The 115343-nt window shown below is 49.8% G+C and carries 111 protein-coding genes and 5 tRNA genes (2 of these 116 running past the window's edge); 55 read left to right on the forward strand and 61 right to left on the reverse strand.

The window, feature by feature from the left end:
* From NEV57_RS01030 to NEV57_RS01040, 3 genes are all read right to left on the reverse strand, one after another.
* Positions 1 to 14: the start of a pyridoxal phosphate-dependent aminotransferase gene (locus tag NEV57_RS01030; protein WP_257656427.1), read on the reverse strand. The gene continues 1183 nt to the left of window position 1, outside the view; only the first 14 of its 1197 coding nucleotides appear in the window; its start codon is at positions 12 to 14; the stop codon falls past the left edge of the window.
* Positions 15 to 126: 112 nt separating this feature from the next.
* Positions 127 to 507 carry a DUF1573 domain-containing protein gene (locus NEV57_RS01035; RefSeq protein WP_257656428.1) on the reverse strand — a complete coding sequence of 127 codons (381 nt, stop codon included), beginning with the start codon at positions 505 to 507 and terminating at the stop codon, positions 127 to 129.
* A gap of 128 nt (positions 508 to 635) precedes the next feature.
* Positions 636 to 1259: a 7-carboxy-7-deazaguanine synthase QueE gene (locus tag NEV57_RS01040; RefSeq protein WP_257656429.1), complete on the reverse strand. Its 624-nt coding sequence runs from the start codon at positions 1257 to 1259 to the stop codon at positions 636 to 638.
* Positions 1260 to 1459: 200 nt separating this feature from the next.
* Between NEV57_RS01040 and thrS the strand changes: the two genes are divergently transcribed.
* The 4 genes from thrS (at position 1460) to rplT (ending at position 4639) form a co-directional block, all read left to right on the forward strand.
* On the forward strand, positions 1460 to 3385 hold the full coding sequence (gene thrS / locus NEV57_RS01045; protein ID WP_257656430.1) for a threonine--tRNA ligase: 1926 nt from the start codon (positions 1460 to 1462) through the stop codon (positions 3383 to 3385).
* Positions 3386 to 3396: 11 nt separating this feature from the next.
* Positions 3397 to 3969, forward strand: a complete 573-nt coding sequence (infC, locus tag NEV57_RS01050; RefSeq protein ID WP_257656431.1) for a translation initiation factor IF-3 — start codon at positions 3397 to 3399, stop codon at positions 3967 to 3969.
* A 36-nt stretch (positions 3970 to 4005) separates the two neighbouring features.
* A complete protein-coding gene (gene rpmI / locus NEV57_RS01055) occupies positions 4006 to 4206 on the forward strand; it encodes a 50S ribosomal protein L35 (protein ID WP_257656432.1) in 201 nt (66 codons plus the stop codon).
* Between the two features lie 88 nt (positions 4207 to 4294).
* Positions 4295 to 4639: a 50S ribosomal protein L20 gene (rplT, locus tag NEV57_RS01060; RefSeq protein ID WP_257656433.1), complete on the forward strand. Its 345-nt coding sequence runs from the start codon at positions 4295 to 4297 to the stop codon at positions 4637 to 4639.
* Between the two features lie 80 nt (positions 4640 to 4719).
* On the opposite strand, the gene NEV57_RS01065 is transcribed toward rplT, so the two are convergent.
* The 7 genes from NEV57_RS01065 to NEV57_RS01095 form a co-directional block, all read right to left on the reverse strand.
* Positions 4720 to 5157 carry a GNAT family N-acetyltransferase gene (locus NEV57_RS01065; RefSeq protein WP_257656434.1) on the reverse strand — a complete coding sequence of 146 codons (438 nt, stop codon included), beginning with the start codon at positions 5155 to 5157 and terminating at the stop codon, positions 4720 to 4722.
* Entirely contained in the window at positions 5154 to 6155 is a 1002-nt protein-coding gene (gene gap, locus NEV57_RS01070; protein WP_257656435.1) for a type I glyceraldehyde-3-phosphate dehydrogenase, read from the reverse strand. The genes NEV57_RS01065 and gap overlap by 4 nt, the downstream gene beginning before the upstream one ends.
* Before the next feature lie 27 nt (positions 6156 to 6182).
* Entirely contained in the window at positions 6183 to 6785 is a 603-nt protein-coding gene (locus tag NEV57_RS01075) for a peroxiredoxin family protein (RefSeq protein ID WP_257656436.1), read from the reverse strand.
* An 85-nt stretch (positions 6786 to 6870) separates the two neighbouring features.
* On the reverse strand, positions 6871 to 8142 hold the full coding sequence (locus tag NEV57_RS01080) for an aspartate kinase (protein WP_257656437.1): 1272 nt from the start codon (positions 8140 to 8142) through the stop codon (positions 6871 to 6873).
* Positions 8143 to 8149: 7 nt separating this feature from the next.
* Positions 8150 to 8974, reverse strand: coding sequence for a DUF3298 and DUF4163 domain-containing protein (locus tag NEV57_RS01085; protein WP_257656438.1), 825 nt, complete (start codon positions 8972 to 8974; stop codon positions 8150 to 8152).
* 13 nt (positions 8975 to 8987) lie between these two features.
* Positions 8988 to 9437, reverse strand: a complete 450-nt coding sequence (locus NEV57_RS01090; RefSeq protein ID WP_257656439.1) for a GNAT family N-acetyltransferase — start codon at positions 9435 to 9437, stop codon at positions 8988 to 8990.
* 94 nt (positions 9438 to 9531) lie between these two features.
* The gene (locus tag NEV57_RS01095; RefSeq protein ID WP_257656440.1) at positions 9532 to 10197 is read right to left on the reverse strand and encodes a YggS family pyridoxal phosphate-dependent enzyme; all 666 of its coding nucleotides are present in this window, start codon (positions 10195 to 10197) and stop codon (positions 9532 to 9534) included.
* Between the two features lie 205 nt (positions 10198 to 10402).
* Between NEV57_RS01095 and NEV57_RS01100 the strand changes: the two genes are divergently transcribed.
* The 3 genes from NEV57_RS01100 to NEV57_RS01110 all read left to right on the forward strand — a co-directional run bounded on the left by NEV57_RS01100 (position 10403) and on the right by NEV57_RS01110 (position 14160).
* Complete coding sequence (locus NEV57_RS01100) at positions 10403 to 11059, forward strand: DUF4296 domain-containing protein (protein ID WP_257656441.1); 657 nt, start codon at positions 10403 to 10405, stop codon at positions 11057 to 11059.
* Positions 11060 to 11069: 10 nt separating this feature from the next.
* Positions 11070 to 13445 carry an endonuclease MutS2 gene (locus NEV57_RS01105; protein ID WP_257656442.1) on the forward strand — a complete coding sequence of 792 codons (2376 nt, stop codon included), beginning with the start codon at positions 11070 to 11072 and terminating at the stop codon, positions 13443 to 13445.
* Between the two features lie 70 nt (positions 13446 to 13515).
* Complete coding sequence (locus tag NEV57_RS01110; protein ID WP_257656443.1) at positions 13516 to 14160, forward strand: MgtC/SapB family protein; 645 nt, start codon at positions 13516 to 13518, stop codon at positions 14158 to 14160.
* A gap of 61 nt (positions 14161 to 14221) precedes the next feature.
* On the opposite strand, the gene NEV57_RS01115 is transcribed toward NEV57_RS01110, so the two are convergent.
* The 3 genes from NEV57_RS01115 to NEV57_RS01125 all read right to left on the reverse strand — a co-directional run bounded on the left by NEV57_RS01115 (position 14222) and on the right by NEV57_RS01125 (position 21050).
* Complete coding sequence (locus NEV57_RS01115) at positions 14222 to 16888, reverse strand: TonB-dependent receptor (RefSeq protein ID WP_257656444.1); 2667 nt, start codon at positions 16886 to 16888, stop codon at positions 14222 to 14224.
* Positions 16889 to 17128: 240 nt separating this feature from the next.
* Positions 17129 to 18622: an amino acid permease gene (locus tag NEV57_RS01120; protein WP_257656445.1), complete on the reverse strand. Its 1494-nt coding sequence runs from the start codon at positions 18620 to 18622 to the stop codon at positions 17129 to 17131.
* 172 nt (positions 18623 to 18794) lie between these two features.
* Positions 18795 to 21050, reverse strand: coding sequence for a sodium-translocating pyrophosphatase (locus NEV57_RS01125; protein ID WP_257656446.1), 2256 nt, complete (start codon positions 21048 to 21050; stop codon positions 18795 to 18797).
* Positions 21051 to 21316: 266 nt separating this feature from the next.
* Between NEV57_RS01125 and NEV57_RS01130 the strand changes: the two genes are divergently transcribed.
* Positions 21317 to 22750: an APC family permease gene (locus tag NEV57_RS01130; protein ID WP_257656447.1), complete on the forward strand. Its 1434-nt coding sequence runs from the start codon at positions 21317 to 21319 to the stop codon at positions 22748 to 22750.
* Positions 22751 to 22818: 68 nt separating this feature from the next.
* Here NEV57_RS01130 and NEV57_RS01135 read toward each other — a convergent pair whose 3' ends face one another.
* The 3 genes from NEV57_RS01135 to NEV57_RS01145 form a co-directional block, all read right to left on the reverse strand.
* A complete protein-coding gene (locus NEV57_RS01135; protein WP_257656448.1) occupies positions 22819 to 23349 on the reverse strand; it encodes an SAM-dependent methyltransferase in 531 nt (176 codons plus the stop codon).
* Positions 23350 to 23461: 112 nt separating this feature from the next.
* On the reverse strand, positions 23462 to 24865 hold the full coding sequence (locus NEV57_RS01140) for an APC family permease (RefSeq protein WP_257656449.1): 1404 nt from the start codon (positions 24863 to 24865) through the stop codon (positions 23462 to 23464).
* 283 nt (positions 24866 to 25148) lie between these two features.
* The gene (locus tag NEV57_RS01145; protein WP_257657020.1) at positions 25149 to 26591 is read right to left on the reverse strand and encodes an ATP-dependent DNA helicase; all 1443 of its coding nucleotides are present in this window, start codon (positions 26589 to 26591) and stop codon (positions 25149 to 25151) included.
* A gap of 88 nt (positions 26592 to 26679) precedes the next feature.
* Here NEV57_RS01145 and NEV57_RS01150 point away from each other — a divergent pair, with 88 nt between their 5' ends.
* The 6 genes from NEV57_RS01150 (at position 26680) to NEV57_RS01175 (ending at position 31144) form a co-directional block, all read left to right on the forward strand.
* Positions 26680 to 27480, forward strand: a complete 801-nt coding sequence (locus tag NEV57_RS01150) for a DUF3822 family protein (protein WP_257656450.1) — start codon at positions 26680 to 26682, stop codon at positions 27478 to 27480.
* Positions 27471 to 28004, forward strand: coding sequence for a 16S rRNA (guanine(966)-N(2))-methyltransferase RsmD (rsmD, locus tag NEV57_RS01155; protein WP_257656451.1), 534 nt, complete (start codon positions 27471 to 27473; stop codon positions 28002 to 28004). Before NEV57_RS01150 ends, rsmD begins: the two co-directional genes overlap by 10 nt.
* Positions 28005 to 28076: 72 nt before the next feature.
* Entirely contained in the window at positions 28077 to 29201 is a 1125-nt protein-coding gene (locus tag NEV57_RS01160) for an FAD-dependent monooxygenase (RefSeq protein ID WP_257656452.1), read from the forward strand.
* 73 nt (positions 29202 to 29274) lie between these two features.
* Positions 29275 to 29874 (forward strand): Crp/Fnr family transcriptional regulator, encoded by a 600-nt coding sequence (locus NEV57_RS01165; RefSeq protein WP_257656453.1) that lies wholly within the window; start codon positions 29275 to 29277, stop codon positions 29872 to 29874.
* Positions 29875 to 29928: 54 nt separating this feature from the next.
* A complete protein-coding gene (locus NEV57_RS01170; protein ID WP_257656454.1) occupies positions 29929 to 30381 on the forward strand; it encodes a DMT family transporter in 453 nt (150 codons plus the stop codon).
* A 175-nt stretch (positions 30382 to 30556) separates the two neighbouring features.
* A complete protein-coding gene (locus NEV57_RS01175) occupies positions 30557 to 31144 on the forward strand; it encodes a GNAT family N-acetyltransferase (protein WP_257656455.1) in 588 nt (195 codons plus the stop codon).
* 102 nt (positions 31145 to 31246) lie between these two features.
* Here NEV57_RS01175 and NEV57_RS01180 read toward each other — a convergent pair whose 3' ends face one another.
* A complete protein-coding gene (locus NEV57_RS01180) occupies positions 31247 to 31684 on the reverse strand; it encodes a carboxymuconolactone decarboxylase family protein (protein ID WP_257656456.1) in 438 nt (145 codons plus the stop codon).
* A gap of 197 nt (positions 31685 to 31881) precedes the next feature.
* Between NEV57_RS01180 and NEV57_RS01185 the strand changes: the two genes are divergently transcribed.
* Complete coding sequence (locus NEV57_RS01185; protein WP_257656457.1) at positions 31882 to 32508, forward strand: alpha/beta fold hydrolase; 627 nt, start codon at positions 31882 to 31884, stop codon at positions 32506 to 32508.
* 288 nt (positions 32509 to 32796) lie between these two features.
* On the forward strand, positions 32797 to 33267 hold the full coding sequence (gene coaD, locus NEV57_RS01190) for a pantetheine-phosphate adenylyltransferase (protein WP_257656458.1): 471 nt from the start codon (positions 32797 to 32799) through the stop codon (positions 33265 to 33267).
* Between the two features lie 47 nt (positions 33268 to 33314).
* Here coaD and NEV57_RS01195 read toward each other — a convergent pair whose 3' ends face one another.
* The gene (locus NEV57_RS01195; protein ID WP_257656459.1) at positions 33315 to 33863 is read right to left on the reverse strand and encodes an NUDIX hydrolase; all 549 of its coding nucleotides are present in this window, start codon (positions 33861 to 33863) and stop codon (positions 33315 to 33317) included.
* 55 nt (positions 33864 to 33918) lie between these two features.
* Here NEV57_RS01195 and pyrE point away from each other — a divergent pair, with 55 nt between their 5' ends.
* Complete coding sequence (gene pyrE, locus NEV57_RS01200; protein ID WP_257656460.1) at positions 33919 to 34572, forward strand: orotate phosphoribosyltransferase; 654 nt, start codon at positions 33919 to 33921, stop codon at positions 34570 to 34572.
* A gap of 81 nt (positions 34573 to 34653) precedes the next feature.
* Here the strand turns inward: pyrE and NEV57_RS01205 are convergent, their stop codons facing one another.
* The 6 genes from NEV57_RS01205 to NEV57_RS01230 all read right to left on the reverse strand — a co-directional run bounded on the left by NEV57_RS01205 (position 34654) and on the right by NEV57_RS01230 (position 40133).
* A complete protein-coding gene (locus tag NEV57_RS01205; RefSeq protein WP_307876370.1) occupies positions 34654 to 35403 on the reverse strand; it encodes a superoxide dismutase in 750 nt (249 codons plus the stop codon).
* Positions 35404 to 35512: 109 nt separating this feature from the next.
* On the reverse strand, positions 35513 to 36223 hold the full coding sequence (locus tag NEV57_RS01210) for a DsbA family oxidoreductase (protein ID WP_257656461.1): 711 nt from the start codon (positions 36221 to 36223) through the stop codon (positions 35513 to 35515).
* A gap of 30 nt (positions 36224 to 36253) precedes the next feature.
* Positions 36254 to 37222, reverse strand: a complete 969-nt coding sequence (locus NEV57_RS01215) for an aldo/keto reductase (protein ID WP_257656462.1) — start codon at positions 37220 to 37222, stop codon at positions 36254 to 36256.
* A 114-nt stretch (positions 37223 to 37336) separates the two neighbouring features.
* Positions 37337 to 37969 (reverse strand): NAD(P)H-dependent oxidoreductase, encoded by a 633-nt coding sequence (locus NEV57_RS01220; protein WP_257656463.1) that lies wholly within the window; start codon positions 37967 to 37969, stop codon positions 37337 to 37339.
* Between the two features lie 46 nt (positions 37970 to 38015).
* Positions 38016 to 38615: a TetR/AcrR family transcriptional regulator gene (locus NEV57_RS01225; RefSeq protein ID WP_257656464.1), complete on the reverse strand. Its 600-nt coding sequence runs from the start codon at positions 38613 to 38615 to the stop codon at positions 38016 to 38018.
* Positions 38616 to 38735: 120 nt separating this feature from the next.
* The gene (locus NEV57_RS01230) at positions 38736 to 40133 is read right to left on the reverse strand and encodes an MFS transporter (protein ID WP_257656465.1); all 1398 of its coding nucleotides are present in this window, start codon (positions 40131 to 40133) and stop codon (positions 38736 to 38738) included.
* Between the two features lie 43 nt (positions 40134 to 40176).
* Between NEV57_RS01230 and NEV57_RS01235 the strand changes: the two genes are divergently transcribed.
* The 4 genes from NEV57_RS01235 (at position 40177) to rlmB (ending at position 43964) form a co-directional block, all read left to right on the forward strand.
* The gene (locus NEV57_RS01235) at positions 40177 to 40674 is read left to right on the forward strand and encodes a DinB family protein (protein WP_257656466.1); all 498 of its coding nucleotides are present in this window, start codon (positions 40177 to 40179) and stop codon (positions 40672 to 40674) included.
* A 68-nt stretch (positions 40675 to 40742) separates the two neighbouring features.
* Positions 40743 to 41978, forward strand: a complete 1236-nt coding sequence (rocD, locus tag NEV57_RS01240; RefSeq protein WP_257656467.1) for an ornithine--oxo-acid transaminase — start codon at positions 40743 to 40745, stop codon at positions 41976 to 41978.
* A gap of 440 nt (positions 41979 to 42418) precedes the next feature.
* On the forward strand, positions 42419 to 43156 hold the full coding sequence (locus NEV57_RS01245; protein ID WP_257656468.1) for a hypothetical protein: 738 nt from the start codon (positions 42419 to 42421) through the stop codon (positions 43154 to 43156).
* A 31-nt stretch (positions 43157 to 43187) separates the two neighbouring features.
* A complete protein-coding gene (rlmB, locus tag NEV57_RS01250; RefSeq protein WP_257656469.1) occupies positions 43188 to 43964 on the forward strand; it encodes a 23S rRNA (guanosine(2251)-2'-O)-methyltransferase RlmB in 777 nt (258 codons plus the stop codon).
* 4 nt (positions 43965 to 43968) lie between these two features.
* Here the strand turns inward: rlmB and NEV57_RS01255 are convergent, their stop codons facing one another.
* The 5 genes from NEV57_RS01255 to NEV57_RS01275 form a co-directional block, all read right to left on the reverse strand.
* Positions 43969 to 44094, reverse strand: a complete 126-nt coding sequence (locus NEV57_RS01255) for a 30S ribosomal protein THX (protein ID WP_257656470.1) — start codon at positions 44092 to 44094, stop codon at positions 43969 to 43971.
* Between the two features lie 194 nt (positions 44095 to 44288).
* The gene (locus NEV57_RS01260) at positions 44289 to 44885 is read right to left on the reverse strand and encodes a YceI family protein (RefSeq protein WP_257656471.1); all 597 of its coding nucleotides are present in this window, start codon (positions 44883 to 44885) and stop codon (positions 44289 to 44291) included.
* A 166-nt stretch (positions 44886 to 45051) separates the two neighbouring features.
* Complete coding sequence (gene smc / locus NEV57_RS01265; protein ID WP_257656472.1) at positions 45052 to 48597, reverse strand: chromosome segregation protein SMC; 3546 nt, start codon at positions 48595 to 48597, stop codon at positions 45052 to 45054.
* A gap of 72 nt (positions 48598 to 48669) precedes the next feature.
* The gene (locus NEV57_RS01270) at positions 48670 to 49263 is read right to left on the reverse strand and encodes a DUF4202 domain-containing protein (protein ID WP_257656473.1); all 594 of its coding nucleotides are present in this window, start codon (positions 49261 to 49263) and stop codon (positions 48670 to 48672) included.
* A 101-nt stretch (positions 49264 to 49364) separates the two neighbouring features.
* Positions 49365 to 50258 (reverse strand): pirin family protein, encoded by an 894-nt coding sequence (locus tag NEV57_RS01275; RefSeq protein ID WP_257657022.1) that lies wholly within the window; start codon positions 50256 to 50258, stop codon positions 49365 to 49367.
* A gap of 301 nt (positions 50259 to 50559) precedes the next feature.
* On the opposite strand from NEV57_RS01275, the gene NEV57_RS01280 reads away from it, so the two are divergent.
* On the forward strand, positions 50560 to 51273 hold the full coding sequence (locus tag NEV57_RS01280; protein WP_257656474.1) for a 2OG-Fe(II) oxygenase: 714 nt from the start codon (positions 50560 to 50562) through the stop codon (positions 51271 to 51273).
* 17 nt (positions 51274 to 51290) lie between these two features.
* On the opposite strand, the gene NEV57_RS01285 is transcribed toward NEV57_RS01280, so the two are convergent.
* The 8 genes from NEV57_RS01285 to NEV57_RS01320 form a co-directional block, all read right to left on the reverse strand.
* Positions 51291 to 52145 carry a PIG-L deacetylase family protein gene (locus NEV57_RS01285; RefSeq protein ID WP_257656475.1) on the reverse strand — a complete coding sequence of 285 codons (855 nt, stop codon included), beginning with the start codon at positions 52143 to 52145 and terminating at the stop codon, positions 51291 to 51293.
* 102 nt (positions 52146 to 52247) lie between these two features.
* Positions 52248 to 52688: a DUF1801 domain-containing protein gene (locus NEV57_RS01290; RefSeq protein ID WP_257656476.1), complete on the reverse strand. Its 441-nt coding sequence runs from the start codon at positions 52686 to 52688 to the stop codon at positions 52248 to 52250.
* A gap of 31 nt (positions 52689 to 52719) precedes the next feature.
* Positions 52720 to 53223: an SRPBCC family protein gene (locus NEV57_RS01295; RefSeq protein ID WP_257656477.1), complete on the reverse strand. Its 504-nt coding sequence runs from the start codon at positions 53221 to 53223 to the stop codon at positions 52720 to 52722.
* A 1-nt stretch (position 53224) separates the two neighbouring features.
* On the reverse strand, positions 53225 to 53731 hold the full coding sequence (locus tag NEV57_RS01300) for an SRPBCC family protein (RefSeq protein ID WP_257656478.1): 507 nt from the start codon (positions 53729 to 53731) through the stop codon (positions 53225 to 53227).
* 57 nt (positions 53732 to 53788) lie between these two features.
* Entirely contained in the window at positions 53789 to 54265 is a 477-nt protein-coding gene (locus NEV57_RS01305; RefSeq protein ID WP_257656479.1) for an SRPBCC family protein, read from the reverse strand.
* 86 nt (positions 54266 to 54351) lie between these two features.
* Positions 54352 to 54729 (reverse strand): nuclear transport factor 2 family protein, encoded by a 378-nt coding sequence (locus NEV57_RS01310; RefSeq protein WP_257656480.1) that lies wholly within the window; start codon positions 54727 to 54729, stop codon positions 54352 to 54354.
* A gap of 142 nt (positions 54730 to 54871) precedes the next feature.
* Entirely contained in the window at positions 54872 to 55447 is a 576-nt protein-coding gene (locus NEV57_RS01315; protein WP_257656481.1) for a dihydrofolate reductase family protein, read from the reverse strand.
* A 209-nt stretch (positions 55448 to 55656) separates the two neighbouring features.
* Positions 55657 to 56001 carry a winged helix-turn-helix transcriptional regulator gene (locus tag NEV57_RS01320; protein WP_257656482.1) on the reverse strand — a complete coding sequence of 115 codons (345 nt, stop codon included), beginning with the start codon at positions 55999 to 56001 and terminating at the stop codon, positions 55657 to 55659.
* 94 nt (positions 56002 to 56095) lie between these two features.
* Here NEV57_RS01320 and NEV57_RS01325 point away from each other — a divergent pair, with 94 nt between their 5' ends.
* The 5 genes from NEV57_RS01325 (at position 56096) to NEV57_RS01345 (ending at position 58782) form a co-directional block, all read left to right on the forward strand.
* Positions 56096 to 56485: a DoxX family protein gene (locus NEV57_RS01325; RefSeq protein WP_257656483.1), complete on the forward strand. Its 390-nt coding sequence runs from the start codon at positions 56096 to 56098 to the stop codon at positions 56483 to 56485.
* Positions 56482 to 57366 carry a pirin family protein gene (locus NEV57_RS01330; protein ID WP_257656484.1) on the forward strand — a complete coding sequence of 295 codons (885 nt, stop codon included), beginning with the start codon at positions 56482 to 56484 and terminating at the stop codon, positions 57364 to 57366. Before NEV57_RS01325 ends, NEV57_RS01330 begins: the two co-directional genes overlap by 4 nt.
* A gap of 97 nt (positions 57367 to 57463) precedes the next feature.
* Positions 57464 to 57982, forward strand: a complete 519-nt coding sequence (locus tag NEV57_RS01335) for a hypothetical protein (RefSeq protein ID WP_257656485.1) — start codon at positions 57464 to 57466, stop codon at positions 57980 to 57982.
* Positions 57983 to 58082: 100 nt separating this feature from the next.
* The gene (locus NEV57_RS01340; protein ID WP_257657023.1) at positions 58083 to 58565 is read left to right on the forward strand and encodes a DUF488 domain-containing protein; all 483 of its coding nucleotides are present in this window, start codon (positions 58083 to 58085) and stop codon (positions 58563 to 58565) included.
* A gap of 4 nt (positions 58566 to 58569) precedes the next feature.
* Positions 58570 to 58782 carry a hypervirulence associated TUDOR domain-containing protein gene (locus tag NEV57_RS01345; protein WP_257656486.1) on the forward strand — a complete coding sequence of 71 codons (213 nt, stop codon included), beginning with the start codon at positions 58570 to 58572 and terminating at the stop codon, positions 58780 to 58782.
* Positions 58783 to 58955: 173 nt separating this feature from the next.
* On the opposite strand, the gene NEV57_RS01350 is transcribed toward NEV57_RS01345, so the two are convergent.
* Positions 58956 to 59046: transfer RNA gene (locus NEV57_RS01350), tRNA-Ser, on the reverse strand.
* A gap of 136 nt (positions 59047 to 59182) precedes the next feature.
* Here NEV57_RS01350 and ispE point away from each other — a divergent pair.
* The gene (gene ispE, locus NEV57_RS01355) at positions 59183 to 59986 is read left to right on the forward strand and encodes a 4-(cytidine 5'-diphospho)-2-C-methyl-D-erythritol kinase (RefSeq protein WP_257656487.1); all 804 of its coding nucleotides are present in this window, start codon (positions 59183 to 59185) and stop codon (positions 59984 to 59986) included.
* Positions 59987 to 60002: 16 nt separating this feature from the next.
* Entirely contained in the window at positions 60003 to 60524 is a 522-nt protein-coding gene (locus NEV57_RS01360; RefSeq protein ID WP_257656488.1) for a YdeI/OmpD-associated family protein, read from the forward strand.
* Between the two features lie 104 nt (positions 60525 to 60628).
* Here NEV57_RS01360 and NEV57_RS01365 read toward each other — a convergent pair whose 3' ends face one another.
* The 6 genes from NEV57_RS01365 to pdxR form a co-directional block, all read right to left on the reverse strand.
* On the reverse strand, positions 60629 to 61237 hold the full coding sequence (locus tag NEV57_RS01365; RefSeq protein ID WP_257656489.1) for a hypothetical protein: 609 nt from the start codon (positions 61235 to 61237) through the stop codon (positions 60629 to 60631).
* 40 nt (positions 61238 to 61277) lie between these two features.
* Positions 61278 to 63605, reverse strand: a complete 2328-nt coding sequence (locus tag NEV57_RS01370; protein ID WP_257656490.1) for a TonB-dependent receptor — start codon at positions 63603 to 63605, stop codon at positions 61278 to 61280.
* Positions 63606 to 63709: 104 nt separating this feature from the next.
* Positions 63710 to 64603, reverse strand: a complete 894-nt coding sequence (gene xerD / locus NEV57_RS01375) for a site-specific tyrosine recombinase XerD (protein ID WP_257656491.1) — start codon at positions 64601 to 64603, stop codon at positions 63710 to 63712.
* A 44-nt stretch (positions 64604 to 64647) separates the two neighbouring features.
* Positions 64648 to 65238, reverse strand: a complete 591-nt coding sequence (locus NEV57_RS01380) for a riboflavin synthase (protein WP_257656492.1) — start codon at positions 65236 to 65238, stop codon at positions 64648 to 64650.
* Between the two features lie 108 nt (positions 65239 to 65346).
* The gene (locus NEV57_RS01385) at positions 65347 to 67215 is read right to left on the reverse strand and encodes a PQQ-dependent sugar dehydrogenase (RefSeq protein ID WP_257656493.1); all 1869 of its coding nucleotides are present in this window, start codon (positions 67213 to 67215) and stop codon (positions 65347 to 65349) included.
* Positions 67216 to 67352: 137 nt separating this feature from the next.
* Positions 67353 to 68819, reverse strand: a complete 1467-nt coding sequence (pdxR, locus tag NEV57_RS01390) for a MocR-like pyridoxine biosynthesis transcription factor PdxR (protein WP_257656494.1) — start codon at positions 68817 to 68819, stop codon at positions 67353 to 67355.
* Between the two features lie 89 nt (positions 68820 to 68908).
* Between pdxR and NEV57_RS01395 the strand changes: the two genes are divergently transcribed.
* Positions 68909 to 69355, forward strand: a complete 447-nt coding sequence (locus NEV57_RS01395) for a GNAT family N-acetyltransferase (protein WP_257656495.1) — start codon at positions 68909 to 68911, stop codon at positions 69353 to 69355.
* Between the two features lie 44 nt (positions 69356 to 69399).
* Here the strand turns inward: NEV57_RS01395 and NEV57_RS01400 are convergent.
* Positions 69400 to 69486: transfer RNA gene (locus NEV57_RS01400), tRNA-Ser, on the reverse strand.
* 120 nt (positions 69487 to 69606) lie between these two features.
* Entirely contained in the window at positions 69607 to 71736 is a 2130-nt protein-coding gene (locus NEV57_RS01405) for an HD family phosphohydrolase (RefSeq protein ID WP_257656496.1), read from the reverse strand.
* 197 nt (positions 71737 to 71933) lie between these two features.
* Between NEV57_RS01405 and NEV57_RS01410 the strand changes: the two genes are divergently transcribed.
* The 3 genes from NEV57_RS01410 to NEV57_RS01420 all read left to right on the forward strand — a co-directional run bounded on the left by NEV57_RS01410 (position 71934) and on the right by NEV57_RS01420 (position 75456).
* The gene (locus NEV57_RS01410) at positions 71934 to 72140 is read left to right on the forward strand and encodes a hypothetical protein (RefSeq protein WP_257656497.1); all 207 of its coding nucleotides are present in this window, start codon (positions 71934 to 71936) and stop codon (positions 72138 to 72140) included.
* 129 nt (positions 72141 to 72269) lie between these two features.
* The gene (gene rpe / locus NEV57_RS01415; protein WP_257656498.1) at positions 72270 to 72950 is read left to right on the forward strand and encodes a ribulose-phosphate 3-epimerase; all 681 of its coding nucleotides are present in this window, start codon (positions 72270 to 72272) and stop codon (positions 72948 to 72950) included.
* 235 nt (positions 72951 to 73185) lie between these two features.
* A complete protein-coding gene (locus NEV57_RS01420; RefSeq protein WP_257656499.1) occupies positions 73186 to 75456 on the forward strand; it encodes an aconitate hydratase in 2271 nt (756 codons plus the stop codon).
* Between the two features lie 65 nt (positions 75457 to 75521).
* Here NEV57_RS01420 and NEV57_RS01425 read toward each other — a convergent pair whose 3' ends face one another.
* The gene (locus NEV57_RS01425) at positions 75522 to 76370 is read right to left on the reverse strand and encodes an MBL fold metallo-hydrolase (RefSeq protein WP_257656500.1); all 849 of its coding nucleotides are present in this window, start codon (positions 76368 to 76370) and stop codon (positions 75522 to 75524) included.
* 233 nt (positions 76371 to 76603) lie between these two features.
* Here NEV57_RS01425 and pckA point away from each other — a divergent pair, with 233 nt between their 5' ends.
* From pckA to NEV57_RS01465, 8 genes are all read left to right on the forward strand, one after another.
* Positions 76604 to 78202: a phosphoenolpyruvate carboxykinase (ATP) gene (gene pckA / locus NEV57_RS01430; protein WP_257656501.1), complete on the forward strand. Its 1599-nt coding sequence runs from the start codon at positions 76604 to 76606 to the stop codon at positions 78200 to 78202.
* 135 nt (positions 78203 to 78337) lie between these two features.
* Positions 78338 to 79456: a phosphotransferase enzyme family protein gene (locus NEV57_RS01435; RefSeq protein WP_257656502.1), complete on the forward strand. Its 1119-nt coding sequence runs from the start codon at positions 78338 to 78340 to the stop codon at positions 79454 to 79456.
* 14 nt (positions 79457 to 79470) lie between these two features.
* Complete coding sequence (locus tag NEV57_RS01440; RefSeq protein ID WP_257656503.1) at positions 79471 to 80115, forward strand: carbohydrate-binding family 9-like protein; 645 nt, start codon at positions 79471 to 79473, stop codon at positions 80113 to 80115.
* A gap of 161 nt (positions 80116 to 80276) precedes the next feature.
* Positions 80277 to 80522 carry a type B 50S ribosomal protein L31 gene (locus tag NEV57_RS01445; protein WP_257656504.1) on the forward strand — a complete coding sequence of 82 codons (246 nt, stop codon included), beginning with the start codon at positions 80277 to 80279 and terminating at the stop codon, positions 80520 to 80522.
* 74 nt (positions 80523 to 80596) lie between these two features.
* Positions 80597 to 81778 carry a putative sugar nucleotidyl transferase gene (locus tag NEV57_RS01450; RefSeq protein WP_257656505.1) on the forward strand — a complete coding sequence of 394 codons (1182 nt, stop codon included), beginning with the start codon at positions 80597 to 80599 and terminating at the stop codon, positions 81776 to 81778.
* A 36-nt stretch (positions 81779 to 81814) separates the two neighbouring features.
* Complete coding sequence (tpiA, locus tag NEV57_RS01455) at positions 81815 to 82582, forward strand: triose-phosphate isomerase (protein ID WP_257656506.1); 768 nt, start codon at positions 81815 to 81817, stop codon at positions 82580 to 82582.
* A 22-nt stretch (positions 82583 to 82604) separates the two neighbouring features.
* Complete coding sequence (gene prmA / locus NEV57_RS01460; protein WP_257656507.1) at positions 82605 to 83447, forward strand: 50S ribosomal protein L11 methyltransferase; 843 nt, start codon at positions 82605 to 82607, stop codon at positions 83445 to 83447.
* Between the two features lie 2 nt (positions 83448 to 83449).
* Positions 83450 to 84826, forward strand: coding sequence for a UDP-N-acetylmuramate--L-alanine ligase (locus NEV57_RS01465; RefSeq protein WP_257656508.1), 1377 nt, complete (start codon positions 83450 to 83452; stop codon positions 84824 to 84826).
* A gap of 161 nt (positions 84827 to 84987) precedes the next feature.
* On the opposite strand, the gene NEV57_RS01470 is transcribed toward NEV57_RS01465, so the two are convergent.
* From NEV57_RS01470 to NEV57_RS01485, 4 genes are all read right to left on the reverse strand, one after another.
* Positions 84988 to 85179: a hypothetical protein gene (locus NEV57_RS01470; protein WP_257656509.1), complete on the reverse strand. Its 192-nt coding sequence runs from the start codon at positions 85177 to 85179 to the stop codon at positions 84988 to 84990.
* A 109-nt stretch (positions 85180 to 85288) separates the two neighbouring features.
* A complete protein-coding gene (scpB, locus tag NEV57_RS01475) occupies positions 85289 to 85849 on the reverse strand; it encodes an SMC-Scp complex subunit ScpB (RefSeq protein WP_257656510.1) in 561 nt (186 codons plus the stop codon).
* A gap of 17 nt (positions 85850 to 85866) precedes the next feature.
* Positions 85867 to 86991, reverse strand: a complete 1125-nt coding sequence (gene mqnC / locus NEV57_RS01480; RefSeq protein ID WP_257656511.1) for a cyclic dehypoxanthinyl futalosine synthase — start codon at positions 86989 to 86991, stop codon at positions 85867 to 85869.
* A 65-nt stretch (positions 86992 to 87056) separates the two neighbouring features.
* A complete protein-coding gene (locus NEV57_RS01485; protein ID WP_257656512.1) occupies positions 87057 to 88220 on the reverse strand; it encodes a PQQ-dependent sugar dehydrogenase in 1164 nt (387 codons plus the stop codon).
* A 410-nt stretch (positions 88221 to 88630) separates the two neighbouring features.
* Here NEV57_RS01485 and NEV57_RS01490 point away from each other — a divergent pair, with 410 nt between their 5' ends.
* The 3 genes from NEV57_RS01490 to NEV57_RS01500 all read left to right on the forward strand — a co-directional run bounded on the left by NEV57_RS01490 (position 88631) and on the right by NEV57_RS01500 (position 91974).
* The gene (locus NEV57_RS01490) at positions 88631 to 89944 is read left to right on the forward strand and encodes an MFS transporter (RefSeq protein ID WP_257656513.1); all 1314 of its coding nucleotides are present in this window, start codon (positions 88631 to 88633) and stop codon (positions 89942 to 89944) included.
* Positions 89945 to 90090: 146 nt separating this feature from the next.
* Entirely contained in the window at positions 90091 to 91134 is a 1044-nt protein-coding gene (locus tag NEV57_RS01495) for an N-acetylmuramoyl-L-alanine amidase family protein (protein ID WP_257656514.1), read from the forward strand.
* Between the two features lie 111 nt (positions 91135 to 91245).
* Positions 91246 to 91974, forward strand: a complete 729-nt coding sequence (locus NEV57_RS01500; protein ID WP_257656515.1) for a (Fe-S)-binding protein — start codon at positions 91246 to 91248, stop codon at positions 91972 to 91974.
* A gap of 8 nt (positions 91975 to 91982) precedes the next feature.
* On the opposite strand, the gene NEV57_RS01505 is transcribed toward NEV57_RS01500, so the two are convergent.
* Positions 91983 to 93032, reverse strand: a complete 1050-nt coding sequence (locus NEV57_RS01505) for a DUF4434 domain-containing protein (protein ID WP_257656516.1) — start codon at positions 93030 to 93032, stop codon at positions 91983 to 91985.
* Between the two features lie 144 nt (positions 93033 to 93176).
* Between NEV57_RS01505 and NEV57_RS01510 the strand changes: the two genes are divergently transcribed.
* From NEV57_RS01510 to NEV57_RS01520, 3 genes are read left to right on the forward strand one after another with little or no spacing between them, the layout of a single operon-like run.
* Positions 93177 to 95171, forward strand: coding sequence for an alpha/beta hydrolase family protein (locus tag NEV57_RS01510; RefSeq protein ID WP_257656517.1), 1995 nt, complete (start codon positions 93177 to 93179; stop codon positions 95169 to 95171).
* 30 nt (positions 95172 to 95201) lie between these two features.
* A complete protein-coding gene (locus NEV57_RS01515; protein ID WP_257656518.1) occupies positions 95202 to 96644 on the forward strand; it encodes a Gfo/Idh/MocA family protein in 1443 nt (480 codons plus the stop codon).
* Between the two features lie 27 nt (positions 96645 to 96671).
* Positions 96672 to 97433, forward strand: a complete 762-nt coding sequence (locus tag NEV57_RS01520) for a glucosamine-6-phosphate deaminase (RefSeq protein ID WP_257656519.1) — start codon at positions 96672 to 96674, stop codon at positions 97431 to 97433.
* Here the strand turns inward: NEV57_RS01520 and NEV57_RS01525 are convergent.
* On the reverse strand, positions 97398 to 98411 hold the full coding sequence (locus tag NEV57_RS01525) for a LacI family DNA-binding transcriptional regulator (RefSeq protein ID WP_257656520.1): 1014 nt from the start codon (positions 98409 to 98411) through the stop codon (positions 97398 to 97400). The two genes, NEV57_RS01520 and NEV57_RS01525, sit on opposite strands and share 36 nt — an antisense overlap.
* 164 nt (positions 98412 to 98575) lie before the next feature.
* Here NEV57_RS01525 and NEV57_RS01530 point away from each other — a divergent pair, with 164 nt between their 5' ends.
* Complete coding sequence (locus NEV57_RS01530) at positions 98576 to 99862, forward strand: amidohydrolase family protein (RefSeq protein ID WP_257656521.1); 1287 nt, start codon at positions 98576 to 98578, stop codon at positions 99860 to 99862.
* An 87-nt stretch (positions 99863 to 99949) separates the two neighbouring features.
* Here the strand turns inward: NEV57_RS01530 and NEV57_RS01535 are convergent.
* The 3 genes from NEV57_RS01535 to NEV57_RS01545 form a co-directional block, all read right to left on the reverse strand.
* Positions 99950 to 100034 (reverse strand) — tRNA-Leu (locus NEV57_RS01535).
* 58 nt (positions 100035 to 100092) lie between these two features.
* Positions 100093 to 100168, reverse strand: a tRNA-Gly gene (locus tag NEV57_RS01540).
* Between the two features lie 93 nt (positions 100169 to 100261).
* On the reverse strand, positions 100262 to 100750 hold the full coding sequence (locus tag NEV57_RS01545; RefSeq protein WP_257656522.1) for a regulatory protein RecX: 489 nt from the start codon (positions 100748 to 100750) through the stop codon (positions 100262 to 100264).
* A 60-nt stretch (positions 100751 to 100810) separates the two neighbouring features.
* Between NEV57_RS01545 and NEV57_RS01550 the strand changes: the two genes are divergently transcribed.
* Together NEV57_RS01550 and NEV57_RS01555 are read left to right on the forward strand one after the other, a co-directional pair.
* Complete coding sequence (locus NEV57_RS01550; protein WP_257656523.1) at positions 100811 to 103264, forward strand: bifunctional UDP-N-acetylmuramoyl-tripeptide:D-alanyl-D-alanine ligase/alanine racemase; 2454 nt, start codon at positions 100811 to 100813, stop codon at positions 103262 to 103264.
* A gap of 12 nt (positions 103265 to 103276) precedes the next feature.
* Positions 103277 to 103918 (forward strand): DUF502 domain-containing protein, encoded by a 642-nt coding sequence (locus NEV57_RS01555; RefSeq protein WP_257656524.1) that lies wholly within the window; start codon positions 103277 to 103279, stop codon positions 103916 to 103918.
* Here the strand turns inward: NEV57_RS01555 and NEV57_RS01560 are convergent.
* Genes NEV57_RS01560 through NEV57_RS01575 form a run of 4 tightly spaced genes read right to left on the reverse strand, consistent with a single transcriptional unit; the run spans position 103881 to position 108522 of the window.
* Positions 103881 to 104873 carry an LLM class flavin-dependent oxidoreductase gene (locus tag NEV57_RS01560; protein ID WP_257656525.1) on the reverse strand — a complete coding sequence of 331 codons (993 nt, stop codon included), beginning with the start codon at positions 104871 to 104873 and terminating at the stop codon, positions 103881 to 103883. The two genes, NEV57_RS01555 and NEV57_RS01560, sit on opposite strands and share 38 nt — an antisense overlap.
* 42 nt (positions 104874 to 104915) lie before the next feature.
* Positions 104916 to 106097 (reverse strand): class I SAM-dependent methyltransferase, encoded by a 1182-nt coding sequence (locus NEV57_RS01565; protein WP_257656526.1) that lies wholly within the window; start codon positions 106095 to 106097, stop codon positions 104916 to 104918.
* A 7-nt stretch (positions 106098 to 106104) separates the two neighbouring features.
* Positions 106105 to 107304, reverse strand: coding sequence for a polysaccharide pyruvyl transferase family protein (locus tag NEV57_RS01570; protein ID WP_257656527.1), 1200 nt, complete (start codon positions 107302 to 107304; stop codon positions 106105 to 106107).
* 30 nt (positions 107305 to 107334) lie between these two features.
* Positions 107335 to 108522 carry a cysteine desulfurase family protein gene (locus NEV57_RS01575; RefSeq protein WP_257656528.1) on the reverse strand — a complete coding sequence of 396 codons (1188 nt, stop codon included), beginning with the start codon at positions 108520 to 108522 and terminating at the stop codon, positions 107335 to 107337.
* 131 nt (positions 108523 to 108653) lie between these two features.
* Here NEV57_RS01575 and NEV57_RS01580 point away from each other — a divergent pair, with 131 nt between their 5' ends.
* From NEV57_RS01580 to NEV57_RS01595, 4 genes are all read left to right on the forward strand, one after another.
* On the forward strand, positions 108654 to 109073 hold the full coding sequence (locus NEV57_RS01580; RefSeq protein ID WP_257656529.1) for an OsmC family protein: 420 nt from the start codon (positions 108654 to 108656) through the stop codon (positions 109071 to 109073).
* 53 nt (positions 109074 to 109126) lie between these two features.
* Positions 109127 to 109199 (forward strand) — tRNA-Thr (locus tag NEV57_RS01585).
* A gap of 132 nt (positions 109200 to 109331) precedes the next feature.
* Positions 109332 to 110270 (forward strand): hydrogen peroxide-inducible genes activator, encoded by a 939-nt coding sequence (locus NEV57_RS01590; RefSeq protein ID WP_257656530.1) that lies wholly within the window; start codon positions 109332 to 109334, stop codon positions 110268 to 110270.
* Positions 110271 to 110329: 59 nt separating this feature from the next.
* Entirely contained in the window at positions 110330 to 112123 is a 1794-nt protein-coding gene (locus NEV57_RS01595) for a chloride channel protein (RefSeq protein ID WP_257656531.1), read from the forward strand.
* Between the two features lie 52 nt (positions 112124 to 112175).
* Here NEV57_RS01595 and NEV57_RS01600 read toward each other — a convergent pair whose 3' ends face one another.
* A complete protein-coding gene (locus NEV57_RS01600) occupies positions 112176 to 112913 on the reverse strand; it encodes a 3-keto-disaccharide hydrolase (protein WP_257656532.1) in 738 nt (245 codons plus the stop codon).
* A gap of 181 nt (positions 112914 to 113094) precedes the next feature.
* Here NEV57_RS01600 and NEV57_RS01605 point away from each other — a divergent pair, with 181 nt between their 5' ends.
* On the forward strand, positions 113095 to 115343 hold the 5' portion of the coding sequence (locus NEV57_RS01605; protein WP_257656533.1) for a TonB-dependent receptor. It continues 43 nt past the right edge of the window; the window shows 2249 of its 2292 coding nt (coding positions 1-2249); the start codon lies at positions 113095 to 113097; its stop codon lies beyond the right edge, outside the window.

The following is a 115343-nucleotide window of genomic DNA, read 5'->3' on the forward strand; positions in this document are numbered from 1 at the left end:
GATATTACAGGCATAATGTTTTATTAATGAAGTCACCCTTCATGGTGCAATATTACACATTTTAAGATATAAAAAAAGCCGCTTTTTTTAGAAGCGGCTCTGGTTTGTTATGCTTTTTTAAGACAACTATCCGGTCACTTCTCCTTTGATGTAAAGGGTCTTTACGGGGGTCTTGGTGTTGGAACGGACCGTAAAGTTCTTGGTAAAAGGCGCTTTTGCCGCCGCATTATAAGTTACCGAAATCGTTCCTTTTTCACCCGGCTTTACCGGTGTCTTTGTAAATTCCGCAACAGAGCATCCGCACGACGGTTTTACCTCACTGATAATAATAGGTTCGGTACCCACATTGGTAAAGGTAAATTCATAAGTAACCGGTTTGCCCTGTGGTATTTTCCCGAAATCATGTGTCTCTGTTTCGAATTTGAACTCGGCCTTGCTGTTTTGCTGTGCCATGGCAACGCCTATAAAGGCAATCAGCATAGTACATATGGTAACAATTTTTTTCATGATGTCTTTTTTATTTGGTATTTCACGATTGATGTTAGACAAATTTATACGTTTCAGGTAAGAAACACAAAAAAAGTTCCAAAAACAACAGATTCCAACAAATGTATTATAAAAATAGATGGGCCAACTCAGGGAATGTTCAGGTACTTGTGGGTCTGGAGTGAAATTTCCCACTGAGGGTGCTGCATAACGTAATCGACAATAAGGGGTGTCATCTCCGCTGCTTTCGACCATTCCGGCTGTAGGTACAGGCGGCAGGCGGGAGGGACGAGCGCGGCATGTTGTTCGGCCCAGGCAAAATCACTTTTATTAAAAATAATGACTTTAAGTTCACCGGCGGCGGCAATGACATCCGGGAGTGGGGCTTTAAATTTTTTTGGCGAAAGGCAGACCCAATCCCAGCTGCCGCTCAGCGGATAGGCTCCTGATGTTTCAATAAATGTTTTGATGCCGGCAGCCTGCAAGCCCCACGTGAGGTAATCAAGGTTGTATAACAATGGCTCACCACCGGTAACTACTACGGCTTTCGAAGGGTGTCGCTCTGCGTGTTCAATAATGGTGTCGGCAGCAGTAAGCGGATGCAGCTCGGCATCCCAGCTTTCTTTTACGTCGCACCAATGGCAACCCACATCGCAACCGCCCAAGCGGATGAAATAAGCCGCTTTGCCGGTATGGTAGCCTTCACCCTGTATCGTGTAGAATTCCTCCATCAGCGGAAGTAATGAGCCGTCTTCGGGGACCTGATGCGCCATGTTTCTTTTTTAGGGTGCAAAGATACGGAAAATATTGCGGTAAGCGTCCGTTGACCTTTGCAGAGTAACCTGACGATCTACTGGCAAAGACTGGTTTTGTTTTCAGCTTCCCTTTCTTTACCTTTGTGCCCGAAAAATAATCACACCTTGTATTGTGGTTTATGTCATTCGTTTTATTAACATTAAAATCATAGTTGTACATGATTAACATTACCTTACCCGACGGTTCCGTGCGTCAGTATGCGCAGGGGACGAATGCGATGGAGATCGCACAATCCATTTCCGAAGGCTTGGCCCGTAACGTGTTAGCCGCTGTTGTTAATGGCGAAGTATGGGATGCTTCCCGGCCCATTGAACAGGATGCCGACGTCCGGCTGCTGACCTGGAACGACCGCGAAGGAAAATCCACATTCTGGCATTCCTCAGCCCACTTAATGGCGGAAGCGCTGGAAGCGCTGTACCCCGGTATAAAATTTGGTATCGGTCCGGCAATTGAGACCGGATTCTACTATGATGTCGATTTTGGCGACCGCGAGTTCTCTTCGGATGATTTCAAAAAAATTGAGGATAAGATTATCGAACTTGCCCGTACGAAGTCAGCATATACCCGTACACCGGTGAGTAAAGCGGATGCGGAAGCCTACTTTACGGAAAAAGGCGATGAATATAAGCTTGACTTGATTAAAGACCTGCCCGACGGTAGCATTACGTTCTATACGCAGGGTAACTTTACGGACCTCTGCCGCGGTCCCCATATTCCGAACACTGGTTTTATCAAGGCTGTAAAACTGACTAACGTGGCAGGGGCGTACTGGCGCGGAGACGAAAGCCGTAAGCAGCTTACCCGTATATACGGCGTAACGTTTCCCAAAGCAGGCGAGCTGGCCGATTACCTGCACATGATTGAGGAAGCCAAGAAGCGCGACCACCGCAAGCTGGGCCGCGAGCTTGAACTGTTTACCTTTTCTGAGAAAGTGGGCATGGGATTGCCACTGTGGCTCCCCAAGGGAGCCCGTCTGCGCCAAAAGCTGATTGATTTTCTGCAGCGGGCACAGATCAAGGCGGGCTACGAACCTGTGGTAACACCCCATATCGGCCATAAAAATCTTTACGTCACTTCGGGGCATTACGACAAATACGGAGCAGACTCATTTCAGCCGATCCATACACCGCAGGAAGGCGAGGAGTTTTTCCTGAAACCGATGAATTGCCCCCATCACTGCGAAATCTACAAGACAAAACCCCGCTCATATAAAGATCTTCCGATCCGGTTTGCTGAATTCGGTACGGTCTACCGGTATGAACAAAGCGGTGAATTACATGGTCTTACACGGGTACGCGGGTTTACGCAGGACGACGCACACCTGTTCTGCCGTCCGGATCAGGTAAAGGACGAGTTTAAAAAAGTGATCGATCTGGTACTCTATGTATTTGGTGCGTTAGGTTTCGAGGACTATACCGCACAGGTTTCATTACGTGATCCGGATAACCGGGGTAAATATATCGGATCAGATGAAAACTGGGACCTGGCGGAACGCGCAATTATTGAGGCCACTGCGGAAAAAGGACTGAAAACCATCGTGGAACTGGGGGAGGCGGCATTCTATGGGCCGAAACTGGACTTTATGGTGAAAGATGCATTGGGTCGCAAGTGGCAGCTGGGTACGATTCAGGTAGATTATAACCTGCCCGAACGTTTTGAATTGGAGTACACAGGAAGTGACAACACCAAGCACCGTCCCGTAATGATCCATCGGGCACCCTTTGGGTCGCTGGAGCGGTTTGTGGCGGTACTGATTGAGCATTGTGCAGGGGAATTTCCACTGTGGCTCGCACCCGAACAATTTATCGTGTTGCCCATCTCTGAAAAATATGAAGAATATGCGAAAAAACTTTTAGAATCGCTTAATAATTCCGATATTCGCGGCTTGGTTGACCTACGTGACGAGAAAATCGGACGTAAGATCCGGGACGCGGAAATAAAGAAGATTCCGTATATGCTGATCATCGGTGAAAAAGAAGTGGAGAATGGCACAGTTTCTGTGCGGAAACACGGCTCCGGTGATTTGGGTGTGATGACGGCAGATGCGTTTGCTGAACATTTAACAAAAGAGATAACCGTTTAATTTTTTAACATTTGGCGTTAAATAAACCAGGATTTAAAGGCCGCGGACGGCCCCCATTTAAGAAAAAAGAGCCGGATCACCGGATAAATGAATATATTAGGGTACCAGAGGTGCGTCTGGTCGGAGATAATGTGGAGCAAGGGGTTTATCCTACACGCAAAGCATTGGAACTGGCTGATGAATTGGAATTGGACCTGGTGGAAATTTCCCCCAATGCCCATCCCCCGGTGTGTAAAATCATCGATTATAGCAAATTCATCTACGAGCAGAAGAAGAAGCAGAAGGAAATCAAAGCCAACGCCAAGCAAACGGTTATTAAGGAAATCCGCTTCGGTCCCAATACCAACGACCACGACTTTGAGTTCAAGCTGAAACACGCTGTCAAGTTCCTGGAAGCTGGCGAGAAGGTACGTGCCTATGTTCACTTCAAAGGGCGGGCAATTGTATATAAGGAACAGGGTGAAATTCTACTGCTCCGCTTTGCACAGGCGCTTGAAGACTACGGAAAGGTGGAACTACTTCCCAAACTGGAAGGCAAGCGAATGTTCCTCACGGTTGCACCGAAAACACCCGGAAAGAAATAATAGAAACTGACAGATCGATATAAAAATTAAGTAATCATGCCAAAAGTGAGAACCAATTCCAGTGCCAAAAAGCGTTTTAAGCTTACTGGAACAGGTAAGATTGCACGTAAACATGCATTCAAAAGTCACATCCTGACCAAGAAAAGCACCAAACGTAAACGCAATCTAACGCAGACCGGTTTAGTGTCTGAAGCAGATACAGGCAACGTAAAACGTATGCTTGCTATCGGTAAATAGTAGTTGTAATTAACAAAAATCATTAACCGGGTACCGGGTTGTAAGACCGTTGTAAGACACGGCACCTGTTACCAAAAAATTAGAAATTATGCCACGTTCGGTTAACGCAGTAGCGTCTCGCAGAAGGCGCAAAAAAATCCTCAAATTAGCGAAAGGCTATTATGGGGCACGTAGCAAGGTTTATACCGTTGCTAAAAATACCGTAGAAAAAGGATTGCTGTACGCTTATCGCGACCGCAAAACCAAAAAGAGGGAATTCAGGGCTTTATGGATACAGCGTATCAATGCCGGTGCCCGTGAGCATGGGATATCGTACTCCCAGCTGATTGGTAAGCTGAATGCCAAAAACATCGGATTAAACCGCAAGGTACTGGCTGATTTGGCCATGAATAATCCGGAGGCATTCAAAGCCGTGATTGATGCAGTGAAATAAGTTTTGAAAACCCATATCGACTTGTCAGCAAAAAAGGAAGCCAATGGCTTCCTTTTTTATTTATGAACCATGATAATAAGCTAACTGAGCTGGAGGTACATGACACTATGTGGTCCAATGCCGTGAATCTCAAACTCCGCGGAGAGGAATTGGAACCCGGCATGCTGATAAAATCCGTAGGCGATTTTACGTGCGTTGCACCAAAGGTAATCAGCCGCTAAGTCGTTGGTTAGGTATGTAATGGTTTGCTGAAGCAGTTGCCTGCCGAAACCCTTACCCTGCCATAACGGATCCGTTGCCATACCCCGTAACCGGTAGCCAATGCCAGCATAATCTTCCAGGTTTTCCAGCTGGCAGGAGAGGACAGCCGCAATGACACCGTCAGTCGGAAAGTATCCCATGTGAAATGTCGTGGGTAAATTGTCCGTTTCAAAAAAACAAGCTTCGGGTGCCAGTCCATTCCGGAGTACCTTGCTGCGCAAGGCCAGCGTATCTTCAGGTTTGATCAATTCGATCATCGCGAGGCGATATTCGTCAATAGGTCGACCAGCCGGTTGGAATAACCGTATTCATTGTCGTACCAACCCACTACCTTTACCAGGGTGCCGACAATCGACGTTAATTGGGCATCGAATACACAGGAATAAGGATTATTGAGGATATCTACGGAAACGATAGGATCTTCAGTGTATTGTAATACATTTTTCAGTGTTCCATTTGCCGCCTGGTGAAATGCTGCATTGATTTCGTTAACTGTCGGTAGGCGTTCCAGCGTACAGGTAAAATCAGTCAGCGAGCCATTCAATACGGGTACCCGGATCCCCGCACCGCCAAGTCGGCCTTCAAGATGCGGAAACACGTTGGTAATGGCCTTGGCCGCTCCCGTCGTCGTGGGAATGATTGAAGCCGACGCTGCCCTGGCCCGTCGGAGATCACGGTGCGGCGCATCGTGGAGATTCTGGTCACCGGTCATGCTATGTACGGTGGTAATATAGCCGTTGACAATGCCCCAGTTTTCATCCAGTACCTTAACCAATGGCGCTACGTTATTAGTGGTGCATGAGGCATTTGAAAGGATGGGAGTGTGCATATCAATGGTATATTCATTGACACCCAGCACCACAGTCGGAATCCCTTTGTCAGGCGAAGGCGCGGAAAGGAGTACCTGCTTGGCCCCTGCAGCCAAATGCTGCATGGCCAGTTCCTGCTTAAGAAACTTACCGGTCGATTCGACTACCACATCAACCCCAAGAGCGTTCCAGGGTAAATTTTCCGGCAGCCGCTCCGTATAGGTTGAAATCGGATGCCCGTCGATAATCAGCTTACCGTCCCTGGCCAGTACCGTTCCGGGATAAGGACCATGTACCGAATCATATTTGAAAAGATGGGCAATGGTAGCGGTATCTGCGAGGTCGTTAATGGCCACGACCTGCACACCAGGGATATTCCGAAGCAGCAAGCTACGTAGCGTATGGCGGCCAATGCGTCCGAAACCGTTTATTGCAACGTGTAGCATCTGATATGTTGACTGGGGTGGATTCGACTATTGGGTGATGGCCGTAATGATTTCATCAATCGCCCGGTCGCCACTCCAATGCTCTTTTAGTTGCCCATCTGCTCCGTAAACGTAAGTTGCCGGATACTGTGAAGGAATATGGAATTTATTGATGAAATCGGCATCACGGTCATACAATACTGTAATATTTGTTTTGTCTACCAGTGGTTTGGCGAACGTCTCCAGGAAGCTATTCATTAGCGCAGGATCATTCATGGATACAAAGTAGAGGTTGCTGTTTTTCAGCTTGTCGTAATGCTGACCGAGATCCCTTGCTTCATGCTGGCAATGGCTGCAGCTGGGATCAAACAGGATAAACGTGATGTTGCCATTTTTAGCCAGGTCCTCTTTATTGAAGCGAATGCCATTTTTGAGAATGTAAAAGGTGAAATCGGGAATTGCTTTTGCCGGTTCGGCTGATACCGGTGCTGAGGGAGCGGCCTGTTGTGTTTCCTGTGGAGCCGCTGTTTCTGTTGCCGTAGTTTCAGCTGTATTATTGGCTTGTTGTTCCGTGCCGCTATTGCAGGATAAAGTGAAACAAAGTGCTAATAATCCCAATGTACCGGTCGTGTATTTATGTCCAATGCTCATGTTTGAAGAATAAAGAATTTTTATGCCAAAGCTATATAAAAAACGCCATATTAAGAACGTGTAATGAGGATATGACAGAAGATCGTTATCCCATTCCCTGTTTTTTTACCAGCAGCTGGCAGGTGTAGCTATCTTTGAGCTCCATAATGATCTCCTTTTCCACCAATACCCGTGCGATGGTCTGGTTATTATAATGGCGTATGGTAATCAACTCCAGCCCGCGCTGCTCCTGTACTGCGTAACGTTCCTGCAGATCACGGAGCAGCTCATTGATATTATCGCCGGTATCGTCCACACTGACTGAAAAGCTGACTGCACTGTTGTGCATCATATTCACCTTGATCCGGTAACGGTGAAAGCGGTTGAAAATATCACTGAGGTTATCTTCAACGATAAAGGAAAAATCCTTCGGAAGAATAGAAATCAATACCTGATTTATCTTGAAGATAAAGGAGGGGATAGGCAGGGCTTCTTTGGTGGTACGGATTTGTGTTCCACCATTTTCAGTGTCGATAAAAGATTTGACATATAGCGCGATGTCTTTGTTCTGAAGTGGTTTGATGGTCTTCGGATGAATGATATTCGCACCATAATAAGCCAGTTCAATTGCGTCCAGGTATGATAACTCAGGTATCAGCTGGGTTTCATCAAACCATTTTGGGTCAGCATTGAGGACACCGGGTACGTCTTTCCAGATGGTAATATCGTCAGCAGGCAAACAGGCAGCGAAAATTGCTGCTGAATAATCGGATCCGTCGCGACCGAGTGTGGTGGTGAAATTCTCAGACGTAGAGCCGATAAAGCCCTGGGTGACGACCATTTCCTTTGCCAATATGGCCGGAATATCCTGCTGCACGCGGCACTCGGTAATTTCCCAGTTTACCCGCGCTTCACGGTGAGTATTGTCGGTAATAATATAGCTCCTTGCATCAAGCCATTGATTTTTTAGTCCACGTGCGTTTAAATGGTGGCTCACAATTGTTGAAGAAAGTAATTCTCCGACGGCTACGATCTGGTCATATAAATAATCGTAATCATCCATTGGCGGCTCTTCCAGAACCCATTCGATTTCCACAATTAAATTAGCGACCTGGTTATACACCGGATGGTTTTCATCGGGAAACAGCGCCCTTAAGACGTCACTGTGATAAGTTTTCAATTGTTGCAGCAACGCCGCACTGTTTTCTTTTTGCTGAAAATAGGATTGTGTCAATTCTTCCAGCAGATCGGTGGTTTTGCCCATTGCTGATACTACAATCAGCAGGTTTTTATCAGCATATTTGGTTAGGATGTTGCCCAGATTAATGACACCGTTGGCGTCTTTTACAGATGCGCCACCGAATTTAAATACATGCATAGGGTAATTAGGGGGTTTTTACTGTTGCAATTTCATTGACGATCCGTCTGGCACGGTCGGTCAAAAGCCGGTCAATATCAGTATAAGGAACGCGTAATTCCGTTTGCCCGTCTACATAAGGCTTAATTTCATAGATGTTGTACAGAAACAGCAGACTATCCTGTTCCAGTGCAAAATTCGCGGGGATGCTGAACCGGCCACCGTCAAAAAAATAACGGTCTTCCAGCGATTGGTCTACCGCGAGGCCTTCCCGTTGGCGGAAATAACGCTCGGCAACAGCCGTCAACTCATTCTGGTAAGCGGTATCTACGACATCACTAAGTGTAAACGGCTGTCCATCAGTGAGGTCATAATGCTCGAACACCGTAGCGTAGTTGCCATGGGCACCACCCGTATAGGAATACGCATCGATTGTAAGTCCCAGATAGGAGGGGGTGATACAATATACTTTCGCATGCGATTCAGATACCCAGACCCGGGGAAATGGGTCGGTTTCCATAAAGCGGTCAAAATCGGAAATGAACTGGCCGGCTGCTTTTTCCACGGAAGCAGTGTCACTGCCCAACAGCGCTTCCCGTACAAACAAATTGACGGTCGAATCGGGGAAAACCGGATAAGAAACCGAAAAAAATGTAGTATCTGTTGTTTCGCTGGTCTTTACCGGGTGATCGCTATAGCGGGTATAATCGGTATACTGGTAGGTAAGGGTATCTGTGGCCGCCTGTTTGTCGTTCGATGCCCGGCCGTTGCCGCTGTCTGGCTGACAACCGGAGAGTACTGCGAAAGAAAATAAAAGAAACCAGGTTCCGGTATTGTTTATGTTGTTTTTCATGACTACCTGTTGTTTATGCATTTATTGATGCATTTAACCATTCTGAATCAAAAGCTGCACCATATTTTTGGTAGAATTTAATAGCGGGCTCATTCCATTCGAGCACCTGCCAAACCATTCCTGTATATTGACGTTCCTTGCATAGTTCCCGGGTGCGTTCAAAAAGCTGCCTGCCAATGCCACTTCCGCGCCTATTTTCGGTGACAATGATATCTTCGAGATACAGCCGCCGGCCCTTCCAGGTCGAATAACGGATATAAAAGAGCGACATGCCTACTAAGCGGTTATCTTCTTCCGCTACAAAAGCCTCCCAAACTGGCTGATCGCCAAACCCGGCATCCACAAATTCGGTCATGTTTACCGTTACTTCGCCCGGCGCCTTTTCATAAACGGCCAGCTCCCGGATCAGATCCAGCATCTGCGGACAATCGTTAGCCGTTGCTTTGCGGATAATTGTTTTCATTTTATTCATGTTCCGTGGCTGGGGTTCCATAACCTGCGCTGTAGTCGGCATGTAGCGCCCGGGGTCCAATGGCTTCCGGGCACGAATTGCTGTTTCAACGCCCGCCAAATAGCGTACTTCCAAGCCGTACCATGGTGCTGCCCTGCTCGATGGCTATTTTATAATCGGCGGACATGCCCATGGATAGGGTGTCAAAATAGGATGCATTCCTGAAAAAACTCTGCTTGATGCCGTCAAATAATGTCTTCAATTCATAAAATTCCGCTTTGACCACCTTTTCATTTGGTGTGTTCGTTGCTATTCCCATTAAGCCGGTAATGCGAATGTTTTTTAATCCGGCCAATTCATCTGAACGCAGCAGTTCAATCAATTCGGCATGGTCGAGTCCAAATTTGGTGTCTTCTTCCGCAATATACACCTGCAACAGGCAATCAATGACACGCTTGTGCTTCCCGGCTTGCTTGTCTATTTCCTTCAAGAGCTTGAGGCTATCCACCGCATGGATAAGGGAAACAAAAGAAGCGATGTATTTGACCTTATTGCTTTGTAGGTGACCAATCAGATGCCACTCAATGTCTTTGGGTAAGGCCTCCTGTTTTTGGACTAATTCCTGAACGATATTTTCGCCGAAAGCGCGTTGGCCCGCTCCGTACGCTTCCAGAATAGCGTCCTGTGGTTTAGTTTTAGAAACAGCAATTAATTTAACACCCAGGTGACTGAGCTCTTCCTGTGCGACTTGGATATTTTTTGCAATGTTCATTTCGATAATGCGATACAAAAGTAGTGCTTTGGGCCGCTAAATCCGGCCTCATTTTTGTGTTTTTTGTCCTGTTAAACTTGATCTGCTAAATACAGAAGAGCTATTGATAAATTGTGTAAGAACGGCAATTTATCTAATTTTGCACAAAACTACAAAACCTGTCTTGATCTATCAACAGATAAGCGGCAGGTCAAAATTGAATAGCATGCGATTTCCTCTGGTTGGACTGATGTTTATTTTGCTGATCTCATGCGGCGAGAAAATCCCTGCGGGCATTATCTCCAAAAAGCAGATGCCAGATGTATTGTTTGATGTACACCTGGCCGATGGACAGCTGGCTGCGATACCAATTGATTCCGCACGGCTATACTTGGATAGTTATTATGCAGCTATTTTTGACCGATATGGAATTGACTCCGCTATGTTTGCAAACAGCATTGCTTACTATTCCCGCAGGCCCCGGGTCATGAATGAATTTTATACCGTGATAGAGAAACGGCTTGACGCCCTGAATGCGGCGGCACAACAGGTCCAGGATGCATCGTACCAATCGCGTCGTATGGCTGATTCTGTTCAGCGCGTACAGCAACTGAATCATCAAAACCGTGCCGTTCGGGACTCATTGGATTATATGCGAAAAAAAGACCTGCTTTTCCTCCAGGGAACAGACACCGCTTATAACCAGCCGGTACCGGTGACGTACGACAGATTAAAAGACAGGCTGTGGGAACAGCTGGGCCTTCATCATATAACAGCAACAAAAGAAGCTGATGACGCTACAGCCGTTACCGGCCGGCAGCCGGACCCTGCCATAACACCCGATACGTTACGGACCATTCGTCCGCTCTCCATAACGAAATAAGGCAACAAGCATGATTTATCCCGATAACGCTGCAGAAAAACTTGGTTTTACCGCCATTAAATCGCTGATTAAAGCGAAATGCCTAAGCGAAGCAGGCGGTGCATTGGTAGAGCGGATACAGCCGCAGACGCGGTTTGATCAAATCAACAGATTTTTAAGGCAGGCACATGAATTCAAAGAGCTGCTGACGAATGATACGCCATTACCAGTAGACCACCTGTATCCCATCCGGCCACTGGCGGAAAAGGCCAGGGTGGTGGGAACCTTTCTCCTGGAAACAGAATTTGCAAACCTGTTGCTTTCGCTTAAAACGGTATTTGCAGTCATCCGGTATTTTAACGAACGTGGTGGGCAATACCCCACCCTGGAGGCTCTTTTTCAACACCTGCCCGTGGAAGGGACCCTCGTTACTACGATTGAACGTGTAATTGATCCGAAAGGAAAGATCAAGGACAACGCATCACCGCTTTTGGCGGAAATTGTAGTCAGTATTGCCAAAGCAGAACAGGAAGCACGAAAGCGCCTGGACCAGGTTTTTAAGTCGGCGCAGCAGCAGGGGTGGACTGCGGACGGAAATCTCACCGTGCGCGACGGTCGATTGTGTATCCCGGTGCTTGCGGAAAATAAACGCAGGATCAAGGGGTGGGTACACGATGAGTCGGCCACCGGGCAGACCGCCTATATCGAACCGGAAGAGGTATTCCACCTGAATAACCGAGTCCGCGACCTGGAATTTGACCGTCGGCGTGAGATCACGCGCATACTTATTGCACTGACCGATGAAATACGTCCCCATATTCCGCTATTATTTGATTATCACGACCTGCTGAGCAAGGTTGATTTCGTGCGCGCCAAGGCATTGTTCGCTATTGATATTGGAGGACAGCTGCCCCAGCTGGTAAATGAAGCGCGGCTTTCCCTGATTAATGCCCGTCATCCCTTGCTGTTACTGAATTTCAAGCACACCGGACAGCAAGTCGTACCGCTGAATGTCCATATGGACGATGAACAGCGGATTATTGTGGTATCCGGACCCAATGCAGGCGGAAAGTCGGTATGCATGAAGACGATTGGCCTGCTGCAGCTGATGACACAGGCCGGATTGCTGATCCCTGCCGACCCCGATTCAAAAATGGGTGTCTTCCGTCAGGTATTTGCCGATATTGGCGACGATCAGTCGATTGAAAGTGATCTGAGTACCTATAGCGCACACCTGTCGAAAATGAAATATTTTTCCGAGCATGCCGATTCAAAAACATTGATATTGATTGATGAATTCGGGACGGGTACCGACCCGCTGTTTGGCGGGCCGATTGCTGAAGCCGTATTGGAGGTACTGAACCGGAAACAGGCACGTGGAATCATTACCACCCACTATTCGAACCTTAAAGTGTATGCAAGTAACACAGCCGGCCTGGAGAATGCATCTATGCTGTTTGACAACACGGCCATGCAGCCACTTTACATCCTGCAAACCGGAAAACCGGGCAGCTCTTATGCATTTGAGATTGCACAGAAAATCGGGTTAAGTAAAGAAATTCTACATGCGGCCAAGCAGCGGATCGGTGCGCACCAAAAAAGGGTGGACTCGCTGCTGGTGGATCTCGAACGCGATAAGAAGGAAGTGCAGGAGGTGAAAATTTCACTCGCGGAAAAGCAACGGCAGCTGACCCGGATGCAGGAAGAAAACGAACAATTGCAGGCCTATTTGGAGGAAAATAAAAAGTCGATTCTCAGGCAGGCACGGGAAGAGGCCGGAAATATACTGAAGGATGCCAACAAGCTGGTTGAAAATACCATTGCAGAAATCAAGAAAAATCAGGCGGACAAAACAGCGACCAGCGCGCTGCGCAAGCAGCTTGATGCCACACGGGAGGCACATGCGGCGGCAACGGTAAAGCCGGCCGCTGCTGCGCCGCAGTCTGCTGCGGATGCCGAGGTCCGCGTTGGCGACTGGGTAAAAATACTGGACACCGGCAGTGAGGCACAGGTAATCAGTGTGGCGAAAAACAACCTGGTGCTGGCTATGGGCGAATTGCGGACTGTACAAAAACGTAATAAAGTAGTGCCTATTCCCCAAAAAGCAAAATCAACCACTTCGCGTTCATCGCACTATGCTGCGATGACGGATGATGTAGCTGATTTTCTCCACGAGGTGGATGTGCGGGGCATGCGTACGGAATCTGCACTGTATGAGATTGAAAAACAGCTGGATCGGGCAGTGATGATGGGTTTTCCCACCCTCAAAATCATCCATGGAAAAGGCAACGGTATATTGCGTAAATTTATCCGTGATTACCTTCATAAATACGGTGAAGTCAAGCGACTGGAAGACGAACACCCGGATCGGGGCGGCACCGGAATCACATATGCTTATCTTGATTAGCGATCCGTGACGGTGGATGGGTATACCATCACCTATCATACACTACGAACCACCATCCAATACAAACAAAATGGAATTTTTCCCAGAAGACAACGACCTGATATCCATAGGTATATCCATATTGTCAGGAAGCCTTGTAGGCATTGAACGCGAATACAGGAATAAATCCGCTGGTTTCCGTACCATTGTTCTTATTTGCCTGGGGGCTACCGTGTTTACCATCGTGTCGCGCTTCGGGGTAGGCAGCGATGACCGGATTGCTGCCAATATCATCACCGGTATCGGCTTCATCGGTGCCGGTGTAATCTTTAAGGATAAATTTTCGGTGATGGGGCTCACGACCGCCGCAGTTATCTGGATTGTTGCCGGAATTGGGATGGCTGCGGGAACCGGATACTATGGCCTGTCCCTGGCAATTGCGGTTATTACGGTGATTGTTTTGTCGGTACTTAACAAAGTAGAGAGTGCCATGGAAAGGCTGTTCCTTACACGTACTATATTTGTGGTTTTTCAAAGCACCGACATCGGCCACCTGGAAGAATTGAAACAGGTAATGGATAACCACGGTATTAATTATACCCGAAAGACCGTAAGCAAGCGTTCCCGGAAACTGTCGGTTGTCTTTGAGTTATCGGCCGACCGCAAGAGTCTGCAGCAATTTAACAATGAAATGATGACATTGACCTATATCGATGAATTTTATTATAATGCATAAAAGGGAAGGCTGTCCGAAATGGGCAGCCTCCCCGGTATAATAAATAATCGTCCCCTGTCAATTAAAAGCTGTAGGTCAATCCCGCATTCCAGGTAGTACCAAGTCCGTAGTAATAACCAAATCCGTCTTTCCTGCCAAAATATGTTGTATTAAACAGATTCAATACATTGCCCCGGAATTTCAGCTGCTGGCTACCCACACGGAATAAGTAAGTTAAACCGGCATCAAAGGTGCCGAATGCATCCAGCTTTTCCGGCGCATATACTTCGCCCTCCAATGCCGCACCTACTACATCTGCCGCTTCCACCTGTGCATACAGGTTGTCGTAAAAGTTATAATTGGCATCGATGGACAGGTTTTCCAAAATATCGTATTCCGTACCAAAACCGAAGGAAGTCTGCGCGGCGTTACCCACCTTTACGCCGGATAAACCCAGATTACCGCTTTCAATGATCTGCGAGTCATCGTTGTTTCGCAGCCGGTAAGGTGAATCACCATCGTATTGCCAGTCGCCGAGAGACCCATATCCGCGGAACATCCACTGTGGGGTAATCTGAGCCTGGAAATCCAGCTCCAGCCCTTTATGCAATTGCGTAACCCCTGTGAGCAAATAAGTAACGTCCGGGTATACAACATCATTCACTTCCCGATTATCCGCATCATAGCCCAGGAACCGGTTGCGCCACGCCGTATAGTAGCCATTCAGGTTGACCGTAAAATTAGCGGCGGCAAACCGGTATCCCGCTTCCAGACCAAAAATCTCCTCATTGTCTACCCCCGGGTCTGTAAAATCGATGGTGCCCTGCTGGAAAACGTTATCCAGGAAAGGCTGTCGTGAGTATTGGCCGATGTTGGCAAATAGCGTATGCTGGTCATTGATGTTATATGAAGCCCCTCCCTTGATGTTGTATCCGATTTTACTTTCGGTATCGGACTTGGCTTCGCGTTCGTCGTAATTCCAGCGATTGTACTTGATATACGACTGATTGGACACGGAACCCTGAACGAATACCGAAAAATCATCGTTGCTGTATTCCACCTGCCCAAAAGCACCTTGGTAGTTAATGTCTTCGGAGTCATCGTAGCCAACCCGTTGGTCTACCGGAGCATAATTAAACAGGGAAGCCCAGGGATCCGCTTTGTATGTTTTCGTAATCTCGAAATCGCCACCGTGTGCCGCACTGTTCTCAATCCGGCTATTCAACCCAAGCTTGTTAATGAGTTGCCGGAAATGGTCCCCATGATAGAAGCGCAGGTCGGCGCCCACATTAAACGTCAGTCCGTAATCCGTTTCATGACTGAAATTGGATACTAAACCGTACCAGAAATGATTGTTCATCGATGCGCGTAACATGGTGCCGTTAAAGCCGGAACTCACGCCGTTGGGGATATCTGCATTATACTTGGCAATGTTATCCCATAACAGCTGACCTTGTGGTCCGTAAGCGGGCCCATATTGACTGTTCAGCCGGTTCTGGCCATTACCCAGCGATCCGGTACTGCCACCGCGGCCCATTGATGCATAAAGCACAGTCGAAAGGGAAGATTTATCAGTAATGTCAAAATCCCAGTTGAGGTTAGCTACCGGCTTGTGGTAGAAATTGGTAACGAGCGAAAGCCCCTCGCCGTTATAATGCCCATAGTTGTGGTTGCCACGGATACCGGTCATGTCGTATCCCGGTTGATTCACCGTACCGGCAATACCACCGCTGGCATTATCGGGCCAATAGGTCGTTGTCAGTCCCTTGGAATAATTCTGGCCATGTTTCTGGGGCGCCCCGAAAATCATGAAGTTGAAGTTGTGGCGTTCATTCGGCTTATAACCGACGGAGAAGAAGTAGCTTTGTCCTTCACCCTGTGTTCCCACGGCGTATTTTCTGTCCGCCCTCCAATAGTCCAACAGCATGGAAAATCCCCATTTGCGCCGGAGTCCGGTATTGTAACTGATGGTCCCTTTCAGGAAACCGTCGTTACCGGTCATCAGTCGTACGGATCCGCTCCGGGTTAAATCGGTAGCCTTAGTGATGATATTCACGGTGCCGCCTACCGACGAGATAGCCAGCTTGGATGAGCCTAAACCGCGTTGTACCTGAATGGCGTTTGCCACATCGGCGATGGAACTCCAGTTTGACCAATACATATTTCCGTCTTCCATGCCATTGATCGGCTGTCCATTCAGGAGGTAAGCCGTGTTGGATTGGTCAAATCCGCGTAGGAAATTCTGTCCATCTCCAAATCCGCTGGCTTGGTTGGCGACAAACACAGACGGTGTATTTTTCATGATTTCGGGAAACTCGACATTTCCGACTCCCTTGTTTTGTATCTCGGCACGTGATACAGTTGATACAGCAATGGGCGTTTTCCGGTCCTCGGCAATGTCAATGATTCCACGCCCAACGACAACCACCTCATCCAATGTTTCTGAGCCGGAGGGTATCAGCACAATGGTTCCCAGGTCGGAAGACGCCGAAAATGACAGGGTTTGTGTCGTGAAACCGAGGACACGGATCGTCAGTACGCCGGTTTCGCTGTCGGTGGATAAACTAAAGTTGCCATTGGCATCCGTGGAAGTCGCACCGGAAGTGCCCCGGACGGATATCGTGGCGCCGGCCACAGGTTCTGTTCCATCGGTTACTTTTCCCGTAAGCACCCGCTGTGCCCAGGAATAGTTGCTCAGTAACATTAAAAAAGCAACTAAAATCGAAAATTTAGTAGTCTTTCGTTTCATAGTGATAAGTTGAGTGAATTTCTGTATGGAAAAGAAGCAATTCCCTCTGGAGGGAAGATGTGCTGTCGTTTAATCGTTTTGAGAAACAATCCATTCATGGCATGAATGATGAACAGGACAAAGGTAACGCATTTTGGATTAACGGAATGTTAATTGATTATTATATAACATATTACGGCAAAAAGAAAGCGCCCCGTTGATGTCGGGGCGCTTCCAGTTATCTTATTTTCAGAACCGGGTTTACGGTTCCATCCGGTTTTCATGATGTGATTTTACGTCGATACGTATTTTACTGTGCCGTTTTCCATATAAAAAGTAGATGACCATGCCGATGACCATCCATATGGCCAGCCGTTCCCAGCTTTCGATGGGCAGTGACGCCATTAATGCAATACAGACGATTACACCGAGTATCGGTACAACCGGCACCAACGGTGTCCGGAACGGACGGACGGCGAGCGGATTGGTCTTACGTAATACAATAACGCCAATACATACCAGACAGAAAGCGAATAGCGTTCCGATACTTACCATGTGGCCCAGATCTGCCACCGGTACCAGTCCGGCAAACAGACTCACAAATACCATGAAAATCAGGTTGGTCTTCCAGGGGGTTTGCCGTTTGGAAAGATCGGAGAAAAATTTGGGCAGCAGCCCGTCTTTACTCATCGTATAGAAGACGCGGCTTTGCCCCAGCAGCATGACCAGCATCACGGAAGTATAACCGGTGAGAATGGCAACAATCAGTGCCGTATTCAGAAAGGTGTATCCGGTTTGGGAAAATGCCGTGGCAACAGGTTTTGCATCGCCGGCGAATGTTGTATAGTTGGCCAGCCCGGTAAGTACAAACGAGAAGAGCATATACAATATGGTACAGACGACCAGTGATCCGATAATGCCGATTGGCATTCCCTTTTGCGGGTTTTTAGCTTCCTGTGCGGCGGTACTCACGGCATCAAAACCGATGAAGGCGAAAAAGACCACGCCTGCCCCGCGCATAATACCACTGATGCCGTATGCACCAAAATAGTCGCTGGTAAAGAAGTCAAAAAAGCCCAGTTTGCCGGCTTTGACCAATTCTTCCCCTTCATTGGTAGGAATAAAGGGTTCATGGTTAGCCGGGTTGATAAAACTCCATCCCAGTGCAACAAATATCAGTACCACCGCCACTTTGACCACTACGAGGATGTTATTGACCAATGACGACTCCTGCGTGCCGCGGATAAGCAGCAGCGATAACAGGCATACAATGAAAATTGCCGGTAAGTTAACGATGCCTCCTTCCCACGGGCCATGCAGGAATTCCGGGGGGATGTTTATGTTAAATTCCTGTAGAAATTCGTTAAAATACTGCGACCAGCTGGAAGCCACGGTAGCGGCGCCCAGCGCGTATTCCAGCACAAGGTCCCATCCGATAATCCAGGCAACGGCTTCACCCATGGTTGCGTATGAATAAGTATACGCACTTCCGGCCACCGGAATCATGGCTGCAAATTCGGCGTAGCACAACCCGGCGAGTGCACATCCGATGGCTGCGATGACAAAAGAAAGCGTTACCGCGGGACCGGCATTTTCCGCCGCGGCTATTCCGGTCAGGGAAAAAAGACCGGCGCCCACAATCGCGCCTACACCCAATGCCACCAACCCACCGCTTGACAATGTCCGTTTAAGGGTTCCTTCACCGCTCTCTTGCGCCTCGTTCACCAATGTGGCAATCGATTTTTTAAATAACATGTTGATTTTCTTTAATGATAATTTAGGATTATCTGCATTAGTTACGTTTCAAACCTACAAATATTTATTTTATTAGTGCAGAAAAAAAATGACATTATTCGCTGTTAAACCATAAAAACAAAGGAGGCAAGTTGTGCTTACCTCCTTTGTTTTTATGGTTTTATGGAAAGGGTCAGAACCGGGTTGCCGGCAGTACCACGGTATTGTCGGTGGTCGCTTTTTCTGTTTCCACGTGCGAAATAACCTTTTCGGACGACGTGTTTACACGAACATCCGCCGAGTGCCCGCCGTTGACGCTGATATGCGGCGCAATGATGAGCGATACGATGGACATCAATTTAATCAGGATATTCATGGAAGGGCCGGAAGTATCCTTAAACGGGTCACCTACAGTGTCACCGGTCACTGATGCTTTATGCGCATCGGAACCTTTGAATTCCATCGTGCCATTGATTTCAACGCCGGCTTCAAAAGATTTCTTGGCATTGTCCCAGGCACCTCCGGCATTATTCTGGAACATGCCGAGCAATACGCCCGATACCGTGACGCCGGCCAGCAGCCCCCCTAAAATTTCAGGAGAAGAGGTGTCTTCAAATACGTTCTGGAAACCAAACCCTACAAGGATTGGCACAACCAGGGCGATTGCACCCGGTAAGATCATTTCACGGATTGACGCCTTGGTGGAAATGGCAACACACTTGTCATACTCCGGCTTTGCTTTGTATTCCATAATACCCGGGATTTCACGGAATTGCCTACGCACCTCCTCAACCATGGCCATCGCTGCGCGGCCCACGGCAGCAATCGCCAGAGACGAAAAGATGAACGGGATCATGGCACCAACGAATAGCGCACCTAATACCGGTGCCTTATAGATGTTAATTGCGTCAATACCGGATATACCTACAAATGCGGCAAAAAGTGCCAGTGCTGTCAATGCGGCTGAAGCAATGGCGAACCCTTTTCCGGTAGCCGCTGTGGTGTTACCTACTGCATCCAATTTATCGGTGCGCTCACGTACTTCCTTCGGCAGGCCGCTCATCTCCGCAATACCGCCGGCGTTATCGGCGATCGGGCCAAAGGCATCGATCGCGAGCTGCATCGCTGTGGTGGCCATCATGCCCGCTGCGGCAATCGCCACACCGTACAATCCCGCAAAAGCGTAAGAAGAAATGATGCCTGCGGCCAGGATGATGGTTGGTATCATGGTCGATTCCATGCCGATGGATAAGCCGCCGATAATATTCGTGGCATGCCCGGTTGAGGACTGCCTGACAATCGAACTTACCGGCCGTTTTCCCATTGCTGTATAATGTTCTGTAACGATACTCATCAATGCGCCGACCACCAGGCCAACGATGATTGCAAAAAACACATCCAACGAGGTGAAAGAAACGCCCCGCAATTCAAGTTGGTCGGGCAGCAGCCAGCCTACAACGAAATAGGATGCAATTGCCGTAAAAATAATGGACGACCAGTTGCCCAGGTTCAATGCCTGCTGCACATCGCCCTGATCATTGTTCACCCGTACCAGGGCGGCACCCAGGATAGAGAAAATAAGTCCCAGTCCAGCAATTAAAATGGGCAGTAGGATAGGGGCAATACCCCCAAACTGATCGGCTGAGATGATTTCACGCCCCAATACCATTGTTGCCAATATTGTGGCCACATATGAACCAAATAAGTCCGCACCCATGCCTGCAACGTCTCCCACATTATCTCCCACGTTGTCTGCAATCGTGGCGGGGTTGCGCACGTCGTCTTCCGGAATCCCGGCTTCGACCTTGCCAACCAAATCCGCACCCACGTCTGCAGCTTTCGTATAAATACCACCACCTACACGGGCAAAAAGCGCAATGGATTCCGCACCAAGGGAGAAACCGGCCAGTACTTCCAGGGCTTTCTCCATTTCCAGTCCATTTACATTGCCCCCGGTGCTAACTACAAAAGCCTGGTAAAATATGATGAATAGCGTACCCATACCCAATACGGCAAGCCCTGCTACACCAAGCCCCATCACCGTACCGCCGGTAAAGGACACCTTAAGTGCTTTGGTCAGGCTGGTGCGGGCGGCCTGTGTGGTCCGTACATTAGCCTTCGTGGCGATATTCATGCCGATGTATCCGGCAAACGCTGAGGTAACGGCTCCAATTACAAAGGAGACCGCAATAACCCAACTGGATGTTTCTACCAGCGTGCCCGACCAGGCCAGTAAAAGGGCGGCAATAATGACAAAGTAGGAAAGTACTTTCCATTCGGCCCTCAGGAACGCCATCGCCCCTTCGGCAATGTGCCCCGCCAATGAACGCATATTCTCGTCACCGGCGTCCTGCCTGGTTACCCATGCCGACTTGACAATCATAACTACGATGCCCACTACGCCGAGTGCGGGAATTAAATAAATAAGATTTTGCTGTAGAAATTCCATTATATTTGATCCAATTAACTAATAAAATTTAAGATAGGCCTAAAATCATGCGATGCCAAAAATAAGATGCTTATTGAAATAAACAAATTTATTTGCGCTTTTTTTGCAAGGTATGGCAGGTTCCCCCGACAGGCTGTACATCAATTGTTATCATCCGGATTTGCAGCCATTTCTGTAAGGAGAGCCGAGGTGCCGATCGTTGTCAGAATTACCAAAAGGGACAGCGAGACCAAGGGTGATCACCTAATTATAAATAAACCTAAAATATGATAAACACAACCATTAATGAAGAGGCGCAGGACATGAAGCGCGAACTTAAATTACTTGATGCTACCATGCTGGTGGCCGGTTCCATGATCGGCTCAGGTATTTTTATTGTCAGTTCGGATATTGCCCGTCATGTAGGCAGCGCGGGTTGGCTAATCGCGGTGTGGCTACTTGCGGGTATCATTACCGTCATCGCTGCCCTGAGCTACGGCGAGCTCTCCAGCATGTTCCCCAAAGCTGGGGGACAATACGTGTACCTGCGGGAAGCCTATAATAAACTAGTTGCTTTTCTATACGGCTGGTCGCTGTTTATGGTGATCCAGGCGGGTACCATTGCCGCTGTGGGTGTGGCATTTGCCAAGTTCGCCGCTTACCTCTATGAGCCGCTTGGCGACGGGAATATCTTATGGGATTTCGGAATATTTCAGCTGAATGCTGCCCAGCTGGTAGCAATCGGAACCATCATTTTCCTCACCTGGCTGAATACCCGCGGAGTAAAAAACGGTAAGATCATCCAGACGGTGTTCACGCTGGTTAAAATCCTGTCACTGGGTGGCCTGATTGTGGCAGGGCTCTTCGGTGCGTTCAATACAGACATATGGAATGCCAATTGGGCCGCGCCCTGGGAGACCATTCGCTGGGATGCAGTTGGCGGGCACGCGGTTTCGGTAAGCGGTACGGCAGTTTTTGCCGGCATCGTATCGGCCATGGTGGGTTCGTTATTCGCAAGTGATGCCTGGAATAACGTTACATTCATTGCCGGAGAGATACGCAATCCCAAGCGGAATATAGGCCTTAGCCTGTTTTTAGGTACGCTTATCGTGACGGTCATCTACGTGTTGACCAATCTCATGTACCTGGCGACATTACATATGCCTGAAATTGCATTCGCGCCGGCCGACCGTGTTGCGGTGGCGTCTGCACAGGCGATCTTCGGGTCCGTGGGTACCATGGTCATTGCCGTCATGATTATGGTGGCTACTTTCGGTTGCAATAACGGGTTGATCCTGGCAGGTGCCCGGGTATATTATACCATGGCCCAGGACGGACTTTTTTTCAAAAAGGCGGGGGTCTTAAACCGGTTTGAAGTGCCGGGCTGGGGGCTTTGGGCGCAATGCGTCTGGACATCGGTACTGTGTCTGACAGGCCGGTACGGCGACCTGCTGAACTATGTTATCTTCGTGGTGCTGATTTTTTATTCACTGACCATTATCGGTGTATTCATATTACGGCGCAAATACCCCGATATGCCCCGGCCTTACCGGGCTTTTGGATACCCGGTATTACCTGCTTTTTATGTGGTAGCCGCGCTGACGATCTGTATCGGACTCCTGATCTATCAGCCAACGTTTACGTGGCCTGGACTGATTATCGTGCTTTTGGGTATTCCTGTGTATTACCTTTGGAATAAGAAAACGCCAGCGGCACAATAAATAATAAGGGGGGCGTTTCGTGCCCCCCTAAGTTTTTGCCGGCCTGTTAGCGTCGCCGGCACCGGATATTATTTTGCGGGTACCGTCCACAGATAAACGGTGTCATTTCCCACTTCAACGGTCTTTTCCGCTTCCCAGTCGCCCATATCAAAATCATGCGAAACAATGCGGCTGCCCGGTTTCAGCTCGCTGAGCAGCTTGGGCCGTAACTTCAGGTTCACGGAAGGAAGCAGGTACATGGTCACGACATCCGCCTCGCTGAAATCGAACTCAAACAGATCACCTTCCACGAATTTAACCTTGTCGGTCACGCCTGCGGCTGCTGCGTTGGCGTTGGCCTCCTTAATGCGCTGCGGGTTTAAGTCGACACCAACACCCGTAGCGCCGAATTTCTGGGCGGCAGTAATCACGATCCGCCCGTCTCCGCATCCAAGGTCATAGACTACGTCGCCCGGTTTTACATTTGCCTGTTTCAGCATCTCTTCGACAACTTCCTGCTTCGTGGGGACATACGGAACGTCCAGATTCGGTTGCTGCGCGTACGCACCGGCGCACGCCGTGAGGAAGAAAACAACCAACCAGTTTTTCAATGTGCTCATTGTGTTCATTTTTAAGGTTATCTATTTAGTGAATATCCAAATTAGTTAATTGGTAAACACGGCTTGCAGTCCGATTGTTTGGGATACTGCTCCGCAGTATGCAGACCGTGAATCAACGTATTGCAAAGAAAAACAGCATGCCCAAAAGCAGGATCGCTACCCCTGCCATTGCGCCGAGTCCGGTATATGCCAGGCTGGAATAAAGGAGATAGGCGCATGACCCGCAGAAGATAAGGGGGGTAACCGGATATAGCGGAACCTTGAATGGCCGTGCTGCCCCGGGTTCCCTGGCCCGGAGCACAAACAACGCGACGCCGATGGCAAGGAAAAAAAACCAGAATACAGGTGCAGTGAAGTCGACCATCGACTGGAAGCCGTCGCGTGTGAAAGCCCCAAGGCCAATCAACGCCAGTGCAACGATACCCTGAACCATCAGGGCATTGACCGGAGCGGAAGTCCGGGCATTCCATTTACCCAGTGGAGCGAACAGTTTGAAATCACGCCCCAGGGCATAATTGGTCCGGGCACCTGTAAAAATGGTGGCATTGATCGAGGTCAGCGTAGCCATGATCACGATAATGCCGATTAAGAAAACCCCGGGCTCCCCAAGGGTTACCCGCATTAAATCAATTCCCACGGCAGCCGATGCCGCCATGCGTTCGACGCCAAGCGCCCGGAGAAATGCCCAGTTAACCAATAGGTAAAGCACGGTGATCATCACGATGCTGATCACCAGTACAGGCACCATTTTGCGGCTTCCGGCACGTAATTCAGCGGATATATAACCGGCCTCGTTCCATCCACCAAAGGTGAGCAGCACGAAGACCATGGCAAGCCCCATAGCTGTTGTCATCCCAGAAGCGGGGGCAGCCGGCAATGCGGCCAGCGCTCCGGCAGCGGGCTGGATAAACAAGCCGACGATGATGACGCACAGGGTACCGCCGAATTCCAGTATAAACAGTAGTTTTTGCGTACCCGTGCCGAAACGGACACCAATCATGTTAATAGCCGTAAGGGTCACCACAACCAGTGCGGCAAAGATGGCCGAGGAATAGGGACCCACGGAGTATAACTGGGAAAGGTAATCTCCAATAATGTAAGCCAGCAGAGCAATGGAACCTGTTTGTATGATGCTGATCCGGGCCCAGGCAAAAAGAAATGAAAACCGCTTCCCGAACGCACGCCTTAGAAAATGGTAGTCGCCCCCGGTATTGGGAAACGCGGTGCTCAATTCCGCATAACATAAGGCACCGATTAATGAAACGATCCCCCCGAGCAGCCAGGCCAACAGGAACAGCTCCGTGCTTCCGGTATTGGCTGCAACCAGCGACGGTGTTCGGAAAATGCCGGCACCCACCACAATGCCCACAATGATGGCGATGGCATCGACCATCCGTAACGTAGGCGTGGGATCGGATTTGCCCGGAGTGGGAATTGAGCGAAGGGGGGAAGGAGGGCTAACGTCGTTTCCGTACCCGGTTAACGGGGAATGGATAGACTTGTTGTCTTGTTTCATAATTTAAGGCAATCAATGCATGTATAAAAGGCAATGATGGAGAAACAACTATGCAGGTACTTTGTTTACAGTATGTTAGCTTTTGTTCTGTAATAATTTTGTGGCGTTGGCCAGCAACTGTCAGGCCCGGTGGCTCATTTTCGTCCGGGTTTCGGAAGCCACACCTGCCAAGGGCGACTTTCACACAGGCTGTATTTTCTTCTTTCGAAAATCATCCAAGTAACGCGTAAATCAGAAGGGGAGGAGATGGAAGCCGGTTTAGTGTCAACCCTTACCGGTACGTTTATGGCTGGCGGCCGGTGGTTTCATTCAGAAAGAATTGATCGCTGAAATTGACCAGGAAGAGTTCATGGGTTGCCCGTGTGCACGCGGTATATAACCATCGCAGAAATTCCGTATCCAGCATTTCGTCGGTTAAATATCCCTGATCCACAAACACGCACGGCCATTGACCACCCTGGGCTTTATGGCAGGTAACAGCCATCGCAAATTTTAACTGCAACGCGTTGTAGTAGGGGTCTGAACGCAGTGCCTCCAGTCGGGCTTTCTTGTCGCCTATGTCGCTGTAGTCGGCCATAATGGCATCATATAGGCGTTGCTGATCTGCCTGTGTAAGGTTTGGAGTATCCATATGCAGGGTGTTAAGCAGTACCCGGCAGTCGAAGGGCCCTTCGGTGTCGGTGTCGATCAACTCCAGGCTGACATCCGCAAACCGGAACCCGTGCTGCTCGTGCACGTTGCGCACCCGACGGACGTGCGCCATATCGCCGTTGGCAATAAAGCCGGAGCCTTCGTTCGCGTCGGCGAGCCAATGGTAGTTGTTCCGGACAACCATGATGTAATCGCCACCGGTGAGTTCCTCCTCGCGAAACAGAATGCGGTTTCGGATATGCTGGTTGTACAGGTTTGCATTTTTATTGGAGCGGCAGATCACCATGGTGTTCTCCATACCGTATTTACCATAAGCATAATGCAGCCCCTCCAATAGCCGTTCGCCTGTCATCCGAAAAATATCAGGAAAACCCCTGACCCGGAACTGCGGGAAAGCCGGTACTGCCATATCCGTTTCCACCTGCACCTGCTCACGGATCCGGGTGGCGTTATAAAGAATGCCTGAATCCTGCTGCTGCCGTACTACCTCGGTAAGTTCGTATGTGAAAACACGGAAACCAAAGGCGCTTTCCAGCGACTGGATGTCCAGGGCAGGACTTTTTAACATGCCCACCGGGGGGAGCTGCGCCCGGTCGCCCACGAGCATCAGTCGGCAGTTCCTGCCTTTGCGGATATAGGCGATGAGGTCTTCCAGCAGGCTTTTTTGATGGAATGTAACCCGTTCATTGGAAATCATGGACGCCTCATCCACGATGAACAGCGTGTCTGTATGCGGATTTTCGGCCAGCTGAAAAGCAAGGTCGGGCGATAGCGCCGTTTTTTTCCGGTATATTTTTTTATGTATGGTGAAGGCTTTCCGATGTGCGTACAGGCTCATCACCTTCGCTGCCCGTCCGGTGGGAGCAAGCAATACGGAACGCATGGACAACGCGGGGAGCGTTTTTACCAAGGTACTGATGAGGGTAGTCTTTCCCGTTCCGGCATATCCTTTCAATACAAAACAGCCATCCGGCCCGCTGTAGCTTAAAAAATCAGCCAGCACCCGGAAGGTATCGCGTTGCTGGTCGGTTGGCGGCAGCGGAAAACGATTGGATAGCAATTGGGCGATATGCACGTCCAAAGGTATTTAAAAGTTGTCCAATTCAGCGGTCGCCGCAAAAATTGTTTTTCAGGATTTATCTAAGTATGTTTGTCGATAATACATGAATCATATTTATACTTCAACGGATTTCGACAGCCGTCGGGCAGCAGATTATACGTTACTGGTGCGGGTGGGACAGTCGGCGGATACGCTGGCGGTTGTTGACAGTCAGTCGCAGCTCAAATTCTTTGCGGTTGCTGGCCCGCAGCAACAGATAGAAGCGCTGGAGGGACTTTCATTCGGACAGGTAAGGATTGCAGCTACAGACCATAGCTATTCATTTGTTCCGGAGGCGGTGTACGACGACGCGTTACTGCCCGTATACGGGCGGTTCCTGGCAAATGACGGATTGACTGTCCCGGAAGTATCCCCTGTTGCGCCTTACGATATCAGGCTTATTTATCAGCTGAACAGGCTCGGACTGGAGCGGTATACCGCGGAATTCCAGGAAGTTACCGTTTATTCAAAAACACACGCTTACCTGTGCAGTATCAGCGGCCGCACCCAGGGAGAAGAACGGTTGCTTACCGTAGACATGACCGGCGATGCCAATGCGTGCATCGGCTTCTTTGCAGATGGAAAACTTCGTTATTGCAATGACTTTGAAATCCATGAGCCTGCCGACCTGCATTATTACATGCTTGCCGTGCTGGAGCATCTGGAATTATCGGACGGGAAACTGCCGATGCTGCTGTCGGGTGATATCGTGGCCGGCGATCCTTATTATTCGTGCCTCGCCACCTATAGCGAAAGCATTATGTGGGCTGATCTGGAGGAACTGACCGGTATCGCAGTGTTACCGGATCTGCAGCAGGACCAACACCGGTTTCTTTCGCTTTTTGGATTGCTGCGATGCGTATAATCGGCGGTACCCATGGCGGACTCCGGCTGCATCCACCCACCAGCCTGCCTGTGCGGCCAACAACGGACCTGGCCAAGGAGGCGCTATTTAATATCTTACAGCATCAATTGGATTTTACGGACCTGCATGCATTGGATTTATTTGCCGGCACAGGTAACATTACTTTTGAGCTAGCCTCCCGCGGTGCCATGGATGTGACGGCTGTGGATATTCATTTCAAATGTGTCCAGTACATTGCCGCAACGGCAAAGAAGATTCAACTTCCGGGAATAAGGGCAATAAAGGCCGATGTGTTGCGGTTTCTTGTAAAATGCGAAGATACGTTCGACTTTATTTTTATTGACCCGCCCTATGACCTGCCACAGCTTCCGCAGCTTCCGCAGCTCGTCCTTGAACGGAACCTCTTGCGTGAACAAGGACTTTTAATATTGGAACATCCTTCCACCCGCCAGATTCCGGCGCATCCGGCATTATCCGATACCCGTAAATACGGCTATTCATCGTTTTCGTTCTATAAAAAGTAAGGACAACGCTTACCCTTATTTTCTTTTTTTGGGAAGCACTCCTTTATCAGCGAAATAAACAAAATCAAGATAATGGAAATTGCAATTATAGGGGGAGGAATCGGTGGGTTGACAACAGCTTTGGGATTAAAACAATGCGGAAAAGCGGTGACAGTTTATGAGGGTGCCCCCGAAATTAAACCTGTTGGTGCAGGCATTATCATGGCAAATAATGCGATGCAAGTATTTGAAAAGCTTGGTATTCGTAATAGGGTTGAAAATGCCGGATGTAAGATTTCCCGCATTAAAATCACCGACGTCCGGCTCAATACACTTTCCGAAACAGAACTTACCCCGTTTGAAAACAAATACGGTGTTTACAATGTTGCCATTCACCGCGCGGATCTGCAAAAAATATTGGCAAGCGAAATCGGTTTTGAGCATATAAAACTATCAAAAAGACTGGTCAGGATTGAGCAGGAAAATGATTTCAAACTAATTTTTGAGGATGGAACAAGCGCAAATACTGACGTTATCATAGGTGCTGATGGCATAAAATCAGTGGTAAGAAATGAATTGTTTAAAACAGGGAAAATAAGGGATACCAAACAAAGATGCTGGCGTGGAGTAAGCGAATTAGACCCCACTTCAAGATTCGACCACGAAGCTTTCGAATCCTGGGGCAAAGGCAAGCGTTTTGGGTTTACAAAGATTGCTGAAAATAGCATCTATTGGTATGCTGTGATTAACGAATCCCTAATGAATGAGCACGCAGACATCATCGGACTGTTCAGTGAATTTCATCCCGAAATAATCAACATGATTGCGGGAACACCTAAAAACAACGTGATATTCAGCGACATCATTGACTTAGCACCCATCCATCAATGGCAGCATGGAAAAGTTTGCTTAGTGGGCGATGCTGCGCATGCCACAACACCCAATATGGGACAGGGTGCCTGTCAGGCCATAGAGGATGCGTATATCATTGGGAAACTATTTGGACAGGAAAAATCCCCTCAGGAAGTATTTACGCAATATGAAGCATTAAGAAAGAAAAAAGCACACTTTATCGTAAACACAAGTTGGAGGCTTGGAAAAGTCGCACATTACCAAAATAGCGTTGCTGTTTGGTTTAGAAATACATTGATGAGAGCCATTCCGCAATCAGTTAGCAAAAAACAGCTGAATAAAGTTTTTGATATTGATTACACATAGACTAAGCGCTCGCAAGCACCGGCAATAAATAGCGTTCCTATTTTATGAAATTTGAAAATATACTTCAATATAAGTGGAAGAAAGCAAAAAATATTTAGCCGAGTTTAAGGAAACGGTGATGAAATATTATCCCCTAAGCGAAGCGGCATTTTCGATGTTTACGCATATCGTCCAGTTTAAAACATTAAAAAAAGATGAGATACTGCTTCAGATTGGGGAAGTGTCCAGGCGCCTGTACTTTGTTAGCAAAGGTGCAATAATAGCCTTTTACGTAGATGATGAAGGGAATACATACAATAAAAATATCTTCTTGGAACGGCAGTTCGCCGGCTCAACTGTTTCCGCACTTTTAAATATACCCTCCGAGTTCACACTGCAGGCAATCGAAGAAACTGTGCTCATCAGTATTGATTATCGCCTTTACAGGGAACTTATTGATAGCAATAATGAGTTTAAGCATTTTTACATCGCCTATCTTGAAAAGAATTGGATAATAGATAAAGAACAACGGGAAATATCGCTGGTCATGGAAAATGCAACGACAAGATACCTAAAACTTTTATCTGCCTATCCTCATATTGACAAAAGAATCCCACTCCAGCATATAGCGTCTCATTTAGGTATTTCTCCTACGCAGCTGAGCAGAATCCGAAAAGAGTTAAAGGAAAAATAACGGCACTCAACATATGTAAAGTGGGTAACCAATTCCTTAAAATAACTTTGCCTTATGAAACTACAAATATTACAGGCAATCGCATTTTTAGGAGGGGTTTGCTTAGCAATACAGGCTGGCTTCAATGCCCAATTAGGTACTATTCTTAAAAAATCAATCCTTGCTTCCATTTCAACAGCTATTGCAAGTGCACTTTTCGGCCTACTGTTTTTATTGTTGTTTTTTGCAAAGGATATACCCGGTAGTCAGGTAATCAGGCAGGTGCCTTGGTACTTGTGGCTTGTCGGCGGATTGTTTAGCGTGGTTGGGATTACGGCTTATTATTTTACGATCCCCAGACTGGGAATTGCTAAAATGATTTCATTGGGATTATGCGGACAGCTTATATTCTCCATGATAGCGGGGCATTTTGGCTGGTTAAACTTACCAGCTAATCCAATAACACTAAAAAAAATCATTGGTGTGGTAACGATGGCTGCTGGAATAATCCTCATTAACTCAAAATAGAAAAGCAATGGAAGATACGCAACAGAAAAATATCGACAACTTAGTTTCAATCTGGCAACTTGTTGCTGAAAGTTTCAACCAGTCAAGCCACACTGACAACGCCGTTAATCATTGTGAAATCAAATCATCTGACTGGCCAAATCGCATCTGGTTCTCGACACGTATAACAGGTAAAATGGTCAAAGCAGCCGCTGAAATCGTTCAACATGCTTCCATTCCCCTTACCGTGAGCCATTGGAGTCCATTTGAAGACAGCGCAAAGCCGCTGTTTGAACAAGCTGGTTTCACGGAAAAATCCAGCCAGATTGGAATGTTCCTTACGAATCCACAAAAGGTAAACCACTCCAATCGCATAACATTGGAGAAAATAACAACCGAAGCACAGGCAAACCGTTGGGAAGAAGTATATCCCGCTGGTTTCGGATATAAAATAGCTGCCGAGATCCTGAATAGAACCAACCGGCTGATCTCCTATTATTTAGTTTACCATAATGAAAACGTCATTGGTACGGTTTTCACCCATCGGACCGGAAATACACTCGGAATACACGGATTAGGTATCTCGCCGGCGTATAGAAACCAGGGTTTTGCTGAGGAAGTGATGGCCAGGCTCATCAACCGCGCAGTTGACGAAGGGATCGATTTAATAGTGCTGCAATCATCCGCTATGGGCCGAAACATTTACCTGAAAATGGGCTTTTCGGAAGATTTCCTAATGACAAATTACCGTTTAGTAAAACGCGGAAAGGCACTGGACGCTTAAAAATGCCAAATGGAGTCACCTTGCTATTTCACCATTGATAGCAGACGCTCCATGTTTCGGCCATTTTAGTTTTCGTGTAGGGGGTGGAAAGTTTGAAATTACTTAATCCAATGGGGTTCTACTGGTTATTGTAATCCTGTTCCAGCCGTTAATCGCTACGATAGCCATCATGACGGAAGCAATTTCTTTCGATGTGAAATGTGCACTGGCAGCGTCGTACACTTCATCCGAAACCGGACCGTTCGCAATCAGGGTCATGGCTTCTGTCAGCGCCAGCACTGCTTTCTCTTTTTCGGTAAACAGGTCTGTTTCCCGCCAGGCATTCAACAGAAAAATGCGTTGTGCTGTTTCTCCAGCCTTTATCGCGTCCCGAGCATGCATATTGATACAGTAAGCACATCCATTAATCTGGGAAGCCCGGATTTTAATGAGTTCAAACAGTTTTTTATCCAGCCCGCTTTCGGCAAGGTATTTTTCAATGCCCAGCATTGCCTGGAATGCTGCTGGATCTATTTCTGGTAAATTTAGACGTTGGGCCATTATTTTAATTGATTTTATTGATGAAATTTAATGGTATCTAGTCTGGCAAAAGTACAGAATAAACTGATTTCGGGAAAGCAAAGCGTTCAGGCCAAGATCACCAAAATTTACAAGCAGCTCCGAAAAGATGCCATCCAAAATGAGTTCAGAGGCTGCCACTTTCATAACTTAATGTCCAAAGTCTCCAGTCCGTAGTGATGGAAAAGTTTGTTGATGCATTAGGTATTAAAAAAGCAAGCTTCCTGATGCACGACTATGGCGGTCCCGTTGGCTTTAGAATGATTAGCAGACGACCGGAGTTACTGGATGCCATGATGATAATGAATGCCAATGCGTATCAGGAAGGACTCACTGCAAGCTCGCAGCCACTTTTTGATTATTGGAAAAATCCCTCCGGGCAGAATGAAGCGATTTTAGCCCAGCTATTAACGGTTGAAGGCACCAAGTTTCAGTATTACGATGGCGTGTCGGATCAAGCAGTTATTAATCCTGCTGCCGTTTATACTGACCAGTTTTTTTTGGACAGGAAAGGCAATAAGGAAATCCAGTTAACGCTTTTATACGATTACCAGAATAATGTATCGTTATATCCGGAGTGGCAGGAATTATTCAGCAAATTGCAACCTGCTACGCTGGTTGTTTGGGGAGAAAACGATAAATTCTTTTCTAAAGCGGGTGCCCTGAAATATGGTGTGGACTTAACTCATATTGAATACGCTTTTTACCCGACCGGACATTTCCCGTTAGCGGAATTTCATCAGCAGATTGCAGAAAAGGTTGATGTGTTTTTGCGCCATAATCTGCGCTGGTACAACGGGCAGTAGATTTAAATTCAGGCGCAGCATCGTAACGGATATAGGCGGAATGGCCAATTCCCAATGTGGCCATTTTCTTTCCGGGATTTTTTACGGAGGGCGGATAAAAAAGGGAAGTACAGTTGTGCTTTATCCTTATTTTCTATATTTGCATGAATGAGTTACAAGGTAACCAAATGAAAGCGAGTGCAGTTGGCGCCATTAATAAATCGTTGTCGATAACGTGCTAAACGCCTGTAAGCTGCCTTGTATAAACAATTTTTGGCCGTTGATCTTTTTATACAAAAAAGGGGTGTTATGAAAATCGCAGTATTCCCCGGATCGTTTGATCCGATTACCAATGCACACGTGGATATTGTCGAACGGGGCCAGCGACTCTTCGATAAAATATATGTGGCGGTCGGTGTCAACCAGACAAAAAAAGGACACTTTTCGACTGCGGAACGGCTGGCGATCATTGAAGAAGTGTTTCACGGCAACAACCGGGTGGAGACCATGCAGTTCAATGGACTCACCGTTGATTTATGCCGCCAGGTAAATGCCGGATACATCCTGCGCGGCATGCGGAATACACTTGACTTTGAATATGAGCAGGCCATTGCCGGTAATAATGGCATGCTGGCACCTGATATCGAAACGGTATTTCTGATCAGCCGCAGCGGATTGTCCCATATCTCGTCGACCATTATCCGTGAAATCATGGCCAACAACGGGGATATCAGCCAGCTGGTTCCGCTGGCCGTGCAGCAGGCCTATCAGCGCCGGTAACCCGCTGCTGTGTCGTTTGTACGGCTACTGAACTTAACGTACGATACTTATAGCCTGTCCAGTATATCCGCAATCAGCGGATATGTGTTTTTCCGTATTTTGTTGAATTTATCCTTGGCAAGCCAGATGGCTTCGGTAATGTCTTCTTCAAGCTGCGGTTTTAGCCTGGGCACTTTGTTGACGCCCATTTCATACCAGTTTGTCTTCTTGAGTACCGGTACTCCTTTTATCGGATATACGTGATATGTGGTGGTAACTTTCGGACCCAGGTAATCCACTTTGATGCCGCATTCTTCCTGTACCTCCCGGATAGCGGCTTCCTTCATCTGTTCGCCTTCATCCACCTTGCCCTTCGGCAGGTCCCACTTTCCCAGACGATGGATAAAGAGATAGTCGCCGTCGCCATTTTTTACTACGCCACCGGCAGCCCTGATTTCCTTTATTTTTTTTAACATACTGCTGAAAATGGCCTTTGGATCGTTTACCGGCACGAAATATGTTATTGGTAGGGCAGCGTCCTTAGATTGCCTGACGAGTTTTTTCAGATCAATATCTTGATGGTCAATTGATTGAATATCGGGTAGATTTTCAGGCATAAAATCTGCAATAATAAGAGCAGATTGGTTCATATAAATTTTATAGATTTGCGCCATGAATAACATGAATGAGGTTGAACAAAAAGTTGCTGAATCATTATTGCAAATAAAAGCAATTAAATTACAACCTAAAAGCCCTTTTACCTGGGCTTCGGGTTGGAAGTCGCCTATTTACTGTGACAACCGGGTGGCGCTGTCCCATCCCCCCATCCGTACGTACATCCGTCAGAAGCTGTCTGAGCTTATCCAGGAGGAGTTTGGTTCTGTGGACATGGTTTCCGGCGTAGCCACTGCCGGTATCCCGCAGGGAGTGCTGGTAGCCCAGGATCTGGGACTGCCGTTTACGTACGTGCGAAGCAGTGCAAAAGATCATGGCCGCGAAAACCTCATTGAGGGCGAAGTAATTGAAGGCCAGCGGGTCGTGGTTATTGAAGACCTGGTTTCTACCGGTAAGAGCAGCCTGAAGGCCGTACAGGCGCTGCGCGATGCCGGTTGCAACGTGGTGGGTCTGGTATCGATATTTACGTATGGTTTCCCCGAGGCCGAAGCCAACTTTACGGCTGCCAAGTGCCGGAACATCAGCCTATGCAACTACAATGCCCTGATTGATGTCGCCGCGGAACGCAACTACATTCTTTCAGAAGATATTGAGGTGCTGAAACGGTGGCGGGAGAATCCTTCGAATTGGTCGCCCGACCAATCAGCATAAACAAAAAGCCGCAACTGTATAAAGCTGCGGCTTTTTTTATGAAGTTGATAGCGCCATGTCTTAAGTTATGCCTGCTGCAGGTTACACCTGCTGCGCGACAAAATCCCAGTTAACCACATTCCACCAGTTGCTGATGTAGTCGGGCCGTCTGTTCTGGTAATGCAGGTAATATGCATGTTCCCAGACGTCAAGACCCAGTAACGGTTTACCGGATAATTCCACATCATCCATCAGCGGATTGTCCTGATTGGGTGTAGATCCTATTTTAAGTGTACCGTTATCACTCACCAGCCAGGCCCAGCCCGATCCGAACTGTCCCGCTCCGGCGGCGGCAAACTGCTGCTTAAATTCATCTAATGATCCAAAAGTGCCGTTAATGGCGTCGAGTAATGCGCCGGTCGGTGCGTTACCTTCTACAGGTGCGCGCAGCGACTTCCAGAAAAAAGAATGGTTCCAGGCACCACCGCCATTATTGCGCACGGTATCCGATAGTTTCGATATGCTGGCAAATAATTCCTCTGGCGTAGCATAAGTCAGTCCTTCGTCCTTGATAGCGGCGTTTACTTTGTCGATATACCCGGTGTGGTGTTTGGTGTAGTGGATTTCCATCGTACGTGCATCGATGTGCGGTTCCAGGGCCCCGTATTCAAAACCCAGCGGATCCTGGGAAAAAGTCAGTGCATCGCCTGTTCCCGATTGGTTGGATGACGTTGGTGCGCCGCATCCGGCCAGCAGATTTACGGGGTTTACTCCCAATACGGTGGATGCTGCGGTAGCGGCGGAAAAACCAAGGGTTGTACGTAGAAAATTCCTTCTGTTTGTGGATGCCATAATGGTTAACGATTTGTATTTACCTGATATATACAACCAAATGTAGGAATTTGTTTTTAAACAGGGCCGATTTCAGCCATTTATTTAAGGAATGTGACAAAGCCGGTTGCTACGCACACGTGCCGTCGGGACTGCAGGAAGGGCCTTCGCTCACCTCCAGCGTTACCTTCGGGTGGTCCGAACGCCACTCCGCAAATGATTTTTCCAGTGTTTGCAGAAAAACAGCGGTTGGCTGTGCACCGGATACCGCGTATTTTCGGTTAAATATAAAGAAAGGTACACCCTGAATTCCAATTTGCCGTGCTTCCCGGATATCGGCGGCCACCTCGTCGGCATATTGATTGCTTTGCAGTACCTGCTGCGCATCCCCGCCATCCAGGCCTATTTCCGCGGCGAGGGTAACCAAGGTTGCCGTATCGCCAACATTTTTTCCGGCCGTGAAATGCGCATGGAATAGCTTCTCCTTCAATTCGTTGCCGAGCTGCCGCGCCTTTGCGAAATGGAGCAGCCGGTGGGCGTCAAAGGTATTGGTGACAATGGCCCGGTCGAAATGGAACTGTAACCCCGCAGCCGCGCCGGCCCGGGCTACATTGGCGGTCATTTCCTCGGCCTGCGCCAAACTGATGCCTTTCCGGTCCGACAGGTACTGGTAAGTGTCTCCGTAGGATGTATTTTTAGCCAGCGTGGGGTCAAGCTGAAAGCTCTTCCACTCCAATTCCACAGCAGCGGCATCGGCAAACTGTTGCAACGCATGTTCATAGTTGTGTTTGCCAATATAACAGAATGGACACATGATGTCCGACCAAACTTCTACTTTCATATCAATTGTCTTAAGCTGATTTTACTTTGATTATTTATTTCCGGAAACCGCACTTGCCTCGTCCAGCTGCGCCATTTGGCCGGGAGTAAGCCGCAATGAAACGGCTCCTGTGATATCGGCCAGCTGTGCCTCGGTGGTGGCGCTTACGATTGGTGCAGTAATAAAGGGTTTGTGTAGCTGCCATGAAATAGCTACCTGAGCAATAGGAACATCAAGGTCAGCCGATACTTGGTCTAACGCATGTAATATTGCCATCCCGCGTGCGTTCAGGTACTGGTCAACAATGCCCGCTCCACGTGGACTTTTACCGGCGTCGCCGGCATTCCGGTACTTGCCGCTGAGGAATCCACTGGCCAGTGCGTAGTAGCTGATGACGGCCAAGCCTTCCGCATTCACCAAGGGCAGGTATTCCTTTTCAAACTGCTCGCGGTCGTACAGGTTGTACAGTGGCTGTACACTGATGTAGGAAGCCAGCCCGTTTGCCGCAGCATACTGGTTCGCAGCCGATATGCGCTCGGCGGACAGGTTGGACGCGCCGATGTAGCGCACCTTGCCCGCCCGGACCAGGGCGTTGAAGGCGTCCATGGTTTCTTCCTGCGGCGTGTCAGGGTCATCGTAATGCGACTGATAAAGATCGATGTAATCAGTTTTCAGCCTTTTCAGGGATGCATCCACGGCCTGTTGGATGTAGGCCGCACGCAATCCCTTTTTTCCATCTCCCATGTCGCCGCCGAGTTTTGTGGCAATAACCAGCTGGTCCCGTTTTCCGGTTTTCCTGAGCCAGTTGCCGATGATCGTCTCGGATTCGCCGCCACGGTTGCCCGGAACCCAGGTCGAATAGGTATCAGCCGTGTCGATAAAATTGAAGCCGGCATCCACAAATGCGTCGAGGATCCGGAAAGACTGCTTTTCATCCAATGTCCAGCCGAATACATTTCCGCCGAAGGCGATGGGGGAAACTTTTAAGTCGGATTGCCCGAGTGTTCTTTTATCGGTCATTTTAGTTGTATTTATTGATATTACAATCTGGTCACGGTTTCGTTTTCCATTAAAGGCGGCCCCGGGGCTGTGACATTTCCCAGGACCACCTAACCTGTGTAGTGATCGCCGTTATTAAGCGATTTTTAAAAACAGTTCATCGCTGGGGATGCGTACCTTTTTCTGGTTTACCAGCCAGTCGTTTTCGCTGTCACGGTAGCCCAGTGGGAGCAAGGTTACACTTTTTAATCCCTGCTGGGGCAGTTGCAGCAATTCGTCCAGTGCCGCATTATCGAATCCTTCCATCGGGGTGGCGTCCACTTTCAATTCAGCCGCCGCGGCAATGGCCACGCCAAACGCGATGTATGCCTGGCGCGCAGCGTGTTCAAAATTTACACTGGCGGGCCGAGTTAAATACAGACTTTTTAACCGGTTTTTGTAATCGTCAAACGTGTTTTCGGGCAGTCCCCGTTCGGCTACCGTATGGTTGAAGATTTCGTTTATCCGCTCATCTGAGTAGTTATCCCACGCCGCGAACACAAGTAAATGTGAGCTCTCCGAGATCTGGGTCTGTCCATAGGCAATCGGCTGGATCTTCGCCTTCAGTTCCGGGTTGGTAATGACGATTACTTTAAACGGCTGCAGGCCGGATGAAGTGGGAGCGAGGCGGGCGGCAGTTAAAATCTTGTCGACCTGCTCCTGAGGTACCGGCTGACCGTTCATTTTTTTTGTGGCATAACGCCAGTTTAATGCTTCAATGAGTTGCATGTGTGCTTCAGTTAAATAGTGTTTAATATTTAATAATCAAATTGTTTTAGTTCATCAGAGCCTTCACAAATCCGTTGATGGCATCCTCCAGTGTGAGCCTTGCTTTTTCAGGGCATCCGGGGACGGCGATCAGGCTCATGGCCACGAGGCCGTGCAGGATGGACCAGAATGTGGTGGTCTTCAGGTGGGTGTCCGTTTCCGGGTTTTTCCCGGCGCGTATCGCTTCTTCAATTGCGGTATGCAACACATCGCTTACCTCTTTGATTTCCCTGATCTCCCGGACCATTTCACAGGTGGGGATACCTAAACCATACATGAGCTGGTAGTGCCTGGGATGCTGGGTAGCAAATTCCCAGTAGGCCCGGGCAAGGGCCATCAGTCGGGCTTCGGGGGCGTCACCCGCCTGCTGGGCGTCCGATAGCTGGCTGGCCAGCAACACATAGCCTTCCCGTGAGAAAGCTTCCAGAATAGCGTCTTTACTTTCGAAATGCTTGTATACGACCGGGGTACTGTATTCAATACCATCGGCAATCCTGCGGATCGACAACGCCTCCCAGCCCAATTCTTCAACAATTTGCCAGGATTGCGCAAGTATTGCGGCGCGGACCTCATCCTGTTGTCTTTGTTTACGTTCAGCGATTCCCATTTGTGACACCGTGTATAAAAGTTAACACTGTCAGCAAAAGTAACAATAGAAACATTATGCCGGAAATGGATTGGCTGAAAACGACAATTAGATGACGAAAAGCCGCCTGTAGTGCCCGGTTTAGGCGTTGGGGCGGCGGAATATCAGGTGACCCAGCAGCATCAATACCGTACAGCCGATTCCCACAACCGTCACACCGGTCCACGCCATGTATTCCCAGGCCAGCGCAGCAATGAGGGTACCCAGCGATCCGCCGATAAAATAGCTCGTCATGTAAATGGTATTTACCCGGTTTGTCGCTTCGGGGTGCCGGGCAAAAATGATGGCCTGGTTGGTCAGGTGGATGGCCTGCAGCGCCATGTCGATGAACAGCACGCCCACAATCAGCGCCAGGTAGCTCGTCGCTCCCGGACCGCCCAGCAGGAACCAGGAAAGCAGGGTAACGGCAGTCATAATGATAATAAGCCGGTTTTTGTTGAGCCGGTCAATCCGTTTGCCCAGGATGGCCGGTGCGATCGCGCCGGCTACCCCCAGAATTCCGAATGCGCCGGCTACTCCGCTCCCGGCATGGAACGGCGGTCCTTCCAGGTGAAAGACCAACGTAGTCCAGAATGCGGTAAATGTGGCAAAACTGCATGCTCCACGCCAGGAAGCCAGCCGCAGTTCCGGGTCCGACCGGAAGTAGTGCGCGAGCGACCGCATCAGGGCGGCATAGCCGCCGGTGAAACCGGGTGCCACCTCAGGCAACTGTCGAATCAGGATAATCCAGTAGATGAACATGGCTACCGCACCGCCGAAATACATATAACGCCAGCCCAGGTATTCGCCCACTACACCGCTGATGATGCGAGAGGCGAGCACACCGATCAGCAGACCGCTCATGACCAGACCAATGGCGTGGTTTTTCCGGTCGGGGGTAGCCAGCGTGGCGGCCATCGGCACGAACAGTTGCGGTATCACGCAACTCAATCCGATCAGGAAGCTTGCCGTTGCCAGCCCCGTCAGTGAGCCGCTGAAAGTCGCCAGCAGAAGTGAAAGCGGAATAAACGGAAAAATAGCCAGCACCAGCCGCCTACGGTAATACATATCGGCCAATGGTACCACAAAGAACAGCCCGGCCGCATACCCGATCTGCGTTAGCATGGCCACAATACCCACTTCACTTTCCGAAACGTTAAAATCCCGGGCAATCTGGCCCAATAGAGGCTGGTTGTAATAATTATTGGCCACAACAAGTCCGGCACCGACGGTCATCAGCCACAAGGTCCGTTTATCCAGGCCACTGTCGGGCGGGGAGGGCTGCCTATCGTAAAACATCAGGCGAAGTCCTCCTTTACCTCCCTGTGATAGCCATACGGACCCAGGGAAGCGAAACGATGACCAGGTGCCCGGCGCCGGTACGGCAATGACAGGAGAGAACCGGGGATAAATACAATCATTTGCTGCTTTTTCATCAGGTAGTTTTTGAAACCGGGCAAAAATACCTAATTTTTTTTCGCCCTGCCATAACGTTGTCATCCGCGGCCGCTACTTTCGCTTATATAACAAATAATTGCAGAACATGGATATCATTAAAGAACTCTTAACTGAAATGGAAAATGAAGCGGTAACCACCCGCAAAATGCTGGCCCTCGTACCGGACGACCGGCTTGACTGGTCGCCGCATCCAAAAAGCATGACGCTGAAACAATTGGCCACACACGTCGCTGAGATCCCTTCGTGGGTGGTAATCGCCGTTGATCACGATGAACTGGATTTCAATGCAGGCAGCTATCAGCCGGCACCGGTTAGCAGCAACGCGGATTTATTGGCGCTGTTTGATCAATCATACCAGGCCGGGCATGCCGCATTGAGCCGGTTGCCGGAATCCAATCTGGACACGCCCTGGATTATGCGTGGTGGCGAAATCGTTTACCTGGACACCACAAAATACGGCATGGTCCGCCATGCTTTTGCCCAAACGATACACCACCGGGCACAGTTGGGCGTATTCCTGCGATTGCTGGACATCGCCATTCCCGGAAGTTACGGTCCGAGTGCCGATGAAATGGGGGGATAGCCCCCATTTTCCGGTGTGTGCCGCTTTCACTGCCCGGTTTTTCGGAAAAAGAATGTTAAATTTGGCACATGTCACGCACAACCGGTCAGCATACCAAAACCCAGGAATTCATTGCGAAGGAATTAACCTACAGCGCCCATAACTACCACCCCCTGCCGGTAGTGCTGGAACGGGGTGAGGGGGTATACCTCTGGGATGTGGAAGGAAATCGGTATTACGATTTCCTTTCCGGTTATTCTGCCGTGAATCAGGGACATTGCCACCCGAAGATCATTGCGGCGCTGGTAGACCAGGCCCAAAAGCTCACGTTAACGTCCCGGGCGTTTCACAGCGACCTGCTGGGGGAGTATGCACAATACATCACGGGATATTTTGGATATGAAAAGGTACTGCCGATGAACAGCGGGGTGGAAGCGGTGGAGACGGCACTGAAAATAGCCCGCCGCTGGGGCTATGATAAAAAAGGCATACCCGCCAACATGGCCAAAATCATTACGGTGGAAGGTAATTTCCATGGCCGTACGCTTAACGTTGTTTCGTTCAGCACGGACCCGTCATCGCGCGATGGTTTCGGACCTTTCATGCCCGGTTACGAAATTATTCCATACAACGACCTTGATGCATTGGCTGCTGCATTAAACGACCCGAATGTCGCCGGTTTCCTCGTAGAACCCATTCAGGGCGAAGCAGGGGTTTATGTGCCCGATGACGGTTACCTGGCGGCGGCCTATGCGCTGTGCCGGAAGGCCGATGTGTTGTTTATCGGCGATGAAATCCAGACCGGACTGGCCCGCACAGGCAGGATGCTGGCATGCGACCACGAAGGGGTGCGGCCGGACATCCTGATCCTTGGTAAAGCACTAAGCGGCGGAACGATGCCAATATCAGCGGTACTGGCGGATGATGCCGTGATGCTTTGTATCAGGCCGGGCGAGCATGGTTCTACTTTCGGAGGGAATCCTTTGGCCTGTAAGGTTGCCATTGCTGCCCTGGAAGTACTGAAAGAGGAAAACCTGGCCGCGCATGCGGACGAGCTGGGTGCGTATTTCCGGGAGCGGCTGCTGGCGCTCCGCCACCCCAACATCAAGCAGGTGAGGGGTAAGGGCCTGCTTAATGCCATTGTGATTGACCACCCCAACCCGGATGCAGCCTGGGAACTTTGCCTGGCCCTGAAAACCAATGGGCTGCTTGCCAAGCCGACACACGGCGATAAAATCCGTTTTGCCCCCCCGCTGGTGATTACGCGGGAGCAGCTGGACGAATGCATTGAGCTTATTAAAATAAGCCTGGCAGCCATAGCGTAGTCATTTTCTCCGCACACGTTTACCTATTCCGGTCTTCTTAGCCGCAACCCGATGGCGCGGCTTGAAAATCCATTCGATTGTTTCTGGGGATTTGTCCGCCCCTCCGTCGTAACACTTTCGCTTTGCGGACAGGGTGCGACCGCACTCCCGCCACGGTGGCAGCACGTGCCACCACGTAAAACGTGGACTCACCGTGGACTTACCGTGCATTCAGGGTGCACGCATGTCGACGCAGTGCCGGGGCATGGCCGGAGCGATACCGAACCAATTGCGGGGGGTGTACTAATTTCCATTTTCATAATAGCGTTCCGAAAGGCCATTATCAATTTTAAAAGGCATGCCGAAGCCTGGCTTTAAAATCCATAAAAATGAATAAATAATTGATATACAGTATTTTGTTTACTTAACTTAGCCTGATATTACACTAAAAAAAAGAAACTATGGGAAAGGTAGAAAATGGTTATGTCCGCGGGTTGGTGGGCTCCGTAATCAGTCGCCGGGTAGGCGACCTGAATGTGCTGCAGGGACGTCCCCGGTTACGGAAGCAGCAGACCGCGGGCACAAAAGCCGCGGGAGTGGACTTTGGCACGGCCAGCCGTAGCGCAGGAATGATCAGGCGGGCGTTCTGGACCCTGATCCTGGATTATCAGGACAGCGGCATGATCAATCGGCTGAATGCACAAGTACTGCGGGCCATGCGGGCGAACCGCAGCCAGCAGGCAGGAACCATGCAGCTTGCCGCCGGAAAGTTACACCGCCTGGCGGATTTCCAGTTCAATGCCAAATGCCATATGCAGGATTACCTGTTTGCGGATGTTGATATCACCTGCACAGCATCGGGCGGACTGGATATCATTATCCCGGCCTTTGATTCGGAGCGGGACCTGCTGTGGTCGGGTAACGTGACGCACTGCCGTATCCGGCTCCAGGCATTTGCTTTTGATTTCAGCACCGGGGTCCGGCGTAAGGTCGGCAGCGATGAATACCTCATCCCGCTGCGCACGCGGGAAAAAGCAGTGCCACGGCAATCCTGGCATTTCGATGTGTCCGATCCGGCCGGGACGGTAATTATAGTGGGCATGTCCCTTGAATTTTTGCGTCATATGCCGCAGGGTTTTCATTTACTGAACGATATGGCACTGCATCCTGCGGCCATATTGGGTGCTTTTGTGGTATAATATCCGTAACTTCGCCGGCAAATACGAATATATGCAACAACAGCATTGGCGGGGTGGTCAGGAAAAGCGGGAAACAAACCAACAGGTTTATGGCATTCGTGCAGTCATTGAAGCCATTGACAGCGGGAAGGAAATCGAGTCTATTTTCGTTCAGCGAGGGCTTAGCGGCCAGCTGCTTGCGGAGCTGAAGCAGGTGCTTAAGCAATACGGCATCACGTATCAGCAGGTGCCTGTTGAAAAACTGAACCGCATGACACGCAAAAACCACCAGGGGGTTATCGCGGTTATCTCACCGATCACCTACCAGCGTACGGAAGACCTGGTGCCGGCCATATACGAAAGGGGAGAAGTGCCCCTGTTGCTTATACTGGACGGTGTTACCGATGTACGCAACCTGGGTGCTATCGCCCGTACTGCCGAATGTGCGGGTGTGCATGCGCTCATCGTACCGAAAAGAGGTTCTGCCGAAATTAATCCTGACGCGATCAAGACGTCGGCGGGCGCACTGTTTAAGATAAACGTATGCCGGGAAGATAGTCTGGCCAAAACCGCGCGATTCCTGCAGGATTCCGGTATTCAATTGGTGGCCTGTACGGAGAAGACAACCGACAACCTGTATCAGCTGGATTATACCACGCCAACGGCGCTCGTGCTGGGGTCGGAAGAGCACGGCATTTCAGACGAACTCATCCGCATAGCGGATCACCTGGCGAAGATACCCATGGCCGGATCAATCGCGTCACTCAACGTTTCGGTATCGGCCGGCGTGGCACTGTACGAGGCCCTTCGGCAACGGATGGCAACCTAAAACGTTACGCTTTTGCTGCGGTACCCGACGGTACCCGTTGCTGCTTCTTCTGCTTTTTACGCGGCCTTTTCTTGCCGTAGGACCCAGCTACAATTTTTCCGCGTTTTGTTTTTTTATCTCCTTTTCCCATGAGTTGCGCATGTATAGGGGTTAAAATAAATGTTCAACAGGTATAAGGCTGATTAAACGAAATTGTTTTATAAAAAATCATTTCGGGAGGTATTACCGGATACATCCGGCAGCGGTCCGGCCGGATGCCAATGAAAAATGCCACCGGCAAAGGGCACGGTGGCATAAGTAACGGTATGTGTTTTTCCGGGGCAGTTATTGCCTGATGAACTCGCCATCGGCCTGGATGCGCACCTCATCACTCAGCATGGGCGCAGGGAACTTCGGACCGATACCGAAATCGGAACGTTTGATGACACCGGTAAGTTGAAAGCCGGCCGTCTGGCTGTTATTGTTTGGATTTTCATTTGTACCCCGGTACCAGAGGTCCATCGTTACGGGTTTGGTAACGCCATGGATGGTCAGGTTTCCACTGAGTTTATAGCGGTTTTCACCAGCGGCTTCAATGCCCGTGCTGCTGAAAGTGAGTTCCGGGAATTTCTCCACATCAAAAAAGTCGGCGCTCCGCAGGTGGTCGTCCCGTTTTTTTACTTCCGTATTGATGGAAGCCGCGTTTATCGTAAGTGTAAAAGCAGCATCGCTGAAATTGGGCTGTGCTGCGCTGATGGTGGCATCAAACTGCTGGAAGAGTCCCAGAATGTCGGAGATGCCCGAATGCGTAATCATAAACGTGATTTTCGAGTGGTTAGGGTCTGCCTTCCACGTTTGTTGCGCGGTAGCGACCGTGCTGGCAAGGCAAACGAGCAGAACCATTGCGAATGCCCGCTTGATTAATTGTTCATACTTTTTCATCGTTATTTGTTTTAAGGGTGAATATCAGTTCCGAATCCGGTACAGTCTGACGGCCGTGCAATGCCGTGACAGCCGGATAACGCATAGGGCTAATATAGCAAATGTGTTTCAAAGATCAGATCAACAATTTGTTAATGTATTTTTTGGCCGGCAATCCGGCCACTGTTTAGGCAACCTCGCGCATATCGACGGCAACAACCCGTGAAATGCCCTGTTCTACCATGGTAACCCCATAGATGATATCGGTACTGGCAATCGTCCGTTTGTTGTGTGATACAATGATAAACTGCGACTGTCCCGAAAATTCGCGGATGATGTTGTTGAATTTATCGATGTTCGTATCATCCAGCGGTGCATCCACCTCGTCAAAGATACAGAACGGCGCCGGTTTAAGTAAGTACAGGGAAAACAGCAGGGCAGTGGATGTCAAGGTCTTTTCGCCGCCCGAAAGCTGGTTAATGGATAGCGGGCGTTTGCCTTTTGGGCGTGCCATGATCTCAATATCCGATTCCAGGGGATTATCCGGTTCACTGAGGACCAGATCGCAGCTGTCTTCCTCATTGAATAATGAGCGGAATACAGTAATGAAATTTTCACGGACCCGGGTAAAGGCATCCATAAATTTCTCCCGGGCAATGTCGTCTATTTCCCGGATGGTTTCCAGCAGTGAATTCTTCGCATCCAGCAGATCCTGCTTTTCCTTGATAATAAATGTATGTCGCTCATTCATCTCCTGGTAGGCTTCCATCGCCATGGGGTTGATGCTGCCAAACTCATCCAGTTGCTTGCGGAGCTTCTCGGTTTTTTGTTTCAGTGTCTCTTCACCCTCCTCCATATCGGCGGGCGGTGCCTCCAGCAGATCCGCAATATCAATGGAAAACTCGATGGACAGCCGTTCTTTCAAGGCATTCAGTTCGAGTTTCAGGTTCGTTTTCTGGTCCCTCAGTTCATTGAACAAAAGATCAGTATTGTCTTTCTGCCGCCGCAGCTGGCTGATCAGGTCCTCCAGCTCGTTGATGCTGCCCCGTGACGCGTAATAATCCTCTTCCAGCTGCTGAAGCCCCTTTTCATAAGCATCTTTCTGGGCATACATGGCCAGCAGGTCATCATCTGAATCATCGACATGTTGCAGGGTGTCTTTGATCTGCAGCTGCACCTGTTCGTATTCCGCGCTGTTTTTGGTAATCCGGTCTTCGTATGTATCGTGCAGGGACTGGCGGTATTCGAGGTCTTTTAAGGTGCTGTTCACCTTATTCTGCTGCTGGTGGAAGCGGATATTTTCCTGGTTATAGGCAGTTGATTTTTCCGTTAGCCATTCCGATACTTCCTGGAATGCCTCCTGCAGGGCCTGCAATTCCGTGCGTTGGCCTTCCTGCTCGGATTTCTGCGTCTCCAGGCGGGGTTCGGCCCCGTGGAGCTCTTCGGCTATCGTTGCCAGTTTCTGTTCGATGTCCTGCTTCCGGTTCCGGCTGTTGGCAATAAATGCCTGGTACTGTTCTTGTTTTGTTTTTACCGAAACCAATTCATGGTCGAGCCTGTTGAGCTGCTGGCCCAACTCTTCGGCAAGCGCCTTTTTAGAGGAACCTTTCAGGTCTTCCATTTTTTTCGACGCTTCTTCAAGGGCTGCCTGGAGCGCGTCGATGTCACTGCCCAGGGATTTGATTTCCTTCGCCAGCGTTTCGAGATTTTTTGCCCGGCCGATGCGTTTTCCCTCAAAGAGGCCTACGGAGCCGCCGGACAGCCCCAGCTGGTTTTTGTTGAATTTGCCGCTTTTGTGCAACAGTACCCAATGGGCATCCGGCAGGGCGGTTTCCAGCGCCTGCTCGTCGCCGGCCTCGAGCATAAATACATTATGCAGCAATAAGCGGCATAACGGCAGGTATTGCGGTGCTACACTGATGATGTCGAGTGCGGGTACCAGTCCGGCCTGCGGAGCCGGGGAAGTAGCCGGTGCTGCGAGCTGGTCGATCGCGTCAAGGACAAAAAAATTGGCGCGTCCGCGTGTGGCGTCGCTGAGCAACCGGATAGCCTGTACAGCCTCGTCCTGCCGTTGTACCACGTAATGGTTCATGAAAGGCTCCAGGTAATTTTCAATGGCGATGCGGTATTCGGGTTTGCAGGAGAGTACATCCGAAAAGAGCGGGTAATTCTTTTTCCAGCCCGCGTTTTTCCGAAGGAAACGGATCGACTCCGGAAATCCCTCGAGATTATCCACCAGCGACTTGGTCAGGTTATATTCGTTTTGTTTGGCATCCAGCTGGCGATTGTTGCTGCTGAGCGTTTCTTTAATCGACTGGATCTGTGCCGCTGTACCATCCAGTTGTTGCTGGAGCTCCTCTTCAAACCGAATGGCAAGGTCATACGCTTGCTGCTGGCCTTCGATCCGTCCCTCAAGATCAGCCACCAGCGTGTTGAACTGGTTGAGCTCCGTCGCTTTTGATTCGGTATCGGCCACGTTGCGCAGGCTCTCCTGGGTCAGCGCGTCGCGCTGGATATGGAGCACGGCAATTTCCTTTTCCAGTTTGTAGATTTCATTCTGCGCTTCGGTATTTCTGCGGCTCTGTGCATCGAGTTTGTTTTTGGCCGTTTGCTGCTGGCCGCGCAGTTCCTCCACTTCGGCGCGCTGCTTTTCAAGTCCAGCCACAATACCGTCCAGCTTGTTCTGCTCTACGGCATGCTCTTCGTTGAGCCGCTTGATGTTATACAGGGCATGGTTAAGCTGCTGGCGATCCTGCGCCAGTTCATTGCTCAGCCGTGCTTCTTTATCCTGTAAGTTCCGGAGCTGCTCGTTTTTTACCTTTTTATCACTCTCATACGCCCGTATTTTAGCGACGTACTCGTTCGTGACTTTCTGCTGGATGGCCAGGTTCTTTTCCTTTGCCAGGCTTTCCTGCTTCTGTTGCTGGAGCAATGCCTCCTGCCGGCCGATTTCCGTGGTGATCCGCGTCTGGTCTGTCCGCTGCGTCAATTCCTGTGCCTCGAGCGTGGCGAGTGATTCGCTGAACCGGGCAATCCGGTGGGTGGCCAGTGCTACGCTCAATGCTTTGTACTGCTCCTTGATGCGGTAATACCGTTCTGTTTTTTTTGCCTGATTTTCGAGTGTTTTGAGGTTTTTCTCAATTTCGAAAAGGAGATCTTCCACCCGTTCGAGATCGTTTTCCGTATCGCGCAGCTTATTCAGCGTCTGCTTTTTCCGGACCTTGTATTTGGAAATGCCCGAAGCTTCCTCAAAAAGGTTACGTCTTGAGTTTTCCTTGTTATTGATGATTTCATCGATCATCTTCAGTTCGATGATCGAGTAGGTGTCGGCCCCGATGCCCGTATCCAGAAACAGGTCAGTGATGTCTTTCAACCGGCATTTGACATCGTTCAGCCGGTACTCGCTTTCCCCGGTTCGGTATAACTTGCGGGTAATTGTCACCTGGGAGAATTCAGTGGGGAGCACGTTGCGGGTATTATCGAACGACAGTGAAACCTCGGCCAGGTTGGCGGCCTTGCGGTTCTTGGTGCCATTGAAGATAATGTTCTCCATCTTTTCGGAGCGCAGCATGCGTGTGCTTTGCTCACCCAGTACCCACCGGATGGCATCCACCACATTGGACTTGCCACACCCGTTAGGCCCTACAATGGCGGTAACCCCAGCATTGAAGTGGATGGTGATTTTATCGCCGAAACTTTTAAAGCCTTTTATTTCGAGTTTGGTAAGCTGCATGCAACGTAATTATACTCCTCGCGAATTTAAGAATTTTGCTGAAGTTGCGGCGTTTTGTTCGGTGATGAAATGCTATAGTTGTGCCAACGCCGCTTCGACATGCTGTTTTCCTTGGACTGAATAGTCGAGCGCGAGGGCGTGGCGATGACCATCGGCGTCCATTTTTTTGAGTGATTTGCGGAGGATATCCACTATTTTGTCCGTGTGCCGGGGCCAGAAATCCTCGTATTGGAACTGCAGGAAGACCAGACACAGTGCGTTTTCCATGAGCTGTACCTCGTGGTCTGCTTTCAGTTTTATTTTACGGACGATTTGCTTTACCCGCTCAATGGTTTCGGTGGAATAGCCAATCGGCGCCAGCAGCTCCTCCGCTTTTTCGGCATGGTACAGGCTCAGTGCTTTTCGCCAGGTCAGGTATCCTTCCCGGTCCTGTGGGTAATCACCCCGGGGTATTTCCCACCGGCCGATGTGCTGGCACCGGGATGCAAGCAGCAACGCTTCGCTGGCATCGGGGTTTAATTTCAATATCCAGCCGTGGAGTTTAAGGGCAAGAAAATATTCCTGGGGATAGGTATTCCCTTCCCATGAAAAGGGATTGGGATCCTGTTTATTATACTGGTCAAATACCTGGAATGCGCGTTCCAGTTTTTCTGTTGATGATGTCATTTTTCACGTGTTGTCTAATGTCGGGGGATTAGCTTACCATAATAAAGCCCATGATCAATGGATATGGCTGTGTATGCAAACATACGAAATGGCGATTTATTTTACGTCCGGACCGTTCCCGGCAGGGGAACGTACTCCTGTTCGTCGCCGGGAACCAAAGGGAACGCATCGTGATGCTGGTTTTCCCAGTTCACTTTGGCTTCTTCAATCAACGCTTTATCCGAGTTTACAAAATTCCAGTATATGAAACGTTCCTCGTCGAAAGGTTCCCCGCCAAAAAGATAGACCGTTGTGTTCTCATTCATTTCGAAGGTGCAAAGGTTGGCCTCCTTGGCTATTAACAGCTGTTTTGAGCCATAGGGATTGCCTTCGATGTTTACCGTGCCCTCCAATACATACAATGCAGCCTCGCCATATAAATCCTTTCCGATCGTTAGTTTCCGCGCTGTTTTGGTCTTGATTTCAATAAAAAACAACCTGCTGTGAACGGGAACGGGGGATTTTCTTCCAAACGCTTCGCCGGCGATTAGTTTGTACTGTGTATCCTCTTCCTGCCAGACCGGGATGGCATCTGCCTCAATATGAAAGAAAGTGGGATCTTGTTGTTCGACCTGTTTTGGAAGGCCTACCCAGATCTGGAAACCATGGAGGTTCTTCTCCGTTTCCCTTAAATACTCCGGTGTTCTTTCCGAGTGTACGATGCCTTTTCCGGCGGTCATCCAGTTGACAGCTCCCGGGGCGATTTCCACCGCATTTCCGATACTGTCGCGGTGGAAAATAGCACCTTCAAGCAGGTACGTCAATGTAGAAAGTCCGATATGGGGATGAGGCGGGACGTCCAGGTTCTGGTAATCTTTCAATGCTGCAGGCCCCATGTGATCAATAAAAACAAAAGGTCCGACAGCTCTTTTCTGACGAAAGGGAAGCAGCCTGCCGACTAAAAAGTTTCCGATATCCGCCGCTTTTTCCTCAATGATCAATCCAATATTTGACATCATAACGTTATGCCCATTAACACTTTTTTTCAAAATAAACGTGTAGTAAATATATCGGATTCTATGGCAATATACAAGTGGATTCCTTCCGGTAGCATTATTTGTTATCTGATAATTTATGAAGATTAATATAATATATTTTAAATCAGTATATTATAATTTTAATAAAATCGTGAATATCCGATTGTACGCAATTGAATTTTGGATCAGCGGCATCCAGGCCACGTGATAGAAAACCGCAAATTTCGGATTTTATGCCGCCGGTAAGGGCGCTAATTTTACCCCTGATAAGCACATAATTATGGAGAACATAGCAATGCGGTTAGCCGCGAGGGACTGGCAGGCCATCACAACGGAACTGCATGATAAGGGTTTTGTTATCGTTCGGGATGTCCTGCACCGGGAGGAATGCGATGCGCTGATTGCGGCATACGGCGCTGACGGCATTTACCGCAAAACAATCAGCATGCAACGCTACCGGTTTGGCCGGGGGGAATACAAATATTTCCGGTATCCATTGCCCGGATTGATTACGGCATTACGGGAAAAGGTATATGCTGAAATTGCACCCGTTGCCAATCAATGGATGCAGGAGCTGCATATCGACAACATGTTCCCAGCTACACATCAGGAGATGAAAAAACGCTGCGAGGAATATGGGCAGCGGGAACCAACGGTTCTTATCCTAAAATACGGCGAAGGGGACTTCAATACATTGCATCGGGACCTTTACGGCGAGGTTTATTTTCCATTGCAGGCGGTCTTTATGCTTAACCAGGTGGGGAAAGACTATACCGGTGGTGAATTTGTGATAACCGAGCAAATACCCCGGGCACAGTCCAAGGCAAATGTATTGACACCTGACCGGGGTGATATGGTCATTTTTACCACTAATTTCCGCCCGGAGAATGGAAGTCGCGGTCACTATCGTGTACAGATGAAGCATGGTGTCAGTCCACTCCACAGCGGCAACCGGCACAGCCTTGGTATCCTATTCCATGACGGGCTTAGCTAACCAATGCCGTCCGTTGGTTACTTCCGGGGCAGCATGGGAAACAGTATGTGCATTTCGCTTTCCGTGAGCTGACGGCCGAATTCGGCTATTTCAAAGGCTTCGGCGTATTTGATGCCGGAAACGTCTGCTCCGTACCATTTCGTCAGCGCGGGCATATTGACGGCAGTCACACTGCTGAACGGGTAGGTGTTTTCGTAAATCAGCTTTTTCTGTTTTTCCGGATCTGCCCTTACCTCGTCTAATATCCCCATACCGTGGGGGATGGCATCATTGACCTGTGACCGCTGGGCAGCACAGGCTGCCAGCTTGGTTGGCCATACCGAGTCAATTCCAACAGCGAAATCAGGTATATAGGAAAAATTGATGGTATGGAAATCACGGATATAAACAAAAACAGGTGTTTTTTCCATTTGGAGGCGGGGTGCAGCATCCCGGACGATGTAGCCGGCGGTCATGTTATCGGTGTGGCCGCCTGCTGCCGGAAAATAGGTGAACACCACATCTGCATTCCAATCCTGGATGCTCTTGATTACTTTGTCCTGTACTTCTCTGGTGTTTTTCAGGTATTGGTCGTGGTAGTCGAGCACTTCATAGTCGCCAAGGGAGAGGATTTGCTTGGATTCCATGGCTTCCCCGTAACGCATTTTAGCCAGCGCGGCGGGTTCCATAGAATAGTGTCCCGCATCGCCGTTGGTTAAAGACATGAACTTGACCTGGTGTCCCATTTTGGTGTAAAGCGCGGTGATGCCGCCGGTATATATTTCCCCTTCGTCCGGGTGCGCGAAGATGACCATTACCTTCAGTTTTTGCTGGGCAAAGGCAAATGAGGTACATAGGATGGAAATTGTGATCAACTGAAGTAATCTGGTCATAATCGTTTATTTAAAGGTTTATCCTCAAAAATAACGATCTTTTCGGAAGATACATACAGCGCAAAATGCTTTTTCGCTGCGGCACTAACCGGTGGAACGGGTTTAAAATCCGGACGGAGTCAACGCGGCTGATGCGCTATCCCCGTTTTTTCCGAAACTTTTATCCAGTTCAATTGCCTCTTTTATCACGTCAGTTAAGGCGGGAATATCAATTTCTTCGACCGATTGAAAAACCTTGTAGAAAATCTGTTTGTTAGTGCCGTGCGTCAGGTAGTTATTTTTATCCTTCAGCTGGTTGCCATACCAAAAGCCGAACAACACCCCGCTTTTTATGCCGCTCCGGGGAACGGATGCGGGAAATATCAGGCAGATCGATCTGTTGCCGTAGAAGAACGGAACGTTGTAGGATAACTTCTCCTTTCCGTATCCGTTTAAGGTTTCTATGGTTATCTGACGTAAAATGTCTGTCAGCAAGGCTTCATCCTCGGGAAGAAACTCAAATAGTTCTACGGGTGAATGGAATTTTAACTGTGTTTTTGCCATTTGCTTTCAGATAGCCGTAAGACCGGTTTTTTTACTTTTTGAGGGTCGATAACAATTCATCCAACTGCTGGAAGTCTATCATCATGCCTTCTTTAAAACCCATCTCCATCTCCTTTTCAAGGTCGGTAAGCGTATCGTATGTCAGCAGCATATCCACGCGGACGTTATGATCTCCCGGGGTAAACCTATTTTCCCATAAATTCTGGGGAAATGCCGGATTGATCTTGCCGTTTTCATCACTGAAACCTCCTTTTGAGGAGAAGGATTTTTCCTTTGCAATAGAAATGAAATTGGTTTTGCTCCAATGTTTTTCGCCTTCCGGACTTACCATTGCGTAGAGCCAGGAGCCGCCTTCACGGAAATCCATGGTCTTCGTTTCGGCCTTCCAGGGTTTGGGGCCCCACCATTGGTCGAGCAATTCCGGGGTCGTCCACGCCCGCCATACCAATGCAAGGCCGGCATCAAATTCACGCGCGATGTGAAGCGTCTTGTTTTCTTTGTTGACGATGAAGTCAACTAATAGCTTGCTGCTCATTTTAGTTGTTTTTTAGTGTGGATAATAGCCTATCAAGATTTTTAAGGTGTGACGAAAATCCTTTTTTGTGGCTGTCTGTTGCCATCCGTTCAAACATTTCGGGACTCCGGTATTTTTCGGTCATCGTTACCCGTGTTTTGCCATTTGTTTCGCTGAACGTAATGGTGCATTCGGTAGGTAGGAAAGCTGGACTTATCCTTCCGTTTTCGTCACTGAATGCCCGCAATTCCGTAATGCTTTTTTGAAGTTCAATTTTTTTGTAGTCATACCTGCTCCAGTGTTTATTCCCTTCGGGACTTACCAATGCATAATGCCAGAAACCGCCTTCGCGGAAATCCAATGCCTTTGTTTCTGTTCTGAAAGGGTTTGGAGCGCACCACTGGTCGAGTATTTCAGCTGTTGTCCATGCCTGCCATACCAATTCGGCGTCAGCATCAAATTCACGTGCGATGCGAATGATCTTGTTTTCCCTGTCTACGGAAAAATCAAATAAGGTATTGCTATCCATGCCTTCTGTTTTTTAATTCTTGCCAATAATTGCCTGACTGATAAACGGGATCAGCAGCTATTGTCCGTGGTTGTTTATTTCTTTTGGAAACTTGTCACCAATTAAATTCAGTTTTAGGTTATGTTCCAGGTAGGCTTTCATTCCGTCCAAAACTGTTGTAAAGCCGCCAGTGTTGTCTTTTATGGCTTGTATTAAATCGTCACCTGTTTCTTTGAAGCCGTAATTTTTGATAACAACATAAGTCGTATCGTCCGTCAGCGGTGTAAACTCAAAATCGACGGTTACGTCCGGCGTATTGTCCCATTCAATGGATATCTTCCTGTTCGGAATGATATCCTTTACGAATACGTTCGTTGAAACGTTGTACATTTCCCATTCCCAGGTGATTGTTTTGCCTACCTCCAGTTGTCCGCTTGATTTTGTAAACCAGAAATTAGTCGTGATTGCAGGGTCAATAAATGCCTGGAAAACTGTTGTAACAGGTTTTCTGATCAGCATCTGCGCCTCTACCGTTGGGATTTTTGTTGCTGCCATTTTTGCTTTGTTTTAATTGAATTTTATCGCCGTTCCGCCAATCCGGTCTCCATGGAAAATCAATCACGCTGGTTCACGACAAGACGCTATGGTAACTGCATAAAACTTGCGCCGATTACTTTCAGTGTGCCATCAATGCGTTTCCAAACCCTGAAATAACGGAATTGCCCTTCCAATGGTGCTCCCGACACTTTTCCCTTCGCCGTCATCGTGACAATGGAAAGTGCGGTTTCGCCTGTTATTTTAATAGCGTCGATTGCGGTTGAAGCTTCTTCAATGACCATTGTTTTTGTGCGATGTGAGTCGAGGTCCATTTCCTTGGTTACGATCTGTCCTGTCGGTGCGACCGCAATTAAATCATCGTACAATAACTGGTCAAGCATGTCGACATTGCTGATTCGTTGAGCCGAAAAAAGCTTGTTTTCCGCTTCAGTGACTTCTTCTTTGGTGATTGGTTTTTCCATATGTTGTTTCTTCAATACATTCCGCTCCTGTTTAAATACAAATTTCAGCAATAAAGGTTGGACGGTTACGGCGTAAATGCGACAATCTTACGGGCCGATTATGACAAACATGGACAGTGGAAGGCGAGGCGGACGGCTCCTTTCAGCTGCCGGGCTCATAGGTATGCAGCATGGTACCTTCGGAAAACGTTTTGCTCCCGGTAAGTTTTAAGGGAAACAGCTTATTACGTTCAGGAAATAGCCGGTATCCCTTCCCGATAGCCACCGGGGCGACGACCAGTTGTATTTCATCAAACAGGTTGGCTTGCAGTAATGACTGAGCGAGATGCAGGCTCCCCCACATGATCATGTTTTTACCGCTGCCTTTCTTCAGGGACCGGATATAGGTAATGGCATCATCCGCTACCAGGGAAATATTTCCGTGGCTTCCCCAGGCTACTTCCTTCAGCGAGCTGGAAAATACGATCTTGGGGATGCTGTTCATGGCGGTGGTTATTTTCGGATCTTCACCGGTGGCCGTTGGCCAGAATCCGGCAAATAGCTGATAGGTATTAGTGCCCATCAGGATCAGGTCTATGCTGTCGATCAGCGACCCCTGATTAGCGTCCACATCCTTTTCCAGGATATTATAGGTGCCGTCAAAGAATCCTGTTGTCTTATCACGGTCAGCGCAGAATCCGTCAACGGACATAAACGCCTGTAAAATAAGTTTTCTCATAACGTATGCTTGTTGTACTTATTAAGTGTTCCTACACAAAATTAGCCATAAGCGGAAGGATGTGCGTAGTGCAAAAATGACAACCTGAGGGGGGACCTAGGACAATCGGGAAGACAATGGATTGCCGATGGGGGTGTTGCCGGCTTTTCAACACCGGCAAGCAGATGCTTCACCTGCTGTTTTGGATAAACCGGAATATTGTCAACGGATCAGCTACCCGAAACAATCCGTCGCCGGTGTTCATAACCCCATTTTTCCATTGCGGACAGCACTTCGCCCAGGGTGTCACTGTATTCGGTCAGTCCATATTGGACTGTTACCGGTTTGGTATTGCATACTTCGCGGCTGACCAGGCCGTTCAGCTCCAGCTCCTGCAGTTCTTTCGAAAGGATACGGGGTGAAATGCCCGCTTCCCTGGATAATTCGTTGAATCCTTTTTTTCCGCTTCGCAGAACGGAGATCAGTACCAGCTTCCATTTTCCGCCTACAACATCCAGTGTATCCCGGATGGCGAGTTTGGCTTTGGCGCAGCTTTCTACCGTGTGGGTTTGCATATACTATTCTTTTTGTTATTACTATCCTTTATGTAACAGATAACAAATGTATAGTATTTATCCGGAAATTTGCTCCGTAAATAAAAATTAAATTATGTCACAGAAAGCAATCAAAATCACCGGATGGGCACTGACCATCATATTGGGGCTGTTCCTGGCGATGAGCGCCCTAATGAAAATTATGCAGAACGACACCGCTGTGGCCCAGGCTTCGTCATTTGGAATTGATGCAGCGGTTTATCGGTTTATTGGGATCCTCGAAATCACCTCGTTGATTTTGTTCCTTATCCCGAGGACGGGTGTTCTGGGGACCCTGTTACTGGCTGCTTACCTGGGCGGGGCCATTGTAACGCACCTGCAACACCACGAACCGGTCATCATGGCGGTCATTTTTCAGGCCGTATTGTGGATTACAGCCGTGATCCGTTTCCCCGAATTGAAACAAAGACTTTTATTGGTAAACAGTAAGACAATAAAACAATGACACGACGAAGCATAGCAAAGATTACCCGGAACCATTGGCACAACGGCTTCCTGGGTGCCGGCCACAAAGCAATGGCCGTACTGGACGGAACCAGCTTTAAGGAATCCGACCCTTTCATCTTATTCATGGACGACAGCCTGAATCTTCCGGGAGGTAAACCCGTGGGCGGCCCCCATCCCCATGCAGGATTTGAGACCCTGACTCTGGTGCTGGAAGGCAATGGAAAAGACTGGGAAACCGGCAGTTTTGAACTGATGACCGCAGGGAAAGGCATCATACATACGGAGGAGATCACATCGAAGCAGCAATTGCGCATCCTGCAGGTATGGCTGGTGCTGCCACCGGAAGAACGGTGGGCACCGCCGCGGTTGCAGCGGATACTGCTTGAGGATGTCCCGAAAATCAGGACAGCTGATTATGAAGTCCGGGTTTATAGCGGAACCAGCAACGGACTGGCCTCGCCGCTCAAAAACCACACGCCCTTTACCCTGGTGGATTTCAGGCTGAACAGGAATGCTGAAATACACCAGGAAATACCGGCGCATTACAACGGGCTGGTATACGTGCTGAAGGGGAGTATCGTGGTAGGCGACAAAATGATTAAAGCCGAAGAGGCAGGCTGGCTGTCCCCATCCGGAGAAACCGGCGAAATGCTGTTCCGCGCTTTGGAAGACGATACACGGTTTGTGTTGTATGCCGGTCAGCCGCACAACGTTCCCGTCATTCATCACGGCCCGTTCGTTGCCGATTCAACGGAAGATATTGCCGGGCTGTACCGGGAATTCCGCGGCGGTGCGTTTCCCCACCTGAATGAGCTGCCCACGGAATGGAAAGTAAACTACCGGATTGTAGATGGTCTGCATATTGGATTCAATTTCTGATGAACCAGCCAATAATGTATATTTGAATGCTGCTGATGTTTCAGGAGGAATCCCTGGGATGACGTCACTAGTGATCAACAGGGATAATAAACGGATTATGACCATTGAACAGATTTTCCAGGACAAATCAGTAAAGGCAAAAGCAAAGGTGGCAATTATCGGCGAATGGCTGCTAAACCGAGAGTTGCCTTTAGACGAGTTATTGGCATATGCCGGACAGCAAAAAGCTACGGATAAGGCTACCTGCATAGAAGCCGTGGAGTATGCCACCAAAAAGACGCCGGCTATTGCAGATGAAAACCTGCTCGCCTATGTGACGGAAGCATTGAAAGATGATGAGCCAAGGGTAAAATGGGAACGTGCAAAGGTAATCGGCAATATTGCCGGGCTATTCCGGGACGGACTGGGTGAATCTATCGCCGGCCTCTTATCAAATGCTGTGCATAAGGGAACGGTTGTCCGTTGGGCAACGGCTTATGCGCTGGCTGAAATACTGAAATTGAAGACAGTGAATAACGATAACTTACTACCTAAGGTTGAAGCACTTTGTGAAAAGGAAGAAGACAACGGTGTCAAGAAAAAATACCTTGACGCATTGAAAAAGGTGAAGAAATGAAATGTTTGCAGGATGAGAAAGTTCAAATAGCAAATTGAATACGCGCGGTAAAAATACCATCTATACCATAGGCCATTCCACACATAGTTTAGGTGATTTTTTGGCTATGCTTCAATCTTTCGATATTAAGACGCTGGCTGATGTTAGAAGGTTTCCGGGCTCCCTGAAGTTTCCGCAGTTTGATCAGGAGAATTTAGCAGTATCATTGCGGGAAAACAACATCAGGTACATGCCCATGAAAAATTTGGGCGGCAGAAGGAAAGTACACAAAGATTCTAAAAATACCCGCTGGCGAAATGCTTCTTTTCGTGGTTATGCAGATTATATGGAAACCGGGGAATTCGTACAGGGTGTTGAAGCGTTAGCAGCCATCGCATTGGAATGGCCAGCTGCGTACATGTGTGCCGAGGCGGTGTGGTGGCGTTGCCATCGTGCGCTGATATCTGATTACCTGAAAGCAAAAGGGTGGACGGTACTTCATATTATGGACGTGGGTAAAGCGGAAGAACATTCCTATACGTCGCCTGCAACCGTGATTGGCGACCGGGTGTCCTATGCGGATGAAGATTTGTTTAACCAATAAAATAATGATGGCAGCGAAATTTAAAATAGGTGACAAAGTAAGCTGGAATTCTGAAGCAGGAAAAGTCTCGGGTACAATAATTAAAGTGCATACAAAAGACTTCGATTATAAAGGGTATACACACCACGCCACAGCAGCCGACCCGCAATATGAAATAAAAAGCAATAAAACAGACCATATCGCTGCACATAAAGGTGCCGCACTGACTAAAATTTGATTAGAAATAATTCCAATGCTGTTCGATCCGTAAATGTAACCCATAGGTGCTGATAACGAGAAGGACATCTGTTTTTTTGTTATGCAGGTACGTTGGAAAAAATGCTGAACCGGCTATAGTTGCCACTTCGCTGAAAACGACAAAGCCCCGCTATTGCGGGGCTTAACTGCAGTTGGCGGAGAGGGAGGGATTCGAACCCTCGATACGCTCAACACGTATACACACTTTCCAGGCGTGCTCATTCGACCACTCTGACACCTCTCCAGACGGGCTGCAAAAATAAGCGATTATTTCAGGAATTCAAATGAAATATTGGCCCATTTGCGAAAAGCGCTAAAAGTGATGGCACGATATGCAGGTTGCATTTGTAAAATAGGTGATTTATTCCTATTTCTGTAGCATGATTGCGTTTGCGAATGCGAAGATAAATATCGGGCTGCAGGTGGTTAGCCGGAGAGAAGACGGTTACCATAATCTGGAAACAATCTTTTATCCCCTGAATTTATACGATGTCGTCGAGGTGGTAGAAGCATCCGAGGTACAGTTTTCGCTCTCGGGAATACCGATTCCGGCGAGCGTGGGAGAGAATCTTTGTTTACAGGCTTACCGCTTGTTGGCCAGTGATTTTAAATTGCCTCCGGTGCACATCTACCTGCATAAGGTAATTCCGATCGGTGCGGGACTGGGAGGGGGGTCGGCCGATGCGGCTTTCTTGTTGAAACTGCTGAACGACCAATTCCAATTGCAGCTCGATGAGCCCCGGTTGATGGGGTATGCACGAAGGCTCGGAGCCGACTGTCCTTTTTTCATCCGTAATAGGCCTTCCTTCGCAACAGGGATTGGTGATGTGCTTGATGACATTGCTGTCGATCTTTCCGCGTATCATATCGTCGTGGTAAAGCCCCATATTCATATTGCCACAGAAACCGCTTATCGCATGGTTACTCCCGATCCGGCCGGCCGGCAGCTAAGGTCGGCGATAGCACATCCTGTTGCGTCCTGGAAGGATATGATTTTTAACGATTTTGAAGCGGGTATTTTTTCAAAACACCCCGAAATCGCTGCCATAAAGGAAATGCTTTACGGGTACGGTGCGCTATTTGCTTCCATGAGCGGAAGTGGTTCCGCTGTTTACGGGATATTCTCCGAAAAGGTATCGATACCGGCGTCAGCTAAACAATATGACGTTTTTCAGCTTGATTGAATAATATCGAACGGATATGGTTGATTTCAGTGCAATAATATTACGGTTTGAACAGAAGGGCGAAAAATCGGGATGGTCATATATTGAGCTGCCGGCTGCATTAGTGCAACGGATAAAACCCCATGAAAAACGAAGTTTCCGTGTCCGGGGTACCATAGATGACCAACTGTTTGCCGGTATGGCGCTGGTCCCGATGGGAGAAGGCGATTTTATTTTGCCTATCAATGGCAAGATGCGCCGGCAATTGAAGAAACAGCATGGGGATGTACTGCAGCTGTCGCTGGAGGAAGATGTCGATTTTAAGATCGAAATGCCGGAGGACCTGGAAGTCTGCCTGCTGCAGGAAGATGACGCGCTGATGAACCGTTTTATGTCGCTGGCCAAATCGCGCCGGAATTACTTTATCAATTACATCAATGAGGCCAAGACGCTGCCGACACGGACAAAACGCCTGGCAATGACCGTGGAGGCCATGGCTATGGGACTTGATTTCGGTGCAATGATCCGCCTTGAAAAGTCGAGAAGGAACGGGGAATAATAGTTTGGCGGACTTTAAATAAAAAGCTGACCCCGGGACCGGATGAAACATCCGTTCGGGGTCAGCTATGTATAAATGCGATACCCGGCGATTAGCTGAAGATCTTAGTGATCATCGCCATGACCGGCGACTACGGGGTGCAGTTCAAACTTCAGGTCGAGGTCATTCGCGCCACCGAACCGGTTGTAGCCGGTGTTATTCCAGTCTGCCGCGGTGATACCAGCCTTGACACCTTCATTAAGGTGGCGTACAATGAAATTAAAGGTAAATCCATCGGACGCCTTTAGTACATGGATATATCCAGTTACCCCGACACGCGCATTATCCGGATCGGCGTAAACGTAATCGAGTACGCCGTCAGGGGCTCCCAATATGAACACCTGGTGCCGGTCGGCATCATTTAGAAACTCCTGTTGCATTTCCCGGTTCGCAAAATCATAAGCGGTCAGTGTCAGCCGGTATGTTTTGCCCTCCTCAACGTGCGCATGTGCACCTACCGGTGGCAGTCCCTTGTCGTCAAAAGTAATTTCGATGGGTTCGACACCCGTGACGACTTCGCCGTTTTCACCCGTTACTTCCACAAAGGTAAGTTTAGCTCCGTTCACCTCTTCCTGCGGAATTTCCGGTTGCGGGTCGTCCTTGCTGCACGCATTAATGCCCAACGTTCCGAGGGCCAAAAGGGCAATAATGATCGTTTTTCTGTTGTTTTTCATAGGTAAGCAGTTAAAAAGTATAGCTAATATGATTTATTCTTTAAAAAAAGTAGGCCAGCTTCAGGCTCGTATTGCGTCCCATGTCATGACTGAAATACCGGAATCGGTTCATGTATTCTTTATAGGAACTGTTCAGTAAGTTGGTTACGGATAGCGTAAGGTCCAATGCATGTTTTCCCACATTTATGCGGGTCCCTCCATAAGCCGACAGCAACTGATAAGCGGGAGGGGGAGGTGCATAATCTGTGCCCGGTTCATAACGGGTTTGACGCCGCACTACGCGGTGTCCCAACTTGATGTAACTATTGGTAAATTGGCCATGGACCGGTATTTCCCACCGGATATAATGATCGAGCCGGTCCGACGGAATATAAGGTAAGTACGTGTCCTGTTCCACATCCCGTGCCCGGATAATGGAGGCATCCAGTTGATAAGAAAGTCCCAAAGGAAAGCGATACTGGGCGGAGAGATCGGCTCCGAGAAATGTAGCATTCGTCTGTCCATACCGGAACACCGGAAACGTGCCCCGGATGCTCTGGATATATTCTCCTGCGGAGGGCTGGGCGTAGATATAATGGTTAATGTATTGGGCATATAGATCGAGGCTAAACGAAAAATGTTCCCCGGCATAAGATGGAGTGGTAATCCATTTGAAGCTACGTTCGCTGAGCAAATTCGGATCGCCGATCTCGTACAGTGCCGCACCATGGTGCAAACCATTGCTGTATAATTCATTGGCATTTGGTGATCGCCATGCCAATCCGACATTGCTGTGCAATTGCCAGCCGTTACCCATCTTCAAAACGCCACCTAATGTTCCGCTGACATTATGAAATTGCCGATAACCGCCATAGAATTCAAGGTCGCTGTCGTAGCCCGCCGCATCAAATGTTTTAAAGTCGTACCGCACTCCGGCCTCCAGTTCATACCGTTCGCGGATGAACCGCTGGATTGCAAACAGCCCGGTAGAAAAACTGTCGTAATTCGGGATTAATGGTGTATTCAATGTTCCGGGAACATTATTATTCACCTGGAGGGAAAGATTGGTGCCAAATTGGCTTTGCCATCCTTTTCTTTGTGCCATCCGGTAGCTGGCATCCAGGGTTTGCGTGGTCAGTACCATATCCAGCATGGGTAGCGCGTCGCGGTCGCCGCGCCTGAGGTCGTATTCCTGCCGGTGATTCCGCTGGATGCCGTACTGAATGTCCAACGAGCCACCATTGACGTGATCGCGGTGCCATTTGAGCTTTCCGAGATCATGAACAACCGCCTGCCGCGGTGCAGCGATCGCATAGCTGAACGGATAATCCTCAAATGGGCGTCCGGCTTCCAGCCGCGCTTCAATATCCTCCATGCTTCCGATATGCGCACTAGTCAATATTCCCAATGAGGTTTGAAAACGGCTGTAATAAGCCTCCAGTGAGGTTCTTCCTCTTGAGTATTGTAATGCCGCCGATACATTGGCTTCGCCCACACCGGTATTGCCCAGGTAATAGTCGGCCGTCTGAATGTTACCACCCCGCTTGACAGTGCCCTGAAGGCGCCAGCTTAATCCCTTTATTTGTTTAATTGCCGATTGAAGCATGCCGGATACAACGCCCATCCGGCCATTGGTCTGATAAAGTGTGTGGATTTCACCTGATAAGTGCGGATCTACGGGAAGGGGGGGAGGTGAGGCAATAATGACCCCGCCAATGGCATCGGCTCCGTAACGAACGCCTTCCGCGCCCTTGATCACCTCAAAATCCTTTGCGATAAATGGGTCGATTTCGGGGGCATGCTCGCTACCCCATTGCTGGCCTTCCTGGCGGATGCCGTTATTGAGTACCAGGATCCGGTTGCTATGCATGCCATTGATAACTGGTTTTGAAATTGTACTGCCGGTTTGCAGCATGCTTACACCGGGGAGCACCCCAAGGTATTCCGCGAGGTTACCACCGCGGGCTTCGGCAATGGACTCACGTGAAAGGGCCTTTACCGGATTGGCGGTGATGACACTTCTTCCATGTCCAACAACCTCCACATCATGTAGTTTAATGGTGCCGTGCTGGAGCGCAATGTTCAACCGGGTATCGCTTTGGGGTGTCAGTTGCATCGCTGCGCTTTCGAATCCGACACTGCTCGCGGTAACCTGATAGCTGGTGCCGCTGCACAGGTGTGAAAAATGAAAATAGCCATGGGCATCGGAAATGGCCTGCAGCTCGCCCGGATCAACCTGTACGGTCACTTCCGATAGGGGCAATCCCGTGTCACTGTCGGTGACGCGGCCATTGACAGTTAACGTGCAGCCCTTGTGCTGGGCATAAACCAAGGAGCAAATGGCTGAAAACAATAGCGCAGTAATCCCTTTCCGTATGTATAGCGGCATATTTTTTTATGTATGAGGTATGGAAAGTACATGCCTTTCCCTAACAGGTGGTAAAAATACAATTTTGTTGCATTAATAAACAAATTAAATGCAACAAAATTTCATTATGATCGTGGATGGTATTGGGTGATAACCGATTGCAGGTACTCTCGGTCGACATGTGTGTAAATCTCGGTGGTTGTGATGCTTTCGTGCCCGAGCATGTCCTGCACCGCACGAAGGTCGGCGCCGCCTTCAACCAGGTGACTGGCAAACGAGTGCCGGAAAGTGTGCGGACTGATCTGCTTTGTCAGACCTGTTTTTTTTGCCAGTTCCTTGATGATTAAAAAAATCATTACGCGGGTCAGGGGAGCTCCGCGTCGATTGAGGAAGACAAAATCCGTATTTTCCGGTTTAATGGACTGGTGTACCCGCACTTCTTCCAAGTACATCCGGAGGTGTTTGACAGCCTGGGAGCCAATCGGAATCAAGCGTTCCTTGCTGCCTTTGCCCATTACTTTGATGAATTCCACATCGAGGAATAGATTGGAAACTTTAAGTCCGGTTAATTCACTGACCCGCAAACCGCAGCCGTACAATAATTCGAGCATGGCCCGGTTACGCATGCCCGCTGGTGTGGATCGGTCGATGGCGGATAGCAAGGCGTCAATCTCCGTAATATTCAGTACATCCGGTATTTTTCGCCCCAGCCGTGGTGCCTGGATAAGTGCTGTGGGATTTTGGATCAGCCCCAGCTCAATACTGAGAAAAAGGTAAAAGGTTTTAATGCCGGAAAGGATCCGGGCCTGGGTATAGGCCGATATCCCAAACCCATTAATCCATTCAAGAAACGCCTGGATGTCTTTTGCGGTGATATCGGCAGGTAAAATCGCAGGGGTTTCGGCATATTGTCTTAATTTATGCACATCGCTCAGATAGGCCTCTATCGTATTTTGCGATAAGGCACGCTCCAATTGCAGGTATTCCTTAAATGCGTGTATTGAGGTTTCCCAGTCCATGGTGAGTCAATGTGCTGATGGCGATATGATTGGCTATGGGTAGCTTAGCTCCGTAGTGCCAGGATACGTGCCACATATTTGCCGATGATATCGAATTCAATATTTACGGCATCACCGGTTTTAATTTGCTGCATGTTGGTATGTTCATAGGTATAGGGAATGATTGCGACTGAAAAGCGATCGGCCAGCGAGTCAACCACGGTCAGACTGATGCCATTAACGGTTACCGAACCTTTTTCCACGGTCAGGTTATTCGTCTCCGGTTTATACCGAAACGTATATACCCAGCTTCCGTTTTGCGGTTCAACGGAAAGACATTGTGCAACCTGATCCACATGGCCCTGCACAATGTGCCCGTCCAGACGTCCGTTTACGGGTGTACAGCGTTCGAGGTTGACGCGATCGCCGATAGCGAGGTCAGCGAGATTGGTCCGCTTCAGGGTTTCCTCGATCGCCGTAACGGTATGCACGCCCGGCGACAGGCTGACAACAGTCAGGCATGCGCCATTGTGTGATATACTTTGGTCGATCTTCAGTTCGTCGGATATGGACGACGCAATGTGTATATGTAGGTTTCCGCGATCTTTTCGCAAATCCGTGACCGTTCCCAGTGTTTCAATGATTCCAGTAAACATAAATGTGTCCTAATTGATAAGCAAAGGTACGCTACCCGACGCTATATAACAACAGCAGCCGGGGATTGCCCGGCTGCCATTACACATTTGAATCAGGTGTGGGGATAGTTATTTCCCACCCTGTTTTCGCACAGCGGCAACTTCTTCCGCTGTAATCGGACCGGAGTCATTGCCGAAATTCCCGCGGATGTACGTTAATACCTCCGCTACCTGATCGTCGTTCAGGAAACTGCCGTGGGCAGGCATTGCCTCATTATACGACACACCTTTAACGGTGATCGGACCGGTAAGCCCGTTCAGAATAACACTGATCAGCCGCGTCTTGTCGCCGCTGACCCATTCAGATTCTGCGATGGGGGGGAAGCGGCTTCCGTCGCCCATTCCGTTGGACTGGTGGCATGCTCTGCAGTATGTTGTATACACAACAGACGCCGTTGCTGCAACATTGCGTTCAAGGTCGTCGGCAACCGGATCGGGAGTCTTAATGTTGGACGCCGTAAGTTTCCGTTCTGCCATTCCCGCCAGCTGTGCTTCTCCAAAGGCTTTTTTGTCGCCCTTGAACATAATCCGCCAGATTTTACCTTTCTGACTGTCGCTTACATACAGCGATCCGTCGGAACCTTCTGAAAGGCCCATGGGACGGTGATCGGCGTCGGGAGCGGTGGGGATTGTGTCAAGTCCGCTGAAACCGTCTGCGAATACTTCCCAGGGACCGGTTACCTTGCCGTCTTTCATGGGTACGAAAGCAACAATATAGCCTGCCTGTGGGTAAGGCGGACGATTAGTTGAACCATGGAAAGCAATGAAAGCGCCGTCTTTGTAACGGGCAGGAAACTGATCGCCTTTATAAAACAACAGGTCCTGGGGAGCAAAGTGACCCGGAAAGCCGACAAGCGGTGCGTCCAGTTTTGCACCATTGCCTTCCTTTACACCGTCGCCGCCGTATTCTGGGTTCAGTTTTCTTTTGTTTTCGATCTGGTCGTAATAGTAATAGGGCCAGCCACCGTCAAATCCCTGCGGTACCTTGAAAAATTCTTCCGCCGGGAGCATCGCACTCTGCCAGTAGTTGTAATATTGGGGCCAGGTAACCACCAGGTCGTCACGACCATGCACCGCAGAATAAAGGGAATTTGACGTTTCATCCCATTCCAGTGCAACGATGCTTCGCATCCCTGTAGCGTACCTTACACCATCAGACTGGTGCTGGTTCAGTTTGTTTTCGTCAAACATCCAAACGCCGCCATGGTCAACTAAAAGCGGACAGCCATTGTCGGGATTGTCTACTTCTCCCATGCCCATGGATCCAGCTACGCGGTTATACTCCTGGCAGGTGTTGGATCCGGCGCCCCAGCCAACGTACATATTGCCTTTGCCGTCGAATGTTACCGGCTTGGTAATGTGTTCGTGGGGTGGGCCGTCATCAATCACGACGGTGTCGACCTTGCCATCGGGGAGCAGGGTTCCCGGAATCAGCTTGCTACGCAACACCAGCAGCTCGGAGCTGTAGTATAGGTATCCGTTGTGAATACGCATGGCTGTTCCGTATTGGCGGCTTTCGTATTTTGCCCAATAAGCCACGCTGTCTACGCGGCCGTCTCCGTCGGTGTCGCGAAGGGCGGCATTGGCCTCGCCATCGGGAGTGCTGACCCGGAGTTTAACATAAATGTCGCCATTATCATTGACCGCGATATGCCGTGATCCATAATAATTGCTTCTTGGCTTTTGGCGCGTAGGCTTTCCCTGATTACTCCTGACAGGCATGGGCCGGTTGGGATCACGTGGGGGGCGTCTTCCGGACCAGCCCTGGTTATTATTTTCAGGCATCGGGCCACCGCCGATGCTGTCGATAACGACCATGGCCTCAAAGCCACCGGGTAAAAATAAACCGCCGTTGTCCTTATCGGACGCAGGCAGGTTCGAGCTGTTTTGACACCCTGCGAGGAAGCAAACGCCCAGAATTGCGAGATAAAATCTCATTATGGCATTGTTCTGCATTGTAATTTAGTGTGTAGTTATAATAATAGTTGAAAATTTGGCCCGATTCTATTAAAAACAAACTGAATTCCGAAACTGTATCTTAAATTTTACTTACCCGTTACGGCCGGATGCTCCCATTAAAAAAGCCGTTCTGGTTTTGTTAATCGTGTTTCCAGTGCGTCAACAGCCTGTGCCAATGCGGTTTCATCCATAGATGCGAAACCAAACCTGAAGGCATTCCGGTCGGCATCCCATCGGATAATTTTAAAGGGGGCATTTGTGATAAATTGGGTAATGGGAAAATCAGGGTTTAGTTTTATCCAGATTGCCATGCCACCAGTAGGCAGCGTGTAGGAAACGTATTTGCTTAACTTTTCTTTCAACAGTGTATCCAGAAAATCACGCCGTTGATGATAACGTTTCTTTGCTTTTTTCAGGTGTCTTTTCAGCTCGCCCTCTTTTATTAACAGGGCCAGCGCATTTTGCATATACCCATCGCCGCCGACATCGATGATTTTCCGCAGGGCGGTGCATTGCGTAATAAAATTCGCTGGGGCAACCATGAAACCAATCCGTAGTGAAGGATCCAATATCTTGGAAAAGGAACCGATATAAATTACGTTTCCGCTGTGGCTGCCACTCGCCAGCGGCAGATAGGGTGAAGAAGAGTAGTGGTAATCGTAATCGTAATCATCCTCAATAATGGCGAATGCATATTGTTTGGAGAGTTCCAGCAATTTCACCCGCCTTTCTACGCTTAGTGTTACGGTTGTTGGGTAGTGGTGATGTGGAATCACGTATACGGCATCAATTTTTTTTCGTTTGCATATTGTTTCAATGGCATCCGTGTCAATGCCCTTGTCATCCACATTTACCTCAATGATGGATGCGCCGGTTTCTTCAAATGTTTTATCGGCAACGGGGTAATTGGGCCTACCCACAATGATGGCAGATGAATCGCCTAAAAGCAACCGGGCAGCTAGGTAAATACTCATCTGTGCACCGTGTGTAATCAAAAGGTTGTCAACGGAAAGGTTTATTCCCCGTGTTACCGACAGGTAGCTGACCAGCTCTTCTCTTAATTTCAGTGTCCCCTGTGTCGTTCCGATGCTTGCATTTTTTATGGTATGCTTTCTGGAAGTAAACGAACGGTAAGTTTTCAATAAATCAGCTATTGGGGAAAGACGCACATCCGGGTATCCATCATCGATAATGAGGTCGGCATACGAAATGGCATTTTCATCAACCGGATGTGTTTCTACGACCCTAAATGGCACATTCAAATTGTGCAAATAGGGTGTCTGTATGCCGGTGTCGGGGTCACTCCATTTTTGCGGTTTTAGCAACGGGATATGTTCCGATACGGCAATGTGTTTTCTTGGTACGACCGTAATCCAGTCCTGCGCTTCCAGTTCCTCATAACCCGCAATCACGGTCTTGCGGTGTACACCTAGGGTCTTTGCCAGTTCACGGCTGCTTGGTAAATGCATTCCGGCTTGCAAAGTGCCGTCCCTGATCGCATTGATTATTGAAATAGCAATCTGCCTGTAAACAGGAATCTTGCTTTCTTTCGTGATAACGATGATGTGTTCGTATGGTAACAAGCTGGACTACCTTTTATATTAGATTTGGACTACAAAGGTAGTCCTATTAAGCCATAATTTTACCGGCATAACCAAAACATTTTAACGCCATGGATTACAAAATCAAGAAAGCGGGACTGGAAGACTTAGACACCGTAGCCGGATTATTCAATCGTTACCGGATTTTTTACCGGCAGCCGGATGACTACAAAAAATGCAGCGCATTTATACAGGAACGCTTAGCCAACAAACAGTCGCATATCTTCCTTGCTTATGTGCAGGATGAGGCGGTCGGATTTGTACAGCTGTACGAACTCTATCATTATATCAAACTAAAAAAGCAATGGCTGTTGAGCGATTTGTTTGTTCATCCCGACCATCGGGGTAAGGGGCTTTCCGTGGCATTGATAGACCGCAGCAAGCAATGGTGTGAAGAGACGGGGGCCTGCGGACTGATGCTTGAAACCGAAAAGACAAACGACATCGGCAACAAGCTGTATCCGCGTTGCGGGTTTGTGTATGACGGGTTACACAATTATTACTATTGGTGGAAATAAGGAGGAAACAAAAATACCCCGACTTGCGGGGTATTTTTGTTTAGCGGTGAGGGAGGGATTCGAACCCTCGGTACCGTTTCCAGTACGACAGTTTAGCAAACTGTTCCTTTCGGCCTCTCAGGCACCTCACCGGCTTTTTTAGAGACTGCAAACCTAATATAAAAAAACGAATTAAGAAAATTGAATACGAAAAAATGGATTTCCCTTTTTATCACCCGTCTTTTGTGATTTTATTATTGATTTACAGCGTATTAAGCAATTCCGTCCTGTGGTTTCAGACTGACGGTTTCCTTTTTGTTACCTTCGTAATCGATGCGTACGTGATAAATACTTTTAAGCATCTCCTTGAATATTTCGCTGATTTCCGTGATATCCTTTAACGTAATATTGCTGTTGATCAATTGCTTCTGAGCCAATTTGGATTCAATAATTTTATCTACCAGATCATTGATGTTCTGTGCGTTAGGTTCCTTAAGGCTTCGGGACGCGGCTTCCACGGAATCGGCCATCATGAGCACGGCTGTTTCGCGGGAAAAAGGGATGGGACCCGGATAATGGAAGATGTCCTCATCAACAAACTTTTCCGGAAATGATTTAATGTAAGACTGATAGAAATAATCGACCCGGGTGGTGCCGTGATGTGTACGGATAAAATCGATAATCACCTCCGGCAGCTGATTTTTTCTAGCCATTTCCACACCTTTGCTTACGTGTGAAATAATAATCTGTGCACTCTGTTCGAACGAAAGTCCATCATGGGGATTGTAACCCTTGGTCTGGTTTTCAATGAAATATTGCGGGTTGGCCATCTTGCCGATATCATGATAAAGTGCACCTGCCCTTACCAACAGCGTATTGCCGCCAATCTTATAGATAGCGGCTTCCGCCAGGTTGGCTACCTGCAGCGAGTGCTGAAAGGTACCCGGCGCTTTATACGACAATTCACGGAGCAGTTTCGAATTGCTGTTGGTGAGCTCCATGAGCGTTACATCCGAAATAATACCAAATACCCGTTCAAAAGCATAAATAAGCGGATAGGCCAGCAGGGTAAGCAATACACTGAATACAAACGGAGCGATATTCGACCAGTAAATATTATTGAATGACCCGTCGCGCATCAGTGCCATGCCGAGATAAGCGGTCAGGTAGGTCCCGAGAATGATTGCCGAAGAGATGAGAAACTGTTCTCTTTTCACCAGCGTCTTGATGCTGTAAATGGCTACCATGCCTGTAGACAGCTGAAGGAATACAAATTCAAAGCTGTTGGGGACAAAAAAAGCGGCAAGCAGCACCATCAGCAGGTGAATGTTCAGGGCCAGCCGGGTATCGAAGAGTATGCGGATGATGATGGGAACAATACAATACGGGATATAATAGAGGCTGGGCAATTTGATTTTAATGGCCCAGGACAGCGCCAGCAACATGCCTGTTATAGCAATCAGGATTAGGAAAATTAGCCGGTTATTGTGGTAAATATCCTTCCTGAACAAATAGATAAATACGAAGAGCAAAGAAACCACCAGGCCAACGAGGAAAAACTGACCCAGCACCACCAGTGTCCAGTTCCCGCCGATACGTGCTTCCTCTTCATAGGCTTTTCGCAGGGACTCGATTTTCTGATAGACTTCGTTATTAATGGTTGTACCATTGGCCACGATCAACTCGCCGCGTTGTACCATGCCCCGTGTGGTTGAGATATTTGCCAAGGCATCTTCCTCCAGCCGTGCCGTAAGCGGTTCGTTAAACAGGTAATTCAGGGTAATGTAGTTGCTGACGGCATCAACCAGCCAGTCCTTATGCCCGATAGCCGACCGGTTGCCGATCGTTTTGCGGGCGTATTCCATCGCCGTTTCCACGGTAAACACTTCGGCGGTATTGCGCTGGGTGGCTACGTTATCCGTAAGTAGCGTAAAATTATAATTGGGACGGTCGCTCTGAAATTTGTTGTTCAGCGCAATGACCCCGCGTTTATAAATGTCCGAAAGCAACTGCCTGCCCACCTGTTCGTAAGTCGCCATGTTTTCATCCAGGGTATCGAGTCCGGCTGTCTGCCATCGTTCCGGAAGCGCCGTTTCGAACTGGGCAAGCTGCTGCTCGGCCACCTGGGTGTTTTGATTATAGATTGGATAAATGGACTTCAGGATGTTTTCGCGGTCTTTATCCAGTTCCGACTGTGTTTTGAGAATAGAGAAATTGTAAGGCGAAACCAGGTCTTCGTGCATCCACACCTTACCCTTCTCAAATTCATAGCGGAAACGTGGCTGTTTGGGCAGAAACATCGTGATCAGCACCACGCTGGCCAGCATCATTCCATACCGGAACACCGGCGCATATTTTCCACCTTTATAACCCGACTTATACTTTATTTTTAATCGTGCCACTGCGTTATATTTAACTCAAACCTAAGTAAAAAATCCCAATTCCCCTGTCTCATCCGGGCGCTTGGCATACAAATGTACAAAAACGGTGCATATCAGGCCGATCGTTTTCCGGCCGGATTTCACGATATCATCAATGAAACTTAACAATAAGTTATTATGACGCCCGTATCTTAGTGACAATGTATAAATTAAGTGTCATGGCAAAATCAACCATTGAAATCACGGAAAAGGAATACCTGATCAAATTGAATAAATCAGAGTTTGAGTATCCGCTTGTTAGAAGGCTGTTAAACAAATTGTTAAACGGAAGCCTTCAACGGGAATTAGGTTATTCTGAAGATGAAATTACCGCCCGGTATGCGCCCGAACTGTGTGAACGGTTCGACCTGCTTCACGATAAATAACGGCGTTTATTTCCATTTTACATGGTCAGCGCCGGGTATCCGGCACATGTGGTGCAATTACAGGGATTGTTGCGATGTCTTTGAAATGAAATCCTTTCGGAATCGCTATATTTGTAAAAAAAATACCACATGTCCAAACACAAACACCTTGTAGCCCCTTCCATACTTTCCGCAGATTTCGCCCATTTATACGATGATATTGCCATGGTTAACCAAAGCGAGGCAGACTGGTTCCATATCGATATCATGGATGGTGTTTTCGTTCCGAATATTTCGTTCGGATTTCCGGTGCTTGCCTCCATCGAGCACTATGCGAAAAAGCCGCTGGATGTTCACCTGATGATCGTGGAGCCGGACCGTTACATCAATCAGTTTAAGGAAGCCGGGGCGGACCATATCACGGTACACGCGGAAGCGTGCACGCACCTTCACCGTACGGTTCACGCCATCAGGGATCTGGGGTGTCTGGCAGGTGTGGCGATCAATCCCCATACGCCTGTTTCCCAGCTTTATGAAATTATTGAAGATATTGACCTGGTTTGCGTGATGGCAGTTAATCCGGGGTTCGGCGGACAGAAATTCATTGAAGGTACTTATCGGAAAATCCGGGAACTGCGTGCACTGGCCGCCGACCGGAATGAACGCCTGCTAATTGAAGTGGATGGCGGGGTTAACGATCACAATGCGCTGGCGCTGCTAAAAGCCGGAGCAGATGTGCTGGTAGCGGGGAATTATGTGTTTGCCGCTAAAAATCCGGCGCATGCGATTGCAGAACTGAAAAAAATCACACCAAAGCTGATATCCGTTTAGCTTTTTATATGACAGCCCCGGGGTGGTTGCATGCCGGCGACGGAACACCGCAACTGCTTTGACAGGCCACGTTTCTGTTGGTAATTTGGAATATTTCCAAATTAAATGGCGTTAACTGGCATTATTGCTAAAACATGGTTTTTTTCGTAAATTCGCAACAATTTAAAAAAACGGCAGGGTGCGAGCCCGGATGCCGTCGTTTGAATAGGTATTCACTTCATAAATTTTATAATAAATGGCATTTGATATCGATATGATCAAGAAGGTCTACGCCCAGTACGGGGAGCGGATTGCCGCCGCCCGTAAAGTGGTGGACAGACCCTTAACCTTAACAGAGAAAATTTTATATACACACTTATGGAACGGCAATGCGGCACAGGGTTATGACCGGGGTGTTTCGTATGTTGATTTCGCTCCTGACCGGGTAGCCATGCAGGATGCTACGGCCCAGATGGCATTACTGCAGTTCATGCAGGCCGGCCGTCCTAAAGTGGCTGTACCGTCTACCGTGCACTGCGATCACCTGATCCGGGCCAAAGAAGGTGCTGAACAGGACCTGGCGGTAGCCACCACCGAGAGCAGGGAAGTGTTTGATTTTCTCGCGTCCGTATCCAACAAATACGGTATCGGCTTCTGGAAGCCGGGCGCGGGAATCATCCATCAGGTTGTATTGGAGAACTATGCGTTCCCGGGCGGCATGATGATCGGTACCGATTCGCATACGGTTAATGCCGGCGGACTTGGTATGCTGGCCATTGGTGTCGGGGGCGCGGATGCCTGCGACGTAATGGCGGGCCTGCCGTGGGAACTTAAGTTTCCCAAGCTGATCGGCGTGAAATTAACGGGTAAACTGAACGGCTGGACAGCACCCAAAGACGTTATCCTCAAAGTGGCCGGTATCCTTACAGTAAAAGGCGGTACGGGCTGTATCGTGGAGTATTTCGGCGAAGGTGCCCGTTCCATGTCATGTACCGGAAAAGGAACCATCTGTAACATGGGTGCTGAAATCGGAGCTACAACCTCTACGTTTGGCTACGATGAATCCATGGAACGCTACCTGCGGGCCACTAACCGCGCCGACGTAGCTGACGCGGCAAATGCCGTTAAAGAACACCTGACGGCAGATCCGGAAGTTTACGCTGATCCGGAAAATTATTTTGATCAGGTGATTGAAATTAACCTTTCGGAACTGGAGCCACACCTGAACGGGCCGTTTACTCCGGACCTGGCAACTCCAGTATCTAAGATGAAAGAAGTGGCTGCACAACATGGCTGGCCGCTGAAAGTAGAGTGGGGGTTAATCGGGTCCTGTACCAACTCCTCCTATGAGGATCTGTCGCGTGCTGCTTCAGTAGCCCGTCAGGCGGTCGAAAAAGGACTGGTTACCAAGGCTGAGTTTGGTATCAACCCCGGATCGGAACAAGTGCGTTATACGGCAGAACGGGATGGACTGCTTGATACGTTTACCGACCTGGACGCTACAATTTTTACCAATGCCTGTGGACCCTGTATCGGCATGTGGGCACGTGTAGGCGCTGAAAAAGCGGAAAAGAATACCATAGTACACTCCTTCAACCGGAACTTTGCCAAACGTGCAGACGGCAATCCCAATACATATGCGTTTGTGGCTTCACCGGAACTGGTGGCTGCAATTGCTATTTCGGGTGACTTGTCATTCAACCCGCTGACCGATACCCTGGTCAACGATAAAGGCGAATCTGTAAAATTGGATCCACCTGTCGGTGATGAATTGCCGCAAAAAGGATTTGACGTCGAGGACCCGGGATACCAGGCACCGGCAGCGGATGGCAGCAGCGTAGAAGTTGTTGTTGCTCCCACATCGGACCGTCTGCAGCTGCTTGATCCTTTTGCGCCATGGGAAGGTACCGACTTATCCGGATTGAAACTGCTGATTAAAGCCAAAGGAAAATGTACGACAGACCATATTTCCATGGCCGGCCCGTGGCTGAAATACCGGGGTCATCTGGATAATATCTCCAATAACCTGCTGATCGGTGCGGTGAACTACTTCAACGACAAAACCGACGCTGTAAAAAATCAGTTATCCGGTGAATACGGTGCAGTACCTGCTACACAGCGGGCGTACAAGGCTGCTGGTATCGGCTCTATTGTTGTCGGTGATGAAAACTACGGAGAAGGCTCATCACGTGAGCACGCAGCCATGGAGCCGCGGCACCTGGGTGTGCGGGCAGTACTGGTGAAATCGTTTGCCCGTATCCACGAAACCAACCTGAAAAAACAGGGGATGCTGGCGCTGACCTTTGCCAACAAGGAGGATTATGATAAAGTACAGGAAGACGATTCCATCGATATTATTGGCCTCACCGGATTCGCACCGGATACGCCGTTGACGGTCGTGCTGCATCATGCGGACGGTACCCGGGACGAGATTACGGTAAACCATAGCTATAACGAACAGCAAATCGGCTGGTTCAAAGCAGGCGGTGCACTGAATATCATCCGTCAGGGGCTGACAGCCAATTAACCCCATTCATTAACTAAACTAAACAAAGCCGCCCTACGGATAAAACCCGGGGCGGCTTTTTCCGTTTATGCCGTTAACCAGTCTGTTAATGAAAAGGTGCTTTTGAGCCGGTATCCCTTTTCCATGGACAGGATGGAGCAGCATTCATGGACCGGGTCGTGTTCCAGAAACAGCGCGTAATCACCGTCCACGGCTTCCTGCCAGAAACGTTTTCGTTCTTCCATGGTGGTGAGGGGCCTAACATCGTAACTCATTACATAAGGTAATGGAATATGCCCCGCGGAAGGCAGTAAATCGGCCATATAAAGCAATGTCTTTCCGTTGTAGTTAATCTGCGGGAGCATCATCGCATCCGTATGACCATAGACGAAGCGGACCACGATATGTTCCGAAAACCGGATGCCGTCTTCCACGTCGATGAAGCTGAGTTTTCCGCTTTCGTAAATGGGCAGGATATTTTCCTGCAGGAATGATGGCTTTTCCCGGTGGTTGGGAAATAACGCCCATTCCCAGTGCTTTTTATTGCTCCAGTAAATCGCATTCTTAAAGGCCGGAACCAGCCTGTCGCCGTCGCGGATAATCGCACCCCCTACGTGGTCAAAATGAAGGTGGGTGAGGAACACATCTGTAATGTCGTCACGGTGGAAACCATGGGCAGCCAGTGAGCCGTCGAGCGTGGCATCGCCATGACGGTAATAGTGGCTGAAAAATTTTTCGTCCTGTTTATCGCCAAGCCCGGTGTCGACCAGTATCAGTCGGCCGTCGTCTTCAATGAGCAATAAACGGGCAGCCCAGGTGCACATATTCCGTTCGTCGGCCGGGTTGGTACGCTGCCATATGGATTTGGGAACCACGCCGAACATAGCGCCGCCATCGAGCTTGAACAATCCGGTATCGATAGGGTATAATTTCATACGTGTTATAGCTGATGTAAAATGTTAAAGGTAGCGATTACCCACCGTAATGAAAATACCCCGGTCGCAAAATATTCCCCATCCGGCTAAATCGTTAAACAGTTCTGTATGTCAGTCCGTTAACTTAGTGTAAGTTTTACAACTTATTGATTTTCAGTGTATTTTACTTTTTTATATGTGTTTTTAATCCCTACATTTGTCGCGTTAAACCAATATAAACCAAACAGATTGTTATGAATTCGCTTGAAACTGTAATGCCGGATTTAACCTATCTTTTTATTAACGAAAACGCAACCGTACACTATCAAAAAGAGGTGGCCGAACTGGTGGAAACTGCCATTTTAAATCAGGAAGGCCACCTGACCCATACCGGCGCGCTGGCGGCCGATACCGGTTATTTTACCGGCCGGGCACCAAAGGACCGGTTTATCGTTTATGACGACCTGACAAAGGATGAAATATGGTGGGGGCCCGTTAACCAGCCCATCTCCGCGGATTCAGCCGGTACCCTGCTTGAGCAGGTGGGCGCTTACCTGGGCGAAAGGGAGCTGTATGTCCGCGATGGATTGGCCGTTTCCGATCCGGACCACTGCGTCAGTATCCGTGCTATAACGGAAACGGCGTTTCAGAACATCTTTGTCAATAACCTGTTTATCCGACCCGGAACCGCAGATGTAAACGCACGGCCCGATTGGTCCATTCTGGCAGCGCCGGGATTCCGCTGCCCGAATCCGGAACAGTATGGCCTGCGCCAATCCAATTTCGTGATTATTGATTTTACCAGGCAGGTGATCCTGATCGCCGGAACGGCTTACACCGGTGAAATCAAGAAAGGCATGTTCTCCGTGCTGAATTTTATCCTGCCACTCCGGAAACGGATCCTGCCGATGCACTGTTCGGCCAATACAGACACTTCAGGGAGTACCGCACTTTTCTTTGGCCTGTCCGGTACGGGGAAAACCACCCTGTCCGCCGATCACGACCGGTTATTGGTCGGGGATGATGAACACGGATGGGATGCCGGGGGCATTTTTAATTTCGAAGGCGGCTGTTATGCCAAATGCGTCGGACTCGACCGAACCCGGGAACCGGAAATATTCGATGCAATCCGTTTCGGCGCGCTGCTCGAAAATACGGTCTTTTATCCCGGTTCACGTACCCCCGACTATGAAAACACCACCAAGACGGAAAATACCCGCGTGGCATATCCGATTGAACACATTGCAGGCAGCGTGCGCTCGGGACGGGCACCGGCTCCGAAGAACATCTTTTTTCTTACGGCTGATGCATTCGGTGTTATCCCGCCGATATCCCTGCTATCCACCACGCAGGCCATGTACCATTTTATATCCGGTTATACAGCGAAGGTTGCAGGTACGGAAGTGGATGTTAAAATACCACAAGCGGTCTTCTCTGCCTGCTTTGGCGAAGCATTTCTGCCTTTGCACCCCGCACATTACGCCGAATTGCTTCGCGGACGGCTTACCGGAACGGACATCCGGGTGTGGCTGGTCAATACCGGATGGATTGCCGGGCCTTACGGCGTAGGCAGGCGTATTAAGCTGGACTACACCCGGGCCATGGTCAGGGCCGCGCTGGCAGGTTCATTACATGATGCGGCCTTCCGCACCCACCCGGTATTTAAATTGCAATACCCCACGGCATGCCCCGGTGTACCGGATGCGATCATGGACCCCGTGAGCCTGTGGGCGAATGATACGGCTTATTATGCGCAGGCAAACAGACTGGCTGCACTGTTTGTTGAAAATTTTAAAAAATTTGAGACGGCAGTAAGCGCCGACGTACGGGCAGCCGGACCGTACATCCCATAGGATACACAACCGGCTTATTCGATTGAAATAACACTGAAAATAGTGCAATCGATTGCTTTGTGGAAACATAGTGGTTATTTTTCCGCTTATTTGCATATTGCATCATCAAAGGAAAAAACCGTTCAGCAGTTTTTTATGAATACACCTGATGCAGCACAATTAGCCCGGCTGGCGAACCAGTTCCGTATGGAGGGAAATGTCCTGGATATCGCACCTTTCGGCTCGGGACATATCAATGACACCTACCGGGTAAACACAGACGCAGCTGACAGTTACCTGCTTCAGCGCATAAACCATCATGTGTTCCGGAATGTGCCGGCACTGATGGATAATATGGAGCTGGTCACAAGCCACCTGAAACAAAAGTACAGGCTGCTCAATGAAAAAGATCCCGATAGCCGGGTGCTCACGCTTATCGGGCATGAGTCAGGGAAATCGTTTCATGAGGATGCAGAAGGCAGCTTTTGGCGGATGTTTGTCCTGTTGCCCCACACCCGCAGTTACGACATTGTGGAAACGCCGCAGCAGGCGCGGGAGGGGGGACGTGCATTCGGCCAGTTCCAGCGGCTGTTGTCCGACCTGGATGCCACACGCATTCACGAGGTGCTTCCTCATTTTCACCACATCGGCAAGCGGCTGGAACGCCTTGACGAAGCTGTTGCCAAAGATGCTTTCGGCCGGGTGGCTGGCGTGGTGGACGAACTGGCATTTGTTGCTGCGCGGAAGGATCGCATGCAGACCATTCAGCACATGGCTGCCGAAGGACTGCTGCCATTGCGCATTACCCATAACGACACGAAATTCAATAATGTACTGCTGGATGGAAATGATCAGTTCCAATGCGTGATCGACCTGGATACGGTAATGCCTGGATATGTCGCCTGTGATTTCGGGGATGCGATCCGCAGTATCATTAACCGGGCGGCAGAGGATGAGGCCGACGTGGAGCGTGTTAAATTGAATATCCCGCTGTTTGAAGCGTATGCCGAAGGGTATTTTGAACAGGCCCATCACTTTCTGACATCGCACGAAACGGATTCATTGTTCGCGGGTGTACTGCTCCTCCCGTATATGCAGACCGTGCGGTTTCTGACCGATTTCGTGGAAGGTGATCATTATTACAAGATCCATCACGCGCAGCACAACCTGCAGCGCACCCGGGCGCAGCTGCGGCTGGTTGAAGAACTGGAAAAACACGAACCGGAGCTGCGTGTTATCCTCCAACGGATTGCCGATAAATACCGGAAGAATTAAATACTGACTACCACATGAAAACACTGGTTATTCCGTTTTTGCCGAATGTTGGTTATCGGTCCGACGAAAAGTCGGTTATGGATGCGTTGGCTCCGCTTACGGCGGTCACATTGGAGGAAGCGCCATGGCCACAATATCCGGATAAACCAGTAGTGCACATGAAAGCAGGCCATACCGGAGACAGTCTGGTCCTGCAGTTCTCAGTCGAAGAAAAATACATCAAGGCCGAATACCGCAACACAAATGACCCGGTACACCGGGACAGCTGTGTCGAATGTTTCATCGCATTCGATAACCGGCATTATTATAACCTCGAGTTCAATTGCATCGGTACGGCGTTTGCCGGTTACGGCAGTGCGGATAAATCCACACGTAGAACGCTGCCGAAAAGCACCGTTGAACGGATCAGGACTTACGCCGTCATCAATCCGGACAAGGAAAAGCACCAGCCCGTATCATGGCGGCTGCTACTGAATATACCACTGACTGTCTTTGAGGCCAGCGGTATCAGATCCCTTTCGGAAATATCCTGTACGGGTAATTTCTATAAATGCGGGGATGGTCTGCCCGAGCCGCATTTCCTGGCATGGAGCCCGATCGCCTATCCTGAACCCAACTTCCACCGGCCCGAAAGTTTCGGAAAACTGTTCTTTTTATAGGATAAGCATGCCATCCGCGATGCCTGTTCCGAAAAGCCAAAATATTATTGGAATTGTCATATGGATAAATTAACTTTGCAGCCTCAATTAAGCATGTATAGTAATGTAGGGGTTGGCCGTCGATAAGTCGCGGTCATGACCATAAAAATAATAGTTAAGAAATGAAAAAAGACTTGCATCCTTCAAATTACAGATTAGTGGTATTCAAAGACATGTCTAACGAATATGCCTTCATCACGCAATCGTGTATCGATACCAAAGAATCCATTACATGGGAAGATGGCAACGAATATCCGCTGGTAAAGCTGGAAATTTCGCACACTTCACATCCCTTTTACACCGGTAAGATGAAGCTGGTGGATACCGCCGGACGTATCGATAAGTTCCGCAGCCGTTACAAGAAATAAGCAGAACGGTAAAAAATATTTAGTCCCGGTATTTTATCGGGACTTTTTTATTTTAGCCGTACGAATTTACGCCCATGCATATCGTATTATTTGACAAGGCTGATTGGCGGCAGGCACTTTATCCGCTCACATTGACGCGCCCGGTAGCTGATTTACGTGTTGGCATACTTACCATCGCCGAAAAATGGGGAAAATGGCTAAACACTCCTTTCTCATTTCTTACGCCCACCTATTTAAGTGAAAAATACCCGTTAACCGATGATACCGGTCCATTATGGCTTATTCGGGGCAACTGCTGTCCGGACGACCGCCTGTGCGACACCATCGCCGGACTGCGTCCCGGTGAAGGGCTGACCGATGAGGACGGGTGGATTGCAATACACACAGATACGACTTCCCTTGCTGCTGCCGTTGCAGGCGACTATGCACCGGTACGGTATCCGCATCCGGTTACCTGTATCCGTCATCCCGAAGATATTTTTCTCCGTAACGGCGCGGCAATCCAGGCCGACTTTGACCTGCTTACCAAGGGCCGGATGTCGGCTAAGTTATCCGATAGCAACCGCTTTATTGGGGACCAGGTGTTTGCGGAACCTGGAGCAACGGCAGAATGTGCCACCTTTAACAGTACAACTGGCCCCATTTATTTAGGTAAGAACAGTGAGGTATGGGAGGGAAGCTTGATCCGGGGTGCATTCGCACTGGGGGAGGGCGCGCAGGTGAAAATGGGAACCCGGGTCTACAGTAACGTCACCGTGGGCCCCCAATGCCGTGTGGGTGGCGAACTGAATACCTGTGTGATCTGGGGCAGGTCTTCCAAAGGACACGATGGTTACCTCGGCAGTGCCGTAGTGGGCGAATGGTGTAATTGGGGGGCGGATACGAATAATTCCAATATGAAAAACAATTATAAACCTGTGCGTTTATATGATTATGACCGTAGGGATTATCGGAATACCGGATTACAGTTTTGCGGCACGATCATGGCCGACCATGCGAAATGTGCCATCAATACGGCATTCAATACAGGCACGGTGGTCGGTGTTGCGGCAAGTATTTTCGGTGCGGGCATGCCACCCACTTATATTCCTGATTTTTCATGGGGGGGGTCGGAAGGATTCACCACCTACGACCTGGATAAGATGGTTGAGACAGCCCGGCTGGTATACGAACGCCGGGATTGTACGTTCGACGAAAAGGAACAGAAATTATTAACTGCTGTGTTTGAACTGACCCGGGAAAACCGGAAGTTTTAACAGCTATTAGCTATTCATTAAAAGCACCTTTTTATTATGCGTAGAAAAATCGTTGCCGGGAACTGGAAAATGAACCTGGATTATCAACAGGGAATCAGCCTGTTTTCCGAGATTATCAACATGGTAAAAGACGAGGTACGGGGTGATCAGCATGTGGTCGTGTGCAGCCCGTTTATACACCTTCATGCGATTTCACAGTTGGCTAAAGGCCACCCCCGGGTATCAACCGGCGCCCAGAACTGCTATGCGGAGGCTGCCGGTGCATACACCGGCGAAATTTCAGCGGCACAGGTAACGTCAACCGGTGCTACGTATGTGATCCTGGGCCATTCGGAACGGCGGATCTATTTCGGGGAAGACGGCTATTTATTAAGCAAGAAGGTCGACCTGGCGCTGAAAAGCGGATTGTCGCCTATTTTCTGTGTCGGCGAAACCCTGGAGGAACGCGAATCCGACCAGTATTTCGATGTCATCAGGCAACAGCTGGAAGCGGGTGTTTTCCATCTTTCCAATGAGGCCTTTAAAAATATCATATTGGCTTATGAGCCCGTATGGGCCATTGGTACAGGCCTCACTGCCTCGCCGCAGCAGGCACAGGAAGTCCACGCCTTTATCCGCAATGAGATCGCCGCGCATTACAATCAGGAAGTGGCCGACAGTACGTCGGTGTTATATGGTGGCAGCTGCAACCCCGGGAATGCCCCCGACCTTTTTTCACAGGCGGATATCGATGGTGGACTGATTGGCGGCGCTTCGCTGAAATCCCGCGACTTTGTGGAGATTGTGAAAGTATATAATGCGTAATTATTCGCGGTTATTTGGAACTATGAAATACAGTGAGGTGATATTCACCTGCAAAGGAGGTGCCGACTGGCACCGGGAACTGCTGGTGCAGGACCTGGCCAATATCGGCTTTGATACATTTGAAGAACGGGAAGCGGGCTTTGCCGCCTACATTGCTTCCGAACAGTTTGATGCGCCGCTGCTTGAGTCGCTTTTGATCCGGCAGCCTCCGGGATTCGAGGTAAACTATACCCGGCAGGAGATTGCACCGCAAAATTGGAATGCCGTATGGGAAAGCAATTTTGAACCGGTTGTGATCGCTGACCAGTGCTATGTACGGGCAACCTTCCATTCACCGCGGCCGGACTACCCTTACGAAATTGTCATTGACCCAAAGATGGCATTCGGCACCGGGCACCACCAAACAACTTCGTTGATGATGCGTTATATGCTCGAGACGGCGTTTGCGGGAAAAAATGTGCTGGATATGGGATGCGGTACGGGTATATTGGCTATCTTAGCCGCGAAACTTGGCGCAACGCAGGTACTGGCCATAGACAATGATCCGGTATGTGTTGCAAGCGTAGCGGAAAATAAAAAATTGAATGACGTTGAACACATTGAAGCCCGGTGCGGAACAGCCGACCTGATTTCCGGCATGCAGTTCAACATCATATTAGCAAATATCAACCGGAACATCCTGCTGGATCAGCTAAGTAGCTATGCGCAATGCCTTGGAGTGGAAGGGGAACTGTATATCAGCGGGTTTTATGATGGCGATGACCTTCACACGCTGAAAACGGCCGCTATGGGTTACAACCTGCATTACAGTGGACATAAAGAGCAGAACGGATGGGCAGCTGCACGATTTATTAAAATCAACTAGCTATGCGAGTACACTTTATTGCCATTGGGGGCAGTATCATGCATAACCTTGCCATCGCACTGGCTCAAAAAGGGTTCATCGTCAGTGGATCCGACGACCATATCTATGAACCGTCGCGGACCAACCTCGCCCGTGAGGGCCTGCTTCCCAAACCGGGCTGGTATCCCGAACACATCACGCCCGATATCGATGCGGTGGTTATCGGTATGCATGCTAAGGCAGACAACCCTGAATTACTGAAAGCACAGGAAATCGGGATCAAAATCTATTCATACCCCGAGTTTATTTACGAACAGACCAGGGAAAAAGTACGGGTAGTTATCGGCGGAAGTCATGGCAAAACGACTATTACCAGCATCATCATGCACGTACTGAAGTCCATTGGCCGCGATTTTGATTACCTGGTCGGTGCGAAACTGGATGAATTCCAGTACATGGTCCGCCTGACCAAGGATGCACCCATTGCCATTATTGAGGGCGATGAATACCTGGCGTCACCCATTGACCAACGCCCCAAGTTCCACTTGTATAAACCCAATATTGCATTAATCAGCGGCATTGCGTGGGACCATGTAAATGCCTTTCCGACGTTTGAAAAATATGTGGATCAATTTCGGCTTTTTATCAAACACATCGAGCCCAAGGGCACGCTGGTCTATAATAAAGAGGATAAGAAACTGCAGGAAATTGTGCTTGAGGATCAATCCAAGATCAATAAGCATGGTTACCGCACGCCGGAGTACACCATCAATAAAGGCGTCACTTATATCCATACGGCCGCAGGCGACATCCCGCTTCAGGTGTTTGGCCGGCATAACCTGTCCAACATTGCGGCGGCCTTCACGGTATGTGACTGGCTGGGGGTAAGCCGGGAGGCATTTTACAATGCCATCCGGAATTTCCGCGGTGCTTCCAGGCGACTGGAATATGTCGCCAGTGACGACGATAGTGTGGTCTATCAGGATTTTGCCCATACACCGTCCAAATTAAAGGCGAGCATCCATGCGCTGAAAGAACAGTTTCCCAATAAGGAACTTGTCGCAATCGTCGAACTGCATACCTACAGCAGCTTAAGCGAAGCATACCTGAGTGAATATAAAGATACCATGCAGGAGGCGGAGTATCCCGCGGTATTTATTAATCAGGAAGCACTCAAACAGAAAAATGCGGAGGCCATTACCACCGATACCCTGAAAAAGGCATTTAACCAACCTGATTTGATTTACTTCAATAACATCACCAGTATCGGGGAATACCTCAGCCAGATGGACCCGGAAGGGAAGAACCTGCTGTTGATGAGTTCGGGAAATTACGGTGGTGTAAATCTCGTTAACTACGCCGATAAGTTTTTGGTAAAACCGGCTAAAGGTCAGGCGTAAACACATCCGCCATGCCAGTTAACCAGCATAGCGGATGTGATTTTGTCATGTCATTCTGAACATTGGGGTCTGAAAGCCGGATATGATGGTATAGGTGACCTCAGCTTTCTCGTATGGGGTTTCGTGGACCTGCGTAAACAGTCTTTCAAATACGGAGACGTTTACGCGTAATCGTCGTCGTCGTCAAAGTCGTCAAAATCATCCATTGAATCGAACTCATCCAATTCAAAGTCATCTCCCTCTTCTAAAAAACCGTCTGTGTCGTCATCGTCATCAGGCCCCTTGTCCAAAACGGCTAACACCTCATCCTCCAAAATTGCTAATTCATTGTCTTGCATCCTTAGCGTTTTCATAATTATGTTTTATTGTATACTGTTTTTTAACAAGGATAAAAATAACAAGTTTTTAACTTCCTGTCACTTTTTTTAAAAAAAAATGGATGTGAAGATAAATAACTGATTGCTAGTTTGTTGATTCTCCTATAGTGTTGCTTTCCGCTACAATTTCCTTTAATTTCGGAAGATCCGCCACGCTGTTCAGGCCGAAATGATCCATAAAAAGACTGCTGGTGCCGTAAAGAATCGGCCGGCCGACGCTTTCGGATTTGCCGGCGATAACGATCAGTTCCTTTTCCAGCAGGCGCTGAACCGAATAATCGCAGTTAACGCCACGGATCTGTTCAATTTCCAGTTTCGTGATCGGCTGGCGGTAAGCGATGATGGCCAATGTTTCCAATGCGGCCTGACTGAGCTTCTTTTTGGCCCGGTGTGCCTGCAGCTGGTTGATCGTCCCGTAAAACCGGGGTTTGGTCAGGAACTGGTAAGCGCTATTTACCATCCGGAGCTCCATCACCCGGTCCTCCTGTTGATAGCGGCGTTCAATTTCACTGAGAACGGAGTGGATCTCCTGCTCGTCAAGGGGCTTTTCAATAACGGTTTCCATGACCTGCCTGATCTCCGCAGGGGTAATCCCGTATTCCGATGCATAGATCAGGGCCTCTATTTCGCAGATCAGCTTTTCCAATTTTTTATCGAATGAACTCAATAATCAATCACCTGTTCTTCCATTACTGCCGGTAATTCCCGGAATTCATATTTCTGTGTCCGGAGCTGTGGCTCGAAGCCGGCCTCCCGGATGGCCTGCTGAATGGAGGCAGACGTAAACCGGTGCGGTGCGCCGGCAGCGGATACCACATTCTCCTCAATCATGATCGATCCAAAGTCATTTGCCCCCGCGTGCAGGCAGAGCTGTGCAACGCGTTTTCCGACAGTCAGCCACGAGGCCTGGATGTTTTTTATATTGGGCAACATGATACGGCTAAGGGCAATCATGCGGATATACTCCTCGCCGGTCACATCGTTGGTGATGCCGCGCAGGCGCTTAAGTAATGTGCCATCGTCCTGGAAAGGCCAGGGAATGAATGCGATAAATCCGTGCGCATCCCGGGGGCGTTCTTCCTGCACCTCCCGGACCCAGACCATGTGTTCAAAACGCTCGGCTATTGTTTCCACATGGCCAAACATCATCGTCGCGGAAGTCGGAAGGTTGATCTGGTGGGCTGCCCGCATGACATCCAGCCATTCCCGTCCGCCGCATTTTCCTTTGGAGATCAGCCGCCTGACGCGATCGTTAAGGATCTCGGCACCGGCTCCCGGAAGGGAATCGAGCCCCGCGTCCTGGAGTGCCTTCAGTACATCAATGTGACTCATCTGCTCCAGTTTGGCCACGTGTGCAATCTCGGGCGGGCCCAGGGAATGCAGTTTAAGTGTGGGGTACAGTTCTTTTAGCTGCCTGAACAGGGTGGTGTAAAATTCCAGCCCCAGGTCAGGATGGTGGCCGCCCTGCAGCAGCAGCTGGTCGCCCCCGTACCGGAACGTTTCCTCGATTTTCTGTTTATACGTTTCGATGTCGGTAATGTAGCTGTCGGCATGGCCCGGTCTACGGAAAAAATTGCAGAATTTGCAGTTGGCAATGCATACGTTGGTGGTATTCACATTACGGTCGATCTGCCAGGTCACTTTGCCGTGGGGCACCTGGATTTTCCGCAGTTCATTGGCTACGTAGGTCAAATCCGCCGTTGCTGCATTTTTATACAGGTAAACGCCTTCGTCGACCGAAAGAAAGTCAAATTGAAGCGCGCGTTGAAGCAGTTGTTCTGTATTCATCGTTATGCAAAGATACACCAGATAAAATAAACGTCATAGGCTTTTCTTGCCGCCACTGACGATGCCTAACCCCCGGCCGGGATCAATTTCAGTAAAAGGCCCGGCCCTTCAGTAAGTACATATATATAGCCGTCGGGCGACTGGGCCACCTGGCGCACGCGACCGATATCCTGTAACAGCTTTTCCTCGTGCCGGTATATTCCGCCGGTTACCGTTATCCGCGCCACATGCATGCCGGCCAGCGCGCCGCTGAACAGGCTGTTTTCCCATCCCGGGTATCGGTCGCCGGTGTAGAAAAGCAGACCACAGGTAGCAATGGAGGGTACCCAATATTGAATAGGCTGCTCCATGCCTTCCTTTTCGGTAAGGTCCGAAATGATGGCCCCGTCGTAATCAATGCCGTAGGTGATCACCGGCCAGCCGTAATTACGGCCTTTTGCAATGATATTGAGCTCGTCGCCGCCACGTGGACCGTGTTCGGTGGCATAGATCACATTATTTGCGCGGTCATAGGCCATGCCCTGCACATTGCGGTGCCCGTATGACCAGATGCTGGGCCGGGCATTGGGCGTGTCACCAAATGGATTGTCGGCCGGAATGTTGCCATCATCGTGCAGCCGATGTATCTTGCCCATATCATTGGAAAGATCCTGGGCATTTTCCTTTGTGCCCCGCTCGCCGGTGCTGAAATAAAGGTAGCCGTCGTCGTCAAATACAATCCGGCTACCAAAATGTACACGTGAGTCGGTGACGGGACCGGTTTGGTACAGTTCCTCCAATTGGTCGACCCGGTTATCTGTTAACCGGAAGCGGACCAACGTGGTACTTCCGCCGCCATTTGCAGGTTTAGCATATGTAGCATAAATCCAGCCGTTGTTTTCATAGTCAGGATGCACCTGAATATCCAGCAGGCCGCTCTGCCCGTTCCGGTAAGTTTCCGGAAATCCCGTTAGCTTTTCCCCGCTGTAGCGGTCGCCTTCGAAAACCAGGATTTCGCCGTTCCGTTCCGTGACCAACAGCCGCCCATCAGGCAGCCAGGTCATCCCCCAGGGGTTTTCCATCCCCGTGTGCAGGGTGTCAATGGAAAACCGGACTTTTTCCGAAACGATAACCGATGCGGTATGGCCCGCGGAAGCCTGTTCTCCGTCCGTTCCGCCACCACCGCAAGCGGCAAACAAAGTAAGTGCGGCTAATATACCGGCCTGTACCGGCAGCTGTCCTGTTCTCATGTGTTTTCAGTCGATTTAAAGCGCTGTATTCAGTTGATTATGATGCTTCAACCTGCGATGGCCCGCCTGAAACGAATGATGTGGTCCGGCAGATCGCAGATATAAACATAATGAAGGCATAAAGATAATAATAATTGATTGCCCGAAGAATACGATCTGGCGTTGAATCGATGTCGCCGGTTGACCGGGCCACCGTCGGAACCGGGCCGTACCCGCGTTGGACTGAGTCCAGTGTGAGTCCAATATAAGTCCAGAGTGAGTCCAGGGTAAGTCCACCTTTTTTCGGAAAACTACTGGACTCACACTGGCTTCATCCTGTACGGGCGTTGCCCGGAGGCCGAACCAGGGTAAATGGAAGTACCAGCGGGTTGCTGTGATTGTACCGGCTATTTTCTATCTTAGTCCGCAGAATGGAACAATTATCAACACCTAAAAACCACAAACCCACCATCCGGGCATGGGCCATGTTTGACTGGGCAAATTCCGCTTATAACCTGGTCATCACGTCCACCATTTTTCCGGCGTATTATACCGCGATTACAACCACGGAGACGCATGGCGACCGGGTTTCTTTTTTTGGGATCAATCTGATCAATACGGCGCTTTCCAACTTTGCACTGTCCTTTGCTTACCTGCTGATGGCACTTGTCCTGCCTATGCTGTCGTCTATTGCCGATTTTAAGGGAAATAAACGATCATTTATGATGGCCTTTACCTACCTGGGCGGTATTGCCTGTATGGGGCTGTTCTTTTTTAAACTGGAAACGCTCGAATGGGGCATAATCTGCTTTACACTGGCGGCCATGGGGTACGTTGGCGGTGTGCTGTTCAATAATTCCTATTTACCCCAGATTGCCACCAAGGACCAGCAGGACCGCGTAAGTGCGCAGGGATTTGCCTACGGTTATGTGGGCTGTGTGACCCTGCAGATCATCTGTTTTGTTTTTGTACTGAAACCCGAGTGGTTCGGTATCACGGATCCGAGTTTTCCAGCACGGCTATCCTTTTTGCTGGTCGGCCTCTGGTGGATCGGTTTTGCACAGATCCCGTTTCGGAAGCTTCCCAAAAACACGTACAATGGCCAGCGTGTTACCAGGCATGTGGTGAAAAAAGGGTTTTCCGAACTGGCGGCGGTTTGGCGTAGGTTGAGGGAGATCCCGGAAATTAAACGTTTTTTACCCGCATTTTTCTTTTATGCCATGGGAGTGCAGACGGTTATGATTGTAGCGGCCTCTTTTGGTGAGAAAGTGCTGCATCTTGGCGCGCCGAAGTTAATTGCCACGATTCTGATTATCCAGCTGGTCGCGATTGCGGGGGCCTACCTGATGTCACTGCTGGCCCGGTATATCGGCAATGTCCGGGTACTGATGCTCGTGGTTTGTATCTGGACGGGGATTTGTATCTCCGCATTCTACATTACCCATGAAGTACAGTTTTATTGCCTTGCTGCACTTGTGGGACTGGTAATGGGGGGTATCCAGTCGCTATCACGCTCCACCTATTCCAAGCTGGTGCCGACGGATGAAGTGGATACGGCTTCGTTTTTCAGTTTTTATGACGTGACCGAAAAGGTGGCCATTGTGCTGGGGTTATTTTCCTTTGCGCTTATTGAACAGATCACCCATAATATCCGTTACTCGGCATTGTGTCTGGGTATATTTTTTCTTATCGGGCTGGCGTTGCTGTGGCGGATGCTCCGGGTTTCGCGGGTAAGTGGTCAGTAACCGCTGGTTGTTTTTTATCGTGGAGACACAGGGAATGTCCCGTTTTTATCGCTGCATAGCGGCAATATGTTTAATATGCTGAATTTTTGTCGTATGTTGTACGGCCTAAGGACACAAACCACCATGTGAACGCTAACAAGAACAAGATGAATTACAAGAAAAAAACAGTTAATTTCCTTTTTGGCAGCATCGTATCGTGTGCAGTCGTTTTAATGAGCGTGGCGCCGGGCGGAAGTGCGTTTGCCCAATCGGGCCCGCTCGCAGGCAAGGTTATCTGCATTGACCCGGGTCATGGCGGCACCGCGGCGACTGACAGTTACCGTCAGGGGCCGACCGGTGAGCGGGAAGAATGGGTCAACCTCCGCGTGAGTACATATTTACAGCAGCTGCTTGAGGCACACGGAGCCAGGGTAATCATGACGCGGACGATTGATGAACAGGTGCCGTTAGCCCGCCGTGCGGAGCTTGCACGGGAAAATGATGCGGACGTATTTCTTTCCATCCACCACAATGCAACGGCCGACGACGCGGTAAATTTTCCGATTATTTATTTCCATGGCAATATCAGTGAAAACCTCGCCGGTGTCCGGCTCGGCGAAGCGTTGGCAGAAGCATTCCGGAAACACATGTACCAAAAAGATGTGCCGGTAAGCATCGTTTCGGACCATACGGTCTTTGCCGATGCCGGAGCTGCAGTACTGCGGGGTACCTACGGCATTCCGGCGGTATTGGCAGAGGCTTCGTTTTTTACCCATCCGCCCGAAGAGCAGCGGCTTAAAGATACCGTTTACAACAGGCGGGAAGCCGAAGCATACCTCGATGCGCTGATCAACTACTTCAGTGCACCGGTGCTGCCGATCCATGCTAAAAATTCCATCGTCGCACAGATCCCCCCATTCCGGGGATTGCAGGAAGCTGACCGGATGAGCCCCGTAGCCAAGAAATGGCACGACGACTATGCCGCGGGTCTTGCCCTGATGAATAAAACAGATTCGGCTGCATGGCGGGAAGCCTATGAATATTTCACGCGTTCCGCCCGTTCATTTCCTGATTCTTACGTGGCCGGGCAGGACCACCGGTACCGGGCAGAATTGCTGCATCGCCTTGGCCAGGAAACCGAAGCAAAGCAGGAAGCGATCCGCACGGCCGAATATTATGTCCCCGGCTGGGATGCTGCGGAAGAAAAGTGATTGCCGTATCCTATATAGCGGCCCATATACTGGAATGAGCGCCGCAAGCCATGAAATGATATTTTTGTTCCCGGGTTTCCAATATTGCGCTAACTTTGCCGTTAACGACATATGACTGTACAGCTATTTATCCCCTGTTTTATTGATCAGCTATTTCCGGAGACGGCCTTTAACACCGTGCGCGTACTGGAAAAAGCAGGCTGCACGGTAATCTACAACCCACAGCAGACCTGCTGCGGCCAGCCGGCTTACAATGCCGGGTTCTGGGACGAGGCAAAACAGGTCGGGCAGAAATTCCTGAATGATTTTTCCGGCGAACACCCGATTGTTTCACCGTCCGCATCGTGCACGGGAATGGTCAAAAATGCATATGACGACTTGTTTACCAATACCGTGATCCACAACCATTGCCGGACAATACAGGGCAATATCCATGAATTATCCTCTTTTCTGGTGAACGTGCTGAAAAAGGATTACTTCGGGGCAGAGCTGGAAGGACGGGCTGTATACCACGATTCGTGTTCGGCCCTGCGGGAATGCCGCATCAAAGAGGAACCCCGCCAGTTGCTGGAACGGGTGGATGGCCTGGAACTCGTGGAAATGCGTGATACCGAGACCTGTTGTGGCTTCGGCGGTACATTTGCCGTGAAGTTTGAGGCGATATCCAGTGCCATGGCCGAACAGAAAGTGCATCATGCGCTGGAAATGGAAGCCGATTACCTTATTTCCACGGACGCTTCCTGCCTCATGCAGCTGCAGGCCTACATCACCAAGCATCAACTGCCCATTAAAACCATGCACCTGGCCGACGTGCTGGCACATGGCTGGGCGAATATCTGAGGCGCTCGTTACCGGCGCTTCAGCCATCCCGCTTCCGTTAAGGCCGTATACAGGTCGTGTTGTCCACGGTAGCCGATCGTTACCGGTGACCCGGGCCGGTTGATCATCCCGGTATATTGGTATATGAATACCTGTTCCACCAGTTCAGCCAGTGCCCCAAGCTGTGCCAGCACCCGTTCCGGGGCAGCGGGCAATAAGGCCGAGCGATAGACCTCCCCCTCAAATGCAAAAACCTCGACATCAGCCCATAGCTCGTTCCGGCCTGATTTACGGTGCAGGCGGTGCAGTTTTTCAAAGATTGCCGTGCTTTCATCCACCCGGGTTTTCTGCACGCCGATTTCGTCCTGATAGGCAATAAAATCCACGTCCAGCCGGTCGAGCTGCGCCACGTAGCCGTCGTCGGCCGCTACGTTTCTTGTGCCGTAGGGTGCAATCAGTGTTTTCGCTCGGGGTGTCAGCCGATGGGCTTCCAGCGAGCATTTGTTCACATATTGGATGAAATTATCATCGAAATGGCCGTTAATGCCCGTTTCGTTGGGGTAATACCAGCCGTAAAAGCTGGGATGATGGCCATATTTCCCAGTGAGCTCCTCCATGGCCCTTACGCGCAACAGGTGTATGTCTTTATCCTGCATCAGGAACGCCGGGTTCCGCCAGTCGCCAAAAAAACCATTACTCATAAATACGCGTAGCTGATGCTTATCCGTTGCCGAAAGCACGGTTTCCAGGGGATCGTTATCGGTCAACGCGTGTTGGGGCAATAGGGCTGAGGGGTAAAAACTTTTGCCATAGATCGCCACATCCAGCAATACCAGGTAGCGGATGCCGGTCCCGGCGATTTCCGCAACCTTTGCTTCCCAGTCGTCCGCCGTAAATGCCGCCAACGCCGGATTCCAGTAGGTTCCCTCCACTTCACTGTGATGCTGGAACTCAAACCAGGTGCCGGTGATGGCGTGTACTTTCCGGTGGTTTCCGGCAGGCGCTGCTGTGGAATGTCCATGAAAAAGCGCCAGCGCTGCGGAGGCCCCGGCCAGTTGCAGGAAATTTCTTCTTTTCATTCGTTTAATTGGTATTAACGGCAGCAAGATACTGAATTTCGGTAACGTTCTCGGTAATTTTGGCTGATCAATGCTTGTCTGCTAACGCCACAACGGTTATTTTTGGTAGGCACATAAGTGTCTGTATCACCATATTGACCGGTTATGAAAAACTTCCCATCTGCTGATCTCCTTGCGGGCCACCGTAACCACAGGGGAATTATCGACGATCCGCTGGCCCGGCAGCTACGCACGCAGGCTGCGGAGGCAGCTGACCGGCATTGGCATACCCTTCAGGCAGTTGCCTGGGAGGAAACAGCAGCACAGCTGAGGGAGCATATCGTTGCACAGACCGGAGTTGCGTTTTATCCCCAATTGCCGCTGCTGCTGAAAGAAACAAAACGGATACCGTTACAGGGGCTGACGGTTGCAGCCATCCGGTACCAGACGCTTCCGGACGTGTTTGCCACCGCCAGTCTCTACATCCCTTCGGGGGAAGGACCACATCCGGGTATTGTACTGACACACGGCCATTGGGAAGGTGCCCGGAATTCCGTACTGTTCCAGGAGGTTGCACAATACATTGCACGGCATGGGTATGTTTGCCTGGTGCCGGACGCATGGGGCGCCGGCGAACGTTCGACCGTTGCCGGGGTGGAAGAATACCACGGCAGTAATCTCGGCGCTTCGCTATTGAATATCGGAAAAACGCTGCTGGGTATGCAGGTTACCGAAAATATCCGTGCGGTGGACCTGTTGTGTACGCTGCCCTATGTGGACCATGACCGTATTGGGGCAACCGGTGCCAGCGGGGGAGGAAACCAGGCCATGTGGCTGGCCGCTTTGGACACCCGTGTCAGGGCGGTTGTCCCGGTAGTCAGCGTAGGTACATTTCAGTCGTATATCATGAACAGCAACTGTGTATGCGAGTTATTGCCGGGGGGGCTCACTTTTACTGAAGAAGCCGGCGTACTGGGGCTGATTGCCCCGCGTGCCCTCCGGGTCATCAACGCCGGGGAAGAAGCAAACCCGTCGTTTATGCCGGCGGAAATGCAGCGGAGTTATCGTTATGCACAGCCAATATTCGAGCAGCTGGACGTGGGAAACCACATCGACCACCAGGTAATAGCCGGCACGCATGGCTACAATGTGGCAATGCAGGCATCGATGATTGCCTGGTTTAACAGGCACCTTAAGCAGCGGCCAGCCAATGAACCGCCACTGCCCGTATCAGCTGCAGAAATCCGCAGTGCCGGAGAACTGGCCACATACGGTCCGGGAGCGCGTGAAGCCGCTGTACAGACAACGGCGACCTTCTGTACGGGCGAGGGACACCGGATCCGGGAAGCGCTGATGCAGGTGTCGTCCATTGAACCTGAAAAAAAGAAACACCGGTTGCGGCAGCTTCTCGGTCTGCAGGAAGCGCAGCTTCGGCAGGTGAACCCACAGTTAGTGACCGACGGCCGGCAAGCCGTGCAACTGATAACGGCATCCGGCAATGTATTGCCGATTTGGCTAAAGCAACCTGCCAATCCTGCGGCCGGTATTGCCGTGCTGGTTCACGGCCAGGGCCGCGACCGATTGCCCGCATCGGCCGTCTCGGATATCACGGCGGAGGGAAAGGGAATTCTTACCCTGGATTTGTGGGGCACCGGATCGCATGGTTCCGTCACGGCGACGCAAATAGACGGCAAGCTAAGTCCGCACCACACGTTATCCCGTTCCATGCTATGGCTGGGCCAAACGATGATGGGGCAGTGGGCCGGTGAGCTGTGCCTGGCAATGCAATGGGTGCAGTCGCAGTATCCCGAGGCGGCCATCCAGCTAACCGGATTCCGCGAAGCGGGGCTGGCAGCGTTGTATGCAGCGCCTTTTACCCCCCTACCAAGCAAGATCACCGTTGTAGACACTCCGGTAAGCTACCTTTTTGATACCGCGGAAGGGGTTGACCATTACAACATGAGCGTCCATGTTCCGGGTATTCTTCCGTGGGGTGATATCGGCATGCTGGCTGCATTGGCGAACGGACCCATAACCTTCCGGAATCCGTGTACCCTTTCCGGTCGCCCGCTGGATGCTACCGCGTTGCGGGCACACTGGGGTTTTTTCAAGACCATGCAGCGTATTGCGGACCGGCAGGTGGATGTCCGGTTTGAATAGTCCGAACCATTTATCCTAAATAAACCAAATATGAAAAGAAACCGAAGAGCATTTTTGAAACTGTCCGGCCTCGCCGGGATCGGGCTGGCAGCCACCCCGGCAATGGTATCCTGTTCCGGAGCCGGTAATCCCGAACAGGAATCGGCCCTTGGCCATATCCGGAAGTACGCGATGCAGTCCCATACCCAGGCATTTAACATGAGTGGATATGCGGCACCCAAAATGGACCAGGTGCGTGTGGCTTTCATCGGTGTGGGCAACCGTGGAGCCGCTGCGGTGGAGCGGTTAAGTTACATCGAAGGCGTGTCCATCGTTGCCCTGTGCGACATCCGGGAGGAACGGACCAAGGTTGCCGAAGCCCGGATCAAACGCCCGGGGCATAAGCCGCAGCTATATGGCGGAAAGGCGGAGGACTGGCGGCAGGTATGTGAACGCGATGATGTCGATCTGGTTTACATCTGTACCCATTGGGAACTGCATGCACCGATTGCACTTTATGCCATGGAACAGGGCAAACATGTGGCGGTTGAAATCCCGGCTGCTACCACGGTGGAGGATTGCTGGAAGCTGGTGGAAACTTCGGAACGCACCCGCAGGCACTGCGTTATCCTGGAAAACTGCTGTTACGATTTCTTTGAGCTATTGACCCTTAACCTGGTCAGGCAGGGATTCTTCGGTGAATTAATCCACGGTGAGGGGGCATACATCCACGATATTATGGACAGTTTCTTCGACCGTGAAAAGCGTTACGATCTCTGGCGGCTGAAGGAAAATACGCGGCGCAACGGAAACCTGTATCCCACGCATGGCCTGGGACCGATCTGCCAGGCAATGGACGTTAATCGCGGCGACTGCATGGACTACATGGTTTCCATGGCATCCAATGATTTTATGATCGGCGCCGCGGCAAAGGAAAAGCTATCCGAAGATCCTTCTTACCAACCGTATATCGGCGACAACATCCGGGGGAACATGAATACCAGTGTCATCCGGACCAAACGGGGACGGACCATCATGCTTCAGCACGACGTGACATCGCCCAGACCCTATAGCCGCATCCACCTGTTGAGCGGTACCAAGGGAACGGCACAGAAATATCCATTGCCCGGACGGATATCCAACAGTCACACGGGCTGGCTGGATGAGGCCGAAGTCAGCGCACTGGAAGCCCAGCATACGCCGCCGCTGGTACGGAAGCTCGGGGAACTTGCCCGGGAAATCGGAGGGCATGGCGGCATGGACTTTCTTATGGACTGGCGGTTAATTGACTGCCTGCGGAACGGGTTGCCAGTGGATATGGACGTCTATGACGCCGCATCGTGGAGCGTGGTGTCGCCACTGTCGGAATGGTCCGTGGCGAACGGCAGCCAGCCGATCCCTATTCCGGATTTTACCGGGGGGTCGTGGAAAACGAATCAACCCGTCGATATTTCATTAGCTGCCGGGGGTACAACACAGGTTATCAGTGCTTAACATTATTCAACAGTATAAATTATTATCATGAACGTTATTATTTCAGCAGATGCAAAGGCACTTGGCGATAAGGCCGGAAGATTGGCGGCAACGTATATCAAGAAAGCGATTGCCGAAAGGGGGGAAGCCTTTATTATTGTCGCCACGGGCACCAGTCAGTTTGAAACCCTCAACACGTTACTGCAGGATGGGGAGATCGACTGGTCCGCGGTTACGTTATTCCATCTGGACGAATACATTGACCTACCGGTGCATCACCCGGCTAGTTTCCGTAAATACCTGATAGAGCGTGTGCTGGCCAGAACCGGACCATTGAAGGCAGCCTACCTGATTGATGGTGAGTCGGATCCCGTATCGGTCATTGACGCACTGGCTGACCGGATCAGTGGAATTACCGTGGATGTGGCACTGGTGGGGATCGGCGAAAATGGCCATCTCGCCTTCAACGATCCGCCTGCGGATTTTGAGACGGAGGCCCCGTACCTCGTTGTGGACCTTGATGAGCCCTGCCGGGCACAGCAGTGCAATGAGGGTTGGTTTGCCGACATCAGCGAAGTACCCCGGCAGGCGATAAGCATGTCGGTGAAGCAAATACTCAAATCGACACACATTATCTGCTCAGTGCCCGACCGCAGAAAGGCCCAGGCCGTTAAAGACAGTCTGGAACAGCCGGTAAGCAACCGGTATCCGGCGAGTATTTTACAGACCCACCCCAGTTGCTATTTCTTTCTCGATGAGGAATCGGCCTCCTTATTACAGACACCTGCGGGTGGAATCGCGGATCAGTAGTTTTCCGGGAAGAACGACTTCACGTGGCTGGAATGTGCTCCGGGTGATGTGGCTGATCAGCAATTCACAGGCTTGCTTACCGATATCGTAGGCAGGCTCCGCGACCGTGGTGAGGGATGGCGAAATGATTTCGCCCGATGGATCGCCGGTGAAGCCGATGACCCCGATTTCCGGGCCGATGGCGATGCCGTGTGCTTTCAGTGCCAGCATGGCACCGATGGCCTTCCGGTCATTGACAGCAAACACCGCATCGGGCGGATCAGCCAGCGCCAGCAGGCGTTCCATGTCACTGAACCCGTCCTGTTGGGAAAAACCCGAATGAACCATCCATTCCTCCCGTACGGGGTGTCCCGATTTGGCTAGGGTATCCAGATAGCCCTGCTTACGGCGTAACGTGAAGTCGAGGTCGGGCGGCCCGGCGAGGTGTGCAATGCGGCGGTACCCCTGTGCTAACAAGTGCTCGGTTGCGGCAACGGCACCATTGTAATCGTCCTGCCTGACGTGTGATGTTGCAATATCCGGCAGCACGCGGTCAAAAAAAACGACTGGTATGTTCTGCAGTAGCATTTCAAAAACCGGAACGGCATCGTCGGCCGAAGAAGCAGCAATCAGGATGCCATCCAGGTGCAGCGGATTCAGGTTTCTGATAATGGCCGTTTCCCGTTCCGCGGCATCGTTGGTGACAAAAAGGATGATGTTATATCCCTCGCGGTAGGCAGTTTCCTGAATGCCCGTGATCACAGTGGAAAAATAGTAATGGTTAATAGCCGGCAATATGATGCCGATATTTTTTGATTTGCCGCCGGCAAGTCCCACAGCATACACATTGGGCTTGTAATTTAACTCCTCGGCTTTTTTTAACACCCGTTCGCGCGTGGTTTCACTGACATCGTAGGTATCGCGCAGGGCGCGGGATACGGTAGCCACTGAAATTCCAAGTGCCTGGGCGATGTCTTTTATCGTAGTTTGAACCGGCATGTTAACGGGATCCTAAGGAAGACCGGTACCAAGATAACAAAGTTTTGCAGTATAGCCAACGCCGGCCGGTGCGGCCGAGACTTGGTAATTTTTTTGTTCTGTGGGAACAGGAGCGGAAAAAAGTCGCTATTTTTAAGTCGTAATTACCTGTAAAACCAGCGCTGATGAAAACATTCCAATACCTAACCGTAGTTTCTTTACTGTTATTATTTACTGCCTGCGGGGCCGACCGCACCACGGAGGAATCCGCATATACGGCTTTTGTAGGGGGCACGGTCATTGATGGCAGTGGCGCAGCTCCAATCAGCGATGGCGTTGTGCTGATGCACGGCGGCCGCATTGTTGCGGTGGGCTCCCGGGATCAGGTTACGCTTCCGGAAAATACCAAAATCAGGGATGTTACGGGCAAGACCGTCATCCCCGGATTGATTAATACACATGGACACGTAGGTGATGTCAAGGGGGTGGAAGGCGGCCATTATTCCGCTGAAAATGCCGCCCATGACCTGGAACGCTATGCGCAGTATGGCATTACCACGGTAGTGAGCCTCGGAGGCGACCGGAAGGAAGCCGTTCCGATGCGGTTTGTGAACGACACAACCGCCAATCAGCGGGCACGGCTGTATATTGCCGGCGAGGTCATCAATGGCAACACCCCCGAAGAAGCCGTTGCCGTGGTAGACAGTAATCACCGGATGGGTGTGGATTTTATGAAGATCCGCGTGGACGATAACCTGGGAACCAGCAAAAAAATGCCGGCGGAAATCTATCAAGCTGTTATTGACCGGTCGCATGAACTGGGCTATCAGCTCGCCGTGCATACCTATTACCTGGATGATGCAAAGAAACTGCTTCAGTCGGGGGCCGACCTGGTGGCCCACAGCATACGTGATCAGCAGGTAGATGACACCTTGATTGATCTGATGAAGGCCCGGAACGCCTGCTATTGTCCGACACTTACCCGGGAAGTGTCCACTTACGTATACGAGGATACAGCGGCATTTTTTGATGACCCGTTCTTTCTGCGTGTATATAGCCGGGAAGAAATCCAGCCATTGCTTGATCCGGAAAGACAGCAGCAAGTTCGAAACAGCATAAGCGCGCAGACTTACAAACGCCAGTTACCCGTTGCGATGGCTAATATGAAAATATTGTCCGATCGCGGAGTCCCCATTATCATGGGTACCGACAGCGGAATGCCCGCCCGGTTTATTGGCTATTTTGAGCATATGGAAATGCAGCTGATGGCAGAGGCAGGGATGACACCCATGGAAATAATACAATCGGCCACCGGCAATGCCATTCCCTGCATGAAGCTGAAAGATATCGGTCTGCTGAAGCCGGGTTATTGGGCCGACCTGGTTGTGTTGGATGGGAACCCGCTCGATGACATCAGGAACCTGCAACAGATTGCCGAAGTATGGATAGGGGGCGCGCAGGTTGTACAGTAAACGGCCGCGGTAGACCGCCGGCCAGTACCGGTTGTCTTTAAACGGAAAAAGCCAGGGATACTGTCCCTGGCTTTTCATTTGCTTACGTACCTGGAGCGGGAATCGAACCCGCACTCCTTTAACGGGAACAGGATTTTAAGTCCTGCGTGTCTACCAGTTCCACCATCCAGGCAAATGGGTTGTTACCTAACAATAAATCCCTTCTCTTTTTGCAAGAAGAAGGGATCTCTTGGAGCGAAAGACGAGGTTCGAACTCGCGACCTCAACCTTGGCAAGGTTGCGCTCTACCAACTGAGCTACTTTCGCCTGAAAACGGTGATCGTTTACCGTTTTGGTGATGCAAATATAGCGAGTTTTATATGTATGCCAAATATTTTTTTCAAAAAATGGAAGGGTGCATTATAATTCGTTGTCACTCAATATTTCCAGAATGACACTGTTTTCATAACCCTTGCCGGCGGCGTATTGCAGCAGCTGGTGTTTGCGCTTATAGGGATTGTCCGTGGAAAGCATCGCTGCTTTTTTCTGGAGTAGGTGTTGCAATGTCAGGCGATATTGCGCGTCGTCAATGCTATTTAATGCGACAGTGATTAAGGGCTTTGATACAGCTTTGGTTATTAAGCCCTGTCTTATCTTAAGCTTTCCCCAACGTTTGACGTTAAACTTTCCGGATACGTACGCCATCGCAAATCGTTCCTCATTCAGAAAATTGTCGGCGATCAATTCCGCAATAGTGGCCTCCACATCGGTCCGGTGCAGGCCCCACGAATAGAGTTTATCGCGCACTTCCTGCTGTGAGCGTTCCTGGTACGCGCAATAGCTTTCGGCCTTTGACCTGGCCTGTGCAGGGGTCAGTACCTGTTTCCGGTGTGCATGAGCGTCATCCATGTGTCCAAAATGCCAAAAAATTCTTGCAGTACCTAAAAAATGCTGAAATTCGTGGCAAATATGCACAAACAGCGATATACGTTGGATACCGTAATTGCGGCAATCACTGCCGTGCGGACTGTTATAGGCGGTCCGGTTACGCAGATTAACAGCCTGTTGTACGATAGCCGCAAGCTGATCGATACCGAACATGGGCTGTTTTTTGCCCTGGCGGGCCGGCGTGACGGCCACCAGTACATTCCGGAAGCTTACGCCGCCGGTGTGCGTAATTTTGTGATTGCCGAGCACCGGATTGACGTTGCGCAATTTCCGGAGGCCAATTTCCTGATCGTCCGTTCACCCTTAACCGCGCTGCAGGAACTGGCGGCTTTCCATAGGAGCCGGTTTAATTATCCGGTTATCGGGATTACGGGCAGCAATGGAAAGACTATCGTGAAAGAATGGCTGTATGAGCTGTTGGCACCGGAATACCGTATTGCGCGCAGCCCGAAGAGTTATAATTCCCAGTTGGGTGTGGCTCTTTCGCTGTGGGAGATGGATGATGCGCATGATCTGGCCCTGATCGAGGCAGGAATCAGTGAGGTGGGTGAAATGGAGCCTCTGCAGCGTATGATTAAACCGACAATCGGCGTGCTTACCAACATCGGACCGGCCCATGATGCCGGTTTTCCTTCGCTACAGACTAAAATAAATGAAAAAATCAGGTTGTTTTCTGACGTGCCGCAGGTGGTTTACAATCCGGATTACACTGGGGACGCGGTTATTCCAGCCTCGGGCCGTCATTTTACCTGGGGACCACAGGGGACGGTACTTGAAGTAACGGGATATGAGCCGTTGCCGGACCGGGGCTGCCGTATCCATGCCCGGTACGCGGGAGGGGATGTCAATATTTCCATTCCGTTCGCCGACGATGCCGCCAGGGAAAACGCAACCTGCTGCTGGGCCGTGTTGCTGGCTATGGGTTATCCGCAGGCTACGATTGAGACCCGTATGGCCCGACTTCGTCCAATTGAAATGCGGCTGGAAATGAAGCAGGGGATCAATCATTGTTCCATTATCGATGATTCATATAGCAATGATCTTTCGTCGTTGTCCATTGCGCTTAATTTCCTGAAACAGCAGCACCAGCACCCAACCTATACAGTTGTATTATCGGATATACCGGACGGCGCTAATAATGAAGAAGAAATATATAACTCGGTATCTAAATTGTTGTACAACAACAAAGTAAACAAATTAATATCCGTGGGTGATACCTTTCTCCGGCACCGGGATAAGTTCCGGTTTCTGACGCATTATGCGTTTCAGGATGTCGACCACTTATTGGAGGCTCTTCCGGAATTGGCTTTGCGTGATGAAACGATATTGCTCAAGGGTGCACGGAAGTTCGCATTTGAGCGCATCAGCCGGGCGTTGACGACTAAATCGCACGAAACCATCTTTGAGATCAACCTGAACGCAATGGAGCATAACCTGAATCAGTATCGCGCCCGGTTATCGGACGACGTGAAGCTGATGGTAATGGTGAAAGCATTTTCTTACGGCAGCGGGAGCTTTGAGATTGCCAATCTGCTGCAATTTAACCGGGTCGATTACCTTGCTGTGGCTTATGTGGACGAAGGAGTGGAGCTGCGCAGGGCAGGTATCCGTCTGCCCATTATGGTGATGAGCCCGGCTGTGGCTTCCTTTGACGCGTTGCTGCAACATCGCTTAGAGCCCGAACTTTTCAGTTTTTCCGTGCTCGATGACTTTATCCGGTTGCTTGATGAGCGGAAAATAACCGACTATCCGGTTCATATTAAGGTAGATACCGGTATGCACCGTCTAGGTTTCTCAACCGGTGACGTAAAGCTGTTGGCGGATCGGCTGCAATCGACAGATACTGTCCGGGTGCAATCGGTATTTTCGCACTTGGTAGCAGCCGGTGAACCGGCTCATGACGCGTTTACGCTGGAGCAGCTGGCTGCCTTCCATGAGTTTACCGGACGGTTACAGGACGCGCTGGGTTATGCTTTTCTCCGACACATTTCCAATACTGCGGCGATTCAGCGCTGGCCGCAGGCGCAGTTTGACATGGTTCGCCTGGGCATTGGACTGTATGGCATCGGTGCTGGCGAGCCGCCATTGGCACTGCAGCAGGTAGGTACACTGAAGACGACGGTTACCCAGCTGCGGACTGTCCCCGCCGGTGATACGGTGGGATATGGCCGTCGGGGCGCCAGCACGCACGACCGTGTTATTGCGACCGTCAAGATCGGCTATGCCGATGGCTACGACCGCCGGTTTGGCAATGGAGTTGGCCAGATGCTGGTACGCGGGACGGCAGTACCCACGGTGGGGGATATCTGCATGGACATGTGCATGCTTGATGTAACGGATGTCTCCGTTGAAGAAGGGGATGAAGCAGTGGTTTTCGGCGATGTTGAAGCGCTGGCCCGTACCATTGGCACGATTCCCTATGAACTGCTTGCCGGCGTATCCCAACGGGTTAAGCGGGTATATTATCAGGAATAAAATGTATGACGTATGCGAAAACAGAGAACAATCCGATTATTTTTTAACTACCTGATTAAAGGTACGTTGGTGGTGCTTCCGTTGGCGGGCGCGCTTTTTCTCATGGTATGGATTGTAGCGAGTGTCGACTCCGCATTGAACCTCAGCAGCTGGTTCTGGGAAGACGAACATGGAAGGCCGCTGTATGTTCCGGGATTGGGTATCCTTACGGTTATCCTGATCCTGGTTGTGGTGGGCATGATCTTTACCAATGTGGTCACCGAGCCGATCTACAACTGGTTTAATAGCCTGATCAACCGGATACCGCTGTTTAATACCCTGTATTCGTCCATTAAGGATTTTACGGAAGCCTTTGTTGGTGATGCGAAGAAATTCAATGAGCCGGTGATGGTGGAAATCAATGAAACAGGATTTAAGCGCGTGGGTTTCCTTACCCAGCGCGACCTGAGCAAGATTGGCCTGGAAGGGGAGGTGATTGTCTATTTTCCCTTTGCTTATTCCGTTGCAGGACAGATTGCTATTGTCAAGACAGAACGTGTAAAACGCCTGAATATGACCGCTACGGACGCGATGAAGCTGGTCGTTTCCGGAGGGGTAACCGGCCTGGAACCCAAGGCTACCCCAAAACCTCCTTCAACAACCGGAACGATTTAAGCCGGGCACCGCTGTCATAGATATATCCGGTGGTCATTAGTTCGTCAATACCGGTTTCTTCAATGAATTTTTCCAATTGCGGGCGCAGCGAGTCCGGACTGCCGGTGAATGTGCAGGCCAGCATCTGATCAACTGCGGCCCTGATGTCCGCTGGCCAGTACGTCCGCACATCGACAACCGGGGGCTGCAGGGGCTTGCGGGTGTTGGTGATCACGCCCAGAAACATATTGTAGAGGCTGCTGGCCAGTAGTTCGGCCTCCTGATCGGTATCGGCAGCAAGGACATTTACACATGCCATGACATACGGCTGTGCCAGCTGGGCCGAAGGTTTAAAATGCGTGCGGTACAGCGCAATGGCATTCCGGAACTGCCGTGGTGCAAAATGGGCAGCAAAAGCATAAGGAAGGCCCATTTCGGCGGCAAGGTAAGCGCTGTCAGTACTGGAACCCAGGATCCATATCGGGATATCCAACCCCTCTCCGGGAAACGCCCGTACACGCCCGCTGACATTATCGTCGCTGAAATACAGCTGTAATTCGCGGACATCTTCAGGAAAATGATATACGGCGTTCGGATTGTTGCGGCGAAGCGCCATGGCCGTAAGCTGGTCGGTGCCGGGTGCACGGCCCAATCCCAGATCGATCCGCCCCGGATACATTGTTTCCAGTGTGCCAAACTGCTCTGCAACGGCGAGGGGTGCGTGGTTGGGCAACATGACGCCACCGGACCCGATCCGGATGTGCCGGGTATGTGCGGCGACGTGGCCAATCAATACCGCGGTGGCCGAACTGGCGATGTATTCCATGTTATGATGTTCGGCCAGCCAAAGGCGTGTATATCCCAATTGTTCAATCTGCTGCGCCAACTCCACCGTGCGGGCAATGGCGGAAGCCGCGTTTCCACCCGCGATTACGTTGGCCAGATCAAGTGCTGATAGCTTTACTTTTTTTGACATGAGGACAAATTACCGCATTGGCTGAATAAAGGCAACAGGTGTTCAGCTTTTTGATGCAAAGATGACCAATAGCTCGTCCTGCGGGCCCGTACAAAAAAACAGGAAACGGTTGCCACCATCGGGTATCCGGTGTTTTTTTCGCAGTGCTGCTGCGTCCAGCGGAAAATTACGCGTAGTGATATTGGCCTGTGCAGGATGCTTCTCCTTTTTGAATGTGCTGTAAGGTTCGACCCGGTCAATGCGGAAGGTGCGGCCGATAAAGTCAGGGTTCTGCTCACCTGACGTATATAAATGGGTGTGCGGATGCAATTTGTTCAGCCCGAACCGCTGGCCGATGCTTTTGAACGCACCCGCCTTGAGCAACGCTGCGTCCGGCTCATAAAGGTAATTCAAAGGCGTACTGAATACGGAAACTGCCGCCTCTTCATCTGCAGCAGTAAACACGAATGTCCGCTCGCTGTTAGGCGTAAGGGCAGCCGCGATCAACCGGGGCACACCGCTGTAGGTGCGGTCAACCAGAAACAGCAACTCCTTGCATTCGTTATCCACACTGACGATATGGACATCGCGGACGTGATGAAGCGAACGCAGGGCTGCGGAAATATCCAGCAGGGGAGCGGCTTTAATATACAGGTAAGGTGCCTTCTCCAACAGCTCAGCCTGCATCGCGGCAACATCCGGTTCGCAGTCCTCCAGCAGAAACACTTTTTGCCGGTTTTTACGTCTTGAAGGGTCGATGTAAATGCAATCGAACACGCCGGCCGGCTGTGTGTTTAAGTAAGTTATGCCATCAAGTGCATGCGTGTCGACGTTGGTTGCACCCAGCACTTTGAAATTGTGCTGTGCAATGCGAGCCAACACATCATACCGTTCGCAATACGTAAGCAACTCCACCCGCTGGGCGAAATAAAACGCATCCACACCGAAACCGCCCGTAACATCGATGACCCGGCCCCCGGTGGGTAGTTGGCGGCTTTTATATTGTGCCGTAAGTGCGGAAGAAGCCTGTTCAATGGAAATTCGCATGGGATAATAGATACCGGGTGTATCGTGCCACAGCGGAAGTTTTTTACGGCATCGCTGGCGGCCTTCTACCTGCTGGGCCAGCGCCGCGGGCGGGATGTCAGTAAACGGGCTTTTCCGTAACGCTACCTGCGCCGCATCTGCGGTTTGCTGCGTCTGTAAGTATTGCTGTACCTCTGGCCGGAGTATCGCGGTGTCCATGTGTCCGTTAATTAAGCACACGCTGCTGGATGGAATCGAAAGCGGCTTCTGCGGCTCCCTGCTGCTTTTTAAGCGATAAGTCGAGTGCCTGCCGATCGGCCTGCATCGCGACCTGCACACCGGCATATAACTCATTGAGCGGGACTACCCGGCTGAGCGTTTCAATACCCCACGTTCCCAGGTAACTGTTCAGCTTGGTTACTTCCACACCGACATAGGGAACAGCATAGCTCATGGCGGTAATGGCACCATGCAGGCTGGTGCCCACATACACTTTCGCGTTTGCGATCAGGTACATAATATCCCAGATATTTACCTCATCGAAGACTGCAGGGGTGGTTTCCAGGTAAGGTGCGATCCGCTGGAGTGCGAGGTGATCGTCATGATTAAGCGCTTTGCCTATCGGACAAAAGCACAATGCGCTGTCTGTTTCAGTGGCAATGCGGTCGAGCTGGCGGGCAATCAGCTGCTCCTTTTCCCGTGCATAGCTGTTTTTCACCTGGAAGAAAATATATTGCCCCTGTTTTTCGGCAACGTACTTGCGTACGGAGGATGACACGCGGGCCGACAGCACGGTTTTCGGAAAGAATTTAGACATCAGGATAGCGGAATCCGGATACAGCTGGGTCTGAATACCGTACACCGCCAGTTTCTCCTGGGTTGCACGGTCGCGCACAGCGAAAAAATCCACCTGCCGGAGTTGGTCGGCGAGCTGCGGAAAACGGGAGAAAAGGACTGGGTCCAGCTCCGAACCGCCAAGGGAGTTATAGATGAGCTGGTCGACCCGGCCAAAATCAGCCTTCGGAAACACAAAAGGCAATTCCGTCTTCCCCCCCAGTACCCACCTGGAAAAATTATTCAGGTCGAAGACCTTTCCGATGCGATGGTGAAATCGATGGGTGCGCTTAAACCAGCTGTTCAGGGCAAGTAAAAGGGAGTTCCACGTTACTGCAATGGCTTCGCCACCGGCAACGATGATGCTGGTGTGGCCTCCACCTGCTGCGCATGCCCGGTAAAACGCGCCAATATCCGCTGTGGGCTTACCGCCCACTGCCTGCAGGTCGCTGTTTACCAGTCCGAAGAACTGTGCGTCAAAATCCCGGCCGTATGTTTCCAGCTGTTTCTCGATGATCAGCGGGAACAGCAGATCGCCGTAATTATACCGGTCAAAAGCGCCAATGATTAAAATTCTATTTGTTGTTGCCAAGCTGTATTTTCTCCTTTTTTTACATCCCGTTTAATCTATTGCGCCCGAGCGGTACAGTTGCCATACCGGTGAGCTGGCGCGTAACGACTCAACAGCTGCCCGGACTTCCCGAATACAAGTGTCAATGTCGTCCGCTGTATTGAACCTGCCCAGACTGAACCGGAGCGAGGCATGGGCATCCGCTTCGGCCAGTCCCATAGCCAGGAGCACATGGGATGGGTCGCGGGTGCCGCTGACGCAGGCTGATCCGGAAGCAAGGGCAATATCCGGTGCCTTCACCATGATTTCCGCAGCCTTAACGTGGCGGAATGTCATGTTGCTTACGTGGGGCAGCCGGGGCTCCCCGGCGCCGTTGATGCCGGTTTCCGGTAGGGTGGCCAGGGTCTGTTCGAGTTTGCCGCGAAGCCGCATCAGCCGGGACGCTTCCACTTCCCGTGTTTCTTCCGCAATTTCCGCAGCCTTACCCAGTCCGACAATGCCCGGCACATTCAGCGTGCCGGCCCGGAGCTTATTTTCCTGACCGCCGCCGTGGAGCAATGCATCCAGCTGGATACGCCTGTTCTGACGGCGCACGTACAGTGCACCGATACCCTTGGGGCCGTATAATTTATGGCCGCTTAAACAGAGCATATCAACGGGAAAGTCTGCAATCTGCCAGGGAATTTTCCCGGCAGATTGCGTGGCATCGCAGAAAAATAGGATTTGGTGCCGACGGGCAATTTCCGCGAGCTTCTCTACCGGATGGATGACCCCGGTTTCGTTGTTGGCATGCATGAGGGCCATCAGGACCGTATCGGGTCGGATTGCATTTTCGAGGTCCTGCAGATCAATTGCGCCCTGTTTGTTGACGGGCAGATACGTGACCTCCGCACCGTGTTTCTCCAGGTAGGCCAGGGTATCGAGCACCGCTTTATGCTCGGTAACACAGGTAATGAAATGGCGGCCCTTGGACTGATACCGGGCAAAAACACCTTTCAGCGCCAGGTTGATCGCTTCAGTAGCACCGGAGGTAAATGTGATTTCCTCGGCCGATGAGCCGATGAGCGACGCCACCTGCTGCCTGGCCGTAACGACGGCTGCCGCAGCAATCCGTCCGGCACGATGGGTCAGGCTGGAGGCATTGGCAAAGTGCGTGGTCAAATAGGGCATCATGGCTTCCAGCACCTGCGGGTCAAGCGGTGTGGTGGCGTTATTATCAAGGTAAATGAGCCGATCCATGAAGCGAAATTAAGCTTTTTCGCGATTATGTCTTTAATCCTTAATTTTATTGACGAATAATCCGATATAAAAAACCATTTTTGGATCATTCGGTTTAACAATATGACCATTCATTTAAAAAAGGAACAATCATGAAGTTTACAAGAAAAGCAAATGCCATTTGGAAAGGTACCGGAAAAGACGGCGCCGGAACGGTAACCACCCAAAGTACGACACTGGATCATGCCCAATATTCTTACCGGACCCGGTTTGAGGACGGTGTGGGAACGAATCCGGAAGAACTGATTGCGGCAGCCCATTCCGGATGCTTTGCCATGCAGCTTAGTTTTCTATTGAGTGAAAAAGGATACACACCAACCAGCCTGGACGCGGAAGCGAAAGTGACATTTGAAGATGGCCGGATTACGGTTGTTCACCTGGATCTGAAGGGGGAGGTGCCCGGGATTTCCGATTCCGAGTTTGAGGAAACGGCGCAGAAGGCAAAGGAAATCTGCCCGATATCCAAGTTGCTGAATGCCGACATTGAATTAACAGCTGCACTGGTAAAGTAGCCCTTGTATATAAAAGCAACTTTCCCTAAGTTTGCGCCGGCATTGCCGGGCAGGCCGACGTAGCTCAGCTGGTAGAGCAACGCATTCGTAATGCGTAGGTCGTAGGTTCGAATCCCATCGTCGGCTCTCTTTATTGCCCCATGATATCGGATCATGGGGTATTCTTTTTTCCTTCCGTTAACGTGCTTGCTGATCCTGTGGAAATCACAGCTCCACTTTTGGTGTTTTTGCTATCTTTGTATAAATAAAATTGATAAGATGACGCTAGTTCAATTAGAATACATTATAGCGGTGGATACGTACCGCAGTTTCGTTGCCGCCGCTGAGAAATGTTTTGTAACCCAACCGACATTAAGCATGCAGATCCAGAAGCTGGAAGAGTCACTTGGTGTCCGTGTTTTTGACCGCAGCCGCCAGCCGGTTGTGCCCACGGAAATAGGCGTGGAAATCATCAAGCAAGCCCGCGTCATTATCACCGAAAGCCGTAAGGTAAATGAAATTGTACAGGCGAAAAAAGGGGAGTTGGAAGGCGAATTGCGCATCGGTGTTATTCCCACCGTCGCGCCATACCTGCTACCCCGGGTACTGGGCAGTTTCATGGAAAAATTCCCGAAGATTCAACTGCAGATATGGGAACATACTACGGAAAAAATTCTCCATGAGCTGAAAGTGGGTTTGCTCGATTGTGGTATTCTATCCACTCCCGTACATGACGCGTCGTTGGTGGAACGTCCGTTGTTTTATGAGCCCTTTGTTGCTTACGTGGCAGCCAAAAGCAAATTGTTTGATAAAAAGGAAGTTACGTCCGAAGACATACTGGGTGATAAACTGTGGCTGCTGAACGAGGGACATTGTATGCGGGGGCAGGTACTGAATATCTGCCAACGTAAACGCAGCCTCGAACCCGAGGGGACATTTGAATACAATACGGGGAGCGTGGAAACCCTGAAACGGATGGTCGATATCAATTCGGGAAGTACGATTCTGCCCGAACTCAGCATTGTCGATTTCGATGAGGACCAACTGCACCGTGTCCGTTATTTCCGTTCTCCTGAACCCGCCCGGGAAGTCAGCATTGTCACTACGCATAATTTTCTGAAAAAAATGGCCATTGATGCACTGGAAAAGGAAATTGTGGTGGCTGTGCCAAAACGGTTCCGTTCAAAGAAAAAGAAGGACGTGGTTGGGTTTGATTGATAAAATTGCCTAAATATATTGCCTGTCACGATGCTTTCTCTATTTTTGCATCGATACGCATGCGGAAAAATCCCCGTCATATCATTCAACGCCTTAATCAATGGCGGATACAAAAAATATCCAATCGCAATTTTTTGGTTGTTTTGGCTTTGGTTGTTGGTCTGATCGGCGGACTGGCTGCGGCCGTGCTTAAGGGGCTCACACACCGTATCGCTGCATTTTTGCAGGACGATGTCCAATGGCAATATAAATATTACCTGTATTTATTTTTTCCACTGATCGGTATCCTGTTGAGCGTACTGTATGTCCGGCGGTTTATCCGTAAAGGCACGTTTGAACACGGAATTACCCCCATTATATATTCGATTTCGAGGAAATCAAGCAGAATTGAAAAACATAACGTCTATTCACAGATCATAACCAGTGCATTAACGGTTGGTTTTGGTGGATCTGCGGGCCTTGAAGCCCCCATAGCCTACAGCGGTGCAGCTATCGGGTCCAATGCGGGCCGGTTTTTTGGACTGAGTTACCGGGAGATTACGCTGTTGCTGGCATGCGGGGCAGCGGCGGGCATTGCAGGAGCCTTCAATAGTCCGGTTGCAGGGGTAATCTTCGCTATCGAGATCCTGCTGCCTGAATTTTCCATCCCTGCCTTTATACCCCTGCTGATGGCTGCCGCTACGGCCTCCGTCGTGTCACGATTGTTATATAGCGAACCCCTGTTTCACCTGGTGACCGACGATTGGGAATTGGAGGCATTGTTCTTTTATCTGTTGCTATCCGTGTGTGTCGGGCTATTTTCCATTTATTTTGCGAAGATGAGTACTTGGTCCAAGCAGTTTTTTTCGCGGATAAAGAATGCATATCAGCGTGTATGGGTAAGCGGTTTATGCCTGGGGCTGTTGATATTCCTGTTTCCATCACTTTATGGAGAAGGATATATTGCGATTCAGCAGCTGCTCAACGGCAGGCATGGTGCACTTTTGGAAAACAGCATTTTCTCCGACTACCAGCACGTGGGTATACTGGTTACTTTGTATGCGCTGGTGACCGTGTTTGCCAAGTCTATTGCCGCGTTAATCACACTGAACAGTGGGGGGAACGGCGGTGTTTTCGGGCCGAGTCTGGTGATGGGCGGATTGCTGGGGTTCACATTTTCTTTTGGCCTCAACCAGACTGGGTTGGTGGAATTGAATGTGGCAAATTTTGTGGTGGCCGGGATGGCCGCAGCGCTCAGCGGAATCATGCACGCGCCGTTGACGGCTATTTTCCTTATCGCGGAAATTACAGGTGGTTACGCACTGATGGTTCCGTTAATGCTGGTAACCGCGATATCTTATTTCATCAACCGGGCTTCACTTAAATATTCCATTTATACCAAGGTACTGGCAGAACAGGGTGATTTGCTGACCCACGAAGATAAAGATCGGACGGTGTTGAGCATGATGAAACTGAGGTACCTGTTGGAACGTAACTTTACGGTTCTGCGTCCGGATGAATATCCGGTGGATAGGCGGCATGACATCATCCATACCAAACGCAATATTTTTCCTGTGGTTGACGACGGCGGAAAGCTGTTGGGAATTATTTACAGTGAACAGCTACTGGAAATTTTGCTTGGTGAGCATACGGCGAAGGCTGGGAAAACCATGCGTGAATTGGCAGAAAAGCCGGTGGATATTATCCGGATGGACGCTAACATGGAAGCCGTTATGCATAAGATGAACCGGGAGGATATCTGGATACTTCCGGTCGTTGATCACCAGGATAACTATATGGGCTTTGTATCTAAATCAGCGGTGTTTAATAAGTACCGGGCGTTGTTAATGCGACAGGGCACTTATTTGGAATAGATAATGAATTGATGGATGGTCCGGTCCGGACCATCCATCAATTCAGCATAAATTAAAGTGCTTTGATGCGGATATTCCGGTATGCCACCACGTTACCATGGTCCTGAAGCGCGATTTTACCTTTTGCGTATTGTGCAAATCCTTCCCAATCCTTGAATTTACTGGCTTTGAGCACCTCGTTCCATTCGGAGCTGCCAACTTTTACCTCGGCCGTCTGTACGCCATTAAGCCATAACGTAATCAAACCATCCTGTTTGCGGACGCGGGCCTGATTCCACTCGCCAACCGCTTTGGGCTGGGATATTTCCTTGCTGCCGATCAGATCATATAAGGTGCCGGCCAGGTGATTTTCCTGTTTATTGTCTTCGGCATCAATGTTATCCAATACCTGCATCTCGATCCCTGTCAGGTAGGTCGCGTTGAATTTGGGGTCTTCGTGTATGCCAAAGATCACCCCGCTGTTGCCACCCGCAGAAATTTTCCATTCCAGTTCCAGTTCAAAATTTTCATACTCATTATCTGTCACAATGTCTCCGCGCTGTTCAGTCGTAACATCTGGGTTGAAACGTAATTCGCCATCCTGCGCTGTCCAGGCGGCAGATACCGTATCTTTCAGGTAAGTATGCCATCCGGCTGTTGACTTACCGTCAAACAGGAATATCCAGCCGTCAGTGCCGTTGGCTGTGGCGGTCGTATCCTGCTGGTTGTTTTCCGTGGTCTGCCCGGAATTGCATCCGGCGAATACAGCAAGTGCCAGACAGATCGATAATCGGTTTTTAATATTTTTCATGGAGATGAAATTAGAGTTAAACAAACGGTAATAAAACGATAATTATTCAATAATCCGAGCAATTTATAAATAAAGCCTGTATTATTGTAACTAATAATTATTCATGTGTTCAATTGCGGTTTGTTTACCGATTACTAAAAATCGGTCTTTTTGGGGGATTACGTGGTGCTTCATTAGCCTATTGAGTTGTCTTTTTGATACAGCTGCCGCACAGTCCCGGCACACCATCAGCGGGTATATCCGTGATGCCGGTACCGGTGAAACGTTGATCGGGGCCAGTGTTCAGCTACAGGACAATGCATCAACCGGAACACGTACCAACAGCTACGGGTTTTACTCCCTCACACTTCCCGAATCCGATTACGTACTTGTGTTTTCGCACGTGGGTTACCAGCCACAGGAAATCGCCATCCAGCTCAACGGAGACAAACCCGTGGATGTTACTCTGTCGGCGGGCGAATTGCTTGACGAGGTTACAATCGGCCGGACGGTGCAGGACGATCATATACGGAACCCGCAAATGGGCGTGAATCGGGTTGATGTCAATGAAATCCGGCACGTGCCGGTATTATTTGGCGAAAAGGACGTGCTTAAGACGATACAGCTTCTGCCAGGCGTGGTATCCGGTGGCGAGGGAAGCAGTAATTTCCACGTGCGTGGCGGTGCGGGCGACCAGAACCTCATTTTATTGGATGAGGCTACGGTGTATAATGCGTCCCATCTGTTTGGGTTTTTTTCCACATTCAATTCGGATGCAATCAAGGAGATAAAACTGTATAAAGGAGGGATGCCCGCACAATACGGTGGGCGCCTGGCTTCTGTACTGGACATTCTGATGCTTGATGGCAATCAACAGACATTTGGCGCCCAGGGCGGCGTTGGCCTTATTGCCTCACGGCTGAAAGTGGACGGGCCGATTGTCGCCGATCGGGGATCATTCATGGTCAGTGGCCGGCGGACCTATGCGGACCTCTTTCTGAAGCTGTCCAATGACCCGGATATCAACCAAAGCCGCTTATACTTTTATGACCTTAATGCCAAGGCAAATTATCGGCTCAATGACCGAAATACGATATTCCTTTCCGGGTATTTCGGAAGGGACGTACTGGGCTATTCCGACCAGTTTGGCTTTGACTGGGGAAACGTAACGTCTACGCTCCGCTGGAACAGCCTGCTGAGTGAGCGGATGTTTTCAAACACGGTATTGGTGTTCAGTGATTTTAACTATAACGTTGCCATTACCAGCAACGATTTTGACTTTATGATCGCGTCCCGCATTCGCAATTACAATCTGAAGCAGGATTTCCAGTTTTATTCGTCCAATAACAGCACGTTGCGTTTCGGGGTGGATCTGCTTCAGCAGCGTATCCAGCCGGCGAGTATCGAGGCCAATGAAGATACGCCGGTCAACAGCCTGCAGCTGGAGGACCGGCGGGGGGCGGAGCTGGCCGCTTATCTTTCGCATGAATGGAAGCCCGTTCCACAGTTGAGTCTGGTGTACGGCCTCCGGGTCAGTAATTTTTTGCTGTTCGGTCCGGGAACTTTTTCTACATATGACGAAGCAGGGGATATAACACAAAGTGATACGTATGAAAAAGGGGAGTTGGTAACGCATTATCTCCGATTTGAACCCCGGCTCTCGCTGAGTTATCAATTGACCGCGGATAAGAGTATTAAATTTTCGTATAACCGAAACACGCAGAACCTGCATCAGCTGTCTAATTCCACCTCCAGTCTGCCAACCGATGCCTGGGTAATGAGCAGCAATAACATTAAGCCGCAGGTTGCCGATCAGGCTGCGCTTGGATACTACCAGCAATTTGGCGGTGACGCCTATGAGTTCTCGGCCGAAACCTATTATAAGTATATGCAGCATCAGATCGACTACCGGAATGGAGCGGATCTACAGGCCAATAATCACATTGAATCGGAGCTGCTGTTCGGCCTCGGCCGTGCATACGGCGTGGAATTATTTCTGAAAAAGAAATCGGGAAAATTTAACGGGTGGTTAAGCTATGGGCTATCGCGCAGTGAACGCCAGTTTGATGCAATTAATGAAGGCAGGTGGTTTGCCGCCCGGCAGGACCGTACACACGACGCAGCGGCCGTGGCGATGTACCAGCTGTCGCCCCGCTGGAATGTGTCGGCTACGTTTATTTATAGTACGGGCAACGCTGTTACGTTCCCCAGTGGCAAATATACGGTTGGAGAGGAGACACTCTGGTACTATACCGAACGTAATGGGTACCGTATGCCTGACTACCATCGGCTGGATCTGGGCGTGACCTGGGAATCGAAACCAACGAATCGGTTTGCTTCCAGCTGGACCTTGGGAGTTTACAATGCCTATAACCGTAAAAACGCTTACCTGATCGATTTCAGGGAAAGTGAAACAAACCCAGCGGTAACCGAGGCGTACCGGATTGCATT

The organism is Parapedobacter lycopersici, assembly GCF_024643285.1.
Classification (GTDB): domain Bacteria; phylum Bacteroidota; class Bacteroidia; order Sphingobacteriales; family Sphingobacteriaceae; genus Parapedobacter; species Parapedobacter lycopersici.

Excerpts from the sequence above, each read along its gene's own strand:
- NEV57_RS01370 (WP_257656490.1), bottom strand. The coding sequence starts at position 63,605 with ATGCCGCTATACATACGGAAAGGGATTACTGCGCTATTGTTTTCAGCC.
- NEV57_RS01380 (WP_257656492.1), bottom strand. The coding sequence starts at position 65,238 with ATGTTTACTGGAATCATTGAAACACTGGGAACGGTCACGGATTTGCGA.
- NEV57_RS01575 (WP_257656528.1), bottom strand. The coding sequence starts at position 108,522 with ATGGATCGGCTCATTTACCTTGATAATAACGCCACCACACCGCTTGAC.
- NEV57_RS01090 (WP_257656439.1), bottom strand. The coding sequence starts at position 9,437 with ATGAAAACAATTATCCGCAAAGCAACGGCTAACGATTGTCCGCAGATG.
- NEV57_RS01230 (WP_257656465.1), bottom strand. The coding sequence starts at position 40,133 with ATGACAACGTTATGGCAGGGCGAAAAAAAATTAGGTATTTTTGCCCGG.
- pckA (WP_257656501.1), top strand. The coding sequence starts at position 76,604 with ATGAATTCGCTTGAAACTGTAATGCCGGATTTAACCTATCTTTTTATT.
- tpiA (WP_257656506.1), top strand. The coding sequence starts at position 81,815 with ATGCGTAGAAAAATCGTTGCCGGGAACTGGAAAATGAACCTGGATTAT.
- NEV57_RS01345 (WP_257656486.1), top strand. The coding sequence starts at position 58,570 with ATGATGGCAGCGAAATTTAAAATAGGTGACAAAGTAAGCTGGAATTCT.
- NEV57_RS01130 (WP_257656447.1), top strand. The coding sequence starts at position 21,317 with ATGATAAACACAACCATTAATGAAGAGGCGCAGGACATGAAGCGCGAA.
- pyrE (WP_257656460.1), top strand. The coding sequence starts at position 33,919 with ATGAATAACATGAATGAGGTTGAACAAAAAGTTGCTGAATCATTATTG.
- NEV57_RS01515 (WP_257656518.1), top strand. The coding sequence starts at position 95,202 with ATGAAAAGAAACCGAAGAGCATTTTTGAAACTGTCCGGCCTCGCCGGG.
- NEV57_RS01560 (WP_257656525.1), bottom strand. The coding sequence starts at position 104,873 with ATGTCAAAAAAAGTAAAGCTATCAGCACTTGATCTGGCCAACGTAATC.
- coaD (WP_257656458.1), top strand. The coding sequence starts at position 32,797 with ATGAAAATCGCAGTATTCCCCGGATCGTTTGATCCGATTACCAATGCA.
- NEV57_RS01075 (WP_257656436.1), bottom strand. The coding sequence starts at position 6,785 with ATGAGCATTGGACATAAATACACGACCGGTACATTGGGATTATTAGCA.
- NEV57_RS01545 (WP_257656522.1), bottom strand. The coding sequence starts at position 100,750 with ATGGATGACGCTCATGCACACCGGAAACAGGTACTGACCCCTGCACAG.
- NEV57_RS01510 (WP_257656517.1), top strand. The coding sequence starts at position 93,177 with ATGAAAAACTTCCCATCTGCTGATCTCCTTGCGGGCCACCGTAACCAC.
- NEV57_RS01235 (WP_257656466.1), top strand. The coding sequence starts at position 40,177 with ATGGATATCATTAAAGAACTCTTAACTGAAATGGAAAATGAAGCGGTA.
- NEV57_RS01080 (WP_257656437.1), bottom strand. The coding sequence starts at position 8,142 with ATGCATGTATTTAAATTCGGTGGCGCATCTGTAAAAGACGCCAACGGT.
- NEV57_RS01490 (WP_257656513.1), top strand. The coding sequence starts at position 88,631 with ATGGAACAATTATCAACACCTAAAAACCACAAACCCACCATCCGGGCA.
- NEV57_RS01565 (WP_257656526.1), bottom strand. The coding sequence starts at position 106,097 with ATGGACACCGCGATACTCCGGCCAGAGGTACAGCAATACTTACAGACG.
- NEV57_RS01495 (WP_257656514.1), top strand. The coding sequence starts at position 90,091 with ATGAATTACAAGAAAAAAACAGTTAATTTCCTTTTTGGCAGCATCGTA.
- NEV57_RS01485 (WP_257656512.1), bottom strand. The coding sequence starts at position 88,220 with ATGAGAACAGGACAGCTGCCGGTACAGGCCGGTATATTAGCCGCACTT.
- NEV57_RS01225 (WP_257656464.1), bottom strand. The coding sequence starts at position 38,615 with ATGGGAATCGCTGAACGTAAACAAAGACAACAGGATGAGGTCCGCGCC.
- NEV57_RS01255 (WP_257656470.1), bottom strand. The coding sequence starts at position 44,094 with ATGGGAAAAGGAGATAAAAAAACAAAACGCGGAAAAATTGTAGCTGGG.
- NEV57_RS01410 (WP_257656497.1), top strand. The coding sequence starts at position 71,934 with ATGGCAAAATCAACCATTGAAATCACGGAAAAGGAATACCTGATCAAA.
- rocD (WP_257656467.1), top strand. The coding sequence starts at position 40,743 with ATGTCACGCACAACCGGTCAGCATACCAAAACCCAGGAATTCATTGCG.
- NEV57_RS01180 (WP_257656456.1), bottom strand. The coding sequence starts at position 31,684 with ATGGCCCAACGTCTAAATTTACCAGAAATAGATCCAGCAGCATTCCAG.
- NEV57_RS01310 (WP_257656480.1), bottom strand. The coding sequence starts at position 54,729 with ATGGAAAAACCAATCACCAAAGAAGAAGTCACTGAAGCGGAAAACAAG.
- NEV57_RS01555 (WP_257656524.1), top strand. The coding sequence starts at position 103,277 with ATGCGAAAACAGAGAACAATCCGATTATTTTTTAACTACCTGATTAAA.
- NEV57_RS01120 (WP_257656445.1), bottom strand. The coding sequence starts at position 18,622 with ATGTTATTTAAAAAATCGATTGCCACATTGGTGAACGAGGCGCAAGAG.
- NEV57_RS01245 (WP_257656468.1), top strand. The coding sequence starts at position 42,419 with ATGGGAAAGGTAGAAAATGGTTATGTCCGCGGGTTGGTGGGCTCCGTA.
- NEV57_RS01260 (WP_257656471.1), bottom strand. The coding sequence starts at position 44,885 with ATGAAAAAGTATGAACAATTAATCAAGCGGGCATTCGCAATGGTTCTG.
- NEV57_RS01300 (WP_257656478.1), bottom strand. The coding sequence starts at position 53,731 with ATGGATAGCAATACCTTATTTGATTTTTCCGTAGACAGGGAAAACAAG.
- NEV57_RS01305 (WP_257656479.1), bottom strand. The coding sequence starts at position 54,265 with ATGGCAGCAACAAAAATCCCAACGGTAGAGGCGCAGATGCTGATCAGA.
- NEV57_RS01035 (WP_257656428.1), bottom strand. The coding sequence starts at position 507 with ATGAAAAAAATTGTTACCATATGTACTATGCTGATTGCCTTTATAGGC.
- NEV57_RS01085 (WP_257656438.1), bottom strand. The coding sequence starts at position 8,974 with ATGAAAAACAACATAAACAATACCGGAACCTGGTTTCTTTTATTTTCT.
- NEV57_RS01445 (WP_257656504.1), top strand. The coding sequence starts at position 80,277 with ATGAAAAAAGACTTGCATCCTTCAAATTACAGATTAGTGGTATTCAAA.
- ispE (WP_257656487.1), top strand. The coding sequence starts at position 59,183 with ATGATTGCGTTTGCGAATGCGAAGATAAATATCGGGCTGCAGGTGGTT.
- NEV57_RS01425 (WP_257656500.1), bottom strand. The coding sequence starts at position 76,370 with ATGAAATTATACCCTATCGATACCGGATTGTTCAAGCTCGATGGCGGC.
- smc (WP_257656472.1), bottom strand. The coding sequence starts at position 48,597 with ATGCAGCTTACCAAACTCGAAATAAAAGGCTTTAAAAGTTTCGGCGAT.
- NEV57_RS01150 (WP_257656450.1), top strand. The coding sequence starts at position 26,680 with ATGAATCATATTTATACTTCAACGGATTTCGACAGCCGTCGGGCAGCA.
- NEV57_RS01420 (WP_257656499.1), top strand. The coding sequence starts at position 73,186 with ATGGCATTTGATATCGATATGATCAAGAAGGTCTACGCCCAGTACGGG.
- NEV57_RS01335 (WP_257656485.1), top strand. The coding sequence starts at position 57,464 with ATGACCATTGAACAGATTTTCCAGGACAAATCAGTAAAGGCAAAAGCA.
- NEV57_RS01530 (WP_257656521.1), top strand. The coding sequence starts at position 98,576 with ATGAAAACATTCCAATACCTAACCGTAGTTTCTTTACTGTTATTATTT.
- NEV57_RS01385 (WP_257656493.1), bottom strand. The coding sequence starts at position 67,215 with ATGAGATTTTATCTCGCAATTCTGGGCGTTTGCTTCCTCGCAGGGTGT.
- NEV57_RS01135 (WP_257656448.1), bottom strand. The coding sequence starts at position 23,349 with ATGAGCACATTGAAAAACTGGTTGGTTGTTTTCTTCCTCACGGCGTGC.
- NEV57_RS01500 (WP_257656515.1), top strand. The coding sequence starts at position 91,246 with ATGACTGTACAGCTATTTATCCCCTGTTTTATTGATCAGCTATTTCCG.
- NEV57_RS01580 (WP_257656529.1), top strand. The coding sequence starts at position 108,654 with ATGAAGTTTACAAGAAAAGCAAATGCCATTTGGAAAGGTACCGGAAAA.
- NEV57_RS01325 (WP_257656483.1), top strand. The coding sequence starts at position 56,096 with ATGTCACAGAAAGCAATCAAAATCACCGGATGGGCACTGACCATCATA.
- NEV57_RS01270 (WP_257656473.1), bottom strand. The coding sequence starts at position 49,263 with ATGACATCATCAACAGAAAAACTGGAACGCGCATTCCAGGTATTTGAC.
- NEV57_RS01360 (WP_257656488.1), top strand. The coding sequence starts at position 60,003 with ATGGTTGATTTCAGTGCAATAATATTACGGTTTGAACAGAAGGGCGAA.
- NEV57_RS01520 (WP_257656519.1), top strand. The coding sequence starts at position 96,672 with ATGAACGTTATTATTTCAGCAGATGCAAAGGCACTTGGCGATAAGGCC.
- rplT (WP_257656433.1), top strand. The coding sequence starts at position 4,295 with ATGCCACGTTCGGTTAACGCAGTAGCGTCTCGCAGAAGGCGCAAAAAA.
- NEV57_RS01195 (WP_257656459.1), bottom strand. The coding sequence starts at position 33,863 with ATGCCTGAAAATCTACCCGATATTCAATCAATTGACCATCAAGATATT.
- NEV57_RS01550 (WP_257656523.1), top strand. The coding sequence starts at position 100,811 with ATGCACAAACAGCGATATACGTTGGATACCGTAATTGCGGCAATCACT.
- NEV57_RS01160 (WP_257656452.1), top strand. The coding sequence starts at position 28,077 with ATGGAAATTGCAATTATAGGGGGAGGAATCGGTGGGTTGACAACAGCT.
- mqnC (WP_257656511.1), bottom strand. The coding sequence starts at position 86,991 with ATGAATACAGAACAACTGCTTCAACGCGCGCTTCAATTTGACTTTCTT.
- NEV57_RS01205 (WP_307876370.1), bottom strand. The coding sequence starts at position 35,403 with ATGGCATCCACAAACAGAAGGAATTTTCTACGTACAACCCTTGGTTTT.
- NEV57_RS01040 (WP_257656429.1), bottom strand. The coding sequence starts at position 1,259 with ATGGCGCATCAGGTCCCCGAAGACGGCTCATTACTTCCGCTGATGGAG.
- NEV57_RS01595 (WP_257656531.1), top strand. The coding sequence starts at position 110,330 with ATGCGGAAAAATCCCCGTCATATCATTCAACGCCTTAATCAATGGCGG.
- NEV57_RS01525 (WP_257656520.1), bottom strand. The coding sequence starts at position 98,411 with ATGCCGGTTCAAACTACGATAAAAGACATCGCCCAGGCACTTGGAATT.
- gap (WP_257656435.1), bottom strand. The coding sequence starts at position 6,155 with ATGCTACACGTTGCAATAAACGGTTTCGGACGCATTGGCCGCCATACG.
- NEV57_RS01290 (WP_257656476.1), bottom strand. The coding sequence starts at position 52,688 with ATGGCAAAAACACAGTTAAAATTCCATTCACCCGTAGAACTATTTGAG.
- NEV57_RS01505 (WP_257656516.1), bottom strand. The coding sequence starts at position 93,032 with ATGAAAAGAAGAAATTTCCTGCAACTGGCCGGGGCCTCCGCAGCGCTG.
- NEV57_RS01600 (WP_257656532.1), bottom strand. The coding sequence starts at position 112,913 with ATGAAAAATATTAAAAACCGATTATCGATCTGTCTGGCACTTGCTGTA.
- NEV57_RS01435 (WP_257656502.1), top strand. The coding sequence starts at position 78,338 with ATGAATACACCTGATGCAGCACAATTAGCCCGGCTGGCGAACCAGTTC.
- NEV57_RS01215 (WP_257656462.1), bottom strand. The coding sequence starts at position 37,222 with ATGACCGATAAAAGAACACTCGGGCAATCCGACTTAAAAGTTTCCCCC.
- prmA (WP_257656507.1), top strand. The coding sequence starts at position 82,605 with ATGAAATACAGTGAGGTGATATTCACCTGCAAAGGAGGTGCCGACTGG.
- NEV57_RS01330 (WP_257656484.1), top strand. The coding sequence starts at position 56,482 with ATGACACGACGAAGCATAGCAAAGATTACCCGGAACCATTGGCACAAC.
- NEV57_RS01095 (WP_257656440.1), bottom strand. The coding sequence starts at position 10,197 with ATGAACATTGCAAAAAATATCCAAGTCGCACAGGAAGAGCTCAGTCAC.
- NEV57_RS01440 (WP_257656503.1), top strand. The coding sequence starts at position 79,471 with ATGAAAACACTGGTTATTCCGTTTTTGCCGAATGTTGGTTATCGGTCC.
- NEV57_RS01175 (WP_257656455.1), top strand. The coding sequence starts at position 30,557 with ATGGTCAAAGCAGCCGCTGAAATCGTTCAACATGCTTCCATTCCCCTT.
- NEV57_RS01470 (WP_257656509.1), bottom strand. The coding sequence starts at position 85,179 with ATGAAAACGCTAAGGATGCAAGACAATGAATTAGCAATTTTGGAGGAT.
- NEV57_RS01065 (WP_257656434.1), bottom strand. The coding sequence starts at position 5,157 with ATGATCGAATTGATCAAACCTGAAGATACGCTGGCCTTGCGCAGCAAG.
- rpe (WP_257656498.1), top strand. The coding sequence starts at position 72,270 with ATGTCCAAACACAAACACCTTGTAGCCCCTTCCATACTTTCCGCAGAT.
- NEV57_RS01295 (WP_257656477.1), bottom strand. The coding sequence starts at position 53,223 with ATGAGCAGCAAGCTATTAGTTGACTTCATCGTCAACAAAGAAAACAAG.
- rlmB (WP_257656469.1), top strand. The coding sequence starts at position 43,188 with ATGCAACAACAGCATTGGCGGGGTGGTCAGGAAAAGCGGGAAACAAAC.
- NEV57_RS01315 (WP_257656481.1), bottom strand. The coding sequence starts at position 55,447 with ATGAGAAAACTTATTTTACAGGCGTTTATGTCCGTTGACGGATTCTGC.
- NEV57_RS01140 (WP_257656449.1), bottom strand. The coding sequence starts at position 24,865 with ATGAAACAAGACAACAAGTCTATCCATTCCCCGTTAACCGGGTACGGA.
- xerD (WP_257656491.1), bottom strand. The coding sequence starts at position 64,603 with ATGGACTGGGAAACCTCAATACACGCATTTAAGGAATACCTGCAATTG.
- NEV57_RS01125 (WP_257656446.1), bottom strand. The coding sequence starts at position 21,050 with ATGGAATTTCTACAGCAAAATCTTATTTATTTAATTCCCGCACTCGGC.
- rsmD (WP_257656451.1), top strand. The coding sequence starts at position 27,471 with ATGCGTATAATCGGCGGTACCCATGGCGGACTCCGGCTGCATCCACCC.
- NEV57_RS01100 (WP_257656441.1), top strand. The coding sequence starts at position 10,403 with ATGCGATTTCCTCTGGTTGGACTGATGTTTATTTTGCTGATCTCATGC.
- NEV57_RS01365 (WP_257656489.1), bottom strand. The coding sequence starts at position 61,237 with ATGAAAAACAACAGAAAAACGATCATTATTGCCCTTTTGGCCCTCGGA.
- NEV57_RS01115 (WP_257656444.1), bottom strand. The coding sequence starts at position 16,888 with ATGAAACGAAAGACTACTAAATTTTCGATTTTAGTTGCTTTTTTAATG.
- NEV57_RS01395 (WP_257656495.1), top strand. The coding sequence starts at position 68,909 with ATGGATTACAAAATCAAGAAAGCGGGACTGGAAGACTTAGACACCGTA.
- NEV57_RS01280 (WP_257656474.1), top strand. The coding sequence starts at position 50,560 with ATGGAGAACATAGCAATGCGGTTAGCCGCGAGGGACTGGCAGGCCATC.
- thrS (WP_257656430.1), top strand. The coding sequence starts at position 1,460 with ATGATTAACATTACCTTACCCGACGGTTCCGTGCGTCAGTATGCGCAG.
- NEV57_RS01220 (WP_257656463.1), bottom strand. The coding sequence starts at position 37,969 with ATGCAACTCATTGAAGCATTAAACTGGCGTTATGCCACAAAAAAAATG.
- NEV57_RS01105 (WP_257656442.1), top strand. The coding sequence starts at position 11,070 with ATGATTTATCCCGATAACGCTGCAGAAAAACTTGGTTTTACCGCCATT.
- NEV57_RS01275 (WP_257657022.1), bottom strand. The coding sequence starts at position 50,258 with ATGTCAAATATTGGATTGATCATTGAGGAAAAAGCGGCGGATATCGGA.
- NEV57_RS01210 (WP_257656461.1), bottom strand. The coding sequence starts at position 36,223 with ATGAAAGTAGAAGTTTGGTCGGACATCATGTGTCCATTCTGTTATATT.
- NEV57_RS01110 (WP_257656443.1), top strand. The coding sequence starts at position 13,516 with ATGGAATTTTTCCCAGAAGACAACGACCTGATATCCATAGGTATATCC.
- NEV57_RS01170 (WP_257656454.1), top strand. The coding sequence starts at position 29,929 with ATGAAACTACAAATATTACAGGCAATCGCATTTTTAGGAGGGGTTTGC.
- NEV57_RS01450 (WP_257656505.1), top strand. The coding sequence starts at position 80,597 with ATGCATATCGTATTATTTGACAAGGCTGATTGGCGGCAGGCACTTTAT.
- rpmI (WP_257656432.1), top strand. The coding sequence starts at position 4,006 with ATGCCAAAAGTGAGAACCAATTCCAGTGCCAAAAAGCGTTTTAAGCTT.
- NEV57_RS01465 (WP_257656508.1), top strand. The coding sequence starts at position 83,450 with ATGCGAGTACACTTTATTGCCATTGGGGGCAGTATCATGCATAACCTT.
- NEV57_RS01320 (WP_257656482.1), bottom strand. The coding sequence starts at position 56,001 with ATGCAAACCCACACGGTAGAAAGCTGCGCCAAAGCCAAACTCGCCATC.
- NEV57_RS01285 (WP_257656475.1), bottom strand. The coding sequence starts at position 52,145 with ATGACCAGATTACTTCAGTTGATCACAATTTCCATCCTATGTACCTCA.
- NEV57_RS01185 (WP_257656457.1), top strand. The coding sequence starts at position 31,882 with ATGGAAAAGTTTGTTGATGCATTAGGTATTAAAAAAGCAAGCTTCCTG.
- NEV57_RS01590 (WP_257656530.1), top strand. The coding sequence starts at position 109,332 with ATGACGCTAGTTCAATTAGAATACATTATAGCGGTGGATACGTACCGC.